Raw genomic sequence first — 110,957 nt, 5'->3', positions numbered from 1 at the left:
AACCTTATCCGAACAGCGTGTGCACTGCCATCTGACCATCCGCTTTCGACACATTGACCTGTCATCCACCTGAACCATACTGGCTCAGGTGCTGGCACCTGCCCCTTCCACACCCTGACGATCGAGACCTGTTCATGGCCCGCCTGTTCAACCCATCGCCAGGCCTGCGTGAGGTAGCGCCCAACCGCTGGGACTGGATCCTTCTGCCATTGGTGCTGGTGGTCCTGGTGCTGGCCGCCTACGGCGCCATGCAGATGAGCCGGCCGTTCGTGGTCGGCGAGGCGCTGCCGATTGCCCTCGCCCCGGTCAACCTGCCCTACTACCTGATGCGCACCATCCTGCGGATGTTCATCGCGCTGGGCTTCTCGCTGCTGTTTGCCTTTGTCTTCGCTGCGCTGGCGGCCAAGTATCGCGCCGCCGAAAAAGCCATGATCCCGCTACTGGACGTACTCCAGTCGGTACCCATCCTGGGTTTCCAGGCCATCGCCATTGCGCCGTTCATCGCGCTGTTCCCGGGCAACCTGCTGGGGGTGGAATGCGCGGCCATCTTTGCCATCTTCACCTCCCAGGCGTGGAACATGGCGCTGAGCCTGTACCAGTCGTTGCGCACCGTGCCGCCGGAGCTGAACGAGGCTGCGCGGATCTTCCGTCTCTCGGCCTGGCAGCGCTTCTGGCGCCTGGAGCTGCCGTTCGCGATGCCTGGCCTGCTGTGGAACATGATGATGTCGATGTCGGGTGGCTGGTTCTTCCTGGTCGCTGCCGAGGCCATCTCGGTAGCTGGGCAGGACATCAAGTTGCCCGGCATCGGCTCCTATATCGCCGTGGCCATCGACCAGCGCAACCTCGGTGCCATCGCCTGGGCCATCGGTGCGATGCTCACCGGCATCCTGCTCTACGACCAGCTGTTCTTCCGCCCGCTGCTGGCCTGGGCTGACCGCTTCCGCTTCGAAGACACCCAAGGCGACACCGCGCAACGCTCCTGGGTGCTTGACTGGGGGCGCCGCAGCCGCTGGCTGAGCGCCTTCAGTGCGCAGCTGGCCAAGGGCGTGCAGAAAGCCATGGGCTGGTTCGCCCAGCGCCACGACGGCACCGTGGCGCGGCGCCCGTGGCTGCGCCTGCCGGCCTGGTGGCCACGCGCCTGGGACATCCTCCTGGTGCTGGCCTGCGCCTTTGCCTTTTTCCGCCTGGGGCTGTTCGTGCACCAGGACGTCGGCTGGGGCGAAGCCCTGCACGTGCTCGGCCTGGGCCTGATCACGCTGTGCCGGGTGATGCTGCTGATTGGCCTGGCCTCGCTGGTATGGGTGCCGCTGTCGATCTGGATCGGCCTGCGCCCGCGCTACTCGCAGAAGGTGCAGGCGCTGGCGCAGTTCCTCGCCGCCTTCCCGGTCAACCTGCTGTTCCCGCTGGTCGTCCTGCTGCTGGTGCATTTCCAGCTCAGCCCGAACATCTGGCTGAGCCCACTGATGGTGTTCGGCACCCAGTGGTACATCCTGTTCAACGTGGTGGCGGGGGCTGCGGCCATTCCCTATGAACTGCGCCTGGCCGCCGACAACCTTGGCCTGCGCGGCTGGCTGAAATGGAAGCGCGTATACCTGCCAGCGGTGTTTCCCAGCTTCGTCACCGGCGCCATCACGGCCAGTGGCGGTTCGTGGAACGCCAGTATCGTCGCCGAGTACGTCAGCTGGGGCGACACTTCGCTGGTGGCCGACGGCTTGGGCAGCTACATCAAGCAGATGACCGACGCCGGCGACTTCCACCGCATTGCCCTGGGCATCGGCGTGATGTGCATCTATGTGATGCTGCTGAACCGCTTGTTCTGGCGCCGCCTGTACCTGCGCGCCGAAAGCCGTCGTTGAGGACCTGCCATGAAACAACCACCGCTGATCCAGCTCAAGGGCGTGAGCAAGGCCTTCCGGGCCGCCGACGGCACGCCGCGAACCATCCTCGAAGGCGTCGACTTGCAGCTGCGCGAGCGTGAAATCGTCGCCCTGCTCGGCCGCTCCGGTTCGGGCAAGTCGACCCTGCTGCGGATCATCGCCGGCCTGATCAGTGCCGACCGCGGCACCGTCACCTACCGCGGTCAGCCGATCCACGGCCCGCTGGGCGGTGTGGCCATGGTCTTCCAGACCTTCGCGCTGTTCCCCTGGCTGACGGTGCAGCAGAACGTCGAACTCGGCCTGGAGGCCCAAGGTGTGAACCCGGCCGAACGCGAGCGCCTGGCCGACGCCGCGCTTGAACTGATCGGCCTGTCCGGCTTCGGCGGCGCCCTGCCACGCGAACTGTCCGGCGGCATGCGCCAGCGCGTGGGCATCGCCCGTGCCCTGGTGATGAACCCCGAAGTGCTGCTGATGGACGAGGCCTTCTCGGCACTTGACGTGCTCACCGGCGAAACCCTGCGCGACGATATGCTCGAGCTCTGGGAGGAACACCGCATCACCACCCGCAGCATTCTGGTGGTGTCGCACAATATCGAGGAGACGGTGATGATGGCCGACCGCATCCTCATCCTCTCCAGCGACCCGGGCCGGGTGCGCTCGGAACTGCACATCGACCTGCCGCGCCCGCGCAATGCTGACTCAGAAGAGGTCCGCGCGCTGATCGACGAGGTCTATGCGCTGATGACCCAGCGCCCCGAGGCCATCGCTGCCGCAGGCGCGCCACCGGCCGTGGAGCTCGGCTACCGGCTACCCGACGCCGATATTGCACGGATGGAGAGCGTGCTCGAACTGATCGCCGGCGAACCGTTCAACGGCGAGGCCGACCTGCCGCACCTGGCCGAGGAAACCGAGCTGCCCGACGAAGTCCTGTTCCCGATCTACGAGGCACTCGGCCTGCTCGGCTTCGCCCAGGTGGTCGAGGGCGACATCCGCCTCACACGCCACGGCCGCAATTACGTGACCGCCCGCCAGGCGCGGCGCCAGGACCTGTTCGCACGCCAGTGCAAGGGCCGCGTGTCGCTGATCGGCTACATCCTCGACAGCCTGCACCTGGAGCCTGCCGGCCTGCAGGAAAAAACCGTGCTCGACCGCCTGACGGAGTACATGGACGCCGAGGAAGCCGAGCGTGTGCTCAAGGTGGCCATCGAGTGGGGGCGCTATGCCGAGCTGTACGAGTACGACTTCCACACGCGCCGCCTGACCCTGGCCCGGGAAATCATCGATGAGCAGTGATTGTCCTGGCCGCTGGTCAGCGATTTGCCTGAGACCCTGCTTTGCTGTCATAACCTGAGCGCTGTACAGCGCCTCACCACGCCAGCCGTATCCCGGCTGGCCCACTCACTGGGAGAAGACCATGAAGCTCTTTTACTCGCCGGGTGCCTGTTCACTCTCGCCGCATATCGTCCTCAACGAACTGGACCTGCCCTACACCGTCGAAAAGGTCGACCTCAAGACCCATACCACGGCCAGCGGCGCGGATTTCTACACGCTCAACGCCAAAGGCTATGTGCCAGCCCTGCAGCTGGATAACGGCGAGGTCCTCACCGAGGGCCCGGCCATCATCCAGTACCTTGCCGAGCACAAGCCCCAGGCCAACCTGCTACCGCCTGCTGGCACGCTGGAGCGCGCGCGGGTGCAGGAATGGCTGAACTTCATCGGTACCGAGCTGCACAAGACCCTCGCCGCGTTGTTCAACCCGAGCACCAGCCCGGAGGCCAAGAGCAAGACCATCGAAACCTTCGGCAAACGTCTGGGGTTCGTCGACAAGGCGTTGCAGGGCAAGGATTACCTGACCGGTAACGCTTTCAGCGTGGCCGATGCCTACCTGTTCACCATCGTCAACTGGGCGCCGATGCTGAAAATCGACCTCTCGCCCTGGCCAACGGTGGTGCAATTCCAGCAGCGCGTCGCCAACCGCCCGGCCGTGCAGAAAACCCTGAAAGCCGAAGGCTTGATCTGACCCGCACCAGGTTCGAGCGGCCAGCCCTTCGCAGGCCTGCGCCGCTCGCCTGGCTGGCAAGGCTATCCCAGGACGATGTAGTCGTTGCGCTGCACGATCCCGGCATGCGGCCCTTCAACCAGGTGCACATAGCGGCCGCCCACTTCATCAATGGGCAAGCAGTCGTCAACGTCCAGCACCGCATCGGTGTGGGCCTGCGCCCAATGTGACAGGATCTGCCGCTTGCCTTTTGCCTTGGCCTCGCGTTTGTCCCTGGCCACGACCAACAGATAATGATGCGCTTCGCCGAACGTCTGCGACTCGTAGCCCCCCAGGTTGATGAAGTAAAGGCGCGGTGCATCGGGTAATGGCGCCAAGCTGCTCAATTCCACCCGCCAGCCCTCGACGCCATCGACAGCCATCCAGGCGTCGATATGCATGCCTTTAAGGCTGCCGAACCAACTGTCACGCAGTTGCGGGTAGGCTTGTTCAAGCGTATCGGCCACCACGAAAGCGACATCGTGCACCTCGATTCTTGCCCGAGGGTGTTTACCGCCAAGCAGCACTACGAAAAGCATTCATTACCCCTGTCATCGGCTTCTGCTCAGGATCGGCATCTGCAAATACCTTGTCATGTGAGGTAAGCCCAACACTGGCGAACCATCGACACATCGATAGCATGGAGGTTATCAGGGTTTGTGCAGTAGTACTGGAAGGTCAAGGCTGCGCGTTGGCTTCTTCGCGGGCGCCCGCTGCCACCCGGATTGCTGTTCGGTTCACCGGCAGTCACAGGTCTCGTCATAGCCGAGCCATGCACTAATTGCTCAGGGTGCGCCTCGCCCCCACACATGGACTTTCCCGCTAAACACTCGAAACCCAAAGGTGTTGTAGAAAAAGGTCACCGGCATCAGCAGGACAAAACCAGCCAGCATGAAGGTTTGGCTTGTCCTGCCAGACGCGGCGCTGAACAGCGTGAGGCTGGGCGGGACGATCAGAGGAAAAAGGGTAACGACCATCAGCGTGAACGCCAGGACGAACACACTCAGCGCGCAGATCAGCGGCACTACGTCGTAGCGGCTTCGAAAGCTGAGCGCAAAAGCGATGAAGGCAAACAGGCCTGTTCCGCCCATTGCCCCCAGAACGACCGGGTTGAAAATCCGCTGCGCATAACCGGGGTTCAGGCCAGACGTCCAGATGAGCAGAACCATCAGCAGCACCAGGGTGGCTGCAGCAAGACATTGCGCTTGCCTGCGCGATGTTCGTTGCAGGTCACCTTCGCTTCGCCAATATAGCCAACAGGCCCCGAGCCACGCATAGCCCACCACCAGCACGCCCGCGCAGTAGAGTGCGAAAGGGCTGAGCCATTCCCAGCCGGTTCCGGTGAATTGCCCGTTCCGGCTGGAAATGCCTTGCACCAGCGTTCCCAGCGCCGCGCCCTGGCATCCCCCGGCGATCAACGACCCGCACGTGTGCAGCGCGTCGATGCCGCGCTTGAGGGTCGGGCTTTGCGTGTAATCGCGAAATTCCAATGCCATGGCACGCATGATCAGCGCCAGGAACATGACGATGAAGGGTAGGTACAACGCCGGTAGCAGCACCGCATACGCCAGCGGAAACAGCGCCAGCAGCCCTCCGCCACCCAGCACCAGCCAGGTTTCGTTCGCGTCCCAGATGGGCAAGATCGACACCGCCATGGCGCGTCGTCGCCCGGCGCTGCGGGTCAGCCCCAAGAGAATACCGACGCCCAGATCCGTACCGTCGAGCAGCACGTAGCTGAGCACCGAAAACGCGAGAGCGGCAGCTGAAAGCAAAACGATCACGTCACCTTCGAGCATGGGCGCACCTCATGACCTGTCGATTTCATCCGCAAGGGTCGGCTGCGGTTCTGGCTCCCCTGCCTTGGCAGGATGACGCAGGATGCGCAGCAATACCCACAAGCCGATGCCGAACACCACCAGATAAAAAACCAGAATCACGCCGGTAGCGCCGACGGCCTGCTCCCTGGAGACAGGCGATACACTGTCAGCCGTTCGCAGCACGTTGTAGACCGTAAAGGGTTGGCGGCCAACCTCGGTGACCACCCAGCCACTGATCATGGCGATGAAACCGGCCGGCGCCATCAGCACGCAGCAACGGTGCATCCAGCGCGCCGTGTACAAGCGCTGTCGATGGCGCAATACCAGGCTGGTGATGCCGAGGACGATCATCAGCAGCCCCAGGCCCACCATCAGGCGAAAGGCCCAGAACACAATCGCGACAGGCGGGATGTCCTGCGGCGCGAATTCCGTGAGCGGGGTGATCGAACTGCTCAGGTCATGGCGCAGATACAGCGATGCTACGCGTGGAATCGCCAACTCGAAATGATTGCGCCGCTCGGCCATGTCGGGTAGTGCAAACAACCGCAGCGGTTCACCTGCGCCAGGTGCAGGGCGCACCCATGCGCCCTCCATCGCAGCCACCTTCTGTGGCTGGAACCGCAGCGTGTTCTCGCCATGCAGATCGCCTGCCACAAGCTGGACAGGTGCGAGTACGGCAAGGGTCCACATCGCCATGCTGAACTGTAGCCTGGCATGACGGTTGGAGGGCTCGCGCAACAACTGCCATGCACTCGCGCCAGCGATGAGCAAGGCGGTGGCCAGGAAGGTGGCCAGCATCATATGGGCGAAGCGATAAGGGAAAGACGGGTTGAAAATGATCGCCCACCAATCCTGCGCGATAAACCGCCCATCCGGGCCAATGCCGAAACCGCGCGGTGTGTGCATCCAGGCGTTTGCCGACAGGATCCAGAACGCACTGATGATGGAGCCGACAGCCACCGCGCAGGTGGCAAAAAAATGCAGCTTGGGCCCCACCTTTTTCATGCCGAACAGCATGATCCCGAGGAAACCTGCCTCCAGGAAAAACGCCGCCATCACCTCGTAGAACATCAGCGGCCCGAGGATTTCCCCTGCCTGGGTGGAAAGCCGTGACCAGTTGAGACCCAACTGGTATTCGAGGATGAGGCCTGACGCCGTACCGATCGCGACGTTGAGCGCGAACAGCTTCAGCCAGTACCGGTAGATATCCAGATAGACCTGCTCCCGGCGCCACAGCCACAGCGCCTCCAGCACCAGCAGGAAATTCGCCAGACCAATGCTGAACGCCGCCAGCACGATATGAAAGCTGATGGTCACGGCGAACTGGGCCCGTGCGGCCATCAGCCCCCATTCGACACTCTCCATAGGGCTCCCTCTGCTCGACGACCCGCTACACGACCTGGTCAGTTGCGGGCACGGCATGCTCGAGATCGTCGGCATCTGGCTGCGCAGCGATCAAGATCACGGGCACCGATTTCGCGGCCGGTACCTTGCTGCGTCTGGCGTGGTGCCATAGCGGGACGAGCGCATTGGACTCCGGGTAGTAAGACGCAGCGCACCCTTCCGGGATGTCGTAGGCGATGATCTGGAAAGGCCCTGCCTCACGCCGCACAGCCGGTTCAATGGCCGTGCGCAAGCGCACCCAGCCGCCCGGCACGAAGCCCAGGCGTACGATATCGTTGCGGTTGAGGAACACCACTTTGCGCGTGCCCTTCACGCCCCTGAAGCGATCATCGTAGCCGTACACCGTTGTGTTGAACTGGTCATTGCTGCGCAGCGTCATCAGTTGCAGGACATTGCGGCCCGCCTCCCCGGTCAGGACATCATCATCCTCGTCCAGCGATGCGGGCGTAATGAACCGGGCCTTGCCCGACGGCGTAGCCCATTGGCGCTGCGCCGCACCCAACGGCCGATGGAACCCACCGGGCTCCCACATGCGTGTTTCAAAGTCATGGAAGATGTCCGGATAGACTTCGCTGATGGCCTGGCGAACGCGTGCGTAGTCCTGGCTCCAGTGCAGCCAGGGTATGGCGACGGCGTCGCCCAGCGTGGCGTCGGCCAAGGCGGCGACAATCGCCAGTTCCGAGCGCAACTGCTCCCCTGCCGGTTCTGCAGTGCCACGCCAGGCGTGAACGCAACCGGTACTGTCTTCAGTGGTGTACGTCTGCTCAATGCCACCCTGGCGGTCGATTTCGATCCTGCCCAGGCAGGGCAGCAACCAGGTGTGTTCAGCGGGCACCAGGTGCGTGCGATTGAGCTTGGTGGCGATCTGCACGCTCAGACCAAGCCCCGCCCACGCAGGCTCCATTCGACTTGTGTCGGGTACCGCGCGCAGAAAGTTGCCGCCAAGCCCGATGAACCCCTTCACACTGCCATTGAGAATGCCCTCGCAGGCCTCGACCGTGGTCAGGCCTTTGTGCTCAGGGACCTTGAAGCCGAACAGTGCCTCGATCTTGTCCTTGGGCACCTTTGCCGGGTCTTCGGTGATCCCTACGGTGCGCTGGCCCTGCACATTGGAGTGCCCCCTCACCGGGCAGATACCGGCTCCCGGCTTGCCGATATTGCCGCGCAACAACAGCAAGTTGACCAGCATCTGCACGTTACCTACGCCGTGCCGGTGTTGGGTCATGCCCATGCCATAGACGATCATCACCTTCTCGCTGCGCGCATACACCGTGGCGGCGGCCTCCATCGCGCTGCGGCTCAGGCCGGACCGGTGCTCCAGCTCAGCCCATGCATAGCCCCGCACCTGTTCCATGAAGTCGACCAGGCCCTCGGTATGTTGCGCGAGGAAAGCGTGATCCAGCACTGGCGGCTCGCCGTTGATTTTCGACCGGTCCTCCATCTCCAGCAGGGCCTTGGCAATGCCCATGACGGCAGCGGTGTCGCCGCCGATGGCGACCTGGTGATATTGGGTGCTGATGGCCGTGGATTTCGGACCGAGCATTTCAGTGGGGGACTGGGGATTGACGAAGCGCTCCAGTCCCCGCTCCCGGATCGGGTTGAAGGTAATGATCGGAACGTTGCGCTTGCGCACCTCTTGAAGCGGATGAAGCATGCGTGGGCTGTTGCTGCCGACGTTTTGCCCGAAGAAAAAGATGCAATCGGTGTGTTCGAAATCGGCCAGTGTGACCGTGCCCACCGGTACACCAATGCTTTCCTGCAAGCCCACCGACGTGCTCTCGTGGCACATGTTGGAACTGTCGGGAAGGTTGTTGGTGCCATAGGCACGGGCAAACAGCTGGTAGATGAATGATGTCTCGAGCGATGCGCGCCCTGACGCATAGAACACCACCTCGTCGGGGCTCAGCGCACGCAGTTGCGTGGCGATTGCCTCGGTAGCCTCCTCCCAGGTCGTCACCACATACCGATCGGTGTGCTTGTCATACCGCAGCGGATGGGTAAGACGGCCGTGCTGCTCCAGCTGGTAATCCGTCCAGCCACGCAATTCGCTGAGCGAATGCGCCGTGAAGAACTCGGGTGAGCTGCGCAACGCGGTCAATTCCCACGCCGTCGCCTTGGCGCCGTTTTCGCAAAATTCCAACGCGTGAGGGTCGCCAGGCTTGGCCCATGCACAACTGACACAGGCGAAACCTCTGGGCTTGTTCTGTTTGGTCAACGCACGCGTGCCGTTGATCAGGGTCTGCTCGCGCCAGAGGATGTTCAGCACCGAATGGGCAGACCCCCAGCCTCCCGACGCAGAGGTATAAGGTCGAAAATGCGAAGTGCCGTGGATCATCCTCATGCCAACCTCGTCTCGATATATGTATCTAAACGTTACGAGTACGACGCCTACCTTAAGTTCGGCGCTGCCGCCCGGTGGAATCCGCTTCTGCCCATGCCCCATTCGTCGATTGAACTGAGCGCGGCGCCGCTGAACGCTCTCCCAACAGATACCTATCACTGGATGCGAGGTACTGATCATGGCAAGTGCGAAAGAAAACCTGCTCGACTGGCTGCGTGACGCCCATGCGATGGAGCAACAGGCCGAGAGCATGCTAAAGGGACAGGCAGAGCGGCTGGAACATTACCCCGAGCTCAAAGGCCGCATCGTCAAACACATCGAAGAGACTCAAGGGCAGCAGCGCGTGCTGGTCGAATGCATCGAGCGCCTGGGCGGCAGCACCTCGACCTTGAAGGATCTGGCGGGCAAGCTCATGGCGTTCGGGCAGGCGGTCGGCGGGATGACCATGAGCGATGAAGTGGTCAAAGGGGCGATGGCAGGCTATGTGGTCGAAAACCTGGAGATTGCCTCCTACACGGTGCTCATAGAAGCCGCCGAAGCGGCCGGCGACAGCGCGACGGCGCAAGCCTGTCGTTCGATCCTCAAGGAAGAAGTCGCCATGGCCGAATGGCTCAAGGCGCATCTGCCGGAAGTAACCCGCGCATTCCTGGCCCGCTCGGCCGACCCTGATGCAGAAGCCAAGCGCTGAATACGCATCCCGCGCCGGACGAACTCCGGCGCGGGCATTTCTCATTGCTGCCCACTGTTCACTTTGCCGAGTTCCGCTCCGGTCAGAGGTTGCGCATCCGGGTTCGACTGGGTACGGAGCTTCATGGCTGCGAGGGTGTCTGCGCCGCGCTCATCGAGCTGCACACTGGCCGAGCCATCGCCACCATCCACAGCGGGACGCGGCTCATCGACGTAAATCCAGTCCTGCCCTTCATTCCAGGCCCCACGCATCTCCCCGCCCTGGGACAGGTTGAAATACGTGCGATTGAGCTCAGGGTCGCCGGGCAACTTGCCTTGCGGGAAGTTTGGCTGGATAGCGTGCAGTGCTTTTTCGAACGACATCTGGTGGGCGATCTCGCGGCTCATCAAGAAGCCCAGGGCATCCTTGATGCCGGGATCATCGGTGACATTGATCAGCCGTTCATAGACGATCTTGGCGCGCGCCTCGGCGGCAATGTTCGAGCGCAAGTCGGCCGTCGGTTCGCCAATGGTGTCGATATAGGCCGCGCTCCACGGTACCCCGGCGGAATTGACCAGCGGGGCACCGGCACCGTATAGCAGGCTGGTGACATGGGAGTCATTGCCGGCGCCGGTCAGCGAGCGGTACAGCTCGCCCTCGGCCTCCACGCCTTCGGCCAGGCTGCCCTTGGCGCCTTTGTTGAGCATCACCACAATCGAGCCGATGATCTCCAGGTGGCTGAGCTCTTCGGTGGCAATGTCGTAGAGCATGTCCTTGCGTCCTGGGTCATCCTCAGTGACCGCCTGGGTGAAGTAGCGCATCGCGGCGGCCAGTTCACCCTGCGGCCCGCCGAACTGTTCAAGGAGCAGATTAGCCAGGCCGGGGTTGGGTTGTGCCACGCGCACGGTGTATTGCAATCGCTTGTTATGCATGAACATAAGCAGGTCCTCATCAGTGCGCCGAGGGCAGCTGGGCTGCCCCCTGCACTTTCATGGATGATCAGCGGTTGTCATCACTCTTGCGACCGCCGCCGTGGCTGTGCTGGCCACCTACACGGCCGGCTTCGGAAGCCTTTTCGCGGTCATTGGCGAAATTGCCCCCTGACGCCTGGCCACCTTTATGGCCCGCTTCGGAGGCACGCTCAGGGTCGTTCTTGAAATTGCCTCCCGAGGCCTGCCCCCCTTTGTGGCCTGCTTCAGATGCGCGTTCCGGATCGTTCTTGAAGTTGCCGCCTGACGCCTGGCCGCCTTTGTGCCCGGCTTCGGAAGCCTTTTCCCGGTCGTTGGCGAAATTGCCAGGATTGGTGTTGGCGTTGCCGCCTTGATTACCGCGGTTGTCCTGATTGCTAGCCATGATTGACACCTCATGTCGGTAGGTACACACAGGAAGATCTGTGTTTATCAGTGACCGGTACCAAGCGCCGCATCGTGCATTGAATTTCGAAAAGGCGGACGAAACGCGCTAATCAACGCACGCCTCTATTTTTGGCAAAAGGCTGCTGGTGCTTGGGTATTCGCAGTGCCGATAAAGGCGACTCTCAATGCCATGGCCATGACCAACTGCGGCATTACAGCCGACCATCAACCGGGGTGAACGGATGCGACTGCGCCACGATCAACCAGAAGGTTCGCGCCACTATCTATCTGCAAAGGGACATTCGACATGGCCAGCTACCTGTACTTGATCAGCTACATCCTCGACAACCAACCCGGCACGTGCGAGTTGCGCAGTGAGCAGGAAGACCTCAGTCGCGAAGCTGCCCGCGATTATCTGCAGGGCCTGCACCGCAACGAGGCGTCATCCTTCACTGATGTTCAGGTTCAGCGTCTTGAACATGACCATGAGCCCGGCACATCGCCAGGGCATTACCAGCAGCCGTGACGGGCTACCGGCATGGCCGTGATGTCCGAACGGATAGCTACGTTGAGATAGCTACGTTGAGATAGCTTCGTTGTGACGTCGGTCTGAGCCAGGCTCACGCTGTTGTCCGTTGCGGACAGCCAGCCGTCGAGCCTGTCAGATACTCCACCAGCGTCGCAGCGCACGCCGAAATACCCTCCACCGGCACCATCTCGAAACCGTGGGTGTTTTCAGTGGGAATAGCGATGCAACCCGCCTGGGCATCAATGCCCGTGCTCAGCACCGCACTGGCGTCGGAGGCAAAATCCACCAGCAGTGCCGACTGCGGCGCATAACCTGCTCGCCGGCTGGCGGCGATCAACGCCTGAACGACGGTGCGGCTGTAGTAGCCCTTCTGGTCGCCGGTATTGATGATCGGGTTGACCGAGAGCTGCGTACCGTATTCTTCCAGCACCGGCCCCACCTCGACCGCGATGGTAGTTTCGCCTGGCAGCCTGGAAGCCGCGTACAGGGCGCCGGCATTGGACTCCTCCTCCAGGGTGGTCAGGACGAACCAGACGTCTTGCCGCAGCTGTTGCCTTCTCTGGTGCAGCAGCCGTGCGCAGTGGATCACCGCCGTCAACGGCGCCCGGTCATCGAGGAAATGAGCCGCGATACAGTCATTGACCCGGAAGGGTTTGCGCCAATGCTGGCTGAGCACCACACGCGTGCCAGGCCGCACGCCTGCGTGCTCCAGCTCGGCTTTTGAGGTGCGGGTAACGACGTAGACATCCTTCCACTGAACATTGCCTGCCAGCACATCTCGCCCGTTCGAAGTACGACCGCTGTTATGCATCGAGCCGTAAGACAGAACACCTGGCAGGGTCTTTTCATCGCCCAGGATATCGACAGGACAGACGCCAAAACTGATGGGCTGCGCCCCGCCCAGGGCCAGGACTTCCAAGGTGCCGTCAGCACGAACGTTCTTGACGATCATGGCGATCTCATCAAGGTGAGCCATGACCCGGATGGCTGCATCAGGGTCACAGGCACGAGACGCCCGAACGACCCCGATCACATTCCCGGCCCTGTCGACATAGGCCTCGTCGCACACGTCTTCCAACGCTCGCAGGCAGATTGCCCGAACTTCATCTTCCTGGCCGCCCGGGCCACGGGCGTTCAGCAACTCAGTCAGCAACGCTTCAATGTCCAACGGTCATCCTCCTCTGCTGATCGCTAGCGGTTGACCTGAACGTCGTACGCCACGTTCAGTTGCGTCCTGCCAGCGTGGCGAGCCAGCGGGGATGACCAGTTTTTGAACTGACAAAGGCCGGGACGCTGATAAAACAGATTGCAGATACTGGCTGCCCAGGCTCTGCGGCGCGATTAATTCCAACTCGGGTCCTTTCATGCATTTCGTCCGGCAACGGCGAATTAACGGGAGCATTGCCCCCCTGCCGAAGCGTCGGAGTTGAACACAGACTTTCCTGTGTGCCACATGAGGTGAAAGATCATGGCTAACAATCAAAGCAACCGTGGGCATCAAGGCGGTACCGCACAGAACAACCCAGGCAATTTTGCCAACGACCGGGAGAAAGCATCCGAGGCAGGCCGCAAGGGCGGCCAGGCTTCCGGCGGCAACTTTGCCAACGACCGCGAACGCGCATCGGAGGCTGGCCGTAAAGGCGGACAGAACAGCCACGGCGGCGGTCGCAACAGCTAAGGGCATCGGCCTTTGCTGAATGTGCCGGGGCGAGGCATCGCCCCGGCATTTTTTTGCACCGCGCTCAGAGCGATTGGCCATCGTCCCCGATGTCTTCCTCAGCCTCTGCGGCATCGGTGGCGTCGGCGTCATTCAGCGGCGGTGAGGTGGGTTTTTCCGGATCGTTGATGAAAGGCACACCACTTGGGCCGTGCTCTTCGAGCCCTTCAGTCTTGGGTTGCATGGCAAAGCCTCCAGGTCGGCATGGTGGGGATGAATTTCAGCGCTTCTGTCGCCCGTGGCCACGGGCCGTTTTCTGAGCAGTGGAGTCATGCGATGTACCGGTCGAACCATCGGGCCGACGGGCATCGTTATCCCGCTCCTGTTCGCCAGTAACCTTTGTTTGCGCGCCTGGCTGCTGCGGTTGGGCTTCTTTGGTCATATCGCACTCCTCGGTTTTACTCATTACAAAAGGGAAGCCGGCGTGAGGCGCAAAGTTCAGGCGAGGTATGGGAACGGCGGATAAACGAACTTGGCGCGCAATCGGTATGTCCCACACAGAACACGAGCTCTCGCAGGCATGCCGATGGAAAGACAACCGATCGAGGGGATGCAATACGGTGCGCCTCAGCGGGACGAAGGGGGCTGGCTACCCCTGGAAGAATACGGCGCGCTGGGCGATGGACGCTCCGTTGCACTCATCGGCCTGGACGGCTCCATCGACTGGTGGTGCGTCCCCCATATGGACTCCCCGCCCCTGTTCGACAAGCTGCTGGCCCCGCAAACGGGCGGCTACTTCTCGATTACCCCCAGCGCGCCGTTCGTTGCCGAGCGCCGCTACCTGCCCGACAGCAATGTGCTCGAAACCACCTTCATCACCGATGAAGGTCGCGCCCGCCTTACCGAGTCCCTGAACAGCGGCCCGGCCGGCCGGTTGCCCTGGGCCGAACTGGCCAGGCGCATCGAAGGCATCGAAGGGCAGATGGACTTGCACATCGCCATCGATTTCGGCACCCAGGCCGATACGGTCAGCCCCTACCTGGCACCGAATGACAACGCATGCGTGTTCCATGCAGGCCGCATACTCGGCATGTTTCTGCATGATCACCAGGTACAGGTCAAGCGCAAGGACGACCTGGGCGTGCGGGCCTCGCTCAGCGTCGGCGCGGGGCTGCGCACAGTGGTCGCGATCATCGCCGGGCGTGATGAGCCACTGGTAGTACCGCCATTGGCCTTGATCGATGAACGCATCGATGGCTCGCACCGGGAGTGGTGCCAATGGTCCAGGAGCCTGGTCTACGATGGCCCGTACAAACCGCTGGTCGTGCGCAACGCGCTGGCACTCAAGCTGCTGCTGTCCTCGCCCAGTGGCTCGATCATGGCGGCAGCCACCTCATCGCTTCCTGAGCGCATCGGTGGCAACAAGAACTACGACTACCGGTTCGCCTGGATCCGTGATGCCGGCTACACCATCGAAGCGTTTCTGAGCATCGGAGCGCAGCCAGAAGCCAAGGCCGCCTTCAGCTGGTTGCTGCGGCGGCTGGATGAACACGGGCCACGGGTGTTCTATACCCTGGACGGGGCAATCGGTGCTTGCGTGCGCCCGGTCGACCTCCCCGGCTACAAGCACTCGCCGCCCGTGGTCGGCAACGATGCCCGTGACCAGCTGCAACATGGCGTATTCGGCGATATTTTCGAGACTGCCCGCTGCTTCATCGACTGCGGCAACATTCTCGACTCGCCCAGCGCCATGATCCTGTCGGCACTGGCCGACCAATGCGCCGATTGCTGGAGGCAGCAAGACGCCGGTATCTGGGAACTGCCGGAAAAGCAGCATTACACGATGTCCAAGATCAGCTGCTGGCAAGCCTTGAGCCGGGCCATCGAACTGGCCGATGGCGGCCACCTGCCCACCACCTGCCGGGAACGCTGGGATCGCGAGCGGCAACGCGTTCAGGCATGGATTGAAGCCCACTGCTGGAGCGAGGCACATCAGGCGTACCTGTTCTACCCAGGCAGCGATCGGCTGGACGCTTCGCTGGCACTCGCGGTGCGCTTCGGTTACCCCAGCGTGGCGCGGCTACGCAGCACCCTGGAGGCGGTACAGGAGGAGTTGGGTGCCGGCCCATTCCACTACCGCTACAGCCAGGCCAAGGAGGAGGAAGGTTGTTTTCTGGCCTGCACGTTCTGGGTGATCGAGGCCTGGGCCATCCTCGGCCAGCAAGCGCGAGCCGAGGCGGCCTATGGCAAAGCGTTGGGCGCACTGTCGCAGGGGGTGGGCATCTACTCGGAGATGGTCGACCCAAAGAATGGACAGTACCTAGGCAACCTGCCGCAGGGCCTGAGCCACCTGGCCGCGCTGCGGGCAGCGTTGGCCATCGGTGGCTATCGCTCTGAACGATGATGCCCTCGGCTCAAGCCGCTGGCTTGAGCACCACCTTCGTCCAGCCATCATCCCTTGCATCGAAATGCTGGTAGGCCTGCGGGCCTTCAGCAAGCCTCAGGCGGTGAGAAATAATCTGCGAGGGCTTGGCCCGCCCATGGTGGATAAGCGCTGCAAGACGGCGATTGTACGCCTTCACATTCGCCTGGCCGGTGCGGATCTGCTGGCCTTTGAACCAGAACGCGCCGAAATCGAAGGCCATCTTGCCCTCTTTCGCCAAGTCGTTTTTCGCACCAGGGTCTTGCGGCACGAACACGCCCACGACACCTATGCCACCGGTGGCCTTGGTCGAAGCGACCAGGTTGTTCATGGTGAGGTTGTTCACTTCATGTCCATGCTTGTCACAGCACTGATAGCCGACGCACTCGCACCCGCGGTCGGTGCCTCTGCCATGGGTCAGGTTGAGGATCTCTTCCACGGCCTTCTGCTCCACGGCGTTGATGGGGGTTGCCCCAAGCTGCGCGGCAAGCTGCAGGCGGTCTGGCTGGTTGTCGACCACGAACACCTGAGAGGCACCTTTGATGATGGCCGAATGCGCCGCCATCAGCCCGACAGGCCCGGCACCATAGATCGCGATGCTCTCGCCAGGCTGCAGGCCGGCCAGCTCTGTGGCATGCCAACCGGTGGGGAAAATATCGGAGAGCATGACGTAGTCATCTTCGCGCTCCTCGGCATCTTCCGGCAGGACCAGGCAATTGAAATCTCCATAGGGCACGCGCAGCAACTCTGCCTGGCCACCCTGATAAGGCCCCATGTCGGCGAAACCATAGGCAGCGCCGGCAGTGCCCGGATTGGCGGTCAGGCAAAATCCCGTGAGCCCTTTTTCACAGTTTTCGCAGAAGCCGCAGCCGATATTGAATGGCAGGCAAACGCGATCACCGACTTTGACCCGGTCGACCCCGGCACCTACCTCGATCACCTCGCCGAGGTTTTCATGGCCGAATACCCGCCCGGTTTCGAATGACGTTCGCCCCTCATACATGTGGAGGTCGGAACCGCAAATGTTGGTGGTGGTAATGCGTACCAGCACGTCTGTTGGCTTCTCGATCATCGCGTCCTTCACATCCTTGACCGCGACGTCACGTGGGCCGTTGTACACGATGGCTTTCATAGGTTGAACTCCCGAATGTCAGAGGCGACCGAAAGGCGCCCTACCCTGTTGAGGTAACTGCTGAGGTTCAGGTGTTCAGTGCGCTGCGTGACAAGCCAGATCAGTGGCGCTAATGGCTGTCGCCCTGGTTTCAGGGGACTGGCACGGGCTGCGCCCGTGTTCGCGGGAAAAAGCCGCTTCCACAGGGATCGCACATTTGAGCAGGCCCAGGCGCCATCCGGTTGGATGGCGCAGGGCCCAGCGCGAAGTGGCTCAGTCCGCAGTCGGTTCCACTGCGGTATCGGCGACAGGGGCCGGGGCCGGGGCAGCGGCTTTGGCTTTGGCGCGGTCCTTGCGGCCTTTGCCGCGCTGGCGTGCCGCCTGTTGCTTGGCGTACAGCGCCTGACCGGCGGTGACAACGCCTGCGGGCTGGCCATTCAAGTCCAGGCGCGAAGCACCTTCGACCATGCTTGCCCAGTAGCGGTTGCCGCGGCACCAGGTCGAGATGCCCAGCTTGAGCTGCTCAACCGTGATGCCGAGCAGCTCCAGGTGTTGCTCGGCATCCTTGAAGATGCCCTCCTTGAGCGGCACCTTGGGCGCCGGGTTGACCGGGAAAGCCAACGGGAAATGCTTCTGCAGTGGCCAGATCGCTTCCACCGCCGGGTCCTGCTCACGCGCCTTGGCCTGCGAGGCGGGCTTGCGCTTGGCAGGGCGCGGGGCGTCGGCCTTTGCCTGCTGCTCTTTTTCAGACCGCAGGCGGTCACGTAACTCAGCTAGTTGTTCAAAACCCATCGTATTTCACTGCTTCTACGTTGATTGCGTGGCGCAAGGATAAGCCATGCAGCGCCGGGTAGCAGCAGAAAGAGGATGAATCGCTGCGGATTTAGTCACCAGGCATGGCCAGACGCAGCGTCAAGCGCCACCCCGGAAGCAGCTGACGCCCCAGGCGGTGAGCTTGAAAGGCAAGTGATAGTGCGCCTGGGCATCACCGATCCCGAAGCGGTAGATGAGTTCGTCGATAAAGGGGATTTCAGGCAACGGCGTCCCCATTTCCCGATAAAACCGGGCCACCTGCAAACGCACTTCATAGACGCCGGCCCCGAACAGCGCGTTCATCTCCGCCAGCCCCGCCCATTGGCCGCGCGCATCGATGATGCCCTGCGCGATCGGCGCGCCGCCCGCGACGCCGATGCTCAGGCGCAGCCCTTGCGCGGCACGCCCGCTGGCAATGTCCACCACGTGCACGGAGACGCCGCCGTTCATGCCCAGAACCCCTGGTGGGCGGTCGCCGCCTCGTTCTCAAGCAGCGGGCCATGCACCTGCACCGTGCGCTGACCGCGGGCGAACACCTCGCGGCACGGCAGCGAAAACGTGGGGTTTTCCGGGTGCGCACCGGTCAGCCCGAGCAAAGCATGTTCCGACAAGGCATAGACCACCCGGCCAATGCCGGTCCAGTACACCGCGCCAGCACACATGCAGCAGGGCTCGGCGCTGGTGTACAAGGTGCAGCCTGCGAGTTGTTCCGGTGTCAGCAGCCTGGCGGCACGCGCCGCTGCGACCAACTCGGCATGCTGGGTCGGGTCGCCCTCCGGGGGCATGGAGTTGTTGCCGGCGCTGGCGATGATCTGCCCTTGCGCATCGGTCACCAGGGCAGCAAAGGGGTGTCGGCCGTCCTTGCGCGATTGCTCGGACAGGCGGATCGACTCGCGCAGCAGGGCCAGGTCCAACTCGGAAAGCTCGGCGCCGGAGCGGGTGAAAGTCATGGCGGTTACTCCTTGTACGGCAGGTGAAAGCGCGCCGGCTGGCGCGCATGAAAAGGCAGGCTCACTTGGCCAGGCGGGTATCGATGGCGTCCTGGCTGCGGGGTGCGGCTTCACGGTTGAGCAGCAGGTTGAGCAGGATCGCGCTGACCGCAGCCAGGAAGATCCCGCTTTCCAGCACCAGCTTCAGCGGGCCGCTGACATGCTCGAACAGCGCCGGCATCGACATCGGCAACACACCGATGCTGACCGACACCGCCACCACCAGGCCGTTGCGGGTCCCTTCGAAACGGACACGGGCCAGTTCCTGGATGCCCGCCACCGTGGTCATGCCGAACATCACGATGGCGCAGCCACCGAGCACTGGCGTCGGCACACTGGCGATCAGCGCACCCAGCTTGGGGAACAGCCCCATCAACACCATGATGGCGCCCGCTGCGGCGACCACGAAGCGGCTCTTGACCCCGGAAAGCGCGATCAGGCCGGTGTTCTGCGTGAACGCGTTGTAAGGGAAGCTGTTGAACAGGCCACCCAGCATGGTCGACAGGCCATCGGCGCGAAACGCGTTGCCCAGGGTGTGCGGGTCGGTGGGCTTGCCGGTCAGCTTGCCGATGGCCAGGCAGTTGCCGGTGGTCTCGGCCATGATCACCAGCATCGCCAGCAGCATGATCAGCACGGGCGTGAAGGCGAACTGCGGCATGCCGAACGCCATCGGCGCGCTGAGCTCGAACCACGCGGCATCGCCCACTCGGCTGAAATCGGTCATGCCGCAGGCCGCAGCCAGCACGCTGCCGGCAATCAGCCCCAGGAGCACGCTGAGGTTGCCGATGAAGCCACGAAAACGGGCGTGGATCACCAGCGTCATCGCCACCGTCGCCACGCCCAGCATCAGGTTGGCCGGCTTGCCGAAGTCCGCAGTGCCTGGCTGCCCTCCTCCAAGCCAGATGGCCGCAGCCGGCATCAGCGAAATGCCGATGACGGTGATCAGGCTGCCGATCACCACTGGCGGGAAGAACCGCAGCAAGCGGCTGAACAGCGGCGCGATGGCGAGGGTGAGCGCACCGGCGGCGATCACCGCACCGAATACGTGAGGTAGCCCGAACTCTTTGCCAATCATGATCATCGGCGCCAGGGCAATGAACGAGCAGCCCTGGATCAGCGGCAGGCGTGCGCCGAAACGCCACAGCCCGAGGGTTTGCAGCAAGGTGGCGACACCCGAGGTGAGCAGGTTGGCATTGATCAAGGTCACCACCTGGGCCTGGGTCAGCCCCAGGGCACTGCCCAGAATCAGTGGCACGGCGACGGCACCGGCGTACATCACCAGCACATGCTGCAGGCCGAAGCTGAACAGCTGCCGCGCAGGCAGTATTTCGTCCACGGGATGGATAACTGGTTGGCTCATGTCGTGAATCTCCTGAAGTGCGGCTCTTTTTATTGTTGAAGGCGCCCGGAGTGACATGCAGCGCAGAGAACGGGTGGCAGCTGCCGCCGATGTCGAGGTGGAGAATCCTGTGAAATCACCGATGGAGCAAATGATTAACCATCGTTACTATCGATGGATCGACCCGTGGACAGGATCAGGTGATGCGCTTTTCGCTGGAGCAGTTGCAGGTGTTCGTCAGCGCCGTTCAGGCCGGCTCGTTTTCTGCCGCAGCGCGACGACTGGGGCGCACCCAGTCGACGGTCAGCGCGGCCATCAGCAACCTGGAAACCGACCTGGGCGTGCAGCTGTTCGACCGCACCAGCCGCATCCCGGCCTTGACCGCGGCGGGCCATAAACTGCTACTGCGTGCCGAGGGCATCCTTGAGCGCTGCTACGCCCTGGAGGGCAGCGCCGACAGCCTGGCAGGCCAGGTGGAAGCCGCGCTGACCCTGGCGATCGAGGTGCCCTATGGCCCGCTGATAGCGCCCTTCAGAGGCTTCGACGAGGCGTTTCCGTTTGTCGACCTGGCGATCCGCCACCCGCTGCACGGCGACGTCAGCGAAATGATCCTGACCGGCGAAGCCGACCTCGGGGTGAGTTTCGCCCAGCCCGGCTACCCGCCGGAGCTGGCCTTCCAACAGCTGGGCAAGCTGATCATGACCCACGTCTGCCACCCGCAATTCGCCTTGGCGCGGCAGGGACCGGTCAGTTTCGCCGACCTCAACGCCCATCGCCGGCTGGCGTTTTTCGCCCATGCCGACAAGCTGCCCAGCAGCGAATACCTGCGGGCCGGCCAGCTGTGGCGGGCGGAGAGTTACCTGGCGTTGGTCGAGATGGTGCGCGGCGGGCTTGGCTGGGCGACCCTGCCGCGCCTGTTGGTGCAGCGCGAGCTGGAAAGCGGGCAGCTGATGGAGCTGCAACTGGAGGCCTACCCCCACACCGACTGGCTGGTGGGGGTGGACCTGCTTTGGCATCGCAAGCGTCAGCCTGGCCCGGCGGCGCGTTACCTGCGTGAGTGCCTGCAACGCAGCAAGGTGTTCGAGCTGGACCGCATGGGCAAGTCGACCACCTTGTGACTGGCGCCGCTCAGGCCGCCTCCAGTTCCAGTTGCTTGCGCGGCTCGGCAGCCGAACGCTTGAGCATCGCGGCGGGGATCGCCAGGATCAGGAAACCGCTAACGAACAGGCACAGGCCCAACACGTAGGTGCCGTCGTTGATGTTACCGGTCAGGTTCTCCGCCATTGCCGTGATCATCGAGCCGGTGAAGCCCGACAGGTTGCCGATGGCATTGATCATGCCGATGCCCGCCGCCGCCGCGACACCGGACAACACCGTGCCCGGCAGGGTCCAGAAGATCGGCATCAGGCTCAGCACACCCGACGCGGCCACGGTCAGGAACAGGATCGACAGGGTGACGTCATGGGCGAACGCGGCGCTGAGGATCAGCCCGCAGCCGCCGATGAAAGCGGGGATCGCGGCATGCCAGCGGCGCTCGCCGGTGCGGTTGGAGTGGCGCGCATTGAGGAACATGGCCACGATCGCCACGCTGTAAGGGATGGCGGTCAGCAGGCCGATCTCCAGGCTGCTGGTCACGCCCGCGCTCTTGATGATCGACGGCATCCAGAACGCCAGGCCATAGAAGCCAGTATTGAAGGTCAGCAGGATCAACACCAGCAGCCACACCCGCGGGTTGAAGAACACCTCACCGAGCCGCGAGACCTTGCCGTCCGCTTCCTGTTGCAGGTTGGCCTTTAGCAACTGCTTCTGCGCAGCCGACAGCCAGGTGGCCTTGTCGATGTTGTCGCACAGGCAGGTGAACACCACCACGGCCATGATCACCGAAGGCACGCCCTCGACCAGCAGCATCCACTGCCAGCCGGCCAGGTCATGCCAGCCATCCAGGCGCGTCATCAGCCAGCCTGACAGCACCCCACCGAGGGTGAGGCTGACCGGCATCGCCATGAGGAAACCCGACATGACCCGGCTCTGCCGATGGGTCGGGAACCAGTAGTTGAGGTAAAGGATCACGCCGGGGAAGAAACCGGCCTCGCAGATGCCCAGCAAGAAGCGCAGCACGTAGAACATGGTGCTGGACTCGATGTGGAAGAACCCGGCCAACGGCTGGGTGAACGCCACCGCCATCGAGATGATCGCCCAGCTCAGCATGATCCGGGCGATCCAGAAGCGCGCGCCGTAGCGATGCAGCAGCAGGTTGCTGGGCACCTCGAACAGGAAGTAGCCCCAGAAGAACACGCTGGCACCCAGGGCGTAGACGGTGTTGCTGAACTGCAGGTCGTCGAGCATGCTCAGCTTGGCAAAGCCGATATTGACCCGGTCCAGGTAGGCGGCGATGTAACACAGCAGCAGGATCGGCAGGATACGCAGGATGACCTTGCGGTAGGTGCGGTCTTCGAACGCCTGATCGGCGGTGGGGGCGGTAGATGGATGAGCCATGGCCAAGCCTCGTGGCATGTCGTGCATGCCTGATTGTTGTTATGGGAAGCCCACCGCTGCAGGCGCAGCCGGTGGGTGACTATCAGCAGCGGTAATCAGCGAATCGGGTCACGGCAGGGCTGGCCGTCGACCAGGCGCAGCAAACCGAGCGGGTTGGCATCGCGCAGCGCCTCGGGCAGCAACGCATCGGGGAAGTTCTGGTAGCACACCGGGCGCAGGAAACGGTCGATCGCCAGGGTGCCAACCGAGGTACCACGGCTGTCGGAGGTGGCCGGGAACGGGCCGCCATGGACCATGGCATCGCATACCTCGACGCCGGTCGGGTAGCCGTTGACCAACACGCGGCCGGCCTTCTGTTCAAGCACTGCCACCAGCGGCGCGGCGTGCGCCAGGTCGTCCGGCTCGCCGATCAAGGTGGCGGTCAGTTGCCCGCCCAGCGCCTGCAGCGCGGCCAGCAACTGGGCCTGGTCGGCGAGTTCGACCAGCACGGTGGCCGGACCGAAGATTTCCTCCTGCAGCAGCGCTTCGCCAGCCAGCAACAGCTGGGCATCCGCCTGGAACAGCTGCGGCCAGGCCTGGTTGCCCTGCTGCTCGGCGCCAGCCAGCAAGCGCACGCCGGCCTGCGCCTTGAGCGCGGCCACGCCGTGGGCATAGCTGGCCAGGGTGCCGGCGTTGAGCATGGTCTGTGGTGGCTGCTCGGCGATTTGCGCAGCCAGCTGCTCGACGAAGGCGCTGAAGGCTGGCGAGCGCACCCCCAGCACCACGCCAGGGTTGGTGCAGAATTGCCCGCAGCCGAGCACCACCGAAGCGACCAGCTCGCGGGCCACGGCCTCGCCGCGCACGGCCAGCGCCCCGGGCAGCACCAGCACCGGGTTGATGCTGCTCATTTCGGCGAACACCGGAATCGGTTGCGGCCGCGCCGCCGCCATATCGCACAGGGCGCGGCCGCCCTTGAGCGAACCGGTGAAGCCCACGGCCTGGATGGCCGGGTGCTTGACCAGCGCCTCACCGACCCGGCCACCGTAGATCATGTTGAACACCCCGGCCGGCATGGCACAGCGCTCAGCGGCAGCGACGATCGCCTCGGCCACCCACTGGGCCGTGGCCATGTGGCCGCTGTGGGCCTTGAACACCACCGGGCAGCCGGCGGCCAGCGCCGCAGCGGTGTCGCCACCGGCCGTGGAAAACGCCAGGGGGAAGTTGCTGGCGCCGAACACTGCGACCGGCCCCAGGCCCATGCGGCACTGGCGGATATCCAGGCGCGGCAGCGGGGCACGCTGGGGCTGCGCACGGTCGATGCGCGCGCCGAGGAAGTCACCGCGGCGCAACACCGTGGCGAACAGCCTCAGCTGGCCGCTGGTGCGCGCCCGCTCACCCTGGATACGGGCGGGCGGCAAGGCCGTTTCCTGGCATACGGTCGCGATGAAGTCGTCACCCAGGGCATCGAGGGCATCGGCGATGGCGTCGAGAAACTCGGCGCGGCGAGCGGCGGGCAAGGCCCGGTAAACGGGGTAGGCAGCTGCAGCGGCCAGGGCAGCGGCATCGACTTCTTCGTCGCTGGCCTGGTAGAACGCGCCTGGCAGTCGCTGCCCGCTGCGTGCATCGACACTGCACAAGGCCGCCTGACCGGTGGCGCGGCGAACCCCGCCGATGAATTGCTGGCCTGCGTGGGACGTCATGGATGATTCCTCGGCATTGCGAAAGACATGGGTCGCTAATCTAGGCGGCTGTGCGATGCTTTCCCAATGGCATTTATCGATCATCCGATAACGGTGCGTTATCGCTCCCCTTCCCCTCGGCCTGCGTGGGCCAGCAGGATCTCGGCGAACTCCAGCGCCGCGCCGCTCAACGGCTCGCCCTTGCGGGTGAGGATGCCGTAGTCCTGCGGCGCCAGGTGCAGCGGGGTGTCGAGGTTGACCAGCACCCCGCTGGCCAGGTGCGGCTCGACCATCGCCTGGGGCAACATGCCGATCATCGGCCCGCCCAGCAGCACCTTGAGGAAGGTCTGCATGGAGATGGTGTCGATGGTATTGCGCGGCACGGCCACGCCCGCCTCGGCGAAGGCCCGCTCCATGCGCCCGCGAATCGGGGTGCCCTTGGGGTAGAGAATCCACGGCCACTCCAGCAGCTGCGGCAAGGTCACCGGCCCGGCAGCGCTCAGCGGGTGCTGGTCGTTGACCACAAAGCAGAACGGTTCCGGTGCCAGCGGCTGGAAGTCGAAGCGCTGCTGCTGGGACGCGTCGGTGAAGCGCGCCACGGCCAGGTGCAGCTGCTTGTCTTCGAGCATGGCCATCAGGTGATCGCTGGTCTGCTCCACCACTTCGATCGACAGCAACGGCTTGCGCTGCTTGATGGCGACGATGGCATCGGGCAGCGCCACGGCGGTGGCGGCGAAAATGCCGCCTACCTTCAACTGCCCGTGACCGCCCTGGCGCAGGCTGTCGATCTGGTCGACGAAGTTGCGCGCATCGTTCAACGCCACCTGGGCATAGCGCAGCACCTGCTCGCCAAGCGCCGTTGGCGGCATGCTGCGCGGCAGCCGTTCGAACAGGGCGAAGCCGAGCAAGTGCTCGATTTCCTTGAGCATCTTGCTGATCGCCGGCTGGGTCAGGTTCATCTGCTGCGCCGCAACGTGCATGTTGTGCGTGCGCCCGAGGGTCTCGATCAGCAACAGGTGGCGGAACTTGAGCCAGTTGCAAACGTGGGAAAAGGAAAGGTCCGACATGCACGCCCCTGTCGCTGCGATAACCGCTTGTTATTGAATGGTGAGATTAAGCCATTGGAGTTTATCGCGCCGCTTGCCTAGCGTGCAGCTCTCACGTTCCGAGAGATTGCGATCCATGCCGATGACCCTCACCCCCGCCAATACCCTGCCTGCGGACGGCCTGACCGGCACCCTGATCGGCCGCGCCTGGACCCCGGGCGAACCTGGCGGCCCCTCGCCGATCACCGTGCGCCCGGACGGGGTGTTCGACCTGTCCGAGCGCTTTGCCACCCTGAGCCAGCTGCTGGAAAGCGACGACCCGTTGCACGCCGTGCGCAGCACCCCGGGCCGCTTCCTGGGCAGCCTCGAAGCGTTGCTGGCCAATAGCGGTGAAGCGTTCGATGCCAACCAGCCCTACCTGCTCGCCCCGGTCGACCTGCAAGTGATCAAGGCGGCCGGGGTGACCTTCGCCGCCAGCATGATCGAGCGCGTCATCGAAGAGCAGGCAGCCGGTGATGCCAGCAAGGCCGAGGCGGTGCGTGCCACCGTGCATTCGGTGATCGGCGACAACCTCCGTGCAGTGCGCCCAGGCTCACCACAGGCGATGGCACTCAAGGCCCTGCTGATCGAGCAAGGCATGTGGTCGCAGTACCTGGAGGTGGGCATCGGCCCGGATGCCGAAGTGTTCACCAAGGCCCCGGTACTGGCGGCCGTCGGCAGCGGCAGCGCGATCGGCGTGCACCCCGGCTCGGCATGGAACAACCCCGAGCCCGAAGTGGTGCTGGCCGTGGACAGCCGCGGACGCATCCACGGCGCCACCTTGGGCAACGACGTCAACCTGCGCGATTTCGAAGGCCGCAGCGCGTTGCTGCTGAGCAAGGCAAAGGACAACAACGCCTCGTGCGCCGTCGGCCCGTTCATCCGCCTGTTCGACGACAGCTTCGACCTGGACGCGGTGCGCCACTGCGTGGTCGACCTGGAAGTCCAGGGCGAGGACGGCTACCGCCTGGTCGGCAGCAGCTCGATGGACCAGATCAGCCGCGACCCTGAAGACCTGGTGCGCCAGACCCTCAACGCCAACCATCAATACCCCGACGGCTTCCTGCTGTTCCTTGGTACGCTGTTCGCCCCCATCGAAGACCGTGACCAGCCGGGCGCGGGGTTCACCCACAAACCGGGTGACCGGGTGCGCATCGCCAGCCCCCTGCTCGGCCAGCTGCACAACCAGGTGACCACCAGCGACCAGGCTGCGCCGTGGACCTTCGGCCTTGGCGCGATGATGCGCAACCTGGCCGCCCGCGGCCTGCTGCAGCGCTAAAACAACAAGAGAGCATGACATGACCGATACCGCCAAACGCCCGCTGCGCAGCCAGCAATGGTTCGACGACCCGAGCCACGCCGACATGACCGCGCTGTACGTGGAGCGTTACATGAACTACGGCCTGACCCGCGACGAACTGCAGTCGGGGCGGCCGATCATCGGCATCGCCCAGACCGGCAGCGACCTCACCCCGTGCAACCGCCACCACATCGAACTGGCCCAGCGGGTCAAGGCCGGGATCCGCGATGCCGGCGGCATCCCCATGGAATTCCCCGTCCACCCGATCGCCGAACAGAGCCGCCGCCCCACTGCCGCCCTGGACCGCAACCTGGCCTACCTGGGGCTGGTGGAGATCCTCCACGGCTACCCTCTGGACGGCGTGGTGCTGACCACTGGCTGTGACAAGACCACCCCCGCCTGCCTGATGGCCGCAGCCACCACTGACCTGCCGGCCATCGTGCTGTCGGGCGGGCCGATGCTCGACGGGCATCACAAAGGCCAGCTGATCGGCTCGGGCACGGTGCTGTGGCACGCCCGCAACCTGATGGCCGCAGGCGAAATCGACTATGAAGGCTTCATGGAAATGACCACCGCCGCCTCGCCGTCGGTGGGCCACTGCAACACCATGGGCACGGCGCTGTCGATGAACGCCCTGGCCGAGGCCCTGGGCATGTCACTGCCGGGCTGCGCCAGCATCCCCGCGCCCTACCGCGAGCGCGGACAGATGGCCTACGCCACCGGCAGGCGCATCTGCGAACTGGTGCTGCAGGATGTGCGCCCGTCGTCGATCATGACCCGCGAAGCCTTCGAAAACGCCATTGCCGTGGCTTCGGCACTGGGCGCCTCGAGCAACTGCCCGCCGCACCTGATCGCCATCGCCCGGCACATGGGCATCGAGCTGTCGCTGGACGACTGGCAGCGCATCGGCGAAGACGTACCGCTGCTGGTCAACTGCATGCCCGCCGGCAAATACCTGGGCGAAGGCTTCCACCGCGCTGGCGGCGTGCCGGCGGTGATGCATGAACTGCGCAAGGCGGGCCGCCTGCACGAGGCCTGTGCCACAGTCAGCGGCAAGACCATCGGCGAGGTGGTCAGCGATACGGTTACCAGCAACCGCGAGGTGATCCTGCCGTTCGACGCGCCACTCAAGCACAATGCCGGGTTCATCGTGCTCAGCGGCAACTTCTTCGACAGCGCGATCATGAAGATGTCGGTGGTTGGCGAGGCCTTCCGCAAGACCTACCTGGCCGAACCTGGCAAGGAGAACAGCTTCGAGGCCCGCGCCATCGTGTTCGAAGGCCCGGAGGACTACCACGCGCGCATCGACGACCCATCGCTGGACATCGACGAGCGCTGCATCCTGGTGATCCGCGGCGCCGGTACCGTGGGTTACCCCGGCAGCGCCGAAGTGGTCAACATGGCGCCCCCGGCCGCGCTGATCAAGCAAGGCATCGATTCGCTGCCGTGCCTGGGCGACGGTCGCCAGAGCGGCACCTCGGCCAGCCCGTCGATCCTCAACATGTCACCGGAAGCGGCGGTCGGCGGCGGCCTGGCGCTGTTGCAGACCAACGACTGGCTGCGCGTGGACCTCAACCAGCGCCGCGTCGACCTGCTGGTGGACGATGAAGAAGTGGCACGCCGCCGCGCCGCCTGGAAGCCTAACATCCCGGCCTCGCAGACGCCCTGGCAGGAACTCTACCGCCAGCTGGTGGGGCAGTTGTCCACCGGCGGCTGCCTGGAGCCGGCGACGCTGCACATGCGCGTGATCGCCCGGGAGGGCGGCATGCCGCGGCATTCGCACTGAGGGTAAGGGCGGTGCATTAGGGTAGCTTGGCAATCACCTTGATCTCGAAGTCGAAGCCTGCCAGCCAGGTCACCCCGACCGCGGTGACCGTCGGGTAAGGGGCCTCGCCCCAGAACTCGGCGGCGACCGCCCAGATGGTTTCGAAGGTGGTGTCGGGGTCGATCATGAACAGGGTGGTGTCGATCACATCGGCGAAGCTGCAGCCCGCCTCGGCCAGGATCGCGTTGAGGTTGGCAAACGCCAGGCGCACCTGCGCCGCCAGGTCGGGCTCGGCAGAGCCATCCTTGCGGCTGCCTACCTGGCCGGACACGAACAGCAAACCATTGGCGCGAATTGCTGGCGAGTAACGGTGCAGGTCATACAAGGCGTGACGGTCAGGCGGGAAGACGGCATCGCGTTGAGGGGTCATGGCAAAACTCCGGGTGGGTTACGGTGCAGCCACTGTAGAAAGGCCGCCTGCGCGGATAAACGGGCAATGCTGGTCATGACTGTTTGTATAATCCAAACAATCCCGACCTGATCGAGCCCTCAAATGGACCGTATCAATGCGATGCAGGCCTTCGCCCGCGTGGTGGAAACCGGCAGCTTCACCAAGGCCGCAGACACCCTGGGCATGAGCAAGACCAGCGTGACCCAGCTGGTGCAGCAACTGGAGGCCCGGCTGCGCGTGCGCCTGCTCAACCGCACCACGCGCAAGGTCAATGTCACCGCCGATGGCGCTGCCTACTACGAACGCGTCGTGCGGCTGCTGGCAGATATCGACGATGCCGAGACCAGCTTGTCCAGCGCTTCGGCAGCGCCACGCGGGCGCTTGCGGGTCGATGTCCCCAGCCCGCTGGCGCGCCTGCTGCTGATTCCCGCCCTGCCCGCTTTTTATGCCCGCTACCCGGACATCCAGCTGACGTTGGGTGCAAGCGACCGCATCGTCGACATCATCGAAGAAAACGTCGACTGCGTGGTGCGCGGGGGCGAGATCACCGACCAGTCCCTGGTGGCGCGGCATGTGGCCGACCTGAAGCTCGGCGTCTACGCGACCCCGGGTTACCTGCAGGAGGTTGGCCGGCCCCTGCACCCACGGCAACTGGAAGAGGGCCGCCAGCGCACGGTCAGTTACCTGTGGTTTCGCACCGGCAAGGCGTTGCCACTGGTCATGCAGCGCGGCGAAGAGCGCGTCGAGGTCCAGGGCCGTTCGGTGCTGACAGTCGACGACGGCAACGCCTACCTCGCGGCCGGCCTCGCAGGCCTGGGTGCGCTGTGGCTGCCGCATTACATGGCCAGGCCGCACCTGGCCAGCGGCGAACTGGTGGCGCTGTTCGAGGACTGGCAGATGGCGCCGATGCCGCTGTACCTGGCCTTCCCGCCCAACCGCCATGTCAGCGCCAAGCTGCGGGTATTCATCAACTGGGTCGTGGAACTGATGGCCGAGCACGCCGGGCCATGATCACCGGCGCCATTTGTGCATCCGCGTGTGATTTCTGCCGTGCGATCTGCGTCACAAGCGCAACCCCCTCGCGGTCGTCCGGGGACTGATAACAAGGCCTTCCATGCAAACGCTGTTGAACGAGATTCTCGACGAAGTGCGCCCTTTGATCGGTAAGGGCAAAGTGGCTGACTACATCCCGGCGCTGGCCGACGTGCCTGCCAATCAGCTGGGCATCGCCGTATATGGCAACGACGGCAGTTACTACTGCGCAGGCGACGCCCTGGTGCCGTTCTCGGTGCAGAGTATTTCCAAGGTGTTCAGCCTGGTCCAGGCGATCGGCCACTCCGGCGAAGCCATCTGGGAGCGCCTGGGCCATGAGCCCTCCGGCCAGCCGTTCAACTCGCTGGTGCAGCTGGAGTTCGAGCGTGGCCGCCCGCGCAACCCGTTCATCAACGCGGGCGCGCTGGTGATCTGCGATATCAACCAGTCGCGCTTTGCCGCGCCGACCTTGTCGATGCGTGATTTCGTCCGCCGGCTGTCGGGCAACCCGCACATCGCCATCGATGCCAAGGTCGCCGATTCGGAGTACCAGTTCCGCGCGCGCAACGCCGCCATGGCTTACCTCATGCAGTCGTTCGGCAACTTCCATAACGAAGTCGAGACGGTGCTGCGCAGCTACTTCAGCTACTGCGCGCTGCAGATGAGCTGCCTGGACCTGGCGCGGGCCTTCTGCTTCCTGGCCAACGACGGGTTCTGCAAGCACAGCGGCGAGCAGATCCTCAGCCGGCGCCAGACCCAGCAGGTGAACTCGATCATGGCCACCAGCGGGCTTTACGACGAGGCAGGCAACTTCGCCTACCGGGTCGGCTTGCCCGGCAAGAGCGGCGTGGGTGGCGGGATCGTGGCCATCGTACCGGGGCAATTCACTGTGTGCGTGTGGTCGCCGGAGCTGAATGCGGCGGGTAATTCACTGGCGGGGATGGCGGCACTGGAGCTGCTCAGCGCGCGGATCGGGTGGTCGGTGTTCTGACCCGTGCAGCGGGGTCGTCAAGCGTCAGACAGGATGACCTCGAATAGCGTCCCCTGCTCCGCTGTCGACATGACCTCGATCCTGCCGCCATGGCTGGCGACGATCTCCGCCGCGATGAACAGGCCCAGCCCAAGCCCGGCAGCTGAGCCCCGCTCGCCCTCCGCATAGCTGGAGTAGCGACCTTCGGGTTTGAACAGATAAGGCATCACGGCCTCGGGAATCGGCTCTCCCGAATTGTGCACGCGAATGCGTGGCACACCGGCCTCATGGGCCAGCGAGACACGGATAGGAAGCGTCGAATCGCCATGGCGCAGGGCATTGCCGATCAGGTTGGAGAACACCTGAGCCATGCGTTCCGGATCAAACTGGCCAGTAATCGGCGCGGCCTCCTCCAATACGATTGTCGCCTCAGGGGTGGCCGCGCGCAGCTCCTGGATGACCGAACGACAGATCGCATTCAACTCCACCGGCTGCGGGTGCACCGGAATGCCCGTGCCCAAGTTGCAACGCGCCAGGTCCAGCAGGTCGTTGACCATGTTGTTGGCACGGCGGGCACTGTTACATACCTGAGAGGCCAGCAGCTTCACCTTTTCGTCTGAAGCGCCCTGGCGCAGGATGAGGTCGCCCGCCATGAGCACCGCGCCCAGCGGAGAGCGCAGATCATGACCCAGCACGGCCAGGACCATCTTGCGGGTAGATTCCACAGCGGCGCCGTAGGCTGCGATGGATTCGACCAGGGCCTGGTCTATCGCCTCGTTGAAGCGGATCATGTCCTGGACGTGATGCGCGTCCTGCAAGGTCTCTTGTGCCAGCCATAAAGAAAGCACGCTGGAGCGCAAGGCCAGGTACTCCGCGACCATCTGGTCCATGGAAAAACCGGCAATCAGGCGCGTCACCGCATGGGACTGAGCTGCCGTGTCGCTGGACTTTTGAGGGGCCCGGCCTTGCGCTTTCTCGGCCTGTTGATAGGCCGTCTGAGCGGTGCGCATGTCGGCGGCAACGGTACGCAGGATATTTTCCGAATGGTTTCTGAGGCCGACTGAATCCTGCTTGGGCAAAGCCGTCTCGACCGAGCGGGCAAAGTCTTCCCAGGCCAGGAGAATGCTCTCCATGTCGCTCTCGATGAAGTCATACAGTCTCATTGCGATCCTCGCCCATCACCCTGTTCAAACGTCCAACCAGACTAGCCCAGGAACTGCCACGGGCAAAGAAACCGCTTGAGCGCCTTCCGTCAGCTTTCGGAAACGCCTTGTTATAACCCGCATCTAGATGGCAAGGGACAGGGGGAAGCGATGAGAAGCCATGTACTGGTAGTGGAAGATGACGACATCCTGCGGTGGTTGATGAGCGAAGCAGTAACGCACTTCGGCCACCGCGTCACCGACTGCGCCAACGCCGATGACGCCTTGGCAGCCTTGGCGCGCCTGCCAAACCTGGCACTGGTGATTACCGATGTGCGCATGCCTGGGCACATGGATGGTCTGGGCCTGGCCAAAGCGATCTGGGCGGAACACCCCGAACTGCCTGTGATCATTGTCTCGGGCCATAGCGTCTTCCCCCCCGGCTTTCTCCCGGCCAATGCGCGCTTCATCCGCAAACCCTGCACACTGGACATCCTCAACAGCGCAATCGCAGAGCTGCTTCCCGCCCACTGATCTGCACTGCGGACACGATCCTTGTGGGAGCGGGCTTGCCCGCGAACACGGGCGAAGCCCGTGCCATCCACCATGGTATCTTCCACCCGGCCAAACGCCGCGCCACAGTGCCTTTCAATCCAGGCCGCGCTTGATCTCGGCAATATGCTCGGGCCCGATGCCACAGCAGCCGCCGATCAGGCTCGCCCCACGCGCCCGCCAGTCGCGGGCCCACACCAGGTAGCCGGGCGGGTCAAGGTCCTCCCGCAGTTCATCCAGCCCATCGTTGGCCGTGGCTTGCTTCGGTTGCGGCGGGAAGGCATTGGCGTAGGCGCCGATGGCGATATCCGCCTGGCGAGCGTCGATCACCGAGCGCGCCACCTCCAGCGCCGCGCCGATGACTTCCGGCTGGCTGCAATTGAACAGCACCGCCGCAACACCCAGGCCGACCACCGCCTCGATGGCATCGGCCACCGGCTCGCCGGAGCGCAGGCGCGGCACGCTGTCGACCTCTTCGTCCTGCAAGGTGAACGACACCCAGAATGGCTTGCCGTCCGCTGGCAAGTGGCTGTGGATAGCCCGCACCTCGGCAATCGAGCTCTGGGTTTCCGCCAGCCACAGGTCCACATGCGGCGCCAGCCCTTGCAGCAGTGGCGTCAGCACCTGCGCCACCCTCTCCGGCTGGAACAGGTCTGGCCGGTAGGAACCGAACAACGGCGGCAACGACCCCGCCACCTGCACCGGCTGCGCACTGGCATCGGCCGCCCGACGTGCCAGTTGCCCCGCCACCGAGGCCAGTTGCAGGCCCTCGCGGGCGAAACGCTCTTCACCGATATGAAACGGCACCACCGCATAGCTGTTGCTGGTGATCACCTGCGCACCCGCAGCAATGAACGCCGCATGCACCCCGACCACCGCCTCGGGGGCCTCGCTCAAGGCCAGCGCCGACCACTCCGGTTGCCGGAACGGCGCGCCGCTGCGCTGCAATTCCCGCCCCATGCCACCGTCCAGAACCACCATCGCTCGCTGTGTCATATAACGTCTCTAAAGGTGCTTATGATTAAAATTCATTATGTTTAGATTATTTATAACTATTTAATACCTCCTGTCCCGTTTTGCCAACTTTTCAGGTGTTTACATGCGCATCCCTGCCCTGCTCGGCGCGAGCCTCCTGTTGCTCGCTACCGCTACCCAAACCTTTGCCGGCACTACCCTCGAGCGCGTCGAGACGAACAAGGAGCTGGTGAATGTGCTGATGGAAAGCTACCCGCCGTTCTCGTTCCTCAACGAGCAGAACCAGCTCGACGGTTTCGACGTCGATGTGGCCAAGGCAGTGGCGCACAAGCTCGGCGTCAAGCTGCGCCTGGAAACCCCCTCCTGGGACGTGATCGCCGCCGGCCGCTGGAGCGGGCGCTACGACATCTGCATCTGCTCGATGACCCCGAGCAAGGCCCGCGCCGAAGTGTTCGCTTTCCCGGTGGAGTACTACGCCTCGCCCGCCGTCATTGTGGTCAACGCCAAGGATGACCGCATCCACGGCGCCAAGGACCTGGACGGCCGCAAGGTCGGCCTGACCGCCGCCTCCAGCTACGAGAGCTACCTGAACAAGAACCTGGTAATTGAAGGCGCCGAAGACCGCCACATCGACTACCCGTTCGAGGCCGTGCAGATCGCCCCCTACGACACCGACAACGTCGCCTTCCAGGACCTCGGCCTGGGCGCTGGCGTGCGCCTGGATGCCATCCTCACCAACCTGGTGACCGCCAAGCCGCGCCTGGACCAGGATAACCGCTTCAAGCTGGCCGGCGCCCCGCTGTATGAAGAGCCGAATTCGGTGGCCATCGAAAAAGGCGACCCGGAGTGGGACGCCAAGGTGCGCCAGGTGTTCGCCGAGCTGAAGGCTGACGGCACGCTGGCGCAGATCTCGCAGAAATGGATCGGCGCCGACATCAGCAAATGAGTACTTTCCCCCCTGCCCCCAAACCCGTGGCCCGCGCCACGGTTGCCGGCCTGTTCGGCTTCCGCACCCGGTTGTACCTGACCTGGCTGGCGCTGTTCGCCCTGTTCGTGGCGTTCTTCCTCAGCTTCGATCTGAAGTTCGCGATCATCGTCGAGAAATTCCCCAACCTCGCCGGTTTCAAGCTCGGGCCAAACGGCTTTTTACAAGGCGCAGCGCTGACCTTGTTCCTGTGCCTGTGCTCGATGGTGGTGTCGGTGGCATTCGGCTTTGCCGCCGCGCTGGCGCGCTTGTCGAACAGCGCGGTGCTGGTGGGCATCGCCAGCTTCTACACCTCGTTCTTCCGCGGCACCCCGCTGCTGATCCAGATCCTGCTCATCTACCTGGGCCTGCCACAGCTGGGCCTGGTGCCCGGCGCCATCAGCGCCGGCATCATCGCGTTGTCGTTGAATTACGGTGCGTACCTGAGCGAGATCTTCCGCGCCGGCATCCTCGGCGTCGCCCGCGGCCAGCGCGAAGCCGCCCTGGCGCTGGGCCTGCGGCCGGTGCAGATCTTCACCAGCATCGTACTGCCCCAGGCCATGCGCGTGATCATCCCGCCCACGGCCAACCAGTTCATCTCGATGCTCAAGGACTCATCGCTGATCTCGGTGATGGGGGTTTGGGAAGTGATGTTCCTGGCGCAGTCGTATGGCCGGTCGAGCTATCGGTACCTGGAGATGCTGACCACGGCGGCGGTGATCTACTGGGTGTTGTCGATTCTGCTGGAGCTGGTGCAGGCACGGCTCGAGCGACACTTCGGCAAAGCCTACCAGCGCTGACCTGCTCTGTGGGAGCGGCTTCAGCCGCGATGGGCCGCAAAGCGGCCCCAGCTATCGCAGCCCTCACTCAGCGCCTGGCGGAATCCCATCCTTGTTTTTGTCCTTGAGCCGCGCTTTTTCCTCTTCGGTCGAGTGTGCCGGCACATCGGCTGGTTGCTGATCCTGTTTCTGGTCTGTCATGGCTTAGCCCTCACAATTGATCCCTGAATTGTGAATACGCGGACCAGATAATGGTTCCTCAATAAACCCACTGGATCAGGTCTCTTCCTGCTTGTAAATACGGAACCCCCGCGCCTGATAGTTACTCAGCGCAGCAGGATGATCCAACGTGCAGGTATGCACCCAAACCCGCTCTGTACCCTGCCACGCCCACGCGGATTGAATAGCGTGACTCAACAGCGCCCCACCAAAGCCACACCCCAGGAACTGAGGCGCCAGACCGAAGTAGCGGATTTCACTGTTCCGCCCATCCGGCCGGTAAAGCTCGTAATAGCCCGCTATCGCACCCCGGTGATAGGCAACCCAAGTACGGTGACCTTCCTGCTCAACGAGCGCCTGCCAATCCGACAGCGTCCACACATCAAGATCGCCCCATTCCCAAGCCGTGCCCACCAACTGGTAGAGAAACCGATTGAGTTCCGGCTGAGGCACTTCACATTCGATGATGTGAAGGTCATGAGGCTAAGGCTTTGCCTTCAGCTCTGAGGGCGAGGTCATTTCCAGGTAATACGTGATGCAAGACTGTTCCATTCAACGATCCTTACTGTTAATGGCAGGCGGACGGCTACGACAGATCGGGTCTGGAGCGTGGCCCTGTAGGAGCGAGTTCACTCGCGAAGAACCCAACATGGTCTACGGCAACGACTGCGCCAGTGTTCGCACTAAAGCCAGACGCATTGCATGAACATGAAATTCTGGCGTTTTGCCAGCTCTTTCAGCTACCCTGCGCGGCCAAATTGATTCAAATTGTAAGGGACTACGATGAAACACCTGCGCCAGTTGCTGGCGGCAGTGTTGCTCTGTGCAACCACTTTGCCCGCCATTGCCGCCAGCACCCCCGCGTCTGCGCCAAGCACCAGCGAACAACCGCACCAAACCGCCGAACAATGGCTGGCCACGCTCAAGCCCCAGCACGGCAACATCACCCTGCCCAGCGGCATCGCCAGCCTGCAACTCAACAACGAGTTCTACTACCTGTCGCCGGCCGACACCGAGCGCCTGCTGACCGAAGGCTGGGGCAACCCACCGGGCTTCAAGACCCTCGGCATGATCATCCCGACCGCCGTCAACCCACTGGCGGACAACGGCTGGGGCGTGATCATCAGCTACAAGAACGACGGCCACATTTCCGACGATGACGCCGCCAAGATCGACTACGCCGAACTGCTCGAGCAGATGAAGGCCGAAGACGAGGAAGACAACAAGGAGCGTCGTGAGCAAGGCTATGCGGGCCTGACCCTGTTGGGCTGGGCCGAGCCACCGAGCTACGACCAGGCGACCCACAAGATGTACTGGGCGCGCGAGTTGAAGGCCGAAGACGCCGACCAGACCACGCTGAACTACAGCATCCGTGTGCTGGGCCGCGAAGGCGTGCTGGAGCTCAACGCCGTGGCGGCGATGGCCGACCTGCAGACCATCAAGCACGAAACGCCGAAGATCCTCGCCTTTACCAACTTCACCGACGGCAACCGCTACGCCGACTACGACGCCAAGACCGACAAGCTGGCGCCATACGACCTAGCCGCCCTGGTCGCCGGAGGCATCGCCGCCAAGGCGGGGCTGTTTGCCAAGATTGGTGTTGCCTTGCTGGCGTTCAAGAAGTTCATCGTCTTGGGCTTGTTGGCTATTGCCGGCTTCTTCCGCAAGCTGTTCAAGCGCAAGCAAGCCTGACGCTGGCCTGGCTCACCCTTGCTGGGTGGGCCACGGCCGCGATTGTTCGAGTCGGTTTATGGGGCTGAGCAGTCACATATTGTTACGCCATCAGGCTAATAAAATCAGATTTAGCCCCTTCCTTGTAGGACCTTTCCCAAAGATACTGCCGACGTCCATTTTTCGTTGCACATGGTCAACGTGGAACCTAGTCTCGGCCAGTCGCTGCCAATTCAGCGATCGGTTTTGACAGACCGTAGACGTTGTCCTCATGTGCTCACTTTTATGGTGGCTGTACGTGCGGGCACCTCTGGTGCGCCGAGTGCCAACGTCTCGGTCTGTCAACCCGCGTACAGCTGCCACCTCATTGTTTGACAGCAAGGCTGTGGTAGCTCCACTTTTACGTTGGAGTTCGACCATGCTCAAGATCGTTCCCGATCCACCCCATAATCTCCACTCCCTTGAAGACACGCTGATGATGGCGGCTGACTACGCGCTTTGCGCAGAAGTCGTTGCCCAGCAAGCAATGCTGATGCAGCCCAAGTCCCCCGTGTCGCTGTTGATCATGACGTCAATGCACGAACTCGAAACCCTGCGCAAATTGCTCGAATCGGCACTGGTTCAAATCCAGAAACCAGCCGACCCGCAGACGCTGCATTAATTCGCATCATGATCCTGCCTGGACTGACGCGTTCGTCTTCGGGTCCCCAGCTTGCGAGCGATCGGGCCAGCCCAGGCAGCTAAAACTTCAGGGAGATCAACCAATGGCCACAGAAGAAACCAAATTCACACCCGGCAAAACCACCTTCTTCGAAGGTGATAACCAGACCCATCCCCTCTTCCGCATCGAACCCGGCATCCCTTGCCAAAGCGCCCGCGAACAGGCCTCCGAACTGATGGGCTACGTCCGCGACCTGACCATCGACGGCCTGATGGAAGACAAACCCCAGCTGCTATGGGCCTCGCACTACCTCAGCGCCCTGGCCAAGGCCCTGCTCGATGATGCCGAACTAGGCATGATGAAAGACTGAACCGTCAGCATCGGCGCCATCCAGTGTAGGAGCGGCCTTGCCGGGGCGCCGGACCGGTCGGAAAGGGCCGCAACGCGGCCCCAACAATCCAAGCCCCAGCGCCGATTCCAAGAGATTTCACAGATGCCCAGAAACCACACCCCAAGTAGTGGGAGCGACAACATTCCGACCCCAAGCTACAAACCATCCCAACAACTGATCACCGCAATCCCCGGAATACCCACCGCCCAAGCAAAAGAACAAGCCGCGAGACTGTTGGACGGCGCGCGCTACCTCAACCACACCGGCATCATGCTGGGCGACCACCGCAGAGTCGCTGCCTCCCACTACCTCAACATGATGGTTCGCGCCCTGTTTGATGAACTCGAACACAGCCGCCCCCAGGCCCGATCCCCAGCTGGCCGGTAGTCACACCGACCCAGTTCCGCCACAATCAGTCACTCAGTTCAAACTGGGACGCACCGGATGCTCACCACCCTCGCCATCGGCAACTACCGCTCGATCAATCACCTTGTGTTGCCACTAGGCCAACTCAACCTCGTGACGGGTGCCAACGGTAGCGGCAAATCCAATCTCTACAAGGCCCTTCGCCTGCTCGCCGAAACCGCCCAGGGCGGCGTGATCGAAGCACTTGCCCGTGAAGGCGGACTGGATTCGACCTGGTGGGCCGGGCCTGAGATGAGCGCACGCATGAAGCGCGGTGAAGTGCCCATCCAAGGCCAGCATCCAAGCGACGTCAAACGCCTGCGCTTGGGTTTTGCCACCGAGGACTTCGGCTTTGCCATCTCCCTCGGCCTTCCGATTCCCCTACCCTATCCCACTGCATTCATGCTCGACCCCGAGATTAAATCTGAAGCCATCTGGGGGGCTGGAGCCTACCGACCCTCTTCCTTATTGGTAGAGCGCAAGAACGCCATGGTGCGCGCCCGCGAGGGCAACAGCTGGACGGTGCTCGATCAGCATGCCGATAGTTGTGAGAGCTTTTTCAACATCGTTGGACGCCCACGCCAGGCCCCAGAGATCAGCGAGCTGCGGGCGTTCATCAACAGCTGGCGGTTCTACGATCACTTCCGCATCGACCGCGATGCACCCTGCCGTCAGCCCCAGCTGGGCACTCGCTCGCCAGTGCTGCACCACGATGGCCGCAACCTCGCTTCAGCGCTGCAGACCATTATCGAGATTGGTGAGGTGGAAGACCTCGTTGCCGCGCTGGAGGATGCATTCCCCGGCAGCCGCCTGGAGATCGACGCGCCACCGGGCGGCCTGTTCAGCGTGCGGTTGTACCAGCAAGGGCTGCTGCGACCGCTGGGCGGTGCCGAGTTGTCGGATGGGACCTTGCGTTACCTGTTGCTGATGGCCGCGCTGCTGACGCCACGGCCGCCGTCGTTGATGGTGCTCAACGAACCGGAGACCAGCTTGCATGCCGACCTGCTTCCGGCGCTGGCGCGGCTGATCATCCGTGCTTCGCAGCGTAGCCAGGTGTGGGTGGTGTCGCATAGCAGGCCGCTGATTGAGGCGTTGACGGCTTGTGAGGGGTGCAATGTGCTGGAGCTGGAGAAGCACCAGGGGCAGACGCAATTGCGCGGGGTTGGGTTGCTGGATGAGCCGTTGTGGCGGTGGGTGGACTGATCAGCGAAATGGTGGCGGGCTGGGGCTGGATGTCCCAAGCCTGCCCCATCGCGACTGCTATGATCCGGAGCACGGAAATGCGCTCAAGGCTCGAAGACCCATCGCCCGCGCACCATTCCTTTCAGTTCATCAATGCTGAGAGTCGAATCCCGCTTACGGTGGACGACTGCGTGACAGTTGGCGCACAGCGTTACGAGATCAGTTTCGGGATCCACAGCTTTCTCGCCACCGAACTCCGAAATCGGTACTACATGGTGAACATGAATGTAGCCCTTCGCGTGTTCACCATAGGCCTGTTCGAAATCAAATCCGCATCCTTTGCAGTCAAGACCGTGGATAGCAATGGCCTTGATCCTCAGATCTTTTCGGCGTTCGTAGCGAGTTCCAAAGTAGCTAGATTTGCTGCCTTCATTGGACGACTCGAAGGTGAATGGATCGCCTTCCACATTCGGCACATCGGCTTCTGCTTGCGGAGGCTGGAGCTTCGCATGGCTTAAAATGGCATCGAAATCGGCTTGGGATATGGGCCGAACCCCGTCACGCCAATAGTTTTTTACGCGGGTGGCAGGAATGGTCTCCAGGTACACCCCACCAATCTTCGAAGGGACAGCATCTTCAAACTGAGCGAAGTTTTCGATCAGCGCGTAAAGATCGCCCTTATCACTACCAGGATCCGCGTAAACCTTACCGATGCGTGCCGTACCAAAATAATGCGGGCCATCGCTCAGCCGTACAGAGGAAAACGCTTTGTTTTTTATACGTCCTTTGTAATAGATGACTCCGGTGCCCGGAATGAGTAACGCTTGGTAGCGTTTGGGGAAGTGGTAAACGGCGCCGGTTTCGTCTTCCCATTGCGACGTGTCATTTTCCACTATGACGACGGACATTACGTTTTCCTCTCGATTGATGGCGAAAGCCTACCAAAAAAGAGGAAATTTCCTACAGAATTTGAAAATAATGGACGGCCACACAGGGCGTTAGTTTATCCTGTGGCAATTCATAGCTCAGACTGCAGCCGACCGTATGAAATTCAGAGAGGACAATGCTGGTCTCTGCTACCTACAGTGCGGTTACGCAGAGCAACCTCGTCGGACGCCGGTTCAAATCCCCCCGGCTCCACCAAATGATCAATCAAAGACGTCCACGGACGTCTTTTTTTGTGCCTGAAACTCAGCAAATACGGGGCTTTCAGCGCCATGGCGATCCAATAGCGTCCAGCAGCATCTATGTTTTCGTGTATTCCACGTGGTATTCCAAGCACTCAGCTGGTATTTTTTGGAATACACAACCAGCTTTGGAATACATCATGGGTGCCCAAGCTACTCGCCTCTCTGACCTCAAAGTCAAAACCGCCAAGCCTAGTGAAAAGGACTACACACTAACTGATGGCAACGGCCTCCAGATGCGAGTGAGAAGCAATGGCTCTAAGCTGTGGAATTTTAACTATATCCATCCCGTAACGAAGAAACGGATAAACATGGGTCTAGGAACTTTCCCTGAAGTGAGCCTGGCTCAGGCGCGCAAGCGAACCGTCGAGGCTAGGGAGCTTGTTGCCCAAGGAGTCGATCCGAAGGAACAGCGCAACGCTAACCGTCAGGCGAAAAAAGCCGCGACCGAACATACCTTTCAGAACATCGCGACGGCTTGGTATGAGCTGAAAAAGGACTCGGTGACACAGGCCTACGCTGAGGACATCTGGCGCTCCCTCACGCTACACATCTTCCCTGATTTGGGCACCACTCCGATCTCAGCCATCAACGCCCCTCAGGTTATCAACTTGCTCCGACCACTCGAAACCAAGGGCAGCCTTGAGACTGTGAAGCGGCTGACGCAGCGACTCAACGAGATCATGACCTACGGGGTCAACTCGGGACTGATTCACGCGAACCCCCTTAGCGGCATCCGCTCCGTCTTCAAGAAACCGAAAAAGAAAAACATGCCGGCACTACCCCCCGATGAGCTGAAAGAGCTCATGGTGGCAATAGCCAATGCCAGCATAAAAAGAACAACCCGCTGCCTGATCGAATGGCAGCTCCACACCATGACTCGACCAATCGAGGCAGCAACCACCCGCTGGGCAGATATCGACATCGAGAAGAAGATCTGGACGATCCCTGCGGAGCGTATGAAGAAGCGCCGCACGCACATTGTCCCGCTCACGGAGCAGGCTCTCGCGCTCCTGGAAGCTATCAAACCTTACAGTGGACATCGGGAGTATGTGTTCCCCGCAGACCGAAACCCCCGCACCCACTGCAACAGCCAGACCGCCAACATGGCGCTGAAACGAATGGGCTTCGAGGGACGCCTGGTCAGCCACGGCATGCGCTCGATGGGTAGCACCATCCTCAACGAGCATGGCTGGGATCCCGAGTTGATCGAGGTAGCACTGGCCCACGTCGATAAAGACGAGGTTCGCAGTGCCTACAACCGTGCGGACTACATCGAGCGGAGACGCCCGATGATGACCTGGTGGAGTGAGCACATCCAGGGAGCAGCAACGGGCAATCTGTCGGTATCAGCTATCCAGGAGAATAGGGACAAAAAAGTCGTTTCGATACGTTGACCAACAAACACTGCCCAAAAGTAGTCGTTTGCAATAGACAAATAACTACTATTCGCAGACATTTGCACGGAATACGGATGTGCCGGATTTAGCCCGATAGCACGCCGCTATTGGAGACCCGTCATTTCTTTAAGGACCCTCTACATCAGGGTTGACCGGCGCACCTTTGTTACCTATCGGATTAGCTAAGGTATTGTCTCTACCTCGTCTATGGTAAACCAGTTGCTTTCCTTGATTCTATCAAGTGCCGCTGCTGGGTCGGACGACCAGAGCACCAGGGCAAGCGACTCCTGAGCGCGGCTGCAGGTTACGTAAAACAACCGCAAGGTGCGGTCGATAGTCGTTTCTTTGCCCTGCTCTGCGTTCTCTTTGTCCCGCTTGCTAAGCTCCACACCACCAAAAATCTTGTCGTAGGAAATAAGGAAACCACCAGCAAGAGCATCATCCATAACAACCATGACGTGCATAAACTCAGAACCTTTCACCACCTGATGCGTTGCAAGAACTGAATTCCCGGCGAGGTAAGTTCGGTAAAGTCTGAGTTGACTCCAAGGTGCGGCGAACAGCGCACACCACCCACGCCGCATCCTGGCCTGTTTGGATTCCTCTTCCCCCCGGCCCGGTGCCGGAAGAGGTGGCGACTTGTCCGCATATGCTTCCGAGAGGCGATGATCGACTTCAAATAAGTGTGCGCTCAAGACTGGTGCGAGCACTTCTGCAATAGTTGAGTTTGAATTGCCGCAGGCGGTGGCAAATGCAGTGATGGCATTCAGCATCTCCTCCACGCGACTCGCTCGTGAGACACATTCCTCCGGTAGGTTGTCGAGGCGTCCATACCGACGAAATACCTCTGTGACCTTTAACTCGTTTACGGCACCGTCAATATCTACGCATGCTTCAAGCTGAGCAAGCTCGTTTAGGAGAAGGCGCTGATCGAACTTGCGCTCGCCAAGCTGCAGGCCAGTGAGCGCCAGGAGGTGATGACATGAGCGCGCTTCCCGAGGCCGAGAAGGCCACTACCGCAGATGTGACGAGCTTCATCACGAACCAGAATCCGCCCATGGACTTGTTCCACATCAGCCCTGGCGTGCCCTGCGACTATGCCCTGGAACAGGCCTCGACCCTGTTGGGGTGCGTGCACAAGCTGATCCTCGCGGGGGCTGTGGATGAAGATGGCGACATGATCTGGGCCGCCTATTACCTGAGTGGGCTTGCCCAGGCGATTCTCGCGGATGTGGAGGCTGGGCGGATGCGGAACAAGCGGGAGAAGACTGTTCTGAAGGCCTAGAAATCCTGTGGGGAGTCCACTCAGCCCGCTGGGCTGCGCGATCGGGCGCGTAGCGGCCGTAGATGGCATGCCGGGTGCGATAGCCGCGGATATCCCCCCGGCTGATTGGTAAGCCGTGGGCGCAGCGGCGCACCTTGCGCCGGTGCGCGCGCTCACGCCAGTCAGAAGCTGTAGTTGAAACGCCTCATCACATTGCGCGGTGCCGTGAACACCGTACAGACCGGTTTAGCTGTAGTACTGCGAGGCGGCTTACTCAGCAACCGCGGCGGTCACGATGATCTCGACCAGCACATCCGGCGCGCCCATGTCGCACTGGGCGGTGGCGCGCGTGGGGGCGCAACCCGGTGCGGTCCAGGCGTTCCAGACCTCATTCATGCTGTCGAAGTCACGGGCCAGGTCTTTGATCCAGATTTGCGCTGTCAGCACCCGGCTTTTGTCTGAGCCCGCCTTCTCAAGATAAGCTTCAATTTTCGCCAATGTATCGCGTGTTTGGCCGGCGATATCTTGAGTGCGGTCATCGGCGGTCATCCCGCCGACATAAATCACACCATTATAAATAACGACCCGGCTACGGCGCGGGTCAGTTTCGATGCGAACGATATCACTCATATAGGCTCCTGGATTTTAGTATGAAGAACGGGCGAACTAATGTGTAAGTTCGCCCAGTAAAATAGGTTTGATAGGGGCGCGAACGCGGTAGTGGCCGACCTCGTTAGGATCGACGTTGCGCGTTTTCGCGATAATTTCGGTGACGGTTAAACCGCAGAAACGTCCTTGGCATGGCCCCATGCCGCAGCGGCCAAATGCCTTGGTTTGATTCGGCCCATGGCAGCCCAACGCTACATAGCTGCGAATCTGCCCAGCAGTCACTTCCTCGCAGCGGCACACCAGCACGTTATCGTCTGCGGGAATTCTATTTTCCTCTTGGGGGCGATAAAGAACATCCAGGAACTTTCTGATGCTCGTAGCGTTTTCCAACTGCTGAGCCAGTCCGGCCAGTTGATGTCCCAAGCCCTGCAAACTTCCAAGCTGCGCCCCAATTGCCAAGGCCGCCAAGCGTCCCTGTACAGCAGATGCCTTGGCGCCGACGATGCCTCGGCTATCACCGGCGACGTAGATCACGGTGTCGCCCAGGCGTCCATGCTCATCGGTATGCGGCAACCAGCAAAGTTGCTCGGGGCTCCAATAGTGCGCGGCGCCCGTCGAGAGGCTGAGTTGCGCATTCGGGACCACCCCTTGATGCAGTAACACCAGAGAAGACGCGACGGACGTGCGCTGCCCGCGATGTTTGAATTGAATGCCTTGGGCCGCATGGTCCCCCACGATTGCCAGGTCGGTAGCGCCCGAGTAAACCTTGACCCCGTGACGCTTGATCGACGCGAGCAGCTTCATGCCCTTGGCAAGATCACGCCAGCCTTTGAGCGCACCAGCCGCTTCGCGCAACGCCCGGACATAAGCCGACTGTGGTGTGGTGTCCACCAACGCCTTGATCGCCACGCCTGCCCTGAGGTATTGCCAAGCCAAGAGGTAGAGCAGCGGACCGCAACCGGCGAGGACAACGGGCTCGGTAGGCAGTGCACCAGCCCCTTTGAGCATGATCTGACCGGCACCCGCGCCCATTACACCAGGTAACGTCCAGCCTTTGATGGGGAATGGTCGCTCCATGGCGCCGCTGGCCAGTACGACATACTTGCCGACGATGTCTTCATTATGGCCATTGGCGATGTAATTGATTTCCCCCGAAGCGGCCACGTTCCAGACCACCGCACCGGTGATGTGGATAGCACCGCTGGCTTTGAATTCACGAGCAAGGGCTCGGCCTGCGACGTAATCCGCGCCGAGGATGTGTTGTATGGCTTCAGGAGCGGACTCGATCCGCCGATAGATCTGGCCGCCGAGTGCTGGTTGCTCGTCCAGCACGACCACCGTCAACCCCTGGGCGCGTGCCTGGCAGGCTGCGGCCATTCCAGCTGGGCCGGCACCGACGACCACCAGGTCTACCGGGACATTATTCATGGCACCCTCCCATTTCGCCGAGGTCCAGTGCCACAGCGCCGAGTTGACGCTTGATATGCATGCCGTCGCGCACCGGGACCATGCAACTTTGCCGTGCGGGTACGCCGTCGATTTCAACGAGGCATTCAAAGCAAACACCCATCATGCAGTACGGAGCGCGGGAAACATTACCGACGATACTGGAGCGGAAATCACGGGCGCCTTGGGTCAGCAACGCGGCAGCCACACTGATGCCCTCGGCGACGCGCAATTCTTGCCCCTCGAATGTGATTTTTACCGTCCGCCCAGCAGGCGCGTTCGAAACAGAAAAAAGCGGCTTAGTGGTCATGGGTAAAACTCGCGTTGGGGTCTAGGAATCTGTCGCTGTGGAACCCTTCGAAGTTCGGGGGTGAGGGTGTTATGCCCCCGACCCAGGGCCCGATGACGTAGGCGTGGATTGCCGCCAGTGTCACGCCGCTATGACAAATAACGGCATAGGCCCCTGGGCACGTCGTCGAACTCTGGTACACCGGGTAGCCGTCGGGGGTTAAAGGCCGAATGGCGCCCCATGCTCGAACGAGCCTCACATCCTTGAGGGCGGGAAACGTATCTACAGCCCGTTCGGCGAGCCAGCTGATCTTGTCAGGTGTCGTGCGATCATCCAGACCGACATCTTCTGAAGTCGAGCCGATCTGCACCGACCCTTCCTTGGTCTGCCGCGCCTTGTTCGTCGGGTAGGGGATAAACGGCTTGAGCCGCTCGGTGATCAGCACTTGCCCGCGCGTCGGGCGGGTTGGGGCATGCAACCCCACTTGCGATGCCAACTCGGAGATCCCGATACCGGCGGCGAGTACGAGCCTGTCGCTGTTCCAGGATTGGCCATCCCGGGAACGCGCCGTGAATTTACCGGTACCGGGGTCCTGCGAGACCGCAACAACGTCAACGCCAGAAATGATATCTGCCCCCTTCATTTTCAGACCCGCATGCAGTGCCCTGAGCAGCATCAAGGGGTTGGCGTGGCCATCATGAGTACCGAAGCTTCCGCCGACGACCTTGGGGCCTAGCCCAGGCAAATGCTGCTTCAGCTCTGCAGGGCCCATCATTTGATAGGGGATATCACCCACTGCTTTGTTGATTTTCTCAAGCAAGTCCGCCCGCGCTTGTACCTCTTTTTCGCTGAACCCAAGCCAGAAGCCGCCCGTTTGCTCAAGCCCCGTATCGACACCCGTCAGGCTGAGCAATTCCCGGTGCAGTTCCGGCCACTGTCTTACGGCATCGCGCGTCCATTGCGCATAGCGGGGCATCCCACCACCTTTGCTCGATAACCAGACCAGGCCAAAATTTCCCCGAGAGGCGCGTAATGCGGCATCCCCTTGGTCGAGGACGGTGACCTTAAGGCCCCTGCGCGCGGCACCGTAGCCAATTGCCGCGCCGACGAGTCCACCGCCCACTACGATCATGTGTTCTTTGCTCATACTTCACCTCCGCAACTGTGCGGCAGCTCTTGAAAAAAGGGCGAGCGGCTCCTCGCTGCCAAAGTCTTTGGAAGCGAAAAGTGCACCTGGGCCTATTTTTTACCGATTAATACTTTGTCCAAACCGACAATACGGTCTAGCAAAAACATGAGGATCATCGTTCCCACAATCATTACCGTGGAAACCGAAGTCGTCACCGGGTCGGTCATCAATGCGATCCGTTCATACAGGGCAACCGGAAGTGTCGTAGTACCCGGGGTGGAGACGAATATCGTCATGGTGACTTCATCGAAACTTTGAATGAAGGCCAATAACCAACCGCCGGCCACGCCTGGGAGAATCAAGGGAAACAACACTTTCCAAAAGGACACATATTTAGAGGCGCCGAGTGAGCGTGCCGCCAGTTCCGCATCGCGATCAATCCCGATGACAGCCGCCAGGGTAAGCCGCAGTGAGTAAGGCGTGACGATCAATGCATGCACCAATAACAGCCCGATGAACGAACCCGAAATCCCCGCCACTGAAAAGAACCTGAGAAACGCTACACCAAGCACGACATGAGGAATCATCAAGGGGGAGAGAATCAATGATGTAAGTGCTTCGCGTCCGGCGAAACGGTATTTGGCAATAGCTATCGCGGCGGGTACCGCGACAATGGACGCAATCGTCGCCGCGCCAAGCCCCAGCCACACCGAGAGCCAAAACGCATTGATCAACTCCGGGGCGTCCCAAATGGCTTTGTACCACCGCCACGAGGCGCCGTCGAAAGGCATCGATATATAGCCCTTGTCTGAGAAAGAGACCAATACAATGATCAACAGCGGCGCCACAATGAAACTGACGAACAGTGTGTGGAAGAGTATTGCAAAGGGTCCGTTACTTTCCAGGCTGCGATCACTCATACGAACACCTGCTTGAATTTTCGCTCGATCAATCGATTGCTGCCGATCACCACGAAGACAATGGCAATAAGCAAGAGCACCGCAATGGAAGCGCCCAATGGCCAGTTCATCGTGGAGAGAAATTCATCGTAGATCGCCGTGGTGACGACTTTGACGCCGCGACCGCCGATCATCGCCGGCGTGGCGAAGGCCGAGGCAGACAAGGTAAAGACGATGATCCCGCCAGACAAAATACCCGGCATCAGCTGCGGCAGCACAACGCGCCTGAAGGTGGTCACCGGGCCGGCCCCGAGGGAGCGGGCCGCATGGGCAATCTGGCCATCGACTTTTTGCAGCGTGCTCCATACCGAGATCACCATGAAAGGCATCATCACATGGGTCAGGGCAATCACTACCCCGGTCAGGGTAAACATGAGCTGTAGTGGCTGGTCGATCAGACCGAGTGCCATCAGCGCTGAGTTGATAAAACCTTCACGTCCCAACAACAGCGACCATCCCAACGTCCGTACCACCACGGAAATGAGTAACGGGCCGAGTATCACGACGAAAAAGCCACCTTGCCATGCGGGCCGCATGCGCGAAAGGATCAGCGTTTCAGGAACGCCAATGGCAATGCAGACGGCGGTGACGCCCAGTGACATCAAAGCGGTACGGGCAAACAGCTCGTAATAGAAACTGTCGCTGAGTACCTCCAGGTAACTGGCCAAGGTATAACTGTTTTGAGTGCCACTCATGGCGTCGAACACATTGAATGAAAGCATGCCAGTCAATGCGATGGGTACGACGAGCAACCCTAGAAACAACAGGAGCGCGGGCAGCGAGAGTACCCACTGAGCACCATTGGCGCGGTAGGTAGTGTCAGCCATGGGCGGCCTCCGCGGATACGACCTGCAGGTCGCCGTCGCCCCAACCGATGCCGACCGTTTCGCCTTCTTGAGGCTGGCGCTCGCCATTGTTCGGTGCTGTCATCTTCAACGCGCCCAAGGCGCTTTCGATTTCGTAATACCACAGGCCACCGAGGAACAAACGTGATGCAATACGCCCCTCGGCTTTCCCAACGCCGGGCGGGGTGAAGCGGATGCGCTCAGGCCGGATGAACAGCATGGCGTCGTCGCCCACCTTGAGCTGCTGCCGGTTCGCGGGCACGACGATGCCGTCCAGGTGGACCAATGCCTGTCCCTGGGAGATGGACTTCACCTTGCCCATGAGAATATTGGTCTGACCCAGGAAGCGCATGGCGAAGCTGGAGGTGGGCTGGTCGTAGACATCTTGAGGCTTACCCAGCTCTGCGATGCAACCGTCGGCCATCACAGCGATTCGGTCGCTCATTGTCATGGCTTCGACTTGGTCATGGGTGACCAAGATAGTAGTAATGCCGAGCCGGCGCTGGAGCGCCCGGAGCTCAACATGCATTTCACCCCTGAGCTTAGCGTCGAGGTTCGACATAGGCTCATCGAGCAGCAAGACACTCGGACGGATCGTCAAAACCCGTGCGATAGCGACACGCTGCCGTTGGCCACCGGACAACTCCCGTGGATAACGCGCCCCGAGCCCCGACAGACGGACCATCGCGAGCGCTTCTTCGACACGCGTCGCCAGCTCTTGTTTAGGCACTTTGCGCATCTGCAACCCGAAGCCGACGTTTTCGGCAACGGTCATATGCGGGAACAGTGCATAGCTTTGGAATACGATGCCCATGTCACGTTTTTCAGGCAGCATGCTGGTGATGTCGTTGCCACCGAGATGGACAGAACCCGTGGTAGGGGAAATAAATCCCGCGACCATCTGAAGTGTCGTCGTTTTTCCGCATCCCGAGCCACCCAGCAGCGAGATGAACTCACCGCTCTTAACCTCTAGGTCCAAGTTGCGCACAGCGGTAAAGCCGCCCGAATAGGTTTTCGAGAGCCCTCGGATAATCAAATTACTCATGGCCAATACTCACTATTATTATCATCGTCGAGAAAAGCGCTCACTCAACGGTACGGCTCCACTGTTTTGTCCATTCAGCACGTTTACGGTTAACGGTGTCCCAGTCTATCGGCACCAGCTGCGCAAGCTTCTCTTCGCCATAAGGGACCTCTTCGGCCAAACCCTCTTCGAGCTTGGCTTGCCGGTTGACGGGGCCGAAGCCCTCGGTGGCGAACTTGGCCTGCACACTGGGAGACGCCAGGTATTGAATCAGCGCTTGAGATTTTTCTGCGAGCTTATTCCCGGAAACTACACAGGCCGAAGCAATAATGGCGGGTGTGCCTTCTTTTGGATAAACAAACTCGATAGGAAAGCCTGTTTTTTTCAACGCCACGGCACGGTTGCTACCCCAGACAGCAATATCGATATCGTTGCTCTGGAACATCTGCGCTAATTGGGCATTCGAAGAGGTCCACGCCAATACATTGGGCGCGACATTTTCACGAACGGCTTTGAAGCCTGGGTCCATATCATGCTCACCGCCACCGTTGATGCGGGAGAACATGATCAAGGTATTTAGGCCGAACGTACCGGAGATAGGGTTGGAGGCGACGCGCTTGGCATATTTGGGGTCCGCGATGTCGGACCACGATGTGGGCGCCGCCCAACCATTCTTGGCGAAGACTGCTTTATTGTAGGCAATGCCCGTCGCCACCAGCCCGATACCGACCGCCTTACCCTTGAAGTTCGAGGCTGCGGCGATATCGTAGATGTCCTGATACACCGGCGACTGCGCCAAGTTATCGCACAGGCCAAATTGCACGGCGTAATGCATGGGGCCGTCGTCAAACAAGGCAACGTTGATTTGCTGACTGGCTCGCTGCGCTTGCAATTTGGCAAGGTTTTCACTCGAGCTGCCCGGCACATAAACGACGTTGACATCATGCTTGGCTTCGAACTCGGGAAGGATGACCGTTTCAAAGGTCTTTTGAAAGTCGCCGGAATACCCTGCGAAATAGAGCGTGTCTTGCGCATACGCGCCGCTGCTAAGCGTAATGGCGCTGGCCAATGCAAAGGTGTTGATTTTTTTCATGTCAGCTTCCCCTCCTCACGCGAGTTAACGAGGCAGTGGTCCGCCTCTGTTTTGACTCAATTGGGTAACATCAGTCGGCAGAAGCCCAGCTTCAATGCACGGACTATAATTGTTGTCTTCCAGGAGACGCTTAGCGCCCCAGTTCCGGCTGAACACAACGTTAAGGGGAGCAGCGGTGGACAAGCAAATAGAATATCGCCTTGGCCTATGCACTGGTGATATACCCCCCCTCCCGGGAGCAATCCCTACGCCGGCGCTTTACACCCGAGGCTCTCGAGTTCGCGGGCCAGCACGTCTTTGACGGTCGTCACGAAGTCTGAAATCAACCGATCGTTCGCGCGCTCTTTGGGGTAGATGATGTACCCCTGATGTTTTACGGTGGGCAGAAAAGGCCGCGTCACCATGCCCGAATGGCGGTAATCCAATGAGGCGAGCGGGTTCACGATCGATAGGCCTAGCCCCTGCATGACCAGCGAACAGGTGATTGAACTGTAAGAGGTCTCTAGGCGAATGTGCCGGTCAATACCGGCGTTTTCAAAATGGGTGTCGACCAGTGAGTAGCCATGTTCGGTGCGGGGCAGCGAGATGAAAGGCTCATTCGCCAGGTCCTGGGGGGTTATCACGTCCTTGCGTGCGAGCCGATGGTCTGCAGGCATCACGCAGACGGCGTCTACCTCATACAGGTGCTCATAGGCCAGGCCATAGTTGTTATTGACCTGGGAGACCAAGCCGACATCACAGGTTTGATCTTCAACCCAGCGTGCCACTGTCGTTGCGTGGCCGGTATGGATGGACACGCTGACTTCGGGCAGATTTTGACAAAACTGCTGCATCACCCTGGGCACCAGGCCCAGCGCAAGCATCTGTACTGCGGCGACCGTCAGCGCGCCACCGCTGAACCGCTTGATCCGCTTGGCGGCTTCGTCCAGATGGTGCAGCCCCGCAAAGCTTCGTTGTACCTCCTTAAAGAAGGACCGGGCGTCACTGGTGGGCACCAGTCGCCCTGGCAATCGCTCGAAAAGTTTCAAGCCGGTTTTTTGTTCAAGCAGCGCAATCGCTCTGCTCACATTAGGTTGTGAGGTGTGCAGCGTCTGCGCGGCCGCAGTGGTTGAGCCCGACAACATGACGGCCCTGAACGCCTCAATTTCAGAGAACCTCATCATGGAAAAGTCTCCAATATCGCTTTCTCCACAGCGCCAATATTCAGCTTGCCGGTATGCCGAATCAGTGTTTCAGCCTCTCTCAAAGCAATCACCCCCAATGCAGGACTCGCGCAGCGCTGCGTTAAACGCTTAATGTACCCCAGGTCCATCATCACACGGCGACGGGATGCTCCTTCGCTGCGCCAGGCTCGACGATGGCGGCGCTCAGTCTTGCAGCAACCCTGCGCGTCGGCGATTCGTCGTAATTATCACCTGTTAGTCGCAGCTTACGCCTGTGGTCTTCCTCGGCGCCAAACGCGGCCTCAATCATGATGAGGTGCGCCATCACTTCATCGATGCCGTCAGAAAGAAACGCACGGACCAGGAAGTGTTCGACAGGAGTTGAGAAAAGCTCCGACGCTTGGGGGCTAGCTACACGCAGCAGCTCCCACCTGGCTTCCAGTGCCTGCCGCACATCCTCGGCGGTTGCCCAAGTTCGCAGCCACATAGGGCGTTCGGCTTCCTCCCACTCGTCGTGGTCCACTTGGAAGGAGCACGGCTCCCACGTCAGCCGCTCAGGGTGGGGCGGCGGGTGCGGGAAAGCGCACAGGTCATCGTCGAGGGTATAGACCCAAGGCAGCCGGAAACCCCGCCAGTCCACTTCGGTCATCTCGGCCCAGTCTTCCCATGGCGCCAGTAGCAGGAAAAACAGTGCACGTTCTACCGCAGCGGGGAAGCGCCCGCTGTGGGGAACAATCTCGCCCAGATCCTTTCCGATGGGGAAATCCAGCCAGGAGAACTGGCGATTGCCCGATTCGCTGCGAACAGATACGTCCTCCTCTACGACCATCCAATGAAACTCGGACAGGCGCTGAGCGTCCAGCTGCATGTCTGGATAGCAGCGCTCTAAGCGGGGCGCATTGAACAAAACCTCAAGTTCGGTATCGGCGAATCGACCCATCCGGGCATTGCCAAACTGGAAGGACGGGAGCTCATCGGCCATATCGAGCGGGCAGAGGTAACGCCGCTTAGTGGTGGTACGTTGAAACTCATGAGCCAACAGGCCAGCCACCTTAGCCATGTCTGGCATGGACGGGTTAGACAGATGAGGGGTGCTGCATGGCAGCCCCAGCGACCTAAGCGCATTGCCGATGGAGACCTCCAGCCCGAAGGTGGATTTTCCGCTGTAGTAGCGTTTGGTGAGCAACTCCTTCAGTGCGACCAACTCGCGGCTGCTCCAGAGATTCTGCGAGCCAGGTGGCGGGATGTCCCACAGCGCTTGAAGGGCAGCGACAAGAGATTTATCTGCGGACATGAGTGGCTCGACCCTCCCTGGAATATCTGTTCAAATGGTCCCTGATGGAGATTACCTTAATGGTACAGTGCAATCAGCTGCTACTTTTTTGGGGCTACATGGGCGCTGCAAGCGTTGCTAAATAGATGGCTCCAGCCCTATGCATGAGAAAAGAAACTTCAGGAAGAAGCGATGATTTGTATTGAATGCGTCACTCCGGAACCTCTCAAGAAGCTGTTCGATGCGCACGGGCAGGAAGCTGGCTGCAAGTATTGCCAGCGCCGTGGCAACGCAATTGAATCCCAGATTCTATTTGAATACGTCTATGCCCGGGTCCGTGAGAATACTGCCCGTAAGGAGAATCTCTCGGACTACGAGATTGGCATGTTGTATGGGGCTAGGGTTGAGCTATTCCCAATTGCAGAAATAGATATTGTTCTCTCAGAATGGTTTGATCTCGGCAACGAACCATATTTCGACGATTTGTGTAGCGGTGTTCCAGACGAATTCAATCTAGATGACGCCGGCGACACTACGCACTTTTATGGCGAAGACGACGCGATGGAAGTAAACCTCTACGAGGGTCCTTGGAACCAGTTCGTTGAGGGTGTGCAATACACGCACCGGTTCTTCAACGCGAATGCCGGAAGATTTCTCGACTCGATTTTCTCCCTGCTGGTCGCCGATAACGAGCGCCTTAAGTCTGAAGCTATACGGACCATGGCCAATGGCGACTTGATGTACCGTGCGCGCCTTGCTAAAGGTTTCAGCGATGCGGAGAAGATAATTAATGATCCCGCAGGCCAATTCGGCCCTACTCCGACATTCCTTGCAAGCAGTCAAAGGATGACGCCGAACGGTATCTCTGCTCTGTACTGCGCGCTGGAGCGAGAGACCTGCCTGAGCGAAATACGCTCCATCACCGGGGACCATGTGGTGAGTACGGCGCTGACTCCAGTCGCCGAGCTGAAGCTCCTTGACCTCACAGCTCTAGAACAGCTTGAACCTCCGGATCTGTCGCTCCTGGACGTAGGGTTTCGTGAGACGGTACACCGCATGAATCGCCCCTGGTTTCCTAGACACTCTCCAAGCTCAGGAAATAGCGTTTCTCATACTCTATTGGAAACAGCTGCATAGCACTGCTGTGTCGGCGTTTAGGGTTATAGAACATTTCGATGTAATCGAAAATATCACTTCGGGCTTCTTCACGGGTTGTGTAGATCTTTCGTCGGATGCGCTCCCGCTTCAAAAGTTGGAAAAAGCTCTCGGCTACGGCATTGTCGTGGCAGTTTCCCCGCCGACTCATGCTGCTGATTACATTGTTAGCCTTCAAGCAGCTTTGCCAATCTGAGCTACTGAACTGACTACCTTGATCTGAGTGAATCATCACTTGCTGCTGTGGCTTGCGTCGCCACACAGCCATCAACATTGCGTCGATAGCCAGGTCGCTGCACATCCTTGGCTTCATTGACCAACCAATTACTTGGCGTGAGAACAGATCCAGCACTACCGCTAGATAGAGCCATCCTTCATAGGTGCGGATGTAAGTGATATCTGTCACCCAGACCTTGTTCGGCTCACTGACCTTGAACTGCCGCGCGAGGTGGTTGGGCGAGGCCACTGTTGGTTTTCCACCGTAAAACCCTGGACGCCGCCGATAGCCCGTTTGCGAACGTAGCCCCTCCGCCTGCATCAAGCGCCCGACTCGATTTCGTCCGCATTCCTCTCCCAGCTCACGTAGGTCATCGTGAATTTTGCGGTAGCCGTATACACCTCCGCTTTCTAGCCAAGCGTGCTTGATCAAGCCAAGCAGACGTTGATCTTCTTTTGCTCGGGCAGATTGAGGCTCGGCCAGCCAGGCGTAGTAGCCGCTGGGGTGCACCTTGAGGGTTTGGCAAAGGCGCCGCACCGGGTAATCAGTCGAGTGCTTCTTGATGAAGGCGTACTTCAGCCGCACTCCTTGGCAAAGTACGCGGCGGCCTTTTTTAAGATGTCTCGCTCTTCAGTCACGCGCTTGAGTTCAGCGCGTAGCTTGCGCAATTCGGCCTGCTGATCGTCGTCTTGCTGACGCTGCTCTTGGGGCTTGGTGTAGACCTTGATCCAGGCGTAAAGGCTATGTACGGACATGCCCAGGCGCTGGGCGACATCGGCGACGGGTTTGCCTTTCTCGGTCACTTGCTTGACCGCTTCGATCTTGAACTCTTCGGGGTAACGCTGACGACTCATGGCACCTCCTATTTGGGCCTCATTATGAGGCTTGGAGGTGTCTACGAAACCAGGGGCGATTCAAAGGGCTATCTCTGCACGATGGAGTTTGAGCGACGCTACGCGAGCAGTAGCTATCAGCACTAATCCCGGCCTGTCTCTGCCGATTGTGGCTCGTTACGTCATTGGTTTCGCTTCTGAAATGCGACCATTCGACTCGAAAAAATCTCAACCACACATTATCGCGATGACATAAGCACCAAGGAGGTTAGCCCCATGTCATTGCAGTGCCCTCGCTGTCACTCCCCAAAAATCGCTTCCTTCCATCACGCCATGAGAGTCGGCGCCGCCGTCGGCACCCTTGGCGGTATTGCACGTAGCGTCAGCGCAGCCCTGGGAGGTGGCCAAGCTGGCGCAGCTATCGGCGCGTTCGCCGGACCTGTCGGTATCACCCTAGGTTCCGTGTCTGGTGCCATTCTCGCCGGCCTGGCCGGCGGCGTAGGCGGGTGTGCGCTAGGCGCCCAGCTTGGCGAGTCGCTCGACCGCCACGTCCTGGCCCACAATCTCTGTCTGCTCTGCGGTCATCGCTTCAACCTGCCAGTCTGATCCGGCCCTTTCTCTCCTCTCATTTCAATCGTCCGGTCGGTGCTGCGCCTGGCGCGGCGCTTTATGCCGGCCTGCACCCAAAGGAATCGCTCACATGGCACATCTCGTCGAAACCATGGCCTACGCTGGCGCTACTCCGTGGCATGGCCTGGGCAATCAGCTCACTCAGAAACAACCCATCGAAGTCTGGCAGCGTGAAGCCGGGATGGACTGGCAGATCCTCGAAAGTCCCGTGCATTTCAAATCAGAGGTCACGGGCCATCTGGGCGCAATTCACTCCTTCCCCGAACAGAAGGTGCTGTTCCGTTCGGACACCAAAAACCCGCTGTCGGTGGTCTCGCAGCGCTACCACACCGTGCAGCCTCGGGAAGTGCTCGAGTTTTACCGGGACCTCACCGAGGTATCCGGCTACGAGCTGGAAACCGCTGGCGTGCTCAAGGGCGGGCGCAAGTTCTGGGCGCTGGCGCGTACCGGGCAAGGCGCTGCGATCAAGGGTAATGATCAGGTCAACGGCTATCTGCTGCTCGCGACATCCTGCGACGGCACCCTGGCCACCACTGCCACACCCACCACTGTGCGCGTGGTGTGCAACAACACCCTGACCATCGCCCTGGACGGCACCAGCCGCGCGATCAAGGTGCCGCACAACACCCGCTTCGATCCGCAAGCAGTGAAGAAACAGCTCGGTATCGCCGTATCCCAGTGGGATGACTTCATGTACCGCATGCGCGCGCTGGCCGAACGCAAGGTGCAGTGGCATGAGGCTTTGGGATTCTTTATGGGCGTGCTGTGCGAGACCAGCCCGACCGGCGCCCTACCGGAGGTACTGCCCAACGAGCGTGCGCTACGCAAAGCCCAGGAGCTGTACGAAGGCCGTGGTCGCGGTAGCCAGCTGGACTCTGCACGTGGCACAGCTTGGGGCCTACTCAACGCCGTGACCGAGTACGTCGACCACGAACGTCGTGCCCGCAGCAACGAGTACCGCATGGACTCGGCCTGGTTCGGCCAGGGGGCACAGATCAAGCAACGCGCTCTGGATGCCGCGCTACAGCTCGCCGCTTAGCCCTCACTTACTTCAACCCTCGCGCCCGGTCAGCCTTGTGCTGGTCGGGCGTTTTCATGTCTGCAGGTGAATACCATGAAAGCAACGTCATTGAACGGCAGCTCCCGCAAAGCCCGCCCGGCCCTGCGCCTGGTCAGCACCAAGGAGCTTCCGCGCGAGGACTGGCTGCAGATCCGTAAACAAGGCATCGGCAGTTCGGATGCCGCGGCTGCCGTGGGACTGAATCCCTACAAATCGCAGCTCGAACTGTGGCTGGAGAAGACCGGCCGCGACACTGCGCTGCCTAAGGGCGATACCCAGGATGAGGAAAGCCCGATGTATTGGGGCAACGTCCTGGAACCCATCGTGGCCTGGCACTACAGCAAGCGCACCAAGAACAAGGTCCGCCGCATTAACGCCGTGCTACAGCATCCGGATCCGGAGCTGCCCTGGATGCTGGCCAACATCGACCGTGAGGTAATCGGTGCCGACGATGTGCAGATCCTCGAATGCAAGACCGCCGGCATAAACGGGGCACGTCTCTGGAAGGAAGGCATCCCCGAGTATGTCGAGCTTCAGGTGATGCACCAGCTCGCCGTCACTGGCAAGCAGGCTGCGGATGTAGCCGTGCTGCTTGGTGGCCAGACGCTGGAGATCCACCGCATTGAGCGGGACGAGCAGATGATTGCTCGCCTGATCGAGCTGGAGTGCAAGTTCTGGCGCTACGTGGAGACCGACACACCACCGCCAGCCGACGGGACGGCATCCGCGGAGGCAGCGCTACGCTGCCTGTATCCGGAGGACAACGGTCAGGTAGTCAACTTCAGCAGCCATGCTGGGCTGACTGCCGCCTATATCGAACTGAAGGCCCTGCGGCAGTCGATGGCCGACAAGGAAAAGCGCGAGGCCGAGCTCAAGCAGATGCTGCAGCAGGCCATGGGCGACGCCAGTCGCGCGGAGTTCTCCAGCGGCTACGTCAGTTGGCGCAAGGCCAAGGACAACATCGGTTTCGATGTCGCGCAACTGCTCAAGGACAAGCCGTACCTGCAGGCCAAGTATCCGTTGCTGAAGCCCGGTGCGCGGCGCTTCCTGGTCGGCTGATTTCCTCCTCCATCACCCCTTCCCCCTTGGCCAGTCCATGCAGTTCGCGCTGCGTGGCTGGCCTTTTTCATTTCCAGGAGCACCACCATGTTGAAAGGTCTCGCACTCATCCCTCCCGCACTCGGTCGCATCTCCATTGGCAAGGTCGTCGAGAAAAACGGTAAGCGTCTTCCGGAGAAGGATGACCAGTTCACCATCACGTCCCAAGTGCAGGGCCGGGATGGCTGGCTGTTGCACCCGCTCAACGATGAACTGCGTCAGGGCAAGGACGACAAGCTGCGTAGCATCCCGGTACGTCTGCTGTTCAACGAACCGGAATTGAACTTTCGCGCCGACTACACCCTGTTCGACCGGCAGTCGGGACGGCCACTGTGCGTCGGTAATGGCGAAACCTGCAAGCGCGTCACTCAGGACGGTATGCAATCGCTGCCCTGCCCTTCGCCGGATGCCTGCCCGCTGGCCAAGGGTAATGCCTGCAGGCCCTATGGCCGGCTGAACGTGGTCATTGGCGAGGAGGATCCGCTGGGCACCTTCGTGTTCCGCACCACCGGCTTCAACAGCATCCGCACCCTGGCAGCCCGGCTACATTACTTCCAGGCCATTTCCGGCAATCGCTTGGCCTGCCTGCCGCTGGAGCTGCGCCTACGCGGCAAGTCGACGCGCCAGAGCCACGGCACCCCGATCTTCTACGTCGACCTCACGGTACGCAACGGCATGGGCATGGCTGAAGCTCTGCAGCAGGCGGGCGAGCTCGCGGCGCAACGGCAAACCGCCGGCTTCGATCAAGGGGCGCTGGATGAGGCAGCCCGCCGGGGCTTCGGCAATGGCGCCTTTGAGGACAGCGAAGAAGACAGTCACGCTGTGATCGAGGAGTTCTTCACCGCCCCAGAGCCAGCCAGCTCGACCGCCCCCGTTGATTCACAGGCGGCGCCCAAATTCCTCGCAGACAAACTGGAAGCCCTCGCCTCACAGCCCCACTGAATCCCACCTGCCTGCGCTGCCGTCATCGGCCAGGCAGGTTTTCTTGGAGACTCACTATGCTTCTACTTCGATTTCTACTCCACCTGCTCATCTTCATCGGCGCGCTCGCGGCCGCTGCTACGGTGGTGCTGAGCATCTTGCTCATGCTGCGCTTCCCGCCGCTGCTGCTCGCCGTGGTCCTGGCCTGCTGGATGCTGAATCGCCTGCTCAGATTGCTCTGCCCACGCCCGGGCAATCCCTGCTGAAAACCCCCAGCGACAACCGCCAACCAGTCATCACCAGCGGCTGTGCATTCGGCCGTTATTACCACGAGGAACCATGATCAGATGCTTAATCTGCGAGTCCAAGGCCATTCTGACGCGGGACGTTGCCAAGGGCATCGCCCTGCTGGTCAGCCTGGCCGACAGTGCATTGCAGGGGGCTCAGGAGGCGGACACAGATACCCCAACCCTGGGGTCGCCAAATATCACTTCGGAGGGTTCAGGTATTTGTGCCTGCGCTGTGGATCGCTGTTCGATGAGCCGGGTACAGAGGAGGCGTCCGAGCCCGCCATGTAGTCGCCATGATTCAGCGCTCAGTCCTGGCCGAGCCGGGCAACCAGGCGCTCCACCATGTCCATGACAAGCTCACGGTCTGCCGCTGTCAGCCGGGAAAGAAGGTCATGGAGCCTGCGGGCCTGGTCCTCCGGGCGGGAGCTCCCTCGGTCAGCAGGTCGGCTGTTTCGCAGTTGAAGATAGTTGCCAGCTCGACCAGACGCTCATGATGATTCTTGGGAGGACCGACCTTAACAATCGCTTAGCTTGCAATCAATGAGCCTGGCGTACAGGTGTGTTTCAGCCATGCGGCTGGACAAACGCAACGCGCCATGCTGAAGCCCGGCTTCAGCATGGCGCGGGTCACACCCGGGCGGTCAACGTTTGCCAATGCTAGCCAGGTAATCCAGGCAGCTGTCGACGGTTTCCACGTCGGCGAACTTGGCATCAATGTCAAACAGGTTCCAGGCCACCGCGCCCGGTACCCGGTCGCCGATGCACTCTTTCACGGCGATGGTGCGGAAGCCTTCGGCCAGGCCGTCGCACAGGGTGGTACGCACGCAAGCCGAGGCCGTCACGCCGGTCACCAGGATGGTGTCGACCCCTGCCGAGCGCAGGTACCCGGCCAGCGAGGTGCCGCTGAACGAACTGGCGCGCTTCTTCACCAGCACGAACTCGCCATCGACTGGCGCGATGCGCGAGTCGATCGCCCAGAGGTTCTCATCGGCCTGGTTGACCACGTCCACCGGGATCTTGTTGTGCCACTGGCCCATGTCGGTGTTGGGGTCATGGCGGTCGGTGTTCTGGTAGCAGGTGGTGACGTGGACGATCGGGAAGTGGTTGGCACGGAACACCTTCATCAGGCGCTGCACGCCGGGGATGATTTCGTCGTCGATCTTTTCGCAGGTGAACGGGTTGCCTGGGCGGGTCCAGGCGTTGGCCAGGTCGACGTTGATCAGCGCCGGGCGCTTGCCGAAGCCGATACGGCGCTGGAAGCCACGCTCCTTGTAGAGCTTGGTCGATTCTTCGAAGGCGCGTTCGAGCATGGTCATCAGGTCTTGCGACATAGTGAATCTCCCCAGTGGGTCGTTGTGAGCGGTTCGGCAAGGAAGGTTTGCCTTGACCTGGAACTCACGATAATCTCGGCCACTGATGACATCCAATTCATTGTTGGCGAGCATTGATACCAAAATGAGCATTAATATCCGCTTTGATCTCAAGCAGATAAAAGCCTTCGTCCGCGTCGCGCAACTGCTGCATTTCAAGCGCGCCGCCGATGCCCTGTTCATCACCCAGCCGGCTTTGAGCCGCCTGATCAAGGCGCTGGAAAGCGAGCTGGGGGCGGAGTTGTTCATGCGCACCACGCGCCATGTGGCGCTGACCGAGGCCGGTCGGCTGTTCTTGCAGGAATGCCAGCAGGTGTTCCGCCATATCGAACGCGGTATCGACCTGGCGCGTAGCGCCGCGGCGGGGGACATCGGCCACCTGACCGTGGCCTACAACGACTTCGCCATCAACGGCGCGCTGCCGGGCATTCTCGAGCGCTTCAAGGACCTGCACCCGGATGTGACCGTGGAGTTGCTGTACATGCCCTCTCACGAGCAGTACAAGGCGATCCGCGATAGCCTGATCGACGTGGGGTTCCTGCTGGGGCCAATGACCGAGCCGGACATCGCCTCATTGCCGGTGAACCAGGAACGCATGGTGGCAATTCTGCCGTCACGGCACCCGCTGGCCGGACAGGCCACTTTGCGCATCGAACAGTTGCGCGACGAGCGCTTCATCTTCGGTGCGCCCAGTGGCTGGAGCCTGTTCCGCGACCAGGCGTTTCAGCTGTGCCAGCGCGCCGGTTTCAGCCCGAACATTCACCAGGAGGCCACCACCAGCATCGGTATCCTCGGGCTGGTGGCGGCCAACATGGGGGTGTCGCTGTATTCGGAATGCGCCTACCGGATCCAGCGCGAAGGCGTGGTCATCGTGCCGCTGCAGGACGAGCATGCCCAGGTGCAGACCATCGCCGCGTGGAACGAGGAATACCAGAGCCCTACCGCCGCGCGTTTCAAAGCCCTACTAGGGCACCGAGCTGCGGAGCTTCACGCCTGATCTGATGGCGTAAGGCCGAAGCGATCGGTACTGGCATCGTAGCGCCAGTCGTGGCCGACACTGCTGGCCAGCCACTGCGCGCCATTGCCGGTGAGCTCTTGCTGGGGATAGCGCCGAACGATCCAGAACTTCATCAGCATGGCATGGATCACCAAACCGCTGACGAAACCGACTACAAATGCCCAGTCACCGGAACAGTACGCCAACACGCTGGCCGCAGCCCACGCTAACAAGCCGGCAGGGTTGAAACCGCGCCAATAGTGGAATTGCCCTTGCAGCTCATACAACTGCGGCACGTTCAACCGGCGTCGCCGAATCAGGTAATAGTCAGCCACCATGATCCCGCCAATTGCCGAGAGGAACGATCCATACGAAAACAGGAAGGCGAACAGGTTATCGAGGATGGCCCACGGCATCGAAAGTGTACCGATGACTCCCGCGATCATCACTGCAGTCGGGTATCTGACTCGTGGTGCTCCAGCATTGACGAAGGTCAGCGCCGCCGGGATCAGGTTGGCTGCAGTATTGGTCGACCACTGTGCCAGCACCACCAGGACCATCAGCACGACCAGGCTCAGCCCGGTGCTCTGGGCCTGGATGACATTGATTGGATTCCAGTCTCCGGCGGCGACGAAAGATGCCGCGCCAATGACCGCGATCCAGGTCTGAGTCAGCGGTAATGCGACCAGTTGAGCAAGAAAGATATGCCGGTTACGAGACAGGAACCCCCGAGCATTGACTGGTGTCCGCACGTAACGGGTGATATTGGGAATGTCGATGGCCAAGGTCGACCAGAAAGCCACGTTAGCCAGGAACAGGGTAATGATGGTCAGCTGCTTGTCGCCGACGAACGTCCAGATATTGACCCCTTTGGTGACTGCCAGCACATCGAGGGTCAGGTACATCCAAACCGAGATGGCAATGATCGCCGGCGCTGCGATGGACGAGAGAAACTCTACCGCCTTGATACCCAGCGCGGTATTGATGATTTGCACCACTGCGAAGATCACATACCACAAGGCCCAGTTGTCGAACCCGGTCAAGTACTCGACGATACCGCTCAGGGCCAGGGCGCCGAGGTAGGTCTGGATACCGAACCAGATCGCCGCGACCAGGCCGCGAAACAATGACGGAATGTGTGTGCCATGCACGCCGAACGGCGCTCGCAAATACACCGCGAAAGACAAACCATGTTCGGTACCGATGTCCGCGGTCAGGGTCATCAGTAGCGCCAGGACGATGTTGGCCAGCAGAATGATCGCTACGACCTGTGGCAGCGGCAGGCCGGCAACACCCGTAGCACCCAGCTGGAAGGTGGCGATCATGAACGCGATACCGATCCAGATCCAGGTGAAACCCAGGGTACCGATCGAGCGATGTCGTCGTTGTACCGGAAGAATCGACGGTTCCAACAGGTTGTGACGGGAGACGGCCGGAGTCGGTGAGACAGAAGTCAATTCGGGGCTGTTCATCGAAGCACCTGTGCATGAATGGAAGGCGCAACCTACCTGCCATGGCGATGGCCGCAGGCTCTTGGGGAAAGGAACGAACGTGGGCAACGGCCTTTGCTGGCGAATAGCAACCCAGCAAAGGCTGCGGCGGGCAGACCTGTGGTCAGCCCTGCAGTTGCTGGCGCCGGGCGCGGGTGGCCTCGATGTCCAGGCGCACCTGCTCGTCGAGCACCACTCCGTACACCTCAAAGGCCTGTTCGAGGCTGCAGAAGTCATCCAGCACGTCTTCGCGCACCTGCTCGGCACTGCGTTCTAGCGGGTTGCCATAGCCACCGCCACAGGGCGAGTAGTAGGCCATCACATCCCCCGCCTTGGACGCGTACCCGGAGAACTTCGACGGCATCGACACCACCTGCCCGGGGCTGGCGACATTGTAGATCTCGGTCTTGCCTACCACCCCGTCGCAGCCACCGAACACCCCCCAGGGCACATCGAAATGCCGTTCGCTTTCGTGGGTGATGAAGCCCGCCGTGAGCACCCGCTGGGCCTTTACCACACCGATGCCACCGCGGTACTTGCCAGCGCCTGGCTGCACATCGTCACGCAGCTCGTAGCGGTCGCAGATCATCGGCAGGTGCATCCCCAGGTCTTCGATGGGGTTGTTGCGGGTGTTGGCCATCAGGTTGTCGATGGCATCGGGCCCGTCGGATTTCGGCCGCCCGCCGTATGCCCCTTCGTTGACTTCGAGGAATACCCAATAGTCGCCATCGGCCTTCACCCCGGAATAGGCAGCGAAGGAGATCGACGCCGAGCTGCCGGCGATCACCCGCTCCGGCAGCACCGGGGCCAGGGCCTTGATGATGAGATCGATCATCCGGTTGCACTGGGTGAAGCGCGCCTCGGCAGCGGCTGGGAACACTGGGTTGAAAATCGTGCCCAGCGGCGCCACGACGCTGATCGGGCGGAACGACCCCTCGTTGGACGGCACCGGGCTGGGCAGCGTGGCAGCGTCGAGCAGCAGCTTGCGGAAGGCGGCGTAGGCGGCCACCTTGCACGAACCTTCGAACGGCACGTTATAGGCGGTTTCGGTTTGCAACGCCGAACCGGTCAGGTCCACCTCCAGGGCATCACCGCTCACTTTTACCGTGACCACCACCGGCAGGCGCCGCTCGCGGTTGCGGCCGTCGTCGTCGAGGAAGCCTTCGGCGCGGTAGTCGCCATCGGGAATCTGCGCGATCTGCTGGCGCATGATGGTTTCGGCGTAGTCGATCAACTGGTTGATCGCGGTAAAGCTGAAGTCCTTGCCGTAGCGGGTCAGTAGTTCCTTGAAGCGCCGGGCGCCCAGCTGCGCCGAGGCCACCTGGGCTTCGATGTCGCGAATCAGCTGGTCGGATGCACGGCTGTTGTAACGGAACATCTGCACCAGCGCTTCGTTGCGCACACCGCGCTCATAGAGCTTGAGCCCGGCCATCAGCATGCCTTCGGCGTACACGTCGCCTACGTCGATGATCAACCCCGGCGTAGCTGCGCCGATGTCGATGTGGTGCGCGGTGTTGCCGGAAAAGCCCACCAGCTCGCCTTCATGGAAAATCGGCACGATCACCGCCAGGTCCGGGCTGTGGCTGGAGCCGTGATAGGGATGGTTGTGCACCACCACATCGCCCTCGTGCCAGGCGCCACCTTGCAGGGTGGCCTCGATGCCGCGCAGGTAGGCCGGGATCGAGCCGATGTGCATCGGCGTGGATTCGGACTCGCAGATGGTCTGGTAGCGGGTGTCGAACAGCCCGGCGCCCATGTCCTGGGACTCGCGGATGATCGATGAGAACGACATGCGGTACAGCACGTGGCCCATCTCTTCGGCGATGGTCTTCAAGGCGCCGCTGATGACTTGCAGGGTGATCGGATCGACCGGTTGCGTATTCATGGCTGTGTCCTCTGGCGTTACTGGCGGGAGATGATCAGGTTGCCGTGGGCGCTCACCCTGGCCACCCAACCCGGCGGCACCAGCGAGGTGGAGTCGTGCTGCATGAGCATGGCCGGGCCTTCGATGTACTGGCCGGCGTGCAGCTTGCTGCGGTCATAGCGTGGCGTGGGCAGGCACTGGCCATCGTCGAACCAGGTGTCGCGCTCGTAAAGGAAGGCCTGGCCGGTGTCGCTGTCGACCGCCGCCGGCAGCGGCTGCCAGGCCAGCTTCTCGGACTGGGAATGGCCGATGACACGCAGGCTGACGACTTCCACCGGGGCATCGGCGTAGCAATAGCCGTAGTCCTGCTCATGCACTTGGTGGAAATGCGCCATGACCTGGGCAATGGCCTGGTGGTCCACCCTGCCGCCAGGGATCAGGGCACGCAACTCGAAGCCCTGACCGTCGTAGCGGCATTCGGCGATGCGGGTCAGCTGCATGCAGGCATCGTCCACGCCATCGTTGCGCAGTTGTTGCCGAACATTGGCTTCCAGTTCCTGCAAGGCGCTTTCGAGCCGATTCAATTGCGTGTCGTCGATGGTATTCAGGGTGCACAGCAACGAGCGCAGGGCCTCGTACTGCAGGTCGGTGGTCAGCAGGCCTGCGGCGGCGGTGATGCCCGGCGCTGGCGGGATGAGCACCGACTTGGCATTGACCTCATCGGCCAGCGCCGGACCATGCACCGGCCCTGCCCCGCCGAACGGCATCAGCACGAAATCGCGGGGGTCGATACCACGGGCCACCGAGTTGGAACGAATGGCCAGGGCCATGTTGTTGTTGACCACCCGCAGGATGCCCAGGGCCGCCCGGTGCACGCTAAGGCCCAACGGCTTGGCGATCTTCGCCTCGATGGCCTGGAACGACAGCGCCGGGTCGATCTTCAGGTCGCCGCCCAGCATCTGGTCCGGGTCCAGACGGCCCAACACGATGTTGGCGTCGGTCACGGTGGGCTCCTCGCCACCGCGGCCGTAACAGGCCGGGCCGGGGTTGGAACCGGCCGAGCGTGGGCCGACCTGGAAGCCACCGGCCGGGTCGATGAAGGCCACCGATCCGCCACCGGCACCGATGGTGATCAGGTCGATCATCGGCACCAGCACCGGGTGCCCGGACACGTAGGAGTCGCGCGGGTTCATCACCTTGATCTGGCCATCGACCAAGGTCGAGATGTCCGCCGAGGTACCACCAATGTCGACGGTGATGATGTTGCGCTCACCGTCGAGCCCAGCGAAGTAATGCCCGCCCATCACGCCACCGGCGGGGCCGGACATGAGGATGTTCACCGGCCGCTCGCAGCAGCTTTCAACGGTGGCCACACCGCCGTTGGACTGCATGATGCGCAGGTCGGCCTGGATGCCGTTTTCACGCAGCTGGCTGGCCAGGTGGGTCAGGTAGTGGGCGGTGCGCGGTCCGACGTAGGCGTTCATGGCCGTGGTGGAAAAGCGCTCGTACTCGCGCATCACGTCCACCACATCGGTGGAGCAGCAGACGAACGCCTCGGGCATCACCTTCTGCACGATGGCCTTGGCGCGCAGCTCATGGGAGCGGTCGAGGAAGGCGTACATGAAGCCGATGATTACGGCCTGCACGCCACGGGCCTTGAGCAACTGCGCGGCCTCGCGGACTTCCTGCTCGTCCAGCGGCGTCTCGACCTGGCCATGGGGCGGTAGGATGCGCTCGTTGATGGCGATGCGGTTACGCCGACGCACCAGCGGTGTGCTCTGCCATGGCACATCGAACTGCAGCGAGAAGTTGTAGGGCCGTTTGTGCCGGCCAATGTGCAGAATGTCGCGGAAGCCCCTGGTGGTGAGCATGCCCACCTCGGCGCCATTGTGTTCGATGGAAATGTTGGTCGCCACCGTAGTGCCATGGACGATCAGGTCCACTTCTTCGGCGCCGATTCCGGCCTTGGCACACAGCTCGAGAATCCCGCGCATCACAGCGATGGACTGGTCTTCGAGGGTGGTGGGGACCTTGTGGGAAAAGATCCGCCGGCCGATGGAGTCGCGCTCCGTGGTTTCCAGGATCAGGTCTGTGTTGGTACCGCCGACATCTACGCCTATACGGGCCATTCTGCGTCACTCCTGGTGATCGCGAATGCACTCGGCAACTGCGCCGCCGAGCCGATTCGCACGTGGGTCTTATGGTTGTTGTTGAGGTGCGGGGGCCCCAAGCGGGGCCTGTTTTTTTTATGCCAAGGGGTTGGCGGGTTGATCGGCGGCGTGGCTCAAGGGGCGCCCCGCCGTCTCCGGCAACGACAGCCCGCCCGCCAGGGCGAACAGGGCGATACCGGCCAGGTAATAGGCCGGCGACAGCGGGTCACCGCTGCGCTCGATCAGCCAGGTGGCGATCAGCGGCGCGGTACCGCCGAACAGCGTGTAGGCCATGTTGTAGGTGATGGCCGAGGCGGTGTAGCGACTGCGGGTGGGGAACACTTCCGACAACAGCACGGCCGTGACCACACCGCACAGCACCGCGCCGATGGCCAACAGGAATGCCCCCGCCAATGCTGGGTAGAACAACCCGGAGCGCGCCAGCAGAAACGCCGGGTAAATGGTCAGCACCAGCCAGGCGGCAGCCGTGACCATGGTCGGGCGCCGGCCAACGCGGTCGGAAAAGCGTCCGGCAAAGGGGCAGCAGGCTGCGGCGAACAGCAAGGTCAGCAAAGAGATCAACAGCGCTGTGGGCTGCGGCTGGCCGCCTTGCAGTTGCAGGTAGGTCACGAAGTAGGTGGTGCACATGTAGAACGACAGCGCGGTCAGCGAGATGAACGCCGCCAGGCAGCACATCGCCCCGCCCTGCTCGCGCAATGTCTGGCCCAGCGGTGCATGCACGGCACGCTCGGCGCTAGCCAGCGCCTTGAACGCCGGCGTCTCGTCCAGGCGCCAGCGCAGGTACAGGCCCACCAGCCCGAGGGGCGCGGCGATCAGAAAGGGCAGGCGCCAACCGAAGGTTGCCATCTGCTCGGCTGTCAGCCAGCGGTTCAGGGCATAGGTGACGATGGCGGCGGCCGCGAACGAGGCGAAGGTCGACACCAGCGCGGCACTGCCATAGCGGGCGCGCTGCCCGGCCGGGGCGTGCTCGATGAGGTAAATGCAGGCACCGGCGTATTCGCCACCGGCGGAAAAACCCTGCACACAGCGGATCAGCGTCAACAGCAACGGGGCGGCCAGGCCGATGCTGGCATAGGTCGGCAGCAGCCCGATCAGGGTGGTGGCTGCGGCCATCAGCAGGATCGTGATCGACAACACCCGGCGCCGCCCGAAATGGTCCCCCAGCATGCCGAACACCAGCCCGCCGAGCGGGCGGAAAGCAAAGGCAACGGCGAACACGGCAAAGGTCTTGAGCAGCGCCGTGGTGCTGTCACCCGAGGGGAAGAACAACTGGGCGATGGTGGTCGCCAGAAAACCATACAGGGCAAAGTCGAACCACTCGACGAAGTTGCCGATGGACGCGGCCCAGACCACGCGTTTCAATTGCTCCGGCGCGACCGGCTGCTGCGACGTACCCGACATATCCACCTCACTGTCTGTTGGAGAACAAGCGATTGGCAGTTCGAAACCTTCACGCAGCGAGTGGGCTGCAGGCGCAGCCCTCAAGCTCAGTCCGGGCGGGCCTCTGGTGGGCCGTCACCGTCAATGTGCGCCCTGCGCCTCCAGCCCCCGACGGCTGAACACCAGCGAGGCATTGGCCCCGCCGAAACCGAAGCTGTTGGACATCACGCAATTCACCTGCTGCCCTTCGCGCACGCTGCGTACCAAGGGCAGCCCCTCGACCTGCGGGTCGAGCTGTTCGATGTTGTGCGAAGCCGCCATGAAACCGTGGCGCATCATCAGCAACGCATAGATCGCCTCGTGCACCCCGGCCGCCCCCAGCGCGTGCCCGCTCAGCGACTTGGTCGAGCTGAACGGCGGCAGTTCACCGTCGAAGGCAGCCAGTGCCGCCTGCAGTTCCACCAGGTCGCCGGCCTGGGTGCTGGTGCCATGGGTATTGAGGTAATCCACCGGTTCGGCGCAACTGGCCAGGGCCATCTGCATGGCGCGCAGTGCGCCGTCGCCGCTGGGGGAAACCATGTCCTGGCCATCGGAGGCAGTGCCATAGCCGATCACTTCGGCGAGGATGGTCGCCCCGCGCGCCTGGGCATGCTCCAGCGCCTCCAGCACCAGCACCCCTGCCCCGCCGCTGATAACGAAGCCATCACGGGCCACGTCATAAGGGCGGCTGGCAGTGGCCGGCCGGTCGTTGTAGCCGGTGGAAAACGCGCCCATGGCGTCGAACATGCAGCTCTGGCTGAAGTGCTCGGCTTCGGCACCGCCAGCAAACACCACATCCTGTTTGCCGAACTGGATCTGCTCGAAGGCGTGGCCGATGCAATGGGCGCTGGTGGCGCAGGCCGAGGCGATGGAATAGTTGAGGCCCTTGATGCCGAAGAAACTGGCCAGGCACGCTGAGACCGTACTGGTCATGGTACGGGGTACACGGTACGGCCCCACCTTGCGTACGCCCTGGCTGTGCAGCAGCTGGTTGGCCTCGACGATGTCTTCGCTGGAGCCGCCACCCGAGCCCATCACGCAGCCGGTGCGGGTGTCGGCCACCTGCTCGGGCGTCAGCCGTGCATCGGCGATGGCATCGGCCATGGCCAGGTAGCCATAGGCTGCGGCATCGCCCATGAAGCGCCGGTGGCGCCGGTCGATGCGCTGAAAGTCGACCTCCAGCCGGCCGCTGACATGGCTGCGCAGCCCCGCTTGCGCATAGGCCAGGTTGAAGGCGATTCCCGAGCGCCCCTGGCGCAATGCCTGGAGGACCTGCGCAGGGCTGTTGCCCAGACATGAGACGATGCCCATGCCGGTCACGACCACGCGGCGTAGCCCGATTGTCTGCTTCGATAACATGCACTGACTCCACAGGTTCAGAACTGTCCGGGCAACCTGGCTGGGTTGCCATGGACTCGAGTCTAAGGGGCGGCTTTGATTCTGATAATTCGTATTTCGTTAGCCATTGATACCGAATTTGGCATCAGTAATTATCCTGCGCCCATGGCAAAGCACCCCGCCCGGCCAAAGCCGGCGGGGCATGATGAATGCCGTTGCTAGAGGGTGGCGTCAGGCAAAGCGTTCGACCTGCGCCGACGTGCGGCGCATCAACACCTTGCCGTTGCGCACCGAAACCAGTGCGTGGCCCTGGCTGCGGACCATCTCGTAATCATCCGGCGCCGACAGCAGCAGCAAGTTGGCCGGCCGCCCGACCTCGATGCCATAACGCTCCCCAAGGTTGAGGGTGCGGGCACTGTTGTCGGTGATCAGATCCAGGCTGCGTTGCAGGTCTTCGTAGCCGAGCATGTGGCAGATGTGCAGCCCGGCTTCGAGAATGCGCAGGATGTTGCCGTTGCCCAGCGGGTACCACGGGTCGACGATGGAGTCCTGGCCGAAGCACACGTTCATCCCGGCGCGGTCGATCTCGGCCACGCGGGTCAGCCCGCGGCGCTTGGGGTAAGTGTCGAAGCGCCCTTGCAGGTGAATGCTCTCGGTCGGGCACGAGATGAAGTTGATGCCCGACATTTTCAGCAGGCGGAACAGCTTGTAGCAGTAAGCGTTGTCATAAGAGCCCATGGCCGTGGTGTGGCTCGCCGTGACCCGAGCGCCCATGCCACGTACCCGGGCCTCTTCGGCCAGCACCTCGAGGAAGCGCGACTGTGGGTCGTCGGTTTCGTCACAGTGCACGTCCACCAGGCAACCGGTGCGCTCAGCCAGCTCCATCAGGAACTTCACCGACGACACACCCTGATCGCGAGTGTTCTCGAAATGCGGAATGCCACCGACCACATCGGCGCCCATGGCCACCGCTTCGGTCATCAGGGCCCGGCCATTGGCGAACGACTCGATGCCCTCCTGGGGGAAGGCGACGATTTGCAGGTCAACCAGGTGGCGTACTTCCTCGCGCACCTCGACCATGGCCTTGAGCGCGGTGAGCTTGGGGTCGGTCACATCCACATGGGTTCGCACGTGCTGAATGCCATGGTCCACCAGCATGTCGATGGTCTTCTTCGAGCGCTGCTTGATGTCGTCGTGGGTGGTGATTTCCTTGCGCTCGGCCCAGCGTTCGATGCCTTCGAACAAGGTGCCGCTCATGTTCCACTTCGGCTCGCCGGCGGTGAGGGTGGCGTCCAGGTGAATGTGCGGCTCGACGAAGGGCGCCACCACCAGGTTCTGTTGGGCGTCCAGGTCGTCGGGGTTGGCCAGCACCGCCACATCGGCCTGGGGCTCGATGGCGGCGATACGGTCGCCGTTCAGTTCGATACGAAACAGGCCCGACTTGCCACGCAGACGGGCGTTGATGATGTTCATGCTGTTACTCCTTGCATTGGGCTTCGCTCATGCGCCATACCAGCATGGCGACCGAAGCGTTCATACGAAATAGCGGGTCGTCGAGTGACTGCCCACTCAGTTGTTCGATACGTTGAATACGTTGGTTGATGGTGTTGCGGTGCAGGCCCAGACGCTGGGCGGCCTTCAGGCCATTGCCGTTTTCCTTGAGCAGGGCGTCGAGGGTATGCACCAGCACATGGGGGTGCTTGCGGCCGGGCGCGATCAGTGGGCCAAGGGTTTCGGCGACGAAGTCGTCGATCAGCGAGCGATCGACGATGCCTTGCAGCAGGCGCAGCACGCCCAACTCGCTGAAGTCGCAGAAACCGGTGGCCGGGCGCAGGTTCTGCGCCACTTCCAAAGCCTGGCGCGCTTCATTGAGCGCCTGGCGGTAGTGGGCGCAATCCTCGGCCAGGCGCGACAGGCCCATGAACAGGCCCAGTTCACCGACCACGCCCGCCAACTGCCGGTGCAGCGCGGCCAGGGTGGCGTGCAGGCCGTGGGCATCGGCCAGTAACAACACGAACAGGTCACCCGGCAATTGCGCGGTCACAGTCCCCGGCCTGCCACGACACCAGGCCTCAAGCTGATCTTCCAGCGCCTGGCGAATGCCCTGCCACACGCGCTCGCCCTGGGCCAGCCCATGGCGCTCGAACAATCCATCGACGCCAGACAGCCGCAGTGTCACCAGGCGCCGTGGCTCGTCCAGCGCCAGCTCAAGGTGCGCGGCCCGCTGCCGAGCGATGGCCAGGCTCGGGTAGTCGCCGGTCAGCAACTGGCCGAGGATGTCATTGCGCGAGCGCCGCACCTGGGTCATCTGCACCAGGGCCGTACCGATCAGGTGAGTGACGACCACCATTTTCAGCGCATACGGCTGCTCGATCAGCGGCAGCCCCAGTTGCTCGGCGCGCTCGATCACTACAGGCGGAATGCCGTGGATGAACGTGCCGCCGGTGAGGATCACCATGCCGGCAATGCCCACGGCGTCGCCATCTTCCACCAGGCTCAGCAGGTTGGCCTCGCCGCGTGGGTGGTTGATGCCGGTGACGAACACCAGCTCGCCGCCCATCACCCACTCGGCAATGCCTTCGTTCTCGGCCACATACGGCCAGCGCACCCGCCGCTGCAGGTTGCGCGCGCCGGCCCGGACGGTCATGTCCTGCAGGCCGGGCAGGTGCAGGATTTCGTCCAGCGCCAGGCTCACGGTTCGACACCCGCCTGGCCCAGCGCCCGGCGCCGGCCGCTCAGTTCAAGCATGACGATGTAGCACAGGGCCGAGGCGCCAATGCCCACCAGCGGCGCGACCCACGGCGAGGCGTAGGCCAGCACCGCACCCAGCGCATAGGACCCGAGGCCCAAGAAGTTGTAGCGCGGCAGCTGCACCGAGGCCAGCGCCGGGTACTTGCCGCGGTGGCGGTACCAGAAGTCGGCCATGATCACCCCACCCACTGGCGGAATGATCGAGCCCAGCAGCACCAGGAACGGGATCAGCATTTCATACATCCCGCCAATCGCCAGCACGATGCCCACCGCTGCCGCGACCAGCGTGGCGATGCGTCGACGCTCGCTGCGCAGCAAGTGGCAGGCCGCTGCCGAGACGTTGTAGATGGTCGGTCCCTGGATGGTCCAGAGGTTCAGGCAGAGCATCACCACCGCCGCGAACGACAGGCCTTGCAGCATCATCACTTCGACGATGTCGGCCTGCTGGTAGACCATCGCGCACCAGGCCCCGGCCACCACCATCAGGCCGTTGCCGAGCAGGAAGGCGACGATGCTGGCCACCACCGCCACCCGCCCGCTGCTCGACAACCGGGTCCAGTTGGTGGCCTGGGTGGCACCGCTGGCGAAGGTGCCGAAGACCATGGTCACCGCTGCCGAGAAGGTCATGGTTTCATGCGGCACCACCGCCGCCAGGCCGGCAAAGCCCCCGGCATCGGCGGTGGCGATATACATCGAAACCAGCAGCAGCGCGAACATCAGCGGCACCGACACCCGCGACAGCAGGTCCAGGCCCTTGAAGCCGATGATCGCGGTAATGCTGAAACCCAGGCCGAACAGCACCATCAGCGGCACGGTGAAACCACCCGCCAGGCCCAGCAACTTGACCAGCACGATCGCCACGGTCGCGGTGCCCCAGGCGTACCAGCCAAGTTCGGCGAAGCCCAGGATGAAGTCGGAAAGCCGGCTGCCCGCCTCGCCGAAACAGAAGCGCCCCATCAGCACGCTGTTCAAGCCGCTGCGCGAGGCGATGAAGGCCAAGGCCGCCGCGTACAACGCCAGCAGCGTGTTGCCGATGGCGGCGACCCACAGCATGTCGACGAAGTTGAAGGCCATGCCCAGCTTGCCACCGGCGAACATGGTGCCGGTGAAGAAGGTAAAGCTGAACAACACCATGGCAATGGGCAGCAGCCCTTTGCGCGAGGATGGCGGGGCTTCGCAAAGCGGGAATTCGGTAGGTGAGCTCATGGCACGGTGCTCCGGGTTGTCGTTGCGACTAGGGGAGCAATATGCGGGCCGCTTTTGCCAAGCGCGAAAAACAGGAAATTTGCGGGCAATCGGCACAACTTTACCTGTTCACCTTGCACACTATTTTGCCGAATTGATGAATTAAACCTGTGCGTTAAGACCTGTTTTGATGCGGGCGCGCACCAACGCGGAACAGCACTGGATAGTTTCCACGCAGCCTGCCGTCGGCGGTGCGCGCCGGCCGTCATTCGCTGGCGCTGACATCCACCTCTTCCAGCTGTCATCCGGATCGAAGCGTTTCATGGCCTTGGCAATCTTGTCGCCCTGTGGCCCCAGATCCTTCTCGAACACCTGGTCGTCGTGGCTGATCATGAAGCTCATGACACCGCTATCGTTGTATTTCGCCGGCCAGGCGACCAGGGCGAAGCCGCGGCTCATCTGGTTGCCGATCAGGTAGCTGTAGGCGCCGCCCGGGGCCGACGAGCCTTGGCCATCAAGGATGCGGAAGTGGTAGCCGTACCAGGCATCGCCCACCACATCCTTGCCGAACAGCGGCCCCAGCGGGCTGATCTCGCCGCCCTCTTCGTCCTCCCAGAACAGGCCGTCATGCTTGCCGGGCGTGCTGAAGATCTGCTGGGCATATTCCAGCGCGCCGTTGCTGTTGCGGTCCTTCGAGGCGTAGTCCATCTGCGCGTCGTGATAGGCTAGGACCGACTGCAATGCAGCCAGCTCGTTACGGCCGATGCGCCGGGCGTGGATTTCGGCGCTGCCGGCCTTGCGGTCGAAGCGCCAGCCGTTGGTAGCCTTGGTCAGCCGAACCAGTTCTGCATCAGATGCACGCTCAGCTAGCTTCCCGACCGTAGCATCCAGTAGCGGCCGAATGCGGCCGACAGTACTTGCCTCAGCGCGAATCGTCTCCAATGACCGTTTCAAAGCGAGTGCAGCCACTGTCCCAGCATCTGTGTCGGACACCTTGCGCATGTCGCGACCATTTAGGCCAGGGTTCAGGTTGGTTTCGCTGAACGGGTGATCGGCCGGCAGGCTGGGCTCATCGACATGTTTGTTCGGCACCTCGCAGGGGAATGGATCGATTAGGAATCCCGGAAACCTTCCTTGCCTGCCCCTTGCGCAAGCAACGAGCTCCTACCGGTTTGAGCCGCAGATGTTGATCATTCTTGACCAGGTAACGCATGGCGCAAAGCACGTTAGCCCGCCCATTCAGGTCCCGCCTGTGGATCAGGCCAAGCCCCAGCCTGTCTTGGTATTTATCTTTTTCGAGGTTGCAGTTGTGGAAGTAGCCCTGACCACGGGTAATACGCTCCCATAGCTCACCGATCCGCTGAGCCCTGTAGATATCGGCACTCACTTCAGCACCGTTAAAGAAGAACGCTGCATGGATGTGATAGCCCCGGTCCTCGCCTTGCTCGACGCTGCAAATGTAGCCAATTTCATGGTCGAAAATTAGGTTGCGTTCACGCTCAGCTATCAGCCGATTCAGATCGTCGAATACGCGCTCCACACGCAACCTCGCCTGGACCTCTGCACGGTAATACAGATCAACCCTGATCACGCAGATCCGGGCGTAGCGATCAAACATGGCATCAACGTAGCGATCGACTTCGACCTCTTGCTGAATCGCCTGGTAGCGCTGATCGTGCTCCCTACGCTTGAATCTCTTTTGGGCAAGGAGTGTACGGATGCACTTGGTCAGCTCGTTCAGCGTGTCACTGGTGCTCAGATAGCGCGTTTCACCCTCGTTCAAGCAGGTGATGCCAAAGGGGCTGCGCTCAATCCCAATGGCCTGGCAGGCTTCCTGAAGAAGGCTCAAGTGCCAGCTGTACTGATACGCCACATCTCCGTCGAGCAGCGCGACCATCTGCACGATCCCATCGAAGTATTTTGAAAGCATGGTTTCTCTGACCTGTTCATCTCCATGCTTTGAATATGAGATTCGGCAGGCCTGGCTATCTGTACGCTGGATGGCGTTGATGAGGCGCTCAATTCGAATTGCGATATCGGACTGGGATTGGAGGGTGTTGGCGTTTTGTTTGGTCATGGCTCTGTACCTGGTGAGTGGTTTCGCATACCAGGTACGGGATGTGTATTTATTAACCGATGACCTAACCCGGAGGCAGGGTGATAGTGCCGGTGTGGTTACTAAAAACTCAGCCTATCGAGTATTGACACGGTGATAGCCTAGAACTATATAACTAGATCCCGCTCCAAGACTCAGCGATCACCCCAGGCTGGCCTGGCAATGGGGAGCAACATTACCGAGCCTGCCGAGAGATTCACCCAATCGCATCCTGGGAGAGTTAGCTGAGAGCGCTGGACTTTCCAAGCGGCATAAACGCCATGACCAGCCTTAGCCGGTCATGGCGTAGGTGATAGTTCTAGCTAGCCATACTCAGGTGGCCGGTGGGGCGCACCGCAGCCCCCTCTGCCAGGTCCCGCTCCTCGATCCTTGCCAGGATCCAGTCATGCACCTCGCTATCGACCCAGCCGACACAGCGGTCGCCCAACGAGACCGGCTTCGGGAAGGTACCTTCCGAGATGTGTTTGTAGATGGTCGATCGGGCAAGACCAGTCGAATCGATGACTTCTTTCAGGCGAATGATCCTCATGAACGGGGCTCCTCATATTCGTTCAGAGGATCTGCAGGAGCAGTAAGAAATAACCTGAAGCCCCGTCACCTACTCGGTTAGCAAGCCAAACTCATAGCGGTTCCACACATCCAGGTCAGCCTCGCTGTCGAACTCACGAAGAAACCCGCCCCGGACATCCTTGTACACAATGCAGCAGTTCTGATTCTCGGGAGCCGGATAGACGATCAGAGAAACGACCTCCAAGGCATCATCGCGCCCTTCTGGCTTTGGCACAGGTATCAGCCTAATCACCTGGGGTTGGTACCCCGACCATGCCTTGCCATTGAACTTCTGCTTCAAATGCTCGGCCCACTCAAACGCCACCTCAAAAAAGTGATCGAGCACTCCAGGCCAGTAGTAGCCAGCCTCGTCCTGCCCCGGCTTACCGACCTTCAGTTGATCTAACTCTCGACCAATCATGCCCTCCAGAGAAGCAGGAATTTCGCCGTACCTTTCGCCTGGCCTTCCCCATGTCAGGGACAGCAGATGCGACGTGTACCAGGCCAGCTTGTGATAGAGGACATCCAGCGCAGCAGGTCCCAAAGCGAGAAGAGCTCTTGCTACATCAGGCTGCGTAAGCCCGCTGGTCAACCGTTCATAACGGGACTGCTTAGCTTCCGCGTAAACCAGCACTGCGCAATGAGGGCGCCGCGCCCCCATCTGCGTGTGGTCAAGGTTCAGGTAGTAGGTACTGGGAACCTTGGCTCCAACGAAGAAACCATTGGATACACCCGGCACATGAACACGTATGAAGCCCAGGCTGACTAGTCGCCTCACCTGATGTTTGAGCGCAATCGGATTCAGGCCCGTCATTGCACGAAGCTTCGCCTCCCCCACCCCGGCCACAACCCCGCACTGATCGGCAAAGGTTAAAAGGGCAGCCAAAAGCACTCTCGTGGCTGTCCCCAGGCGTCCACAAGCCCCAGGTGCTGCCGGCCGCCCGTCCTTGCATACCTGTTTGCGCGCAACCTTCTCGCTCCCGATATCTGTTTCAGGCCGAGGTCCCTCGGCATAAATCTCCGGCTCATTAAAGAGACGCAGGACCAGGTCCCGATGAGTAAGCGAACTACCTCTTGGCTGGGCAAGCAGATCGAGGAGGTATTGCGACGCCTCATATTCCTGCCCCGGACGACCCACCTTGTCAGCCTGTTTTTTGGCCACTAACAGCCCAGCTTCGGCTAACTCCCGCACTGCGTCTCTGACCAATCTATCCGTCAAGCAGAGGAGTCTCGCAACTGGTTTGACCTTGAACGAGGCGGTCAAGAGTGCCTGCTCTCGGCATATCAGGGCTTGCAGGAAAAACCTAGACTCTGCACCAACCTCTAGGTCTTCATAAAAAGCCAGAAGATTAGCCATTTCACCTACCGAAAAACTGGAAATTTAGATCACGTTTTATACCCTATAAAATCAGCTTATCAATATCATGTAACGTATCTGTTAACTACGTCGATAACATGACCGCTTACATTTACAAAAATTCTGATCAACAGACCTACCATCAGGTCATGTAACACCGTCCAGTAGTGAGGCGACTGATCGCACCCTGAATATGGCGACGGAGAAGGAAACTCGAAAATGAGCGAGACCGAAGCAGCACCAGGCTGGCTGAACGAGAAGGACAGAGGAGAGTGGCAATGGGCAGCAAGTTACCTATCGAGCCGGTGCTCTCCGTCGCTGCAAGGCAAGATCAGCTTCCTTGCCGACAGTGGTTTCAGCCATCTGGTCAGATCGATCCATGCCCTCGAATCCGAGGCTGAAGGTGTAAAGCTCATCGAGCGATTGAGAAACGCCATCAGACAAAGGCGGTATCGATTAGCCAAAGGCGGCAGAAAGACTTGCTCCTTCACGCTCCCACTCGAAACCAAGACCACACTCAAAAGCCTCGCCAAAGGGCACAAAACAACCGAAACAGCGCTGATTCAGCGCTTGATCGAAGTCGCCGCCCAGGCAGCCGCAGAACAGAAAGAGGTGATGCGTCGCGACGCTCAAATGGGCAAAGTCACACGCAATGCGCGCAAGCTTACGCAGGAGCTGGACAAAGTTCGGATTGATGAGACCAGAAAGCAGCTGCACCACTGCATGAAGCAGCTCGCGCGGTGGGAAACCTTTCTAAAAGAAGAACTGCCCGAGCTATCCTACGAAGACGAAGCAGCCGCAACAGCTCTTGCAGAACGCCGAATGCGTGTAGTCCAAGAGGCCATCGATGCCTCCGTCGCCAAGCATGAGATGCTGAGCCCGAGGTCAGTCTGAGCAAATTTCGAGCCTGCCACCTAAATCCCAAGCCATGGATCTTCTCAGCGCCCCGACATCCTGAGTTCAAATCCAGCCGCCCGGTATTCCAAATGGTATTCCAGACAAATATCAAACCGAACTTTTCTCATATTTTTCATTAAGATAGGCTATCGTTTCAGATTACCCCGGCTCACGAAAAATCGCATGGCCACCCATTTCATAGGATGCTTAGATACTGAGCTCAAACAGATAAGGAGCGAAAGTGTATTGAGCACGCTCACCAACTCGCAGCTTCTACCGCACAAACAAAAAAGCCACCCGAAGGTGGCTTAGTTGTTTAAATAATGGTCGGGACGGAGTGATTCGAACACTCGACCCCTTGCACCCCATGCAAGTGCGCTACCGGGCTGCGCTACGCCCCGACTGGGCTTGAAGCATGTTCTCAATCTTGCCGAGAACGTTGAAGAATGTACCCTAACCTCCTGATAAATGAAACCTTTTTCTCAAAAAAATTTCCACTCATCAGAAAAAACCCAAGGTCACTTCTTCAACACCACCAACACATCCTCCAACTCGACAATCATCTGCCGAATCAGCTGCTTGTACTGGCTCGATTCATCCTTCACCTCATCACTGGAGAGCCGCAACCGCGCCCCGCCAATGGTAAACCCCTGGTCATACAGCAGGGCCCGGATCTGGCGGATCATCAGCACATCCTGCCGCTGATAATACCGCCGGTTCCCCCGCCGCTTCACAGGGTTGAGCTGAGGAAACTCCTGCTCCCAATACCGCAGCACGTGTGGCTTTACGGCACACAACTCGCTCACTTCACCGATGGTGAAGTAGCGTTTGCCCGGTATGGGGGGCAGTTCGTCGTTATGGCTTGGTTCCAGCATAGGCCTCAACCCGGGCTTTCAACTTCTGCCCTGGACGAAAGGTGACGACGCGCCGTGCGGTGATCGGGATCTCTTCCCCGGTTTTGGGGTTGCGGCCCGGCCGCTGGCGTTTGTCGCGAAGGTCGAAGTTGCCGAAACCGGACAACTTGACCTGCTCGTTCTCTTCAAGTGCGTGCCGAATTTCTTCAAAAAACAGCTCGACCAGCTCCTTGGCCTCACGCTTGTTAAGCCCCAGCTCCTCGTACAGCCTTTCGGCCATCTCAGCTTTCGTCAGAGCACCCATGCCGTTATTTCCTTAACGTGGTGTTCAACCTTTGTTCGAGCGAGGTGAGGATGTTTTGCAGGGTAGTGTTCACCTCATCGTCGTTAAGAGTGCGCGATGGATGCTGCCAGGTCAAGCCGACGGCGAGGCTTTTTCTATCAGGATCAATGCCTTTACCTTGGTAGACATCAAACAGCCTGAGGTCTGTGAGCCATTCGCCTGCATTGTCACGAATTACTTCAAGCACGTCTTGAGAAGCCACATCACGTCCGGCGATCAAGGCCAGGTCGCGACGGGTTTCCGGGAACTTGGAGAGTTCGCTGAATTTCGGCAGCCGGCCTTCGACCACGTCACCCAGCACCAGCTCGAAGACGAACACCGGGCGATCCAGGTCCAGGGCTTTGGCCAGCTCTGGGTGGAGGGCGCCGAGGTAGCCGACGTCCTTGCCGTCGCGCTGGATCACAGCGGTCTGGCCAGGGTGCAGGGCTGGATGCTTGCCGGCGGCGAAGGTGAAGTCGCTCAGGGCGCCGCTGTAGCCCAGCAGGGCTTCCACGTCGGCCTTGACGTCGAAGAAGTCGATGGTGTCGCGGCCGTTGGCCCAGCCTTCTGGCAGGCGGCTGCCGGTGACGACGCCGGCGATCATTGGCTGCTGCTGCAGGTTACCGAGCTGGCCGACGAAGCGCAGGCCGCTTTCGAACAGGCGCACGCGGTCTTGCTGGCGGTTGAGGTTGTGCTGCAGGGCCTTGACCAGGCCTGGCCACAACGAGGCGCGCATGGCGGCCATGTCGTTGGAGATCGGGTTGGCCAGCAGCAGCGGCTCGACGCCTGGGCTGAACAGCTCGAACAGCTTCGGGTCGATGAAGCTGTAGGTGATGGCTTCCTGATAGCCGCGGGCGACCAGCAGGCGGCGCAGGTTTGGCAGCTCGCCGCGGGTTTCCGGGCGGGCTTGCGGCGCGAGGCGGGCTTGCGGGTAGCGCACTGGCAGGTTGTTGTAACCGTACAGGCGGGCCAGCTCTTCGATCAGGTCGACTTCCAGGCTGATGTCGAAGCGATGGCTTGGGACTTGAACAGTCCACTGCCCTGCACCATCAGCTTTGGTAGCCAGGCCGAGGTTGTTGAGCAGCTGCTCGACCTGGGCCGGATCCATCTCCATGCCGAGCATCTGGGTGATGCGGTCGGCGCGCAGGTTGACCGGGGCGACGCTTGGCAGGTGCTGTTCGCTGACGGCTTCGACGATCGGGCCGGCTTCACCACCGACGATGTCGAGGATCAGCTGGGTAGCGCGCTCCATGGCTTCGCGGGCCAGCTGCGAGTCGACGCCGCGCTCGTAGCGGTGCGAGGCATCGGTGTGCAGGCCGTAGGAACGGGCTTTACCGGCGACGGAGATCGGCTCGAAGAAGGCGCTTTCGAGGAACAGGTCGCGGGTTTTTTCGGTGTTCACACCGCTGTGCTCGCCACCCATGACGCCGGCGATGGCCAGGGCGCGGGTGTGGTCGGCGATCACCAGGGTGTCGGCACGCAGGGCCACTTCCTGGCCGTCGAGCAGGACCAGCTTCTCGCCCTCTTCGGCCATGCGCACGCGGATGCCGCCGTTGATTTCGGCGAGGTCGAAGGCGTGCATCGGCTGGCCGAGTTCGAGCATCACGTAGTTGGTGATGTCGACGGCGGCGTCGATGCTGCGCACGTCGCTGCGGCGCAGGCGCTCGACCATCCACAGCGGGGTCGGCTTGCTCAGGTCGACGTTGCGGATGACCCGGCCCAGGTAACGTGGGCAGGCCGCCGGGGCGCTGACTTCGACCGGGCGCACTTCGTCGTGGGCCGGGGCAACGGCGGGTACTACCGGGCGGGTGACCGGTACGTCGTACAGGGCGCTGACGTCGCGGGCCAGGCCTGCGATGGACAGGCAGTCACCGCGGTTCGGGGTCAGGCCGATCTCAATGCTGGCGTCGTCCAGGCTCAGGTACTGGCGGATGTCTTCGCCTACCGGGGCGTCGGCAGCCAGTTCCAGCAGGCCGTCGTTTTCTTCGCTGATCTGCAGCTCGGCGGCCGAGCAGAGCATGCCGAACGACTCGACGCCGCGCAGCTTGGCCTTCTTGATCTTGAAGTCGCCTGGCAGTTCGGCGCCGATCATGGCGAACGGGATCTTGATGCCTGGGCGGGCGTTAGGCGCGCCGCACACGACCTGGAAGGTTTCCTGGCCGTTGCTCACCTGGCACACGCGCAGCTTGTCGGCGTCCGGGTGTTGTTCGGTGGCGAGGATCTCGCCCACGACGATGCCGCTGAACTGGCCGGCAGCGGGGGTCACGCTGTCGACTTCGAGGCCGGCCATGGACAGGCGGGCGACCAGTTCGTCACGGGAGACTTGCGGGTTTACCCAACCGCGCAGCCACTGTTCACTGAATTTCATGCTGTTCTCCTGGAAAAGTGCGTCGATGGGGCCTAGCGGAATTGCGCCAGGAACCGCAGGTCGTTATCGAAGAACAGACGCAAATCGTTGACGCCATAGCGCAGCATGGCCAGGCGCTCGGCGCCCATGCCGAAGGCGAAGCCCTGGAATTCTTCAGGGTCGATGCCAGACATGCGCAGCACGTTCGGGTGCACCATGCCGCAGCCCATGACTTCCAGCCAGCCGGTCTGCTTGCACACGCGGCAGCCCTTGCCGGAACACATCACGCACTGGATGTCGACTTCGGCGGACGGCTCGGTGAAGGGGAAGAACGACGGGCGGAAGCGCACGGCCAGTTCTTTTTCGAAGAACACGCGCAGGAATTCTTCGATGGTGCCCTTGAGGTCGGCGAAGTTGATGCCGCGGTCGATCAGCAGGCCTTCTACCTGGTGGAACATCGGCGAGTGGGTGATATCCGAGTCGCAGCGGTATACGCGGCCCGGGCAGACAATGCGGATCGGCGGCTGGGTGGACTCCATGGTCCGCACCTGCACCGGCGAGGTGTGGGTGCGCAGCAGCATGTTGGCATTGAAGTAGAAGGTGTCGTGCATCGCCCGGGCCGGGTGGTGGCCAGGGATGTTGAGCGCTTCGAAGTTGTGGTAGTCGTCTTCGACCTCAGGGCCTTCGGCGATGCCGTAGCCGATGTGGGTGAAGAACTGCTCGATGCGCTCGAGGGTACGGGTGATCGGGTGCAGCCCGCCGGTGGTCTGGCCACGGCCTGGCAGGGTCACGTCGATGCATTCGGCGGCCAGGCGAGCGCTGAGCTCGGCCTCTTCAAAGGCGGCCTTGCGTGCGTTGAGCACGACGGTGACGCGCTCTTTGGCGTCGTTGATCAGCGCGCCGACTTTCGGGCGCTCGTCGGCTGGCAGGTTGCCCAGGGTCTTCATCACCTGGGTCAGTTCGCCCTTCTTGCCGAGGTACTGAACCCGGATCTGTTCCAGGGTATTGATGTCTTCAGCGCGCTCGACGGCCTCTAGGGCTTGGGAGACCAGCGCATCCAGGTTTTCCATGTACAGACTCCAGATACGAAAATAGGGGAAGAGCTTTGAAGGCTCTTCCCCTATCGATGACGTTCAATGCCCGGCGCCGCTAGCGCCGCCGGGTGATTGTCGCGGGTACTTAAGCCAGAACGGCTTTAGCTTTCTCGACAATCGCAGCAAACGCCGCTTTTTCGTTCACTGCCAGATCGGCCAGAACCTTACGGTCGATTTCGATCGAAGCCTTTTTCAGGCCAGCAATCAGACGGCTGTAGGACAGACCGTTGGTGCGGGCACCGGCGTTGATACGAGCGATCCACAGTGCGCGGAACTGACGCTTCTTCTGACGACGGTCACGGTAGGCATATTGACCAGCCTTGATGACAGCCTGCTTGGCAACGCGGAATACGCGCGAGCGTGCACCGTAGTAGCCTTTAGCCAGTTTCAGAATTTTCTTGTGACGCTTACGAGCGATGACGCCACGCTTAACACGAGCCATGAGTAACTTCCTCTATCTAAACCAGAATTAACGTACGCGCAGCATGCGCTCGACTTTTGCCACGTCAGACGGGTGCAGCAGGCTGGCACCGCGCAGTTGACGCTTACGCTTGGTCGACATTTTGGTCAGGATGTGGCTCTTGAAAGCGTGCTTGTGCTTGAAGCCGGAAGCGGTCTTCAGGAAGCGCTTCGCAGCACCGCTCTTGGTTTTCATTTTTGGCATGTTGGAACTCCGCATTCGATAAAATTACACAATAATCATCAGGCCTGCCGTGCCCGGGAGATTACTTCTTCTTTTTGGGGGCGATGACCATCATAAGCTGGCGTCCTTCCATCTTAGGATGCTGCTCAACGGTGCCGTATTCGGCGAGGTCGGTTTCGACCCGCTTCAACAGCTCCATGCCCAGCTCCTGGTGGGCCATCTCACGGCCGCGGAATCTCAGAGAGATCTTGGCCTTGTCCCCATCGGTAAGGAAACGTACCAGGTTGCGTAGTTTTACCTGGTAATCCCCTTCTTCCGTCCCTGGACGAAACTTGATTTCTTTGATCTGGATCTGCTTCTGGTTTTTCTTGGCTTCGTTAGCCTGCTTCTTCTTCTCGAAGAGGTGCTTGCCGTAGTCCATCACCTTGCAGACAGGCGGTACCGCGTCTGCAGAGATTTCCACCAGATCCAGCTTCGCTTCTTCAGCGATACGAAGCGCTTCATCAATCGAGACGATGCCAACCTGCTCGCCATCAGCGCCAATTAACCGAACCTCGCGGGCCGAGATATTCTCGTTGATCGGGGCCTTCGGTACAGCACGCTTATCGTTTCTCATTTCACGCTTAATAGTCATTACTCCGATTCTTGGCGTCCACGCCGGGAAACCGCTTGTGTCAGAAGCTCAACGAACTGGGCGACGGGCATGGAGCCCAGGTCTGCGCCTTCGCGAGTACGCACAGCGACGGTTCGTGTTTCGACTTCACGGTCCCCTATAACCAAAAGGTACGGGACCTTGAGCAAAGTATGCTCGCGGATTTTAAAGCCGATCTTCTCATTTCTCAAGTCCGACTTGGCACGGAAACCGCTACCGTTCAGGGCATTTTCCACTTCGAGGGCGAAATCGGCCTGTTTGTCGGTGATGTTCATGATCACCGCCTGGGTCGGTGCCAGCCACGCCGGGAACACGCCAGCGTAGTGCTCGATCAGCATGCCGATGAAGCGCTCGAACGAACCGAGGATCGCGCGGTGCAGCATGACCGGGCGGACCCGGCTGTTATCTTCGGCGATATAGCTGGCATCCAGGCGTTCTGGCAGGTTCGGGTCGTACTGCAGGGTACCGCACTGCCAGTTACGGCCGAGGCAGTCGCGCAGGGTGAACTCGATCTTCGGGCCGTAGAAGGCGCCCTCGCCCGGCTGGTATTCCCACTCCAGGCCCGACTCGTTCAGGGCGTCGGCCAGTGCGCCTTCGGCACGGTCCCACAGCTCTTCGGAGCCGACACGCTTGGCCGGGCGGGTGGACAGCTTCATGGCGATATCGGTGAAGCCGAAGTCCTTGTACACGTCCAGGGTCAGCTTGATGAAGTCGGCAGCTTCTTTCTTCACCTGTTCTTCGGTGCAGAAGATGTGCGCGTCGTCCTGCACGAAGCCACGCACGCGCATGATGCCGTGCAGGGCGCCGGATGGCTCGTTACGGTGGCAGGCACCGAACTCGGCCAGGCGCAGCGGCAGGTCGCGGTAGCTCTTCAGGCCCTGGTTGAACACCTGCACGTGGCACGGGCAGTTCATCGGCTTGACCGCGTAGTCACGGCTTTCCGACGAAGTGGTGAACATGTTTTCGGCGTAGTTCGACCAGTGGCCGGAACGCTCCCAGAGGATGCGGTCGACGACTTGCGGGGTCTTGATTTCCTGGTAGCCGTTGACGCGCTGAACCTGGCGCATGTACTGCTCGAGCACCTGGTACACGGTCCAGCCGTTGGCGTGCCAGAACACCATGCCCGGGGCTTCTTCCTGCAGGTGGAAGAGATCGAGCTGCTTGCCGATCTTGCGGTGGTCGCGCTTTTCGGCTTCTTCGATGCGCTGGATGTAGGCAGCCAGCTGCTTCTTGTCGGCCCAGGCGGTGCCGTAGACGCGTTGCAGCTGCTCGTTCTTGGCATCGCCGCGCCAGTAGGCGCCGGACAGCTTGGTCAGCTTGAATGCCTTGAGGAAGCGCGTGTTCGGCACGTGCGGACCACGGCACATGTCGACGTATTCTTCGTGGTAGTACAGGCCCATGGCCTGCTCGTCCGGCATGTCTTCGACCAGGCGCAGCTTGTAGTCTTCGCCACGGGCCTTGAACACTTCGATGACTTCGGCGCGCGGGGTCATCTTCTTGACCACGTCGTAGTCTTTTTCGATCAGCTCCATCATGCGCTTTTCGATGGCGGCCATGTCTTCAGGGGTGAAGGGGCGCTCGTAGGCGATGTCGTAATAGAAGCCTTCGTCGATCACCGGGCCGATCACCATCTTGGCGGTCGGGTACAGCTGTTTCACTGCGTGGCCGACCAGGTGGGCACACGAGTGGCGGATGATCTCCAGTCCCTCTGCATCTTTAGGGGTGATGATCTGCAGGGTGGCGTCGTGGTTGATCAGGTCGCAGGCATCGACCAGCTTGCCGTCGACCTTGCCGGCCACGGTGGCCTTGGCCAGGCCTGCGCCGATGGATGCGGCGACGTCGGCGACGGATACGGCGTGATCAAACGAACGTTGACTGCCATCGGGAAGAGTAATAACGGGCATGGCGCCTCCTCTCCTAGTGGTGACCCCTACCAAAGGTCACGTGGGTTGGGATGAGCCAGTACAAGATCCGACCTGCCTTCCCTTCAGGGAAGCCTGCCTCACAGTGGCAGAAGCCTTTCAGCTTGCCAGGGACGAACCAGAGTGACTGGAAAGAAAAAGTTGCGAGCTGCCAGTGGCTAGCTGCAAGCCAAGCATGCTAGCACGCGGGTTGTGCGGCTCGTAGAAATATTTGGAAATTACGCCGCGCCGGTGAACTAACGCGGAAAAAGTCCTATCAGACCTTGGGAAGCAACCTACTCTTGATGAGACCTTAACCCAAGGAGTAACCGGTTATGCGAGTACCGTCTCTTCTGGCTCTGGCGGCTGCTGGCGCCCTGCTGCTGCCGATGGCTGCCAATGCTGGCAACTTCCCAGCCGGGAAGGAAGCCGGCTACATGGCCCAGTGCACCCAAGTCGCCAGCAGCCAAGGCGTCGACCCCGCCACCGCGAAAAAGCACTGCGACTGTGGTGCCCAGGCGATCAAAAAGAATTTCACCGACGCGGAAATTGCCGACCTGGACAGCAAGGATGGCGTCGATGCCAAGCTGATGCAGAAGGCGCAAACCGTGGTGAAACAGAGCTGCGCGCCGAAGAGCTGAAACCTTAAAGCCAGAGCAGGCCAGGCATTATTTGCCATGGATCAACATCCTGCGAAGGTAAAAGGCGCTAGATGCGCAGAAATGGACTATGATGTCCCCCGTGCTCCGTAGCCTCGGCCGCATTGCACCACTGAAAAATCTAAATGTTCTGGAGATTCACCTCATGTCCAATCGCCAACAAGGCACCGTCAAATGGTTCAATGATGAAAAAGGCTACGGCTTCATCACCCCAGCAGGCGGCGGCGACGACCTGTTCGTACACTTCAAAGCCATCGAATCCGACGGCTTCAAGAGCCTGAAAGAAGGCCAGACTGTTTCCTTCGTCGCCGAGCGCGGCCAGAAGGGCATGCAGGCTGCGCAGGTTCGTCCGGAGTAATTCGGGCAGCTGTAAAAAAACCCGCCACTTGTGGCGGGTTTTTTTATGGGCCTTTGCCGCAGCCCTGTGGGAGCGGGCGCGCCCGCGAAGCAGGCACCGCGGTCTTTGGCACCGGCTTTGCCGGTGTTCGCGGGCACGCCCGCTCCCACAAGGACAGCGCAGGCTCCAAGCCCTGGTCAGCCGCAGTTGACGCGGGTCACCACACCCTGCTCGTCCACATTCAGGTTCAGGCGCTCGGAGCGGTATTCCAGGGTTACCACATCGTGCGGCTTGAGAATGCGCGCCATCTGCGACCCACTGGCCTTGCGCGCCTGCTCCAGCAGCTCGGCGCTGCCCGGCTTCCCAATGGCGAAGTCGGCACCGCTGGCCTCGCAGCGGCCATCGTTGCCGGCCGCCGCCTCAGGCGCCTTGCTACCCCCCGAGTTGCCGCCAGTGCTGCAACCCGCCAGGACAGCAGCCACCGCCAGGGTTGCCAGGAAAGCACGGGAACGGAACATGAATCCTCCTAAATCGATATGGGAACTGCCTGATCCGACAGCTCCGCCAAGAGTTTGTTGCAAAACCGGGAAAGTCTGCCTGATCTGACCTGCAGTGGCCAAAGGCAATCGTGACCGAATTTTACCGCGCAACTGACGAGTCGCTTGGTTGGCGCCGCAAAGTCATGATTTACTTTAGGAAGTGAAGGCACAGTGCCTTCTGCGAATGCCAGGATCCGGTGTTCGCCCCTCCGCCCCGGGCCCCCAGCGAGAGCCTTTCATGAGCAGCCACAGCATCGACGCCGATATCAAGGTCAAATGGGCCGAAGGCCAGAGCGCCTATAGCCCCAGCACGCCCGAAGAGTTGCTGTTGATCGCCATCGATCTGCTGGTGCGCGACCGCGGCGGCGAGGCGGCGCGCAGCTTCATCGACCAGGTGTTCGAGCGCTACGCGCCGCATGCGGCTATTGCAATCGAGCCAAGCGCGCGCTGAGCAGGTCGAAAAAGCCCTGGGCGTCAGCCTCGTTCACCCACATCACATTGGCCGGCTGCCTGAGCACGCCGTACCAGTCGGCGATGGTCTGGCCGAAGGTCGGGCCTTCGCGGCTGTCGACACTCAGGTGGATACGTCGGCCGCTGAACAGCTCGGGTTTCAGCAGGTAGGCGATGACGCTGGCGTCATGCACCGGGCCACCGGGCATGCCGTACAGGTCCATGTCGTGCTTGATGTAGGCCTGCAGAATGTCCACCACCTTTTTGCTGGCCTGGTTGTTTACTGCCGCCAACTGCTTGAGGCGGGCGTCGCTGGTCAGGACTTTGTGGGTCACGTCCAGCGGCAGGTAGGTCAGCTGCACGCCACTGGCCAGCACCACTTCGGCGGCATGGGGGTCGGCGTAGAGGTTGAACTCCGCCGCCGGGGTGATGTTGCCGCCGTTGAAGTGGGCGCCGCCCATGACCACCACTTCTTTGATGCCGTTGGCGATCTCGGGTTGCTGGATCAGCGCCAGGGCCAGGTTGGTCTGCGGGCCGAGCATGGCGAGGGTGATGCTGTGGGGCTTCGCGTTGCCCAAGGTGTCGACCAGGTATTGCACGGCATTGCCTTCGGCCAGGGGCTGTTTCGGCTCGTGCACCGGCACGCCGGTCAGGCCCTCTTCGCCGTGAACGTCGGCGGCATAGATGGGCGCACGCACCAGCGGCCGCCCTGCCCCGGCATATACCGGGATGTCTTCGCGGCCGGCCCATTCGCGGGCCAGGCGGGCGTTGCGTGAGGTCTTTTCCAGGCGCACGTTGCCAGCGACGGTGGTGATGGCGCGGATGTTGAGTTCTTCGGGCGAGGCCATGGCCAGGAACAGCGCGACCACGTCGTCGGCACCGGGGTCGGTGTCGATGATCAGGTCACGCGGGGCGGCCTGGAGGGTGGTGGTGGCGGCAGCGACCATGAGGGTCAGTCCTTGTAGCAGAGGTTTGAGCATGGGGGGGCACTCCTGTTGCCATGAAATGGAACGCGATGCGCTTTTTTGTGGGAGCGGCCTTGCGTCGCGAAAGGGGTGCGCAGCACCCCCAGGATTTCAGCTTCGCCGCATGGATTGCCGGGGCCGCTTCGCGGCCCTTTCGCGACACAAGGCCGCTCCCACAATAAAAAGCGCACCGCGTTTCGCTTGTTAGAAGGTGACCCCGGAAATCAGGGCGATGTTGCTGTAGGGCTGGCATTCGCCGGTACGCACGATGGCCCGGGCGCTGCGCGACAGCAGCTTGAAGTCCTCATGGCTGTGCCATTCGCGCTTGCCCAGCTTGCCCTTCAGGCGCTCGACCTCGACCAGCGCCGGCGGCACCACCTTTTGCATCTCTTCGGCCAGCACATGCCGCTCCACCTGCAGCTCGCTCAACACGGCGCGCAGCACGCTGGCAAAATCCGGGATCCCCGGCGTCAACGCCAGGTCAATCAGCTCGACACCTGGCGGCACCGGCAAGCCGGCATCGCCGATCACCAGGATGTCGCCATGCCCCATCCCGGCGATGGTCCGCGACAGGGCGACGTTGAGCAGCGGGGTCTTTTTCATGGGGTCAGCTCCGCCAGGCAGGGAATCGACGGCTGGGCACCGGCACGGGTGACAGACAAGGCTGCAGCGCGCTGGCCGAACGCGATCGCCTCGCCCTCCCCTTTGCCCTGCACCAGTGCAGCGGCAAAACCACCAATAAAGGTGTCGCCCGCCGCCGTGGTATCCAGCGGCTGCACCTTGGGCGCCGGGAAATGCTGGCTGCCGTCCCGGCTGACAAACAAGGCCCCTTGCGCGCCCAGGGTGATGATCACCTTGCCTGCGCCCAGCTGCAGCAGGCGCTCCCCTGCGCGGCGGGCACTGTCCAGGTCGTCGACCCGCTCGCCGGTCAAGGCTTCGGCCTCGCTTTCGTTGGGGGTGAGGTAGTCGATATGGGCAAACCAGTCCGCGGGCAGCGGGCCGGTGGCTGGCGCCGGGTTGAGGATCACTTGCTTGCCCAGCTCGCGGCCTCTGGCCAGGGTCCAGGCCACGGTCTCTACCGGCACTTCGAGCTGGCAGATGATCACCTCGGCGGCCTGCAGCAAGGCATCGAAACGCTGTACCGACTCCGGTGTCAGCAGCCCGTTGCCGCCCGGGACGATGACGATGCAATTCTGGCTGGCAGCATCCACGGTGATCAGCGCTACGCCACTGGATACGCCTGGGCAGACGCTGACCGCCTGGCAATCGATGCCTTCCACTTCCAGCGCCTGGCGCAACTGCTGGCCGTAGGCGTCATCGCCGACATTGCCTATCATCGCCACGCTGCCGCCCAAGCGCGCTACCGCCACTGCCTGGTTGGCGCCCTTGCCACCGGGCACGGTAAAAAAATGTTCGCCGGCCAGTGTTTCGCCAGCGCGTGGCAGCCGCTGGGCGCGGACCACCAGGTCCATGTTGAGGCTGCCGACCACCACTACCTTGGCATGCATGGCAATTCCTTAGCGGTAATCATTGAACAGGTCCGGGCGCGGCCCGGTGGATTCGCGCAGCACGATGCGCGGCGAGACAATGCGCTGCTCGGCCCCATCGCGACGCGGCGTGGCGATGCGCGACAGCAGCAAGGCCGCTGCGCTCTCGCCAAGCTCGCGAATCGACTGGCCGACCGTGGTCAGCGGCGGGAATACATAGCGGCTCAGCTCGATGTCGTCGAAGCCGATCACCGACAGCTCGCCCGGCACGTTGATGTTGCGTTCGGCTGCGGCGCGCAATACGCCGAAACCGATCATGTCGTTGCCGGCAAAAATTGCCGTCGGCCGCTTGCCATCGAGCAGCTGCGCGGCGGCAACATGGCCACCGGGGCTGGTGAAATCGCAATGCAGCACGCGGCCAGCCAATACCTCGGCCTCGGCTTCGGCCATCGCCCGGTGGAAGCCGCGCAGGCGCAACTGGGTAACGCCGGTTTCGGCCGGGCCGCCGATGTAGGCGATGTCCCGATGGCCGAGTTCCAGCAGATGGCGGGTTGCCAGGTAGGCACCCTGCTCGTGGTCGATGCGCACCAGGTCGGCGTCGACGCCTTCCAGCTCACGGTCGACGATGACCATCGGCGTGCGCACACAGGCCAGGCTCTGCAGCAGGTCGGCATCCTCGCCCACCGACGCCACTACCAGGCCGTCGATGCGCTTTTCCAGCAGCACGCGCAAGTAGCTGCGCTGCTTCTGCGGGTTGTCGTCGGAGTTGCACAGGATCACGCAATAACCATTGCGCTCGCAGGCGTCCTCGATGCCTCGGGCCAGCTCGGCGAAGTACGGGTTGACGCTGTTGGGCACCAGCAGGCCGATGGTGGCCGTGCTGCGCGCCTTGAGCGAACGCGCCACGGCGCTGGGCACATAGTCGAGTTCAAGAATGGCTGCCTCGACCTTGAGCCGTACCTGCTCGCTGACAGGGCGGGTCTTGTTCAGGACATGTGACACGGTGGTGTAGGAAATGCCGGCGAGGGCCGCGACGTCTTTGATGGTTGCCATGTTGTCAGTTCCGCCGGCCTGCACGCCGGCTGCGATAAGTGTCGAGCACCACGGCGATGACGATCACCGCCCCGGTGATGATGCGTTTGGTCGGTTCCGATGCGCCGATCTGCGCAAGGCCTGCAGCCAGTACCGAAATGATCAGCACGCCGAAGAAGGTACTGATGACCGAGCCGCGCCCGCCCATCAGGCTGGTGCCGCCGATCACCACGGCGGCGATCACCTGCAGCTCAAGGCCGGAACCGGCATTGGGGTCGGCGGCTTCCAGGCGCGAAATCTGGAACAGCGCGGCCAGGCCGGCGAGCAGCCCCATCAGGGCGAACACCAGCACCTTGTACGGGCGCGGGTCGATACCGGCCAGGCGCACGGCCTCTTCATTGGTACCGATGCCGATCAGGTAACGGCCGAATACCGTGCGGGTCAGCAGCAGCTGGGCCAGCACGATCACCAGCACGGCGATGATGAAGGACGGCGAGATGCCGAAGGCCACCGGGTTGGAGAACCAGGCGTAGGCGTCGCCGATATAGGCGGTGCGCGAGTCGGTGAACTGGTAGGCCAGGCCGCGGGCCATCTCCAGTACGCCGAGCGAGACGATGAACGACGGGATGCGCCAGGCCACGGTGACGCCACCGGTGATGCTGCCGGCCAGAGCGGCGACAGCCATGCCGAGCAGGGCTGCGGGCAGCACGCCCCAGCCCCAGCCGAGGATCGCCACGCTGACGGTGGAGGCGGCCAGGGCCAGTACCGAGCCGACCGACAGGTCGATGCCGCCGATGATCAGTACGAAGGTCATGCCCACGGCCAGCACCATCAGGTCGGGGATCTGGTTGGCCAGGGTGCTGAAGGTAGCGTACGACCAGAAGTGGCTGCTCAGGAACGAAAACAGCACGATCATCGCCAGCAAGGCGCCGGCCAGGCCCAGGTAGGTGCCCAGGCCGAAGTAGGTAGCGCTGCGGCGCACGGGGGCGCTGCCCGGGGTGTCTAGGGGTGTGGTCTTCATGCATCCATCCTGGGCGCTGCGTCATGCAGCAGGGCGTCACGTTTCTGGTAGCCGGCGAAGGCGGCAGCCAGGAGCTGGTCCTGGCTCCAGTGTTCGCGGTCGAAGGTATCGATCAGGCGGCCGGCGGAGAGCACGGCAATGCGGTCGCAGATCAGCATCAGTTCGCGCAGGTCGCTGGACACCACCACCAGGGCCTTGCCCTGGCGCGCCAGCTCGGCCAGCAGGCCATAGATGTCGAACTTGGCACCGACGTCGATGCCGCGGGTGGGCTCGTCGAACAGCAGCACCTGGCAGTCGCGCTCCAGCCAGCGGCCGATCACCACCTTCTGCTGGTTACCGCCAGACAGCTCGCCGACCGCCTGTGCCGGGCCGGCGCTGCGTATGCGCATGGTGATGATCTGGCGCTCGGCCAGGGCCTTTTCCGCTTCGCCGTCGAGCACCCCGGCACGGGAAACGGCGGGCAGGTTGCCGAGGGCGATGTTGGCGCTGACCGATTGCGTCAGCAGCAGGCCTTCGCCTTTACGGTCCTCGGTGATCAGGGCAATACCGGCGTTTACCGCCGCCTTGGGGGAATCGATGGTCACCGCCTTGAGCGGCTGGCCGACCTGGATGCTGCCGCTGTCGGCGCGGTCGGCGCCATAGATCAGCCGCAGCAGCTCGGTGCGCCCGGCGCCGATCAGCCCGGAGATGCCGAAGATCTCCCCTGCCCTGACCTGCAGCGATACGTCGCGCACCTTGTTGCCGCGGCATAGCTTGTCGACCTTGAGCAACGGTGCGCCGATCGTGCGACGGCCAAGGTCGATATGCTCGCCCAGTTCGCGGCCGACCATCAGGTTGACCAGTTCGGCGCTGCTGTAGCGCTGGATCGGCTCGTCGCACACCAGTTGGCCGTCGCGCAGCACGACGATGCGCTGGGCCACGCGCTGCAACTCTTCAAGGCGATGCGAGATGTAAACGATGGCCACGCCGCGCTGGCGCAAGCGCTCGATCTGGGTGAACAGCAACTCCACCTCGCGGGCGGTGAGCATCGCCGTGGGCTCGTCGAAGATCAGCACATGGCAGTCGCCGATCAGGTTGCGGGCAATCTCGACCATCTGCTGATGGCCAATACCCAGCTCGCCGACCGGGGTGTCCGGGTCGATGGCGTCCAGGCCGACCTGGGCCATGGCAGCCGTGGCCAGCTGGCGCAGGCGCTTGTGGCTGATCCAGCCGAAGCGGCTGGGCAGGTTGTCGAGGAACAGGTTTTCCGCCACGGTCAGGGTCGGCAGCAGGTTGAGCTCCTGCATGACCATGCGCACACCGAGGCGCTCGGCCTCGCTGCGGCTGGCCGGTGCGTAGGCCTGGCCGCGGTAGCTCATGTGCCCGCTGCTGGGGGTTTCCAGGCCGCAGATGAGCTTGGACAGCGTGCTCTTGCCTGCCCCGTTCTCGCCGGTCAGCGCCAGCACCTCGCCAGCGCGCAGGGCCAGGCTGACCTCGGCCAGCACCGGCTGCGCGTAGCGCTTGCCCAGGCCGCTGGCGGCAAGCACGACTTCATTGGCCGATGCTGGCATGGCCATCTCTCCTGCTGGGATCAGGGCTTGGTGATCAGTTCGACCGGGGTCTGGATGACGTTGTCGGCGTCCACGTCGGGCTTTTCACCCTTGAGCACCTTCAACGCCGCCTGGATGCCGAACACCGCCTGCTGGCTGGCGGCCTGGTCGAGGGTGGCGAGCACGCGGCCATCCTTGAGCATCGGCTTGATGGCGTTGATGTTGTCGTAGCCCACCACCTGCACCTGGCCGGTCTTGCCGGCGGCGCGCACGGCCGAGACGGCGCCCAGGGCCATGCTGTCGTTGCCGGCCAGCAGCGCCTTGAGGTCGGGGTATTCGTTGAGCATGGAAGCGGCGACAGCGTTGCCCTTGTCGATTTCCCAGTTGCCGGACTGCACCGAGACGATCTTCATTCCGGCGGCATCCATGGCGTCCTTGAACCCGGCGGTACGCTGCTGGGCATTGGTGGTGGTCGGCACGCCTTCGATGATGCCGACCTGGTCACCGGCCTTGAGCTTCTGCTGGGCCAGGTAGTCGCCGACCATACGTGCGCCTTTGCGGTTGTCAGGGCCGACGAAGGGCACGCTGATGCCTTTGCTCTTGAGCACGTCTGGATCGAGACGGTTGTCGATGTTGACGACAACAATCTTGGCCTCCGTCGCCTTTTTCAGCACAGGCACCAGGGCTTTGGAGTCAGCCGGGGCAATGACCAAGGCGTTGACGCCAGAGCTGATCATCTGCTCGACGATCTTGATCTGCTCGCCCGTGTCGGTTTCGTTCTTGATGCCATTGGTTACCAGGTCGAACTCGCCGGAGTGGGCTTTCTGGTAGTCCTTGGCGCCGTCTTCCATGGTGCGGAAGAACTCGTTGGCCAGCGACTTCATGACCAGCGCGACCTTAGGTTTTTCCTCTGCATGGGCGGCAGACAGCGGCATGGCGAGGGACAGCGAGGAGATGACGGCGAGCGCCAGCAGACGACCGGGGAACGGCAGCTTCATGGGAGATGACTCCGAATCTTGTGTTTTTTATCGGATCGCAAACGTTTGCGTTGGGTAACTATGGAAACAAGACCTGGTTTTGTCAAATCCGTTTCGCTGGCGGGGGCAAGCCGCAAGCGGTGCTGATTATCCGGAATTTTTCCGAAAAACCGAACACCTTTTCCTATGCTTGTTCGGGATTCCGAATGGAATACGCCGTTGTGGGAGCGGCCTTGCGTCGCGAAAGGGGTGCGAAGCGCCCCCCCCAGAATTCTAGCTTCGCCGCAGAAATTGCCGGGGCCGCCTTGCGGCCCTTTCGCGACGCAAGGCCGCTCCCACAAGAGACCGCGGATAGCTGGTACGGAATCTGCCTGCCTACCTGCGCAACACAGCAATCACCTCATCAGGAAGAGAGAGAACAATAATCATGAATGCTGCACTGAAGTCTTTCGCCCCCAGTGCCCTGGCGCTGCTGCTGATCCTCCCTGCCACGGCCTCGGCAAAAGAAGCCGAAACCCAGCAGAAACTGGCCAATGTGGTCATCCTCGCCACCGGCGGCACCATTGCCGGGGCCGGCGCCAGCGCCGCCAACAGCGCCACCTACCAGGCCGCCAAGCTCGGCGTCGACAAGCTGATTGCCGGCGTGCCGGAACTGGCGGACCTGGCCAATGTGCGCGGCGAGCAGGTGATGCAGATCGCCTCCGAAAGCATCACCAACGACGACTTGTTGAAACTGGCCAAGCGCGTCGCTGAGCTTGCCGACAGCAGCGACGTGGACGGCATCGTCATCACCCATGGCACCGACACCCTCGAAGAGACGGCCTATTTCCTCAACCTGGTAGAGAAGACCGACAAGCCGATCGTGGTGGTCGGCTCGATGCGCCCGGGCACGGCGATGTCCGCCGACGGCATGCTCAACCTGTACAACGCCGTGGCAGTGGCCAGCGACAAGCAGTCGCGCGGCAAGGGCGTGCTGGTGACCATGAACGACGAGATCCAGTCCGGCCGCGACGTGAGCAAGTCGGTCAACATCAAGACCGAAGCGTTCAAGAGCGCCTGGGGCCCGATGGGCATGGTAGTGGAAGGCAAGTCGTACTGGTTCCGCCTGCCGGCCAAGCGCCACACCACCCAGTCGGAGTTCGACATCAAGCAGATCAGCAGCCTGCCGCAGGTAGACATTGCCTACAGCTACGGCAACGTGACCGATACCGCCTACAAGGCGCTGGCGCAGAGCGGGGCGAAAGCGATCATCCATGCCGGTACCGGCAATGGCTCGGTGTCGTCGCGGGTGGTACCGGCGCTGCAGGAGCTGCACAAGAACGGCGTGCAGATCATTCGCTCGTCGCACGTCAACCAGGGCGGCTTCGTGCTGCGCAATGCCGAACAGCCGGATGACAAGTACGACTGGGTGGTGGCCCATGACCTGAACCCGCAGAAAGCGCGGATCCTGGCGATGGTGGCGATGACCAAGACCCAGGACAGCAAGGAGCTGCAGCGGATTTTCTGGGAGTACTGATTCTGCTATGACGCGGGCTGGTGCTGGATTCTTCGCGGGCACGCTCGCTCCCACAGGGATCGCACCCCCTGTAGGAGCGGGCGTGCTCGCGAAGAATCCAGCACCGATGCAGTTGCGAAATACTTTGCCTTGAAATACTGTACGCACATACAGCACAACAAGGAACCGCCTCCGTGGCCAACACCGCCGAAGCAACCGCAAGCAGCTACCAACAACTGGGCCTGCGCATCCAGAAGATCATCAACAACCCCCTCGCCCAGCGCAGCCGCGCCGCGCTGATCTTCCGCCTGGAACACGAGTCGCCTGACGACTGGGAAACCCTGCTCGAGGAAATTGCCGAGAACGACAACGTCACCCTCGCCCACCGCGACGACGGCGGCGTGCAGATCTTCTGGACCGTACCGAAGGAAGACTGAGGCTCAGGCCAGCGCCTGCAGGTAGGCACTGGCCTCGCGGTAACGGGCCAGCCGCGCCAGGTCGGCAGGGCCAGGCACGGGAATACGCGACAGGTCACTGTTGTCGGCCAGGTCGGCCAGCTTGACGGTGCGCGCCAGCGGGTCACTGCCCAGACGCACCACGAAATCCTGATAGCTTTCGCCCTTGTTCCGGCTCAAAGCCAGCAAGGCGGCAAGAATTTTCAGGGGGAAGCCCTCACGGGCCAAATCGGAAAGGGTCAGCGACGTGTCTTCGATCACGTCATGCAGCACCGCGACAATGCGCTGTTCTGGCGTGCTGACCCGCATCATCACCCGCAACGGGTGGAGGATATAAGCGGCCCCACCCTTGTCGTATTGCCCTTCATGTGCCCTGGCGGCCACGGCAATGGCCCGCTCCAGCGTAGACATGAGGCCCTCCCCGTCTGGCTAGTCTCAGGGCAAGCATAGCCGGGTAAGACTACAGATTACAGTTAACGCTGCGCACCATGCTGGATGACGATCGAGTCGGTACCCAGCTTGGCCATGACCTCGGCCTTGCGCGCATCGGCTTCGGCCTTGCTCGGGAACGGCCCCATCAGCACCACCGGCTTGCCATCACGGTATTCGACCGAAGAAGGGATGCCTTTCTCGATCAGGCGTGCAGTCATGTCGGACAGCGCGCCCATGTTGGCGCCCTGGATCACTTCGACATCCCACCCCTCAGGGGCCGGTTGATCGGCCAGCGCCTCGGCACGGCGCTGCAGGTCGGCACCGCCGCAGTATTCACGGATGCGCAGGTTGTTGCCGCCATCGTCGACGATGATTTCGTATTGGCCCTCACCGCCCTTGATCGCCACATAGCTGCGGTAGGCCTCGTACTGGCCGGCATCGTCCTTGCCACGCACCTGGCCGCAGATGGTGCCCTTGGTGTCGATCCGCACGTTGCCGAACTTGGCGGTCTTGGGGTTGTGCAGGTGCTCGGCAACCTGTTTATGCACACCTTCGACCTCGTTCTCACAGCCCGCCAGGGCCAGCACTGCCAATACCACTGCCAGTTTGCGCACGCGTGTACCTCCAGATTCGAAGGGGCGGATTCTACCACGGCCACTCGGGGCACGGCCCGCGACCAAAGGTTACACGCTGCTTCGAGGGGGGGGGGATATTTTCGAGAGGGGCATGGAATGCAAGAAGGGCGCCCCTTGCGGGACGCCCTTCTTGATGCCCGGAAACCCGGGACTTTGTTTGGTAGGCACAATTGGACTCGAACCAACGACCCCCACCATGTCAAGGTGGTGCTCTAACCAACTGAGCTATGTGCCTGTCGTGTGGTGCGCATATTAGTGATCGATTGCGCGCCTGTAAAGCGTTTTTTTCAAAAAAATCAAAAACTTTCAGAACGCCGCAGGCGCTGGCAAGCGCCACGCCGAATAGGCCCATAATGCAAAAAGGGCGACCCCTGCGGGTCGCCCTTCTCGCTGCCCGCAGCGCGGGACTTTGTTTGGTAGGCACAATTGGACTCGAACCAACGACCCCCACCATGTCAAGGTGGTGCTCTAACCAACTGAGCTATGTGCCTGTCGTGTGGTGCGCATTCTACGCAATCCAAAAACCCTGTCAACACTTTTTTTCGCGCTAACTCACTGAATCTTAAACTGTTTATAGAGAACGGCGAGCCGCAGGCCCGTATAGGAATTTCAACAGACGACTAGCGGGTGTTTATTATTATTGATAGCATCGGTACATTCGTTAAAAATATAAAACACGAGGTTCCTGCAGCATGGCTAACACCCCCTACCCCCAGTCCTACTACGCCGCCTCGGCCAACCCGGTGCCGCCACGTCCGGCGCTGCAGGGTGAGGTGGAAACCGATATCTGTATCATCGGTGCCGGCTACACCGGCCTGTCCAGCGCACTGTTCCTGCTGGAAAACGGCTTCAAGGTGAGCATCGTCGAAGCAGCCAAGGTCGGCTTCGGCGCATCGGGCCGCAACGGTGGTCAGATCGTCAACAGCTACAGCCGCGACATCGACGTCATCGAACGCACTGTCGGCCCTAAAGAAGCCCAGCTGCTCGGCAAGATGGCCTTCGAAGGCGGCCGCATCATTCGTGAGCGCGTGGCCAAGTACAACATCCAGTGCGACCTGAAGGACGGCGGTGTGTTCGCCGCGCTGACCGCCAAGCAGATGGGTCACCTGGAATCGCAAAAACGCCTGTGGGAACGCTTCGGCCACACTCAGCTGGAGCTGATGGACAAGAAGCGCATCCGTGAAGTGGTTGCCTGCGACAACTATGTCGGCGGCATGCTGGACATGAGCGGTGGTCACATCCACCCGCTGAACCTGGCCCTGGGCGAAGCCGCCGCAGTCGAGTCGCTGGGCGGCATCATTTACGAGCAGACCCCGGCCATCCGTATCGAGCGCGGCGCCAACCCGGTTGTGCATACCCCGCAAGGCAAGGTCCGCGCCAAGTTCATCATCGTTGCCGGCAACGCCTACCTGGGCAATCTGGTACCGGAACTGGCCGCCAAGTCGATGCCGTGCGGCACCCAGGTGATCACCACCGAGCCGCTGGGCGAAGAACTGGCCCGCACCCTGCTGCCGCAGGACTACTGCGTGGAAGACTGCAACTACCTGCTCGACTACTACCGCCTGACCAGCGACAAGCGCCTGATCTTCGGCGGTGGCGTGGTGTACGGTGCACGCGACCCGGCCAACATCGAAGCGATCATTCGTCCGAAGATGCTCAAGGCCTTCCCACAGCTGAAGAACGTCAAGATCGACTACGCCTGGACCGGCAACTTCCTGCTGACTCTGTCGCGCCTGCCTCAGGTCGGCCGTATCGGCGACAACATCTACTACTCGCAGGGTTGCTCGGGCCACGGCGTGACTTACACCCACCTGGCGGGCAAGGTACTGGCCGAAGCCCTGCGCGGCCAGGCCGAACGTTTCGACGCCTTCGCCGGCCTGCCACACTACCCGTTCCCGGGTGGCCAGATGCTGCGTGTGCCGTTCAGCGCCATGGGTGCCTGGTACTACAGCCTGCGCGATCGTCTGGGCTTCTGATGATGTAAGCAGGTCTGGCCTCTTCGCGGGCACGCCCGCTCCCACAGATACCGCACATGGTTTGAAACTCATGCAGTACCTGTGGGAGCGGGTTTACCCGCGAAAGGGCCGGAGCAGGTAACGCTATTTGTTCAGGCTGCGCACAGCCTGTTTTGCCGCCACTTCCTGGCCCGCCCGGGCCAGTTCATCGGCAGCCTGCAGCCAACGCTGACGGTCCACCTGGGCCGGCAGCTGGCGCGGTGGCTGCACCAGCACCGCCCAACTTCCCTCACTCGCCCACGCCGAAGCAAAGTCATCGAACGCCATCAACTGGCGCCGATGCATCCCCGAGCGCAGCAATACGCGCTTCTTGAAGCTGTCATAGCCGATCAGCACCGCGTAACGCGGCTCGCTCCACCACGCCGAACCTTCTCGGTAACGCAGCAATACCGGATTGCCAGCGGCCACCTGGGTCAGCAGGGCATCCAGTTGCTTGTCCAGCGGGTACACCAGCATGCCGTACTCGCGGGCGACCCGCGGGATGCTCGTTTCCAGCGCATCGGCCCCCTTGGGCAGGTTCAGCGGTTTGTCCAGCAGCCCCGGGGTGATCGGCGCACCTTGCTGGGAGAGCAGCGCGGCCAAGGCCATCGAGCCACTGTGGTTGGCATTGCCGCGGTAGAACGGCACGCTACTGATCTCGACCCGCTGCGGCATGCCCTTGAGGCTTGCGGGCGGTGCACTGGCGCAGCCGCCCAAAGTCGCGGCCACCAGGCAGGCGGCCAACAGTCGACGCGGGACGGTTGCCCAGCGCTTGCAGGAATGTTGCTCCATGGACACTCGCTTGTTTCGGTGCCAGGCAGGCAGCGCCCGGCTCTGGCCACCGATCATAGGGCGCCGCGTTGCGCGGGTATAGTCCGACAAGAGAGCGGAACCAATCGGCTTGAGCCATCGACCTTTGGTCAATGGAACGTCACGGCCGGGCAGCTAGACTAAAGCTGTGTCTGGAGGGCAAACCGCAGGTTGGCCCAAGAGAAGGAGGCACGCATGAGCCTGACCATGGCAATCCTCATGCTGGTGAGTATGTGGCTGAGCGTCGCGGCCGCCATGCTGTGGGGTGTTCTGCGTATCGTGCGGCGTCATTCCCCGCATCACCACCTGCCACCGCAGGCCACGGCCAAGGCGCAACCTGTGCGCAGGGCGCGGCGGCATGCCAGGGCGCACTGAGGCTACTTCACCTGAATGCAAACGGGGCGCCAGGCGCCCCGTTGTCTTGTATCAGCCTTCGGCGGCTTCACGCTTGAGCCGCGCTCGGCGAGCCAGGATGTTGAGGATCTCGATCACCGTCGAGAAGGCCATCGCCGCGTACACATAGCCTTTCGGTACATGGGCGCCAAAACCTTCGGCGATCAGCGTCATGCCGATCATGATCAGGAAGCCCAGCGCCAGCATGACCACCGTCGGGTTGTCGTTGATGAAGTTGGCCAGCGGGTCGGCGGCCACCATCATGACGATGACTGCGGTGATCACGGCAATGATCATGATCGGCAGGTGCTCGGTCATGCCCACGGCGGTGATGATGCTGTCGACCGAGAAGACAATGTCCAGCAACAGGATCTGGAAGATCGCCGCGGCAAAGCCCAGGGTGACCGTGGAAGACACCTTGGCCTCTTCCTTGGCGCCGTGCGGGTCGACGTTCTCGTGGATCTCCTTGGTGGCCTTCCACAGCAGGAACAGGCCGCCAGCGATCAGGATCACGTCCTTCCACGAGAAGGCATTACCGAACACTTCGAACACCGGGTCGGTCAACTGCACGATCCAGGCCACGGTGCTGAGCAGGGCCAGACGCATGACCAACGCCATGCTGATACCGATACGGCGTGCCTTGGAACGGTATTCCACAGGCAGTTTGTTGGTCAGGATCGAGATGAAGATCAGGTTGTCGATACCCAGTACCACTTCCATGGCCACCAACGTAGCCAGGGCGACCCAGGCGGTGGGGCTAGCGGCGAGTTCCAGCAAGTATTCCATTGTTCAAATCCTGAAGCGGCGGTTAGGGTCAGATTTCTTGGGTGTGGGTTTTCTTTTCGGCGTCCTTGGGCTTCTGGCCCTGGTGACCGATGGCATCGCTCAACGCCTGCTGGGCGGCCTTGTTGGTGTCGTCGATGGCCTGCTTGGCCGACTTCGCTGCTTGGTCGAGCATTTGCTGGGCAGACTTCTCGGCCTGGTCGCAACCAGCCAGGCTGAACAGCGCCAGGGCCAGCACCAGCGGAGTCCCAATGGATTTGAGATGCAGCATGGTTTCCTCGCTTGAAAAATCCCGCGGCGCGAAGCGCCTGATGGGGTCGCATTCTAAAAGACGGCAATAGTTCAGGAAAATTCGTATTTCCAGTGTGTATACTTCGGTTTTTTCGAATCGGAACCCGCGCGCGTGCTCAACTATCGCCAGCTCCATTACTTCTGGGCCGTGGCCAAGACTGGCAGCATCGCCCGTGCCAGCGAGCAGCTGAACCTGACGCCGCAGACCATCAGTGGGCAGATCAGCCTGTTCGAGCAGACCTACGGGCTGGAGCTGTTCCAGCGGGTCGGTCGACAACTGGAGCTGACCGAAACCGGCCGTCAGGCACTGGTCTATGCCGAGCAGATGTTCCAGATTGGCGGGGAACTGGAGGCCATGCTCAGGGCCGGCCCGCAGGAGCAGATCCTGTTTCGCGTGGGGGTTGCCGACGTGGTGCCGAAGTCGATCGTCTACCGGCTGCTGGCCCCGACCATGGAGCTGAATGAAGTGCTGCGCATCAATTGCCGCGAAGACAAGCTCGAACGGCTATTGGCAGACCTGGCGATCCAGCGCCTGGACCTGGTGATTTCCGACAGCCCGATGCCCAGCCACCTGGATATCAAGGGTTATAGCCAGAAGCTCGGCGAATGCGGCCTGAGCTTCTTCGCCACCCCGGCCCTGGCCAGCCGGCATGCAGGCCCCTTCCCCGCCTGCCTGCAGGATGCGCCGCTGCTGATTCCCGGGCCGGAAACCGTGGTGCGCAGCCGCCTGTTGCGCTGGCTGGGCGAGCAGCAGGTGCAGCCCAGGATCATTGGCGAGTTCGACGACAGTGCGCTGATGCAGGCATTCGGCCAGTCGGGCAGCGGGATATTCGTGGCGCCGAGCGTGATTGCCGAGGAGGTGTGCCGGCAGTATGGCGTCGCACTGATTGGCCAGACCGAAGCGGTGCATGAGTCGTTCTATGCCATTTCGGTGGAGCGCAAGGTCAAGCATCCGGGGATCGTGGCGATTACCGAGGGGGCACGGCGCGAACTGTTCCACTGGTAGTGGCGGCTCGCGAAAGGACCGGGCCTGAATGTGCTAGAGTCGCGCCCTTTGAAGATTTCGAGACTCCGCTGCACATGACGCCTGTTCTTCGCCTTGTAAACCGCACCAGCCTGGTGACCCAAATCGTCATCGGCCTTGTCGCCGGCATCGCCCTGGCCCTGCTGGCACCTGCCATCGCCCGTGACCTGGGCTTTCTCGGCAAAGTGTTCGTCAGCGCCCTGAAGGCTGTTGCGCCGGTGCTGGTGTTCATTCTGGTCATGGCGTCGATCGCCAACCACCGCCACGGCCAGGAAACCCACATCCGCCCGATCCTCTGGCTGTACCTGCTGGGCACCTTCGCGGCCGCGGTGGTGGCCGTGGTCGCCAGCATGCTGTTCCCGTCGCAACTGGCCCTGAGGACCAGCGAGGTGGCCCTGAGCGCGCCGGGCGGTATCAGCGAGGTGTTGCAGAACCTGCTGCTGAGCGCGGTCGACAACCCGATCAACGCCTTGCTCAACGCCAACTTCATCGGTGTGCTGACCTGGGCCATCGGCCTGGGCGTGGCCTTGCGCCACGCTGGCGATACCACCCGCACCGTGGTCGAGGACCTGTCCAACGGCGTGACCTTGATCGTGCGCGTGGTGATCCGCTTCGCCCCGCTGGGTATCTTCGGGCTGGTCAGCTCGACCCTGGCCCAGTCTGGCCTGGGCGCCCTGCTCGGCTACCTGCACCTGCTGGGTGTGCTGATCGGCTGCATGCTGTTCGTGGCGCTGGTGATGAACCCGCTGATCGTGTTCTGGAAAATCCGCCGCAACCCTTACCCGCTGACCTTGCTGTGCCTGCGCGAAAGCGGCATTACAGCGTTCTTCACCCGCAGTTCGGCAGCCAACATACCGGTCAACCTGGCGCTGTCGGAGCGCCTGGGGCTGCATGAGGACACCTACTCGGTTTCGATCCCCCTGGGGGCGACCATCAACATGGCAGGCGCGGCAATCACCATCACCGTGCTGACCCTGGCGGCCGTGCATACCCTGGGGATTCCGGTCGACTTGCCGACGGCGGTGCTGCTGAGCCTGGTGGCGGCAATCTGCGCCTGCGGTGCCTCTGGGGTCGCGGGTGGTTCGCTGCTGCTGATTCCGCTGGCGTGCAGCCTGTTCGGCATCCCCAGCGAGATTGCCATGCAGGTGGTAGCGGTGGGCTTCATCATTGGCGTGCTGCAGGATTCGGCGGAGACGGCGCTGAATTCGTCGACCGATGTGTTGTTCACTGCAGCGGCTTGCCAGGCAGAAGAACGGCGCAGCATTTGAGATTGCCGGGGCCGCAAAGCGGTCCCAATTGCCTTACACCCCGGCTTTACCTACGCTAGTGGCCTTTCCCCAGCAATGAGACAGGGCCATGTCAGAACACGAAACCGCAGGCGAAGGCCGCCTCAGCAGCATCGAGATCCGCATTCTCGGCGCGCTCATCGAGAAGCAGGCCACCAGCCCGGAAAGCTACCCGCTGACCCTTAACGCCCTGGTCCTGGCCTGCAACCAGAAAACCAGCCGGGAACCGGTCATGAACCTGACCCCGGGCCAAGTCGGCCAGGCCCTGCGCGCCCTCGAGGGCCAGGGCATGGCACGCCTGCAGATGGGCAGCCGCGCCGACCGCTGGGAACATCGGCTGGACAAGGCCCTGGAACTGGTACCGGCGCAACTGGTGCTGATGGGCCTGATGTTCCTGCGGGGGCCGCAGACCCTCAACGAACTGCTGACCCGCAGCAACCGCCTGCACGACTTCGACGACACCGAGCAGATCCAGCACCAACTGGAGCGCCTGATTTCACGTGACCTGGCCTTGCACCTGCCACGCCAGGCCGGGCAGCGGGAAGACCGCTATACCCATGCCCTGGGTGACCCGGCAGAAATCGAGGCGATTCTGGCAGCGCGCCAGCAAGACGGTGGCGCTCGCAGCAGTGGCAGCAGCGTGTCGGAAGAGCGTATTGAAGCCCTGGAAGCAAGGATCGCGGCGCTGGAAGCACGACTGGCCGAGCTGGAAGGCTGAGCCGCCTAGGGTTCAGGGTCGGGGAAGTTGCGGCAGCTTTTGCGTTCGGCCAGTTCCCGGTCACTGGGGCGCTGGTCGACGAACACGGTGCGGCCGTCTGCGTAGATTTCGAGGTAGCCCCAGTGCAGGTCCTGCTCTTTCTGCCCTGGCTTGGGGGGGACTAGCCACCAGGGTTCGCGGCTGATCAGGGTCATGGTGAAGCTCCTGAGGGTGTCTGCGGTAAGCATAGACACCCTCAGGTTTTGCTTTGTCAGTGTCGGCCCTTTCGCGGCTAAAGCCGCTCCCACAGGTCAACCACAGGCCTGATGGGCAGTGATTTCCCTGTGAGAGCGGCTTTAGCCGCGAAGAGGCCAGTGCAGGCTTACGCCGGTGCCGAAGTGCGGATCAGGTGATCGAACGCCGCCAGCGATGCCTTGGCGCCCTCGCCCACCGCGATGACGATCTGCTTGTACGGCACGGTGGTCACGTCACCTGCGGCAAATACACCCGGCACGCTGGTCTGGCCCTTGGCGTCGACGATGATCTCGCCACGTGGCGACAGCTCGACCGTGCCTTTGAGCCAATCGGTGTTCGGCAGCAGGCCAATCTGCACGAAGATGCCTTCCAGCGCCAGGTCATGCAGCTCATCGGTATTGCGGTCCTTGTAACGCAAACCCGTCACTTTTTCGCCATTGCCAACCACTTCGGTGGTCAGCGCGCTGGTGATCACCTTGACGTTCGGCAGGCTGTGCAGCTTGCGCTGCAGCACAGCATCAGCACGCAGCTGGCTGTCGAACTCGATCAGCGTCACCTGGGCGACGATACCGGCCAGGTCGATGGCCGCCTCCACGCCCGAGTTGCCGCCACCGATCACCGCCACGCGCTTGCCCTTGAACAGCGGGCCGTCGCAGTGCGGGCAGTAGGCCACGCCGCGGGCGCGGTATTCCTGCTCGCCCGGCACGTTCATTTCGCGCCAGCGGGCGCCCGTGGCGAGGATCACCGTCCTGGCCTTGAGCGAGGCACCGCCGGCCAGGCGCACTTCGTGCAGGCCGCCGTCGCTGGCCGGGATCAGCGCTTCGCCGCGCTGCAGGTTCATGATGTCGACGTCGTACTGCTTGACGTGCTCTTCCAGCGCCGTGGCCAGCTTCGGCCCTTCGGTTTCCTGCACCGAAATGAAGTTTTCGATGGCCAGGGTATCGAGCACCTGGCCGCCGAAACGCTCGGCAGCGACACCGGTGCGGATGCCTTTACGGGCGGCATAGATGGCCGCTGCGGCCCCCGCAGGGCCACCGCCGACCACCAGCACGTCGAAGGCGTCCTTGGCGTTGATCTTCTCGGCCTGGCGGGCACCGGCGTTGATGTCGATCTTGCCGAGGATTTCTTCGAGGCCCATGCGGCCCTGGCCGAACACTTGGCCGTTCAGGTAGATGCTCGGCACCGCCATGATCTTGCGCGACTCGACTTCATCCTGGAACAGCGCACCGTCGATGGCCACGTGGCGCACATTGGGGTTGAGCACGGCCATCAGGTTCAGCGCCTGGACCACGTCCGGGCAGTTCTGGCACGACAGCGAGAAGTAGGTTTCGAAGGTGAATTCGCCTTCCAGCGCCTGGATCTGCTCGATCACTTCGGCACTGGCCTTGGACGGGTGGCCGCCGACTTGCAGCAGCGCCAGCACGAGGGAGGTGAATTCGTGGCCCATGGGGATGCCGGCAAAGCGCAGGCTAATGTCGGCACCCGGGCGGTTCAGCGAGAACGAAGGGCGACGGGCATCGCTGCCGTCCGCGCTGAAGGTAATGAGGTTCGACAGGCCGGCGATTTCCACCAGCAGGTCGTGCAGTTCGCGGGACTTCGCGCCGTCGTCGAGGGAGGCAACGATCTCGATCGGCTGGGTGACCCGCTCCAGGTAGGTTTTCAGTTGCGATTTCAGCGTGGCGTCCAACATACGGGCGATTCCTTTTTTCAAAACTCAGATACAAAAACGCCCAGGCGAGGTCGCCCGGGCGCTTTTACGGGGCGGTAGGTGTTTCAGCTTTGGCGGCTGGCTACCGCCCGCGACGTGCACATCGGCTTAGATCTTGCCGACCAGGTCCAGCGACGGAGCCAGAGTGGCTTCGCCTTCTTTCCACTTGGCCGGGCAAACTTCGCCTGGGTGAGCGGCAACGTACTGGGCAGCCTTGACTTTGCGCAGCAGCTCGGCTGCGTCGCGGCCAACACCACCGTCGTTCAGTTCGACGATCTTGATCTGGCCTTCCGGGTTGATCACGAAAGTACCGCGATCGGCCAGGCCGGCTTCTTCGATCAGCACGTCGAAGTTGCGCGAGATGACGTGGGTCGGGTCACCGATCAGCGGGTACTGGATCTTGCCGATGGTTTCCGAAGTGTCGTGCCAGGCTTTGTGGGTAAAGTGGGTGTCGGTCGATACGCCGTAGATTTCCACGCCCAGCTTCTGGAACTCTGCGTAGTTGTCGGCGAGGTCACCCAGCTCGGTCGGGCAAACGAAGGTGAAGTCGGCCGGGTAGAAGAACACGACGGACCACTTGCCTTTCAGGTCGGCTTCGCTGACCTGAACGAACTCGCCCTTGTGGTAGGCGGTGGCGTTGAACGGTTTGACCTGGCTGTTGATGATAGGCATGAGAGACGCTCCTTCATGGGGTTGGAATCAGTTGATGGAAAGAATCCTAACTGCTGGCCCCGACAAAGGCTCATTGGCAAAGCTCATGCTTGTGATTGGTTTTGGCTATAACCGCAGATAATTAATAGAAGGGAATGGGCTGAGCAAAGGATTGCGCGGTATTCGAGGCCTCATCACCGGAGGGCGGTGACGAGGCCCGCCGCGTCAGCGGGTGACGGTGCGCATGGTGACGAACTCTTCAGCGGCAGTCGGGTGCACGCCAATGGTGTCGTCGAACAACTGCTTGGTCGCTCCGGCCTTGAGGGCGATACCCAGGCCCTGGATGATCTCGCCGGCGTCCGGGCCGACCATGTGGCAGCCCAGCACCTTGTCGGTCTCGGCGTCGACCACCAGCTTCATCAGGGTCTTCTCCTGGATGTCGGTGAGGGTCAGCTTCATGGCGCGGAAGCGGCTCTCGAAGATCTGCACCTTGTGCCCAGCTGCCAGTGCCTGTTCCTCGGTGAGGCCGACAGTGCCAATCGGTGGCTGGCTGAACACCGCCGTCGGGATGTTCTGATAATCCACCTTGCGGTACTGCTCTGGCTTGAACAGGCGCCTGGCCACGGCCATGCCTTCGGCCAGGGCCACCGGGGTGAGCTGCACGCGGCCGATCACATCGCCAATGGCGAGGATCGACGGCGCGGTGGTCTGGTACTGCTCGTCGACGCGGATGAAGCCGCGGGCATCCAGTTCAACCCCGGTGTTCTCCAGGCCCAGGTTATCGAGCATCGGGCGGCGCCCGGTGGCGTAGAACACGCAATCGGTGACCAGCTCGCGGCCGTCCTTGAGGGTGGCTTTCAGGCTGCCGTCTTCAAGCTTGTCAATGCGCTGGATGTCGGCGTTGAACTGCAGGTTCATGCCGCGTTTTTCCAGCTCTTCCTTGAGGTGGGTACGCACCGAGCCGTCGAAACCACGCAGGAACAGTTCACCGCGGTAGAGCAAGGTGGTGTCGGCGCCCAGGCCCTGGAAGATGCCGGCGAACTCGACGGCAATATAACCACCGCCGACCACCAGCACGCGGCGCGGCAGCTCCTTGAGGTAGAACGCCTCGTTGGAGGTGATGGCCAGTTCCTTGCCCGGAATGTCCGGCACCTGCGGCCAGCCGCCGGTGGCAATCAGGATGTGCTCGGCGCTGAACCGCTGGCCGTCCACTTCCACCTCGTTGGCACCGGTGATGCGGGCATGGCCTTGCAGCAGGGTCACGCCACTGTTCACCAGCAGGTTGCGGTAGATGCCATTGAGGCGCTCGATCTCGCGGTTCTTGTTGGCGATCAGCGTGCCCCAGTCGAAATGGCCCTCTTCCAGGGTCCAGCCAAAACCGGCCGCCTGCTCCAGCTCATCGGCGACGTGGGCGCCGTATACCAGCAGTTTCTTCGGCACGCAGCCGACGTTGACGCAGGTGCCACCGAGGTAGCGGCTCTCGGCCACTGCCACTTTTGCACCAAAGCCCGCAGCGAAGCGCGCTGCGCGGACACCGCCGGAACCGGCGCCAATCACGAACAGATCAAAATCGTAGGCCATGTATTCACTCTCCTAGGCAGGCGCCCAGCATAACGCACTGGGGCCGCTTTGCGCCCCTTCGCGGGCTTGCCCGCTCCCACAGGTATGGACTGCCCCCAAGAAGTTGGACACCAATCCAACCCTTGGGGGATTCATGGCCAAGTACACTGAGCAGTTCAAGCTCACAGCAATCACTGCCTATTTGGATGGCAGCAACGGTTTCCGTACGGTAG

At 61.8% G+C, this 110,957-nt stretch carries 112 protein-coding genes, 3 tRNA genes and 1 pseudogene; 40 read left to right on the top strand and 76 right to left on the bottom strand.

What is annotated here, in order from left to right:
- Positions 1-134 precede the first annotated feature (134 nt).
- From CQW31_RS11845 to gstA, 3 genes are all read left to right on the top strand, one after another.
- Complete coding sequence (locus CQW31_RS11845; protein ID WP_099814539.1) at positions 135-1,856, top strand: ABC transporter permease subunit; 1,722 nt, start codon at positions 135-137, stop codon at positions 1,854-1,856.
- 9 nt (positions 1,857-1,865) lie between these two features.
- Positions 1,866-3,170: a nitrate/sulfonate/bicarbonate ABC transporter ATP-binding protein gene (locus CQW31_RS11840; RefSeq protein ID WP_099814538.1), complete on the top strand. Its 1,305-nt coding sequence runs from the start codon at positions 1,866-1,868 to the stop codon at positions 3,168-3,170.
- 121 nt (positions 3,171-3,291) lie between these two features.
- Positions 3,292-3,897: a glutathione transferase GstA gene (gene gstA / locus CQW31_RS11835; protein ID WP_099814537.1), complete on the top strand. Its 606-nt coding sequence runs from the start codon at positions 3,292-3,294 to the stop codon at positions 3,895-3,897.
- Positions 3,898-3,959: 62 nt separating this feature from the next.
- On the opposite strand, the gene CQW31_RS11830 is transcribed toward gstA, so the two are convergent.
- The 4 genes from CQW31_RS11830 to CQW31_RS11815 form a co-directional block, all read right to left on the bottom strand.
- Entirely contained in the window at positions 3,960-4,454 is a 495-nt protein-coding gene (locus CQW31_RS11830; RefSeq protein ID WP_054883316.1) for a DUF1543 domain-containing protein, read from the bottom strand.
- Positions 4,455-4,700: 246 nt separating this feature from the next.
- The gene (locus tag CQW31_RS11825; RefSeq protein ID WP_099814536.1) at positions 4,701-5,711 is read right to left on the bottom strand and encodes a cytochrome d ubiquinol oxidase subunit II; all 1,011 of its coding nucleotides are present in this window, start codon (positions 5,709-5,711) and stop codon (positions 4,701-4,703) included.
- A 9-nt stretch (positions 5,712-5,720) separates the two neighbouring features.
- On the bottom strand, positions 5,721-7,097 hold the full coding sequence (locus CQW31_RS11820; protein WP_099814535.1) for a cytochrome ubiquinol oxidase subunit I: 1,377 nt from the start codon (positions 7,095-7,097) through the stop codon (positions 5,721-5,723).
- A gap of 25 nt (positions 7,098-7,122) precedes the next feature.
- Positions 7,123-9,477, bottom strand: coding sequence for an FdhF/YdeP family oxidoreductase (locus CQW31_RS11815; protein WP_099814534.1), 2,355 nt, complete (start codon positions 9,475-9,477; stop codon positions 7,123-7,125).
- Positions 9,478-9,655: 178 nt separating this feature from the next.
- On the opposite strand from CQW31_RS11815, the gene CQW31_RS11810 reads away from it, so the two are divergent.
- Positions 9,656-10,165 carry a ferritin-like domain-containing protein gene (locus CQW31_RS11810; RefSeq protein WP_099814533.1) on the top strand — a complete coding sequence of 170 codons (510 nt, stop codon included), beginning with the start codon at positions 9,656-9,658 and terminating at the stop codon, positions 10,163-10,165.
- Positions 10,166-10,206: 41 nt separating this feature from the next.
- On the opposite strand, the gene CQW31_RS11805 is transcribed toward CQW31_RS11810, so the two are convergent.
- Together CQW31_RS11805 and CQW31_RS11800 are read right to left on the bottom strand one after the other, a co-directional pair.
- Positions 10,207-11,082, bottom strand: a complete 876-nt coding sequence (locus CQW31_RS11805; RefSeq protein ID WP_099814532.1) for a manganese catalase family protein — start codon at positions 11,080-11,082, stop codon at positions 10,207-10,209.
- 61 nt (positions 11,083-11,143) lie between these two features.
- A complete protein-coding gene (locus CQW31_RS11800) occupies positions 11,144-11,497 on the bottom strand; it encodes a general stress protein (protein WP_054883322.1) in 354 nt (117 codons plus the stop codon).
- 309 nt (positions 11,498-11,806) lie between these two features.
- On the opposite strand from CQW31_RS11800, the gene CQW31_RS11795 reads away from it, so the two are divergent.
- Positions 11,807-12,025: a hypothetical protein gene (locus tag CQW31_RS11795; protein WP_054883323.1), complete on the top strand. Its 219-nt coding sequence runs from the start codon at positions 11,807-11,809 to the stop codon at positions 12,023-12,025.
- A 94-nt stretch (positions 12,026-12,119) separates the two neighbouring features.
- Here CQW31_RS11795 and CQW31_RS11790 read toward each other — a convergent pair whose 3' ends face one another.
- A complete protein-coding gene (locus CQW31_RS11790; RefSeq protein ID WP_099814531.1) occupies positions 12,120-13,196 on the bottom strand; it encodes a M28 family peptidase in 1,077 nt (358 codons plus the stop codon).
- Between the two features lie 300 nt (positions 13,197-13,496).
- On the opposite strand from CQW31_RS11790, the gene CQW31_RS11785 reads away from it, so the two are divergent.
- On the top strand, positions 13,497-13,706 hold the full coding sequence (locus CQW31_RS11785) for a general stress protein (RefSeq protein WP_054883325.1): 210 nt from the start codon (positions 13,497-13,499) through the stop codon (positions 13,704-13,706).
- A gap of 64 nt (positions 13,707-13,770) precedes the next feature.
- On the opposite strand, the gene CQW31_RS31310 is transcribed toward CQW31_RS11785, so the two are convergent.
- Together CQW31_RS31310 and CQW31_RS31305 are read right to left on the bottom strand one after the other, a co-directional pair.
- A complete protein-coding gene (locus tag CQW31_RS31310; RefSeq protein ID WP_178075564.1) occupies positions 13,771-13,929 on the bottom strand; it encodes a hypothetical protein in 159 nt (52 codons plus the stop codon).
- A 36-nt stretch (positions 13,930-13,965) separates the two neighbouring features.
- Complete coding sequence (locus CQW31_RS31305) at positions 13,966-14,127, bottom strand: hypothetical protein (RefSeq protein WP_178075563.1); 162 nt, start codon at positions 14,125-14,127, stop codon at positions 13,966-13,968.
- A gap of 168 nt (positions 14,128-14,295) precedes the next feature.
- Here CQW31_RS31305 and CQW31_RS11780 point away from each other — a divergent pair, with 168 nt between their 5' ends.
- Positions 14,296-16,089 carry a glycoside hydrolase family 15 protein gene (locus CQW31_RS11780; RefSeq protein ID WP_099814530.1) on the top strand — a complete coding sequence of 598 codons (1,794 nt, stop codon included), beginning with the start codon at positions 14,296-14,298 and terminating at the stop codon, positions 16,087-16,089.
- Between the two features lie 10 nt (positions 16,090-16,099).
- Here the strand turns inward: CQW31_RS11780 and CQW31_RS11775 are convergent, their stop codons facing one another.
- The 5 genes from CQW31_RS11775 to CQW31_RS11755 form a co-directional block, all read right to left on the bottom strand.
- The gene (locus tag CQW31_RS11775; RefSeq protein WP_099814529.1) at positions 16,100-17,239 is read right to left on the bottom strand and encodes a glutathione-independent formaldehyde dehydrogenase; all 1,140 of its coding nucleotides are present in this window, start codon (positions 17,237-17,239) and stop codon (positions 16,100-16,102) included.
- Between the two features lie 252 nt (positions 17,240-17,491).
- Positions 17,492-18,010: a ProQ/FinO family protein gene (locus CQW31_RS11770; RefSeq protein ID WP_099814528.1), complete on the bottom strand. Its 519-nt coding sequence runs from the start codon at positions 18,008-18,010 to the stop codon at positions 17,492-17,494.
- Between the two features lie 120 nt (positions 18,011-18,130).
- Positions 18,131-18,481 carry a hydroxyisourate hydrolase gene (locus CQW31_RS11765; RefSeq protein ID WP_099814527.1) on the bottom strand — a complete coding sequence of 117 codons (351 nt, stop codon included), beginning with the start codon at positions 18,479-18,481 and terminating at the stop codon, positions 18,131-18,133.
- Positions 18,478-18,981: a nucleoside deaminase gene (locus tag CQW31_RS11760; RefSeq protein ID WP_099814526.1), complete on the bottom strand. Its 504-nt coding sequence runs from the start codon at positions 18,979-18,981 to the stop codon at positions 18,478-18,480. Before CQW31_RS11760 ends, CQW31_RS11765 begins: the two co-directional genes overlap by 4 nt.
- A 61-nt stretch (positions 18,982-19,042) precedes the next feature.
- Entirely contained in the window at positions 19,043-20,380 is a 1,338-nt protein-coding gene (locus CQW31_RS11755; RefSeq protein WP_099814525.1) for a nucleobase:cation symporter-2 family protein, read from the bottom strand.
- Between the two features lie 182 nt (positions 20,381-20,562).
- Here CQW31_RS11755 and CQW31_RS11750 point away from each other — a divergent pair, with 182 nt between their 5' ends.
- Positions 20,563-21,477: a LysR family transcriptional regulator gene (locus CQW31_RS11750; protein ID WP_054883332.1), complete on the top strand. Its 915-nt coding sequence runs from the start codon at positions 20,563-20,565 to the stop codon at positions 21,475-21,477.
- A 10-nt stretch (positions 21,478-21,487) separates the two neighbouring features.
- Here the strand turns inward: CQW31_RS11750 and CQW31_RS11745 are convergent, their stop codons facing one another.
- From CQW31_RS11745 to CQW31_RS11735, 3 genes are all read right to left on the bottom strand, one after another.
- Positions 21,488-22,873: an MFS transporter gene (locus CQW31_RS11745; protein ID WP_371858377.1), complete on the bottom strand. Its 1,386-nt coding sequence runs from the start codon at positions 22,871-22,873 to the stop codon at positions 21,488-21,490.
- A gap of 77 nt (positions 22,874-22,950) precedes the next feature.
- Positions 22,951-24,534: an aldehyde dehydrogenase (NADP(+)) gene (locus tag CQW31_RS11740; protein ID WP_099814523.1), complete on the bottom strand. Its 1,584-nt coding sequence runs from the start codon at positions 24,532-24,534 to the stop codon at positions 22,951-22,953.
- A 98-nt stretch (positions 24,535-24,632) separates the two neighbouring features.
- Positions 24,633-25,580, bottom strand: coding sequence for a LysR family transcriptional regulator (locus CQW31_RS11735; protein ID WP_054883335.1), 948 nt, complete (start codon positions 25,578-25,580; stop codon positions 24,633-24,635).
- A 115-nt stretch (positions 25,581-25,695) separates the two neighbouring features.
- Between CQW31_RS11735 and CQW31_RS11730 the strand changes: the two genes are divergently transcribed.
- Both CQW31_RS11730 and CQW31_RS11725 read left to right on the top strand, forming a co-directional pair.
- Positions 25,696-26,877 carry a fumarylacetoacetate hydrolase family protein gene (locus CQW31_RS11730; RefSeq protein ID WP_099814522.1) on the top strand — a complete coding sequence of 394 codons (1,182 nt, stop codon included), beginning with the start codon at positions 25,696-25,698 and terminating at the stop codon, positions 26,875-26,877.
- A gap of 19 nt (positions 26,878-26,896) precedes the next feature.
- Positions 26,897-28,684 carry an IlvD/Edd family dehydratase gene (locus tag CQW31_RS11725; RefSeq protein ID WP_099814521.1) on the top strand — a complete coding sequence of 596 codons (1,788 nt, stop codon included), beginning with the start codon at positions 26,897-26,899 and terminating at the stop codon, positions 28,682-28,684.
- Positions 28,685-28,700: 16 nt separating this feature from the next.
- Here the strand turns inward: CQW31_RS11725 and CQW31_RS11720 are convergent, their stop codons facing one another.
- The gene (locus CQW31_RS11720) at positions 28,701-29,093 is read right to left on the bottom strand and encodes a RidA family protein (RefSeq protein WP_099814520.1); all 393 of its coding nucleotides are present in this window, start codon (positions 29,091-29,093) and stop codon (positions 28,701-28,703) included.
- Positions 29,094-29,216: 123 nt separating this feature from the next.
- Here CQW31_RS11720 and CQW31_RS11715 point away from each other — a divergent pair, with 123 nt between their 5' ends.
- Both CQW31_RS11715 and glsB read left to right on the top strand, forming a co-directional pair.
- Positions 29,217-30,125, top strand: a complete 909-nt coding sequence (locus CQW31_RS11715; protein ID WP_099814519.1) for a LysR family transcriptional regulator — start codon at positions 29,217-29,219, stop codon at positions 30,123-30,125.
- A gap of 103 nt (positions 30,126-30,228) precedes the next feature.
- Positions 30,229-31,137, top strand: coding sequence for a glutaminase B (glsB, locus tag CQW31_RS11710; RefSeq protein WP_099814518.1), 909 nt, complete (start codon positions 30,229-30,231; stop codon positions 31,135-31,137).
- 17 nt (positions 31,138-31,154) lie between these two features.
- Here glsB and CQW31_RS11705 read toward each other — a convergent pair whose 3' ends face one another.
- Positions 31,155-32,279 (bottom strand): sensor histidine kinase KdpD, encoded by a 1,125-nt coding sequence (locus CQW31_RS11705; protein WP_099814517.1) that lies wholly within the window; start codon positions 32,277-32,279, stop codon positions 31,155-31,157.
- Positions 32,280-32,429: 150 nt separating this feature from the next.
- Here CQW31_RS11705 and CQW31_RS11700 point away from each other — a divergent pair, with 150 nt between their 5' ends.
- A complete protein-coding gene (locus CQW31_RS11700; RefSeq protein ID WP_099814516.1) occupies positions 32,430-32,792 on the top strand; it encodes a response regulator in 363 nt (120 codons plus the stop codon).
- A 114-nt stretch (positions 32,793-32,906) separates the two neighbouring features.
- On the opposite strand, the gene CQW31_RS11695 is transcribed toward CQW31_RS11700, so the two are convergent.
- Complete coding sequence (locus CQW31_RS11695; protein ID WP_178075565.1) at positions 32,907-33,791, bottom strand: homocysteine S-methyltransferase family protein; 885 nt, start codon at positions 33,789-33,791, stop codon at positions 32,907-32,909.
- 118 nt (positions 33,792-33,909) lie between these two features.
- Between CQW31_RS11695 and CQW31_RS11690 the strand changes: the two genes are divergently transcribed.
- Together CQW31_RS11690 and CQW31_RS11685 are read left to right on the top strand one after the other, a co-directional pair.
- Positions 33,910-34,731 carry an ABC transporter substrate-binding protein gene (locus CQW31_RS11690; RefSeq protein ID WP_054883344.1) on the top strand — a complete coding sequence of 274 codons (822 nt, stop codon included), beginning with the start codon at positions 33,910-33,912 and terminating at the stop codon, positions 34,729-34,731.
- On the top strand, positions 34,728-35,549 hold the full coding sequence (locus CQW31_RS11685; protein WP_099814514.1) for an amino acid ABC transporter permease: 822 nt from the start codon (positions 34,728-34,730) through the stop codon (positions 35,547-35,549). Before CQW31_RS11690 ends, CQW31_RS11685 begins: the two co-directional genes overlap by 4 nt.
- Before the next feature lie 255 nt (positions 35,550-35,804).
- Here CQW31_RS11685 and CQW31_RS11680 read toward each other — a convergent pair whose 3' ends face one another.
- Entirely contained in the window at positions 35,805-36,215 is a 411-nt protein-coding gene (locus CQW31_RS11680) for a GNAT family N-acetyltransferase (RefSeq protein WP_256587395.1), read from the bottom strand.
- A 315-nt stretch (positions 36,216-36,530) separates the two neighbouring features.
- On the opposite strand from CQW31_RS11680, the gene CQW31_RS11675 reads away from it, so the two are divergent.
- From CQW31_RS11675 to CQW31_RS11655, 5 genes are all read left to right on the top strand, one after another.
- Complete coding sequence (locus CQW31_RS11675; protein WP_099814513.1) at positions 36,531-37,439, top strand: DUF2167 domain-containing protein; 909 nt, start codon at positions 36,531-36,533, stop codon at positions 37,437-37,439.
- A 397-nt stretch (positions 37,440-37,836) separates the two neighbouring features.
- Positions 37,837-38,079: a hypothetical protein gene (locus CQW31_RS11670; RefSeq protein WP_060513428.1), complete on the top strand. Its 243-nt coding sequence runs from the start codon at positions 37,837-37,839 to the stop codon at positions 38,077-38,079.
- Between the two features lie 103 nt (positions 38,080-38,182).
- On the top strand, positions 38,183-38,449 hold the full coding sequence (locus CQW31_RS11665; protein ID WP_099814512.1) for a DUF3077 domain-containing protein: 267 nt from the start codon (positions 38,183-38,185) through the stop codon (positions 38,447-38,449).
- Positions 38,450-38,572: 123 nt separating this feature from the next.
- On the top strand, positions 38,573-38,857 hold the full coding sequence (locus tag CQW31_RS32140; RefSeq protein WP_099814511.1) for a DUF3077 domain-containing protein: 285 nt from the start codon (positions 38,573-38,575) through the stop codon (positions 38,855-38,857).
- 57 nt (positions 38,858-38,914) lie between these two features.
- On the top strand, positions 38,915-40,078 hold the full coding sequence (locus tag CQW31_RS11655; RefSeq protein WP_099814510.1) for an AAA family ATPase: 1,164 nt from the start codon (positions 38,915-38,917) through the stop codon (positions 40,076-40,078).
- 83 nt (positions 40,079-40,161) lie between these two features.
- On the opposite strand, the gene CQW31_RS11650 is transcribed toward CQW31_RS11655, so the two are convergent.
- Positions 40,162-40,965, bottom strand: a complete 804-nt coding sequence (locus tag CQW31_RS11650; RefSeq protein ID WP_099814509.1) for an HNH endonuclease — start codon at positions 40,963-40,965, stop codon at positions 40,162-40,164.
- A 419-nt stretch (positions 40,966-41,384) separates the two neighbouring features.
- Between CQW31_RS11650 and CQW31_RS11645 the strand changes: the two genes are divergently transcribed.
- The gene (locus CQW31_RS11645) at positions 41,385-42,641 is read left to right on the top strand and encodes an integrase domain-containing protein (protein WP_009685259.1); all 1,257 of its coding nucleotides are present in this window, start codon (positions 41,385-41,387) and stop codon (positions 42,639-42,641) included.
- Between the two features lie 185 nt (positions 42,642-42,826).
- On the opposite strand, the gene CQW31_RS31620 is transcribed toward CQW31_RS11645, so the two are convergent.
- Entirely contained in the window at positions 42,827-43,426 is a 600-nt protein-coding gene (locus CQW31_RS31620) for a hypothetical protein (RefSeq protein ID WP_225317809.1), read from the bottom strand.
- Between the two features lie 200 nt (positions 43,427-43,626).
- Here CQW31_RS31620 and CQW31_RS11635 point away from each other — a divergent pair, with 200 nt between their 5' ends.
- A complete protein-coding gene (locus tag CQW31_RS11635) occupies positions 43,627-43,929 on the top strand; it encodes a DUF3077 domain-containing protein (protein WP_009681603.1) in 303 nt (100 codons plus the stop codon).
- A gap of 249 nt (positions 43,930-44,178) precedes the next feature.
- On the opposite strand, the gene CQW31_RS11630 is transcribed toward CQW31_RS11635, so the two are convergent.
- The 10 genes from CQW31_RS11630 to CQW31_RS11585 form a co-directional block, all read right to left on the bottom strand.
- The gene (locus CQW31_RS11630; protein ID WP_009681604.1) at positions 44,179-44,538 is read right to left on the bottom strand and encodes a RidA family protein; all 360 of its coding nucleotides are present in this window, start codon (positions 44,536-44,538) and stop codon (positions 44,179-44,181) included.
- 36 nt (positions 44,539-44,574) lie between these two features.
- On the bottom strand, positions 44,575-45,945 hold the full coding sequence (locus CQW31_RS11625; RefSeq protein WP_009681605.1) for an FAD-dependent oxidoreductase: 1,371 nt from the start codon (positions 45,943-45,945) through the stop codon (positions 44,575-44,577).
- A complete protein-coding gene (locus CQW31_RS11620) occupies positions 45,938-46,273 on the bottom strand; it encodes a (2Fe-2S)-binding protein (RefSeq protein WP_009681606.1) in 336 nt (111 codons plus the stop codon). Before CQW31_RS11620 ends, CQW31_RS11625 begins: the two co-directional genes overlap by 8 nt.
- The gene (locus tag CQW31_RS11615) at positions 46,263-47,399 is read right to left on the bottom strand and encodes an FAD-binding oxidoreductase (RefSeq protein ID WP_034023886.1); all 1,137 of its coding nucleotides are present in this window, start codon (positions 47,397-47,399) and stop codon (positions 46,263-46,265) included. Before CQW31_RS11615 ends, CQW31_RS11620 begins: the two co-directional genes overlap by 11 nt.
- A gap of 92 nt (positions 47,400-47,491) precedes the next feature.
- On the bottom strand, positions 47,492-48,286 hold the full coding sequence (locus CQW31_RS11610; protein WP_197844851.1) for an ABC transporter permease: 795 nt from the start codon (positions 48,284-48,286) through the stop codon (positions 47,492-47,494).
- Positions 48,287-48,297: 11 nt separating this feature from the next.
- Positions 48,298-49,167: an ABC transporter permease gene (locus tag CQW31_RS11605; protein ID WP_009681609.1), complete on the bottom strand. Its 870-nt coding sequence runs from the start codon at positions 49,165-49,167 to the stop codon at positions 48,298-48,300.
- A complete protein-coding gene (locus CQW31_RS11600) occupies positions 49,160-50,230 on the bottom strand; it encodes an ABC transporter ATP-binding protein (protein ID WP_009681610.1) in 1,071 nt (356 codons plus the stop codon). The genes CQW31_RS11605 and CQW31_RS11600 overlap by 8 nt, the downstream gene beginning before the upstream one ends.
- Before the next feature lie 40 nt (positions 50,231-50,270).
- Positions 50,271-51,302 carry an ABC transporter substrate-binding protein gene (locus tag CQW31_RS11595; protein ID WP_009681611.1) on the bottom strand — a complete coding sequence of 344 codons (1,032 nt, stop codon included), beginning with the start codon at positions 51,300-51,302 and terminating at the stop codon, positions 50,271-50,273.
- Between the two features lie 245 nt (positions 51,303-51,547).
- Positions 51,548-52,465, bottom strand: coding sequence for a LysR substrate-binding domain-containing protein (locus CQW31_RS11590; RefSeq protein ID WP_009681612.1), 918 nt, complete (start codon positions 52,463-52,465; stop codon positions 51,548-51,550).
- Between the two features lie 151 nt (positions 52,466-52,616).
- Complete coding sequence (locus CQW31_RS11585) at positions 52,617-53,759, bottom strand: hypothetical protein (protein WP_099814508.1); 1,143 nt, start codon at positions 53,757-53,759, stop codon at positions 52,617-52,619.
- Positions 53,760-53,930: 171 nt separating this feature from the next.
- Here CQW31_RS11585 and CQW31_RS11580 point away from each other — a divergent pair, with 171 nt between their 5' ends.
- Complete coding sequence (locus tag CQW31_RS11580) at positions 53,931-54,875, top strand: RES family NAD+ phosphorylase (protein WP_225317930.1); 945 nt, start codon at positions 53,931-53,933, stop codon at positions 54,873-54,875.
- Here the strand turns inward: CQW31_RS11580 and CQW31_RS11575 are convergent.
- Positions 54,814-55,964 (bottom strand): IS3 family transposase gene (locus CQW31_RS11575; protein WP_099814507.1). Its coding sequence is split into 2 segments (ribosomal slippage): positions 54,814-55,730 and positions 55,730-55,964, totalling 1,152 coding nucleotides; the frame shifts between segments, so codons are not numbered across the junction. The two genes, CQW31_RS11580 and CQW31_RS11575, sit on opposite strands and share 62 nt — an antisense overlap.
- Before the next feature lie 255 nt (positions 55,965-56,219).
- Here CQW31_RS11575 and CQW31_RS11570 point away from each other — a divergent pair.
- From CQW31_RS11570 to CQW31_RS11550, 5 genes are all read left to right on the top strand, one after another.
- Positions 56,220-56,549 carry a hypothetical protein gene (locus CQW31_RS11570; protein WP_009681987.1) on the top strand — a complete coding sequence of 110 codons (330 nt, stop codon included), beginning with the start codon at positions 56,220-56,222 and terminating at the stop codon, positions 56,547-56,549.
- Positions 56,550-56,643: 94 nt separating this feature from the next.
- On the top strand, positions 56,644-57,612 hold the full coding sequence (locus CQW31_RS11565) for a DUF932 domain-containing protein (RefSeq protein ID WP_099814506.1): 969 nt from the start codon (positions 56,644-56,646) through the stop codon (positions 57,610-57,612).
- A gap of 75 nt (positions 57,613-57,687) precedes the next feature.
- Positions 57,688-58,692: a YqaJ viral recombinase family protein gene (locus tag CQW31_RS11560; RefSeq protein ID WP_034023887.1), complete on the top strand. Its 1,005-nt coding sequence runs from the start codon at positions 57,688-57,690 to the stop codon at positions 58,690-58,692.
- A gap of 87 nt (positions 58,693-58,779) precedes the next feature.
- Positions 58,780-59,673: a hypothetical protein gene (locus tag CQW31_RS11555; RefSeq protein WP_009683520.1), complete on the top strand. Its 894-nt coding sequence runs from the start codon at positions 58,780-58,782 to the stop codon at positions 59,671-59,673.
- A gap of 56 nt (positions 59,674-59,729) precedes the next feature.
- Positions 59,730-59,918 (top strand): hypothetical protein, encoded by a 189-nt coding sequence (locus CQW31_RS11550; protein WP_009683519.1) that lies wholly within the window; start codon positions 59,730-59,732, stop codon positions 59,916-59,918.
- A 329-nt stretch (positions 59,919-60,247) separates the two neighbouring features.
- Here the strand turns inward: CQW31_RS11550 and CQW31_RS32135 are convergent.
- Together CQW31_RS32135 and CQW31_RS11535 are read right to left on the bottom strand one after the other, a co-directional pair.
- Positions 60,248-60,432 (bottom strand): annotated as a pseudogene (locus CQW31_RS32135) (transcriptional regulator); the annotation flags it as partial.
- Between the two features lie 151 nt (positions 60,433-60,583).
- Positions 60,584-61,273, bottom strand: coding sequence for an isochorismatase family protein (locus CQW31_RS11535; protein WP_009683518.1), 690 nt, complete (start codon positions 61,271-61,273; stop codon positions 60,584-60,586).
- Positions 61,274-61,397: 124 nt separating this feature from the next.
- Between CQW31_RS11535 and CQW31_RS11530 the strand changes: the two genes are divergently transcribed.
- Positions 61,398-62,309 carry a LysR family transcriptional regulator gene (locus tag CQW31_RS11530; RefSeq protein WP_052161962.1) on the top strand — a complete coding sequence of 304 codons (912 nt, stop codon included), beginning with the start codon at positions 61,398-61,400 and terminating at the stop codon, positions 62,307-62,309.
- On the opposite strand, the gene CQW31_RS11525 is transcribed toward CQW31_RS11530, so the two are convergent.
- From CQW31_RS11525 to CQW31_RS11470, 12 genes are all read right to left on the bottom strand, one after another.
- On the bottom strand, positions 62,300-63,781 hold the full coding sequence (locus CQW31_RS11525; RefSeq protein WP_023101486.1) for an NCS1 family transporter: 1,482 nt from the start codon (positions 63,779-63,781) through the stop codon (positions 62,300-62,302). The two genes, CQW31_RS11530 and CQW31_RS11525, sit on opposite strands and share 10 nt — an antisense overlap.
- A gap of 142 nt (positions 63,782-63,923) precedes the next feature.
- Positions 63,924-65,684: a hydantoinase B/oxoprolinase family protein gene (locus CQW31_RS11520; protein ID WP_009683515.1), complete on the bottom strand. Its 1,761-nt coding sequence runs from the start codon at positions 65,682-65,684 to the stop codon at positions 63,924-63,926.
- A gap of 17 nt (positions 65,685-65,701) precedes the next feature.
- On the bottom strand, positions 65,702-67,792 hold the full coding sequence (locus tag CQW31_RS11515; protein ID WP_023101487.1) for a hydantoinase/oxoprolinase family protein: 2,091 nt from the start codon (positions 67,790-67,792) through the stop codon (positions 65,702-65,704).
- A gap of 117 nt (positions 67,793-67,909) precedes the next feature.
- A complete protein-coding gene (locus CQW31_RS11510; protein WP_009683512.1) occupies positions 67,910-69,235 on the bottom strand; it encodes an MFS transporter in 1,326 nt (441 codons plus the stop codon).
- A 120-nt stretch (positions 69,236-69,355) separates the two neighbouring features.
- Positions 69,356-70,612: a beta-ketoacyl synthase N-terminal-like domain-containing protein gene (locus CQW31_RS11505; RefSeq protein WP_009683511.1), complete on the bottom strand. Its 1,257-nt coding sequence runs from the start codon at positions 70,610-70,612 to the stop codon at positions 69,356-69,358.
- A 210-nt stretch (positions 70,613-70,822) separates the two neighbouring features.
- Positions 70,823-72,064 carry a cytosine deaminase gene (gene codA, locus CQW31_RS11500; RefSeq protein ID WP_023101488.1) on the bottom strand — a complete coding sequence of 414 codons (1,242 nt, stop codon included), beginning with the start codon at positions 72,062-72,064 and terminating at the stop codon, positions 70,823-70,825.
- Between the two features lie 4 nt (positions 72,065-72,068).
- Entirely contained in the window at positions 72,069-73,286 is a 1,218-nt protein-coding gene (locus tag CQW31_RS11495; RefSeq protein WP_023101489.1) for a PucR family transcriptional regulator, read from the bottom strand.
- Entirely contained in the window at positions 73,283-74,548 is a 1,266-nt protein-coding gene (gene codB / locus CQW31_RS11490) for a cytosine permease (RefSeq protein ID WP_023101490.1), read from the bottom strand. The genes CQW31_RS11495 and codB overlap by 4 nt, the downstream gene beginning before the upstream one ends.
- A 141-nt stretch (positions 74,549-74,689) precedes the next feature.
- Positions 74,690-75,529, bottom strand: coding sequence for a DUF2950 family protein (locus CQW31_RS11485; protein ID WP_079279884.1), 840 nt, complete (start codon positions 75,527-75,529; stop codon positions 74,690-74,692).
- A 67-nt stretch (positions 75,530-75,596) separates the two neighbouring features.
- Entirely contained in the window at positions 75,597-76,604 is a 1,008-nt protein-coding gene (locus CQW31_RS11480; protein ID WP_034023890.1) for an inovirus-type Gp2 protein, read from the bottom strand.
- A 337-nt stretch (positions 76,605-76,941) separates the two neighbouring features.
- Positions 76,942-77,172, bottom strand: coding sequence for an AlpA family transcriptional regulator (locus tag CQW31_RS11475; RefSeq protein WP_009683504.1), 231 nt, complete (start codon positions 77,170-77,172; stop codon positions 76,942-76,944).
- Between the two features lie 69 nt (positions 77,173-77,241).
- Positions 77,242-78,549 (bottom strand): hypothetical protein, encoded by a 1,308-nt coding sequence (locus CQW31_RS11470; protein ID WP_034023891.1) that lies wholly within the window; start codon positions 78,547-78,549, stop codon positions 77,242-77,244.
- Positions 78,550-78,768: 219 nt separating this feature from the next.
- Between CQW31_RS11470 and CQW31_RS11465 the strand changes: the two genes are divergently transcribed.
- Entirely contained in the window at positions 78,769-79,443 is a 675-nt protein-coding gene (locus tag CQW31_RS11465; protein ID WP_034023893.1) for a hypothetical protein, read from the top strand.
- A 327-nt stretch (positions 79,444-79,770) separates the two neighbouring features.
- Here CQW31_RS11465 and CQW31_RS11460 read toward each other — a convergent pair.
- The 9 genes from CQW31_RS11460 to thrS form a co-directional block, all read right to left on the bottom strand.
- A tRNA-Pro gene (locus CQW31_RS11460) sits at positions 79,771-79,847 on the bottom strand.
- A gap of 117 nt (positions 79,848-79,964) precedes the next feature.
- Positions 79,965-80,321 (bottom strand): MerR family transcriptional regulator, encoded by a 357-nt coding sequence (locus tag CQW31_RS11455; RefSeq protein WP_008100384.1) that lies wholly within the window; start codon positions 80,319-80,321, stop codon positions 79,965-79,967.
- Positions 80,302-80,604: an integration host factor subunit alpha gene (gene ihfA / locus CQW31_RS11450; protein WP_003250679.1), complete on the bottom strand. Its 303-nt coding sequence runs from the start codon at positions 80,602-80,604 to the stop codon at positions 80,302-80,304. The genes CQW31_RS11455 and ihfA overlap by 20 nt, the downstream gene beginning before the upstream one ends.
- 4 nt (positions 80,605-80,608) lie before the next feature.
- Positions 80,609-82,990, bottom strand: coding sequence for a phenylalanine--tRNA ligase subunit beta (gene pheT / locus CQW31_RS11445; RefSeq protein WP_099814505.1), 2,382 nt, complete (start codon positions 82,988-82,990; stop codon positions 80,609-80,611).
- Positions 82,991-83,022: 32 nt separating this feature from the next.
- On the bottom strand, positions 83,023-84,039 hold the full coding sequence (gene pheS / locus CQW31_RS11440) for a phenylalanine--tRNA ligase subunit alpha (RefSeq protein ID WP_054887103.1): 1,017 nt from the start codon (positions 84,037-84,039) through the stop codon (positions 83,023-83,025).
- A gap of 109 nt (positions 84,040-84,148) precedes the next feature.
- On the bottom strand, positions 84,149-84,505 hold the full coding sequence (gene rplT / locus CQW31_RS11435; RefSeq protein ID WP_003250671.1) for a 50S ribosomal protein L20: 357 nt from the start codon (positions 84,503-84,505) through the stop codon (positions 84,149-84,151).
- A gap of 27 nt (positions 84,506-84,532) precedes the next feature.
- Complete coding sequence (gene rpmI / locus CQW31_RS11430; protein WP_003250667.1) at positions 84,533-84,727, bottom strand: 50S ribosomal protein L35; 195 nt, start codon at positions 84,725-84,727, stop codon at positions 84,533-84,535.
- Positions 84,728-84,788: 61 nt separating this feature from the next.
- Complete coding sequence (infC, locus tag CQW31_RS11425) at positions 84,789-85,340, bottom strand: translation initiation factor IF-3 (protein WP_176509498.1); 552 nt, start codon at positions 85,338-85,340, stop codon at positions 84,789-84,791.
- Positions 85,340-87,262: a threonine--tRNA ligase gene (thrS, locus tag CQW31_RS11420; protein ID WP_054887102.1), complete on the bottom strand. Its 1,923-nt coding sequence runs from the start codon at positions 87,260-87,262 to the stop codon at positions 85,340-85,342. The genes infC and thrS overlap by 1 nt, the downstream gene beginning before the upstream one ends.
- Before the next feature lie 332 nt (positions 87,263-87,594).
- Between thrS and CQW31_RS11415 the strand changes: the two genes are divergently transcribed.
- Together CQW31_RS11415 and CQW31_RS11410 are read left to right on the top strand one after the other, a co-directional pair.
- Positions 87,595-87,900 carry a hypothetical protein gene (locus CQW31_RS11415; protein WP_054887101.1) on the top strand — a complete coding sequence of 102 codons (306 nt, stop codon included), beginning with the start codon at positions 87,595-87,597 and terminating at the stop codon, positions 87,898-87,900.
- Between the two features lie 163 nt (positions 87,901-88,063).
- Entirely contained in the window at positions 88,064-88,276 is a 213-nt protein-coding gene (locus CQW31_RS11410) for a cold-shock protein (protein ID WP_003250656.1), read from the top strand.
- A gap of 176 nt (positions 88,277-88,452) precedes the next feature.
- On the opposite strand, the gene CQW31_RS11405 is transcribed toward CQW31_RS11410, so the two are convergent.
- Complete coding sequence (locus tag CQW31_RS11405; protein ID WP_054884973.1) at positions 88,453-88,773, bottom strand: I78 family peptidase inhibitor; 321 nt, start codon at positions 88,771-88,773, stop codon at positions 88,453-88,455.
- 259 nt (positions 88,774-89,032) lie between these two features.
- On the opposite strand from CQW31_RS11405, the gene CQW31_RS11400 reads away from it, so the two are divergent.
- Positions 89,033-89,245 carry a hypothetical protein gene (locus tag CQW31_RS11400; protein WP_099814504.1) on the top strand — a complete coding sequence of 71 codons (213 nt, stop codon included), beginning with the start codon at positions 89,033-89,035 and terminating at the stop codon, positions 89,243-89,245.
- Here CQW31_RS11400 and CQW31_RS11395 read toward each other — a convergent pair.
- From CQW31_RS11395 to CQW31_RS11360, 7 genes are all read right to left on the bottom strand, one after another.
- Complete coding sequence (locus CQW31_RS11395) at positions 89,217-90,224, bottom strand: nucleoside hydrolase (protein ID WP_099814503.1); 1,008 nt, start codon at positions 90,222-90,224, stop codon at positions 89,217-89,219. The two genes, CQW31_RS11400 and CQW31_RS11395, sit on opposite strands and share 29 nt — an antisense overlap.
- Before the next feature lie 189 nt (positions 90,225-90,413).
- Positions 90,414-90,812, bottom strand: coding sequence for a D-ribose pyranase (rbsD, locus tag CQW31_RS11385; RefSeq protein WP_054884970.1), 399 nt, complete (start codon positions 90,810-90,812; stop codon positions 90,414-90,416).
- A complete protein-coding gene (rbsK, locus tag CQW31_RS11380; protein ID WP_054884969.1) occupies positions 90,809-91,717 on the bottom strand; it encodes a ribokinase in 909 nt (302 codons plus the stop codon). The genes rbsD and rbsK overlap by 4 nt, the downstream gene beginning before the upstream one ends.
- Positions 91,718-91,726: 9 nt before the next feature.
- A complete protein-coding gene (locus CQW31_RS11375) occupies positions 91,727-92,749 on the bottom strand; it encodes a LacI family DNA-binding transcriptional regulator (RefSeq protein ID WP_054884968.1) in 1,023 nt (340 codons plus the stop codon).
- Positions 92,750-92,753: 4 nt separating this feature from the next.
- Positions 92,754-93,749, bottom strand: a complete 996-nt coding sequence (locus CQW31_RS11370; RefSeq protein WP_099814501.1) for an ABC transporter permease — start codon at positions 93,747-93,749, stop codon at positions 92,754-92,756.
- Positions 93,746-95,299: a sugar ABC transporter ATP-binding protein gene (locus CQW31_RS11365; RefSeq protein WP_099814500.1), complete on the bottom strand. Its 1,554-nt coding sequence runs from the start codon at positions 95,297-95,299 to the stop codon at positions 93,746-93,748. The genes CQW31_RS11370 and CQW31_RS11365 overlap by 4 nt, the downstream gene beginning before the upstream one ends.
- A gap of 20 nt (positions 95,300-95,319) precedes the next feature.
- Positions 95,320-96,276, bottom strand: coding sequence for a sugar ABC transporter substrate-binding protein (locus CQW31_RS11360; RefSeq protein WP_099814499.1), 957 nt, complete (start codon positions 96,274-96,276; stop codon positions 95,320-95,322).
- A 406-nt stretch (positions 96,277-96,682) separates the two neighbouring features.
- Between CQW31_RS11360 and CQW31_RS11355 the strand changes: the two genes are divergently transcribed.
- Both CQW31_RS11355 and CQW31_RS11350 read left to right on the top strand, forming a co-directional pair.
- Positions 96,683-97,771 (top strand): asparaginase, encoded by a 1,089-nt coding sequence (locus tag CQW31_RS11355; RefSeq protein ID WP_054884964.1) that lies wholly within the window; start codon positions 96,683-96,685, stop codon positions 97,769-97,771.
- Positions 97,772-97,944: 173 nt separating this feature from the next.
- Positions 97,945-98,187, top strand: a complete 243-nt coding sequence (locus CQW31_RS11350) for a DUF1654 domain-containing protein (protein WP_054884963.1) — start codon at positions 97,945-97,947, stop codon at positions 98,185-98,187.
- 3 nt (positions 98,188-98,190) lie between these two features.
- Here the strand turns inward: CQW31_RS11350 and CQW31_RS11345 are convergent, their stop codons facing one another.
- From CQW31_RS11345 to CQW31_RS11330, 4 genes are all read right to left on the bottom strand, one after another.
- A complete protein-coding gene (locus CQW31_RS11345) occupies positions 98,191-98,616 on the bottom strand; it encodes a GTP pyrophosphokinase (protein WP_054884962.1) in 426 nt (141 codons plus the stop codon).
- Between the two features lie 62 nt (positions 98,617-98,678).
- Positions 98,679-99,251 (bottom strand): SPOR domain-containing protein, encoded by a 573-nt coding sequence (locus tag CQW31_RS11340; protein WP_054884961.1) that lies wholly within the window; start codon positions 99,249-99,251, stop codon positions 98,679-98,681.
- 179 nt (positions 99,252-99,430) lie between these two features.
- A tRNA-Val gene (locus tag CQW31_RS11335) sits at positions 99,431-99,507 on the bottom strand.
- Between the two features lie 179 nt (positions 99,508-99,686).
- Positions 99,687-99,763: transfer RNA gene (locus CQW31_RS11330), tRNA-Val, on the bottom strand.
- Between the two features lie 201 nt (positions 99,764-99,964).
- Here CQW31_RS11330 and CQW31_RS11325 point away from each other — a divergent pair.
- Positions 99,965-101,248 (top strand): FAD-binding oxidoreductase, encoded by a 1,284-nt coding sequence (locus CQW31_RS11325; protein WP_054884960.1) that lies wholly within the window; start codon positions 99,965-99,967, stop codon positions 101,246-101,248.
- A gap of 123 nt (positions 101,249-101,371) precedes the next feature.
- Here CQW31_RS11325 and CQW31_RS11320 read toward each other — a convergent pair whose 3' ends face one another.
- Entirely contained in the window at positions 101,372-102,115 is a 744-nt protein-coding gene (locus CQW31_RS11320) for a peptidase C39 family protein (protein WP_054884959.1), read from the bottom strand.
- 156 nt (positions 102,116-102,271) lie between these two features.
- On the opposite strand from CQW31_RS11320, the gene CQW31_RS11315 reads away from it, so the two are divergent.
- A complete protein-coding gene (locus tag CQW31_RS11315; RefSeq protein ID WP_099814498.1) occupies positions 102,272-102,451 on the top strand; it encodes a hypothetical protein in 180 nt (59 codons plus the stop codon).
- 51 nt (positions 102,452-102,502) lie between these two features.
- On the opposite strand, the gene CQW31_RS11310 is transcribed toward CQW31_RS11315, so the two are convergent.
- Together CQW31_RS11310 and CQW31_RS11305 are read right to left on the bottom strand one after the other, a co-directional pair.
- The gene (locus CQW31_RS11310; RefSeq protein ID WP_016391529.1) at positions 102,503-103,255 is read right to left on the bottom strand and encodes a TerC family protein; all 753 of its coding nucleotides are present in this window, start codon (positions 103,253-103,255) and stop codon (positions 102,503-102,505) included.
- A gap of 28 nt (positions 103,256-103,283) precedes the next feature.
- Positions 103,284-103,523 (bottom strand): hypothetical protein, encoded by a 240-nt coding sequence (locus tag CQW31_RS11305; RefSeq protein ID WP_054884957.1) that lies wholly within the window; start codon positions 103,521-103,523, stop codon positions 103,284-103,286.
- A 132-nt stretch (positions 103,524-103,655) separates the two neighbouring features.
- Here CQW31_RS11305 and nhaR point away from each other — a divergent pair, with 132 nt between their 5' ends.
- The 3 genes from nhaR to CQW31_RS11290 all read left to right on the top strand — a co-directional run bounded on the left by nhaR (position 103,656) and on the right by CQW31_RS11290 (position 106,571).
- The gene (nhaR, locus tag CQW31_RS11300; RefSeq protein ID WP_099814497.1) at positions 103,656-104,549 is read left to right on the top strand and encodes a transcriptional activator NhaR; all 894 of its coding nucleotides are present in this window, start codon (positions 103,656-103,658) and stop codon (positions 104,547-104,549) included.
- A gap of 74 nt (positions 104,550-104,623) precedes the next feature.
- Complete coding sequence (gene sstT, locus CQW31_RS11295) at positions 104,624-105,835, top strand: serine/threonine transporter SstT (protein WP_054884955.1); 1,212 nt, start codon at positions 104,624-104,626, stop codon at positions 105,833-105,835.
- An 88-nt stretch (positions 105,836-105,923) separates the two neighbouring features.
- Positions 105,924-106,571 carry a YceH family protein gene (locus tag CQW31_RS11290; protein ID WP_054884954.1) on the top strand — a complete coding sequence of 216 codons (648 nt, stop codon included), beginning with the start codon at positions 105,924-105,926 and terminating at the stop codon, positions 106,569-106,571.
- A gap of 5 nt (positions 106,572-106,576) precedes the next feature.
- Here the strand turns inward: CQW31_RS11290 and CQW31_RS11285 are convergent, their stop codons facing one another.
- From CQW31_RS11285 to gorA, 4 genes are all read right to left on the bottom strand, one after another.
- Complete coding sequence (locus tag CQW31_RS11285; RefSeq protein WP_041166543.1) at positions 106,577-106,765, bottom strand: hypothetical protein; 189 nt, start codon at positions 106,763-106,765, stop codon at positions 106,577-106,579.
- A gap of 167 nt (positions 106,766-106,932) precedes the next feature.
- Positions 106,933-108,495, bottom strand: coding sequence for an alkyl hydroperoxide reductase subunit F (gene ahpF / locus CQW31_RS11280; RefSeq protein ID WP_099814496.1), 1,563 nt, complete (start codon positions 108,493-108,495; stop codon positions 106,933-106,935).
- Positions 108,496-108,621: 126 nt separating this feature from the next.
- Positions 108,622-109,185 (bottom strand): alkyl hydroperoxide reductase subunit C, encoded by a 564-nt coding sequence (gene ahpC, locus CQW31_RS11275; protein WP_054884952.1) that lies wholly within the window; start codon positions 109,183-109,185, stop codon positions 108,622-108,624.
- A gap of 204 nt (positions 109,186-109,389) precedes the next feature.
- Complete coding sequence (gorA, locus tag CQW31_RS11270; protein ID WP_099814495.1) at positions 109,390-110,745, bottom strand: glutathione-disulfide reductase; 1,356 nt, start codon at positions 110,743-110,745, stop codon at positions 109,390-109,392.
- Positions 110,746-110,957 lie beyond the last annotated feature (212 nt).

The sequence above is a fragment of the Pseudomonas sp. 382 genome, assembly GCF_002759075.1.
GTDB lineage: Bacteria > Pseudomonadota > Gammaproteobacteria > Pseudomonadales > Pseudomonadaceae > Aquipseudomonas > Aquipseudomonas vlassakiae.
The sequence above is the reverse complement of the archived record's forward strand: the minus strand, read 5'-3'. Positions and strand labels throughout refer to the sequence as shown.

Coding starts and splice junctions, on each gene's coding strand:
- CQW31_RS11845 (WP_099814539.1), top strand. CDS start 135: ATGGCCCGCCTGTTCAACCCATCGCCAGGCCTGCGTGAGGTAGCGCCC.
- CQW31_RS11840 (WP_099814538.1), top strand. CDS start 1,866: ATGAAACAACCACCGCTGATCCAGCTCAAGGGCGTGAGCAAGGCCTTC.
- gstA (WP_099814537.1), top strand. CDS start 3,292: ATGAAGCTCTTTTACTCGCCGGGTGCCTGTTCACTCTCGCCGCATATC.
- CQW31_RS11830 (WP_054883316.1), bottom strand. CDS start 4,454: ATGCTTTTCGTAGTGCTGCTTGGCGGTAAACACCCTCGGGCAAGAATC.
- CQW31_RS11825 (WP_099814536.1), bottom strand. CDS start 5,711: ATGCTCGAAGGTGACGTGATCGTTTTGCTTTCAGCTGCCGCTCTCGCG.
- CQW31_RS11820 (WP_099814535.1), bottom strand. CDS start 7,097: ATGGAGAGTGTCGAATGGGGGCTGATGGCCGCACGGGCCCAGTTCGCC.
- CQW31_RS11815 (WP_099814534.1), bottom strand. CDS start 9,477: ATGAGGATGATCCACGGCACTTCGCATTTTCGACCTTATACCTCTGCG.
- CQW31_RS11810 (WP_099814533.1), top strand. CDS start 9,656: ATGGCAAGTGCGAAAGAAAACCTGCTCGACTGGCTGCGTGACGCCCAT.
- CQW31_RS11805 (WP_099814532.1), bottom strand. CDS start 11,082: ATGTTCATGCATAACAAGCGATTGCAATACACCGTGCGCGTGGCACAA.
- CQW31_RS11800 (WP_054883322.1), bottom strand. CDS start 11,497: ATGGCTAGCAATCAGGACAACCGCGGTAATCAAGGCGGCAACGCCAAC.
- CQW31_RS11795 (WP_054883323.1), top strand. CDS start 11,807: ATGGCCAGCTACCTGTACTTGATCAGCTACATCCTCGACAACCAACCC.
- CQW31_RS11785 (WP_054883325.1), top strand. CDS start 13,497: ATGGCTAACAATCAAAGCAACCGTGGGCATCAAGGCGGTACCGCACAG.
- CQW31_RS31310 (WP_178075564.1), bottom strand. CDS start 13,929: ATGCAACCCAAGACTGAAGGGCTCGAAGAGCACGGCCCAAGTGGTGTG.
- CQW31_RS31305 (WP_178075563.1), bottom strand. CDS start 14,127: ATGACCAAAGAAGCCCAACCGCAGCAGCCAGGCGCGCAAACAAAGGTT.
- CQW31_RS11780 (WP_099814530.1), top strand. CDS start 14,296: ATGCAATACGGTGCGCCTCAGCGGGACGAAGGGGGCTGGCTACCCCTG.
- CQW31_RS11775 (WP_099814529.1), bottom strand. CDS start 17,239: ATGAAAGCCATCGTGTACAACGGCCCACGTGACGTCGCGGTCAAGGAT.
- CQW31_RS11770 (WP_099814528.1), bottom strand. CDS start 18,010: ATGGGTTTTGAACAACTAGCTGAGTTACGTGACCGCCTGCGGTCTGAA.
- CQW31_RS11765 (WP_099814527.1), bottom strand. CDS start 18,481: ATGAACGGCGGCGTCTCCGTGCACGTGGTGGACATTGCCAGCGGGCGT.
- CQW31_RS11760 (WP_099814526.1), bottom strand. CDS start 18,981: ATGACTTTCACCCGCTCCGGCGCCGAGCTTTCCGAGTTGGACCTGGCC.
- CQW31_RS11755 (WP_099814525.1), bottom strand. CDS start 20,380: ATGAGCCAACCAGTTATCCATCCCGTGGACGAAATACTGCCTGCGCGG.
- CQW31_RS11750 (WP_054883332.1), top strand. CDS start 20,563: ATGCGCTTTTCGCTGGAGCAGTTGCAGGTGTTCGTCAGCGCCGTTCAG.
- CQW31_RS11745 (WP_371858377.1), bottom strand. CDS start 22,873: ATGCCACGAGGCTTGGCCATGGCTCATCCATCTACCGCCCCCACCGCC.
- CQW31_RS11740 (WP_099814523.1), bottom strand. CDS start 24,534: ATGACGTCCCACGCAGGCCAGCAATTCATCGGCGGGGTTCGCCGCGCC.
- CQW31_RS11735 (WP_054883335.1), bottom strand. CDS start 25,580: ATGTCGGACCTTTCCTTTTCCCACGTTTGCAACTGGCTCAAGTTCCGC.
- CQW31_RS11730 (WP_099814522.1), top strand. CDS start 25,696: ATGCCGATGACCCTCACCCCCGCCAATACCCTGCCTGCGGACGGCCTG.
- CQW31_RS11725 (WP_099814521.1), top strand. CDS start 26,897: ATGACCGATACCGCCAAACGCCCGCTGCGCAGCCAGCAATGGTTCGAC.
- CQW31_RS11720 (WP_099814520.1), bottom strand. CDS start 29,093: ATGACCCCTCAACGCGATGCCGTCTTCCCGCCTGACCGTCACGCCTTG.
- CQW31_RS11715 (WP_099814519.1), top strand. CDS start 29,217: ATGGACCGTATCAATGCGATGCAGGCCTTCGCCCGCGTGGTGGAAACC.
- glsB (WP_099814518.1), top strand. CDS start 30,229: ATGCAAACGCTGTTGAACGAGATTCTCGACGAAGTGCGCCCTTTGATC.
- CQW31_RS11705 (WP_099814517.1), bottom strand. CDS start 32,279: ATGAGACTGTATGACTTCATCGAGAGCGACATGGAGAGCATTCTCCTG.
- CQW31_RS11700 (WP_099814516.1), top strand. CDS start 32,430: ATGAGAAGCCATGTACTGGTAGTGGAAGATGACGACATCCTGCGGTGG.
- CQW31_RS11695 (WP_178075565.1), bottom strand. CDS start 33,791: ATGGTGGTTCTGGACGGTGGCATGGGGCGGGAATTGCAGCGCAGCGGC.
- CQW31_RS11690 (WP_054883344.1), top strand. CDS start 33,910: ATGCGCATCCCTGCCCTGCTCGGCGCGAGCCTCCTGTTGCTCGCTACC.
- CQW31_RS11685 (WP_099814514.1), top strand. CDS start 34,728: ATGAGTACTTTCCCCCCTGCCCCCAAACCCGTGGCCCGCGCCACGGTT.
- CQW31_RS11675 (WP_099814513.1), top strand. CDS start 36,531: ATGAAACACCTGCGCCAGTTGCTGGCGGCAGTGTTGCTCTGTGCAACC.
- CQW31_RS11670 (WP_060513428.1), top strand. CDS start 37,837: ATGCTCAAGATCGTTCCCGATCCACCCCATAATCTCCACTCCCTTGAA.
- CQW31_RS11665 (WP_099814512.1), top strand. CDS start 38,183: ATGGCCACAGAAGAAACCAAATTCACACCCGGCAAAACCACCTTCTTC.
- CQW31_RS32140 (WP_099814511.1), top strand. CDS start 38,573: ATGCCCAGAAACCACACCCCAAGTAGTGGGAGCGACAACATTCCGACC.
- CQW31_RS11655 (WP_099814510.1), top strand. CDS start 38,915: ATGCTCACCACCCTCGCCATCGGCAACTACCGCTCGATCAATCACCTT.
- CQW31_RS11650 (WP_099814509.1), bottom strand. CDS start 40,965: ATGTCCGTCGTCATAGTGGAAAATGACACGTCGCAATGGGAAGACGAA.
- CQW31_RS11645 (WP_009685259.1), top strand. CDS start 41,385: ATGGGTGCCCAAGCTACTCGCCTCTCTGACCTCAAAGTCAAAACCGCC.
- CQW31_RS11635 (WP_009681603.1), top strand. CDS start 43,627: ATGAGCGCGCTTCCCGAGGCCGAGAAGGCCACTACCGCAGATGTGACG.
- CQW31_RS11630 (WP_009681604.1), bottom strand. CDS start 44,538: ATGAGTGATATCGTTCGCATCGAAACTGACCCGCGCCGTAGCCGGGTC.
- CQW31_RS11625 (WP_009681605.1), bottom strand. CDS start 45,945: ATGAATAATGTCCCGGTAGACCTGGTGGTCGTCGGTGCCGGCCCAGCT.
- CQW31_RS11620 (WP_009681606.1), bottom strand. CDS start 46,273: ATGACCACTAAGCCGCTTTTTTCTGTTTCGAACGCGCCTGCTGGGCGG.
- CQW31_RS11615 (WP_034023886.1), bottom strand. CDS start 47,399: ATGAGCAAAGAACACATGATCGTAGTGGGCGGTGGACTCGTCGGCGCG.
- CQW31_RS11605 (WP_009681609.1), bottom strand. CDS start 49,167: ATGGCTGACACTACCTACCGCGCCAATGGTGCTCAGTGGGTACTCTCG.
- CQW31_RS11600 (WP_009681610.1), bottom strand. CDS start 50,230: ATGAGTAATTTGATTATCCGAGGGCTCTCGAAAACCTATTCGGGCGGC.
- CQW31_RS11595 (WP_009681611.1), bottom strand. CDS start 51,302: ATGAAAAAAATCAACACCTTTGCATTGGCCAGCGCCATTACGCTTAGC.
- CQW31_RS11590 (WP_009681612.1), bottom strand. CDS start 52,465: ATGATGAGGTTCTCTGAAATTGAGGCGTTCAGGGCCGTCATGTTGTCG.
- CQW31_RS11585 (WP_099814508.1), bottom strand. CDS start 53,759: ATGTCCGCAGATAAATCTCTTGTCGCTGCCCTTCAAGCGCTGTGGGAC.
- CQW31_RS11580 (WP_225317930.1), top strand. CDS start 53,931: ATGATTTGTATTGAATGCGTCACTCCGGAACCTCTCAAGAAGCTGTTC.
- CQW31_RS11570 (WP_009681987.1), top strand. CDS start 56,220: ATGTCATTGCAGTGCCCTCGCTGTCACTCCCCAAAAATCGCTTCCTTC.
- CQW31_RS11565 (WP_099814506.1), top strand. CDS start 56,644: ATGGCACATCTCGTCGAAACCATGGCCTACGCTGGCGCTACTCCGTGG.
- CQW31_RS11560 (WP_034023887.1), top strand. CDS start 57,688: ATGAAAGCAACGTCATTGAACGGCAGCTCCCGCAAAGCCCGCCCGGCC.
- CQW31_RS11555 (WP_009683520.1), top strand. CDS start 58,780: ATGTTGAAAGGTCTCGCACTCATCCCTCCCGCACTCGGTCGCATCTCC.
- CQW31_RS11550 (WP_009683519.1), top strand. CDS start 59,730: ATGCTTCTACTTCGATTTCTACTCCACCTGCTCATCTTCATCGGCGCG.
- CQW31_RS11535 (WP_009683518.1), bottom strand. CDS start 61,273: ATGTCGCAAGACCTGATGACCATGCTCGAACGCGCCTTCGAAGAATCG.
- CQW31_RS11530 (WP_052161962.1), top strand. CDS start 61,398: ATGAGCATTAATATCCGCTTTGATCTCAAGCAGATAAAAGCCTTCGTC.
- CQW31_RS11525 (WP_023101486.1), bottom strand. CDS start 63,781: ATGAACAGCCCCGAATTGACTTCTGTCTCACCGACTCCGGCCGTCTCC.
- CQW31_RS11520 (WP_009683515.1), bottom strand. CDS start 65,684: ATGAATACGCAACCGGTCGATCCGATCACCCTGCAAGTCATCAGCGGC.
- CQW31_RS11515 (WP_023101487.1), bottom strand. CDS start 67,792: ATGGCCCGTATAGGCGTAGATGTCGGCGGTACCAACACAGACCTGATC.
- CQW31_RS11510 (WP_009683512.1), bottom strand. CDS start 69,235: ATGTCGGGTACGTCGCAGCAGCCGGTCGCGCCGGAGCAATTGAAACGC.
- CQW31_RS11505 (WP_009683511.1), bottom strand. CDS start 70,612: ATGTTATCGAAGCAGACAATCGGGCTACGCCGCGTGGTCGTGACCGGC.
- codA (WP_023101488.1), bottom strand. CDS start 72,064: ATGAACATCATCAACGCCCGTCTGCGTGGCAAGTCGGGCCTGTTTCGT.
- codB (WP_023101490.1), bottom strand. CDS start 74,548: ATGAGCTCACCTACCGAATTCCCGCTTTGCGAAGCCCCGCCATCCTCG.
- CQW31_RS11485 (WP_079279884.1), bottom strand. CDS start 75,529: ATGCGCAAGGTGTCCGACACAGATGCTGGGACAGTGGCTGCACTCGCT.
- CQW31_RS11480 (WP_034023890.1), bottom strand. CDS start 76,604: ATGACCAAACAAAACGCCAACACCCTCCAATCCCAGTCCGATATCGCA.
- CQW31_RS11475 (WP_009683504.1), bottom strand. CDS start 77,172: ATGAGGATCATTCGCCTGAAAGAAGTCATCGATTCGACTGGTCTTGCC.
- CQW31_RS11470 (WP_034023891.1), bottom strand. CDS start 78,549: ATGGCTAATCTTCTGGCTTTTTATGAAGACCTAGAGGTTGGTGCAGAG.
- CQW31_RS11465 (WP_034023893.1), top strand. CDS start 78,769: ATGAGCGAGACCGAAGCAGCACCAGGCTGGCTGAACGAGAAGGACAGA.
- CQW31_RS11455 (WP_008100384.1), bottom strand. CDS start 80,321: ATGCTGGAACCAAGCCATAACGACGAACTGCCCCCCATACCGGGCAAA.
- ihfA (WP_003250679.1), bottom strand. CDS start 80,604: ATGGGTGCTCTGACGAAAGCTGAGATGGCCGAAAGGCTGTACGAGGAG.
- pheT (WP_099814505.1), bottom strand. CDS start 82,990: ATGAAATTCAGTGAACAGTGGCTGCGCGGTTGGGTAAACCCGCAAGTC.
- pheS (WP_054887103.1), bottom strand. CDS start 84,039: ATGGAAAACCTGGATGCGCTGGTCTCCCAAGCCCTAGAGGCCGTCGAG.
- rplT (WP_003250671.1), bottom strand. CDS start 84,505: ATGGCTCGTGTTAAGCGTGGCGTCATCGCTCGTAAGCGTCACAAGAAA.
- rpmI (WP_003250667.1), bottom strand. CDS start 84,727: ATGCCAAAAATGAAAACCAAGAGCGGTGCTGCGAAGCGCTTCCTGAAG.
- infC (WP_176509498.1), bottom strand. CDS start 85,340: ATGACTATTAAGCGTGAAATGAGAAACGATAAGCGTGCTGTACCGAAG.
- thrS (WP_054887102.1), bottom strand. CDS start 87,262: ATGCCCGTTATTACTCTTCCCGATGGCAGTCAACGTTCGTTTGATCAC.
- CQW31_RS11415 (WP_054887101.1), top strand. CDS start 87,595: ATGCGAGTACCGTCTCTTCTGGCTCTGGCGGCTGCTGGCGCCCTGCTG.
- CQW31_RS11410 (WP_003250656.1), top strand. CDS start 88,064: ATGTCCAATCGCCAACAAGGCACCGTCAAATGGTTCAATGATGAAAAA.
- CQW31_RS11405 (WP_054884973.1), bottom strand. CDS start 88,773: ATGTTCCGTTCCCGTGCTTTCCTGGCAACCCTGGCGGTGGCTGCTGTC.
- CQW31_RS11400 (WP_099814504.1), top strand. CDS start 89,033: ATGAGCAGCCACAGCATCGACGCCGATATCAAGGTCAAATGGGCCGAA.
- CQW31_RS11395 (WP_099814503.1), bottom strand. CDS start 90,224: ATGCTCAAACCTCTGCTACAAGGACTGACCCTCATGGTCGCTGCCGCC.
- rbsD (WP_054884970.1), bottom strand. CDS start 90,812: ATGAAAAAGACCCCGCTGCTCAACGTCGCCCTGTCGCGGACCATCGCC.
- rbsK (WP_054884969.1), bottom strand. CDS start 91,717: ATGCATGCCAAGGTAGTGGTGGTCGGCAGCCTCAACATGGACCTGGTG.
- CQW31_RS11375 (WP_054884968.1), bottom strand. CDS start 92,749: ATGGCAACCATCAAAGACGTCGCGGCCCTCGCCGGCATTTCCTACACC.
- CQW31_RS11370 (WP_099814501.1), bottom strand. CDS start 93,749: ATGAAGACCACACCCCTAGACACCCCGGGCAGCGCCCCCGTGCGCCGC.
- CQW31_RS11365 (WP_099814500.1), bottom strand. CDS start 95,299: ATGCCAGCATCGGCCAATGAAGTCGTGCTTGCCGCCAGCGGCCTGGGC.
- CQW31_RS11360 (WP_099814499.1), bottom strand. CDS start 96,276: ATGAAGCTGCCGTTCCCCGGTCGTCTGCTGGCGCTCGCCGTCATCTCC.
- CQW31_RS11355 (WP_054884964.1), top strand. CDS start 96,683: ATGAATGCTGCACTGAAGTCTTTCGCCCCCAGTGCCCTGGCGCTGCTG.
- CQW31_RS11345 (WP_054884962.1), bottom strand. CDS start 98,616: ATGTCTACGCTGGAGCGGGCCATTGCCGTGGCCGCCAGGGCACATGAA.
- CQW31_RS11325 (WP_054884960.1), top strand. CDS start 99,965: ATGGCTAACACCCCCTACCCCCAGTCCTACTACGCCGCCTCGGCCAAC.
- CQW31_RS11320 (WP_054884959.1), bottom strand. CDS start 102,115: ATGATCGGTGGCCAGAGCCGGGCGCTGCCTGCCTGGCACCGAAACAAG.
- CQW31_RS11315 (WP_099814498.1), top strand. CDS start 102,272: ATGAGCCTGACCATGGCAATCCTCATGCTGGTGAGTATGTGGCTGAGC.
- CQW31_RS11310 (WP_016391529.1), bottom strand. CDS start 103,255: ATGGAATACTTGCTGGAACTCGCCGCTAGCCCCACCGCCTGGGTCGCC.
- CQW31_RS11305 (WP_054884957.1), bottom strand. CDS start 103,523: ATGCTGCATCTCAAATCCATTGGGACTCCGCTGGTGCTGGCCCTGGCG.
- sstT (WP_054884955.1), top strand. CDS start 104,624: ATGACGCCTGTTCTTCGCCTTGTAAACCGCACCAGCCTGGTGACCCAA.
- CQW31_RS11290 (WP_054884954.1), top strand. CDS start 105,924: ATGTCAGAACACGAAACCGCAGGCGAAGGCCGCCTCAGCAGCATCGAG.
- CQW31_RS11285 (WP_041166543.1), bottom strand. CDS start 106,765: ATGACCCTGATCAGCCGCGAACCCTGGTGGCTAGTCCCCCCCAAGCCA.
- ahpF (WP_099814496.1), bottom strand. CDS start 108,495: ATGTTGGACGCCACGCTGAAATCGCAACTGAAAACCTACCTGGAGCGG.
- ahpC (WP_054884952.1), bottom strand. CDS start 109,185: ATGCCTATCATCAACAGCCAGGTCAAACCGTTCAACGCCACCGCCTAC.
- gorA (WP_099814495.1), bottom strand. CDS start 110,745: ATGGCCTACGATTTTGATCTGTTCGTGATTGGCGCCGGTTCCGGCGGT.